Genomic DNA, 114524 nt, shown 5'->3' on the forward strand with positions numbered 1-114524 from the left:
ATGAAAGGCCGGAACCAATAAAATATTGGCACTGACATTCATCGACACACTATTGAGTTCTCAAAGAACACACGCACACACAACACCCCCGGCGCTAACCGGATCGTTCGTGAGGCAACTTTTCCAGCCTAACCGAACCCCTAAGCAGAGTCAAGCTCGCTCAGTCGTTCCATGATCTTGCTGGCGCCAGGCGCTCCTCGTCCTACCTCGTTTCCCTCGCCTCTCACTCAGCGTTTCCGCTGGGCTTCTCGGCTCCGGGTCGGTGTCCGTGTCGCTCTGACTTGGAATAAGTTACGCGGCGGATAACGCTACGTCAAATCGGCTGTTTGCGCCGGTGTTTCCGCAGGTCAGAGACCCGCGGAAACTCCGGAAACCGGCTTGAATCACATGGATGTGACTCAAGCCACCGCGATCTTCATGCACCCGCCCGCAGAACACCGGCGAGGTTCTTCTTCCCGCGCCGCAGCACCAACCAGCGTCCGTGCAGGTAGTCGCTCTCGGCGGGGGTCCATTCGGCATCCGAGATCCGCTCGTTGTTCACCGAAGCACCTCCTTCGTTCACCGCACGCCGGGCCGCACCGCGGCTTTCGCACAGTCCGGTCGCGACGAGCAGGTCAACGATCGTGTCCGGCTCCCCCGCCTTCAGCTCAGCGACGGCGGCTTCCCGCAATGCGGCACCGAGCGTCGGCTCATCCAATTCACCGAGCTCGCCGCGACCGAACAGCGCCTGACTGGCCAGCTGGACCGCACGGGTGTTCGCCTCGCCGTGCACCAGCGTCGTCATCTCCGCCGCGAGCCGACGCTGTGCCTCCCGCGCGTGCGGCCGCTCGGCCGTTGCCGATTCGAGCTCGGCCAGTTCCTCGCGCGACAGGAAGGTGAACCAGCGCAGGTACCGCACCACATCGGCGTCGGCGGTGTTCACGAAGTACTGGTACCAGGCGTAGGGGCTGGTCATCTCCGGATCGAGCCACAGGCTGCCGCCACCGGTCGACTTGCCGAACTTCTTGCCGTCGGCGGAGGTCACCAGCGGAACAGTGAGTGCGTGCACGGCGGCACCGTCGACGCGCCGGTTCAGTTCGACGCCGGCGATGATGTTGCCCCACTGATCGGAGCCACCGACCTGCAGAGTGCAGCCGTGGTTGCGGCGCAACTGCAGGTAGTCGTTGGCCTGCAGCAGCATGTAGCTGAACTCGGTGTAGGAGATGCCTTCGCCGTCGAGGCGGCGCTTGATGGTGTCGCGGGCCAGCATGACGTTCACCGAGAAGTGCTTGCCGACATCGCGCAGGAAGTCGACGGCGGACAGCTGCCCGGTCCAATCCATGTTGTTGACCAGCACCGCGCCGGTCGGCGATGCGTCCAGGTCGACGAACCGCTCCAGCTGCGACCGGATCCGCTGCGCCCAGTCGGCGACGGTGTCGGACGAGTTCATCGTCCGCTCGCCGACGTCACGCGGGTCGCCGATGAGTCCGGTCGCACCGCCTGCCAGCACGATCGGCCGATGACCGGCACGTTGGAACCGCTTCAGCGCCAACAGCGGGACCAGGTGTCCGGCGTGCAGGCTCGGTCCGGTCGGATCGAATCCCGCATAGAGGGTCAACCGGTCGGCGGCCAGCGCCGCGCGCAGGGCATCCAGGTCGGTGGACTGTGCAATCAGTCCGCGCCAGGTCAGTTCATCGATGATGTCGCCGCTCACGGTGTCCCATCTTTCCGCACGGTTGGTCGTGCCTCGAGTGCACCTCAGTCTGTCGGCCCGATGTCAGGCGAGTCGAGCGAATTTGGGCGGCGTTCCCACCCGGCGGTTCAGCCGCACAACGGCGACGACCTCCAGTACAGCGGGCGTCGAGCTGCGGGCCATCGGCCAAGAAACTTCAGGAGGCTTCGACGCGTGGGGCGCGGGGGCTGCGGCGGTAGGTCGAGACCGCGGGCGAGGACGGCAGCCAGAATCGCCATGGCAGGTCGGCCGCGAGGCTGACACCGACTCGAGGACCACTCGCGATCTTGGATGCCGGAACAGGGTCGCTGAGTTCGAGCCGGATCGGCGCGGACGGGTCGAACAGTGGAGTTCCGTAGTCGCTCAACGTAATTCCCAGCGCGCTGCCGAGATTGCCGGGCCCCTTTGCCAAGTCGGCGGCTGAACGCGCGGCCGGTCGCCGGGCCCGCGCCTCGGCGGATCCGGCGACCACCTCACCGGATCGGATCAGCGCGGCGCTGGCGATCCCGTCCGGTCCGCTGGTCACGTTGATGCACATGTGCATGCCGTAGCTGAGGTACACGTACAGCACCCCAGCCGGGCCGAACATCACTGCATTGCGTTTGGTCCGGCCGCGCCCGGAGTGCGACGCCGGGTCCGGCCACGGCCCGGCCGGATCGCCGCCGTAGGCCTCGACTTCCACGATCCGCACGCCGACCGTTCCTGACCACAGCGTCGCCCCGAGTACGCGGCGGGCGGCGGCGGGCGGTTCGACGGCTAGCTCATCGGCACACACAGCCGCCATTGTCCAAGACGACGGAGGCAGCGAGTCGACCAGCCACTGTCGTCCCGCGAGCTACACGTACGAGCTGTGCTGTCCCGTGCGCAGCGTGGTCACATCGTCGACGATGACCGCGAGGTAGCCGACGGCGACGAGTGCGACCAACTGCGCCCAGGCCACCCAGACCACGCCGATCGGGATGGTCGCGGCGACGGCCACCGCGGCGAGCAACCGCATCCACGGCCGGGGAAGTTTCAGCGCAACCCGGAAGAAGAACTGCGCAAGGAAGTACAGCGAGACACCGCCGGACAGCGCGGTCGCGGCGGCCAGGCTCAGGGATTCGTTGCCGTGCGCGATGCTCATCTGAATGCCCGCCGAGGTCACGATGATGCCGATGAGCAGCGGATACAACGCATAACCGTAGGCGAACACGGCGGGCCGCGAACGCTCGCGGGCGGGCGTAGCGGCCAGCGCGTGCTCGCCGCGCTCGTCGTCGAAACCGAAGTACGCCCACCACAGCACGTAGGCGAGGCACAGTGCCAGCGACACCGTGACAATCAGTTGCGGGTGATCTTCACCCCGGCCAGTCCGACCCCGATCGCGACGATGGACTCACCGATCGCCACGATGACGACCAGGCCGTGGCGCTCGCAGAAGTGGCTGGCCCGCACCACGAAATCGCCGGTATCGGCCAGGTATGGGCTGATCACCTGGACCGCGAAACCCAACCCCCAACAGGCGTATTGCAGCCAGCCGTGCGCGAATCCGCCGCCGAGCACCAGCGCGGCGGCGAGTGCGTTGTACGGCCCGATGTGTTTGATGGCGCGCCGCGCGGACTCACCACCACCGGAGACGAACAGCGCGGCATGCACCGAGGTCACCAGGACATAGCCGATACCGAAGGCGATCCCGGTGCCGTGGAAGGCGTCCGGAATGGCCAGCGCGAGCACGAAGAACGAGAACATGCCGATCAGCAGCCAGGTGCGCCGCGCCGAACTGTTCGGCGCCACCTCGTTGGTGAGCCAGACGTATCCGCTGTACATCCACCAGATGACGCCGAACAACAAGGCCACCTGGCCGAAGGCCTGCCAGCTCGGGTGATGGGTGAAGACGTGGGTCAGCTGGGTGATGGTGAAGACGAAGACGAGATCGAAGAACAGCTCCAGGGTCGAAGCCCGCACCTGTCCCCCGTCCGCGGACAGCTCTGCGTTCTGGTTGGTCACGGCAGGAGCCTAGAACGTCCGCGGCCGGGTCCGATTCATCCCAGGATGTCGGGGTCCAACGCGAGGCCCTTCAGCTTGCCCGGGTTCACCTGAAAACGCATGTTCTGGATGCGGCCGTCGACGAGGTCATAGGTGAAGGCGGCGATCGGGTTTCCGTCGATCGTCGCCAGCGCGCCGAGTTCGCCGTTGATGTGGGCGGATTCGAGCACGACGCCCGCGACGGTCGGTTTGGCGAGCACGCCGAGGATCCAGCGCGCCACATGATCGGGGCCGTGCAGCGGGCGCAGTGCCGCGGTGACCACGCCGCCGCCGTCGGACCACGAGGTCACGTCGGGGGCGAGCAGATCCATCAGCGCGTTGAGGTCACCGCCGGAGCAGGCGGCCATGAACTGCGCGGTGATGTGGTCGCGTTGGGCTTTGTCGGTGTCGAAACGCGGCCGCCGCGATTGCACGTGGGCGCGGGCGCGATGCGCGATCTGGCGGACGGTCGGTTCGGGACGGTCCAGGGTGTCGGCGATCTCGGCGTGCGAATAGCCGAACACCTCACGCAGCAGGAAGATTGCGCGTTCGATCGGGCTGAGGGTTTCCAGCACGACCAGCATCGCGGTGGAGACGGTGTCGGCCAATTCGGTCTCCTCAGCGATATTCGGGCTGGTGAGCAGGGGTTCGGGCAGCCAGGGTCCGACGTAGTTCTCGCGGGTCGCCCTGGCCGAGGTCAGTCGGTTCAGCGACAGGTTGGTGACGGTGCGGACCAGGTAGGACTTGGGGTGCTGCACCGTCGACTGATCGGTGTCGTTCCACTTCAACCAGGTGTCTTGGAGGATGTCCTCGGCGTCGGTGACGGTGCCGAGCATCCGGTAGGCGGTGGCGAAAAGCAGCCGACGGTGTTCGAGGAACGGATCGGGCTCAGGTGTTGGGTCGGCCATTCGTTCATGCTCCTGAATGGGCTTCGCGCGGGTGCAGGCGGGCCGGGTGCCGGGGCCGATCAGGTGTCGGCCCCGGTGTCGCGGCGCCACGGTCGCCTAGCCGCGAGCGGTGGCGGGAGTGCCTGCCCTGAGTTTGACCGGGACGTTGATCCGCCTGCTCATCCGGAAGGTCGGGACCGGGCTCGAGCTCACCGATTCCTTGTAGAACGCGGCGAGACGTCCGGTCAGGTACCAGGGTCCTGGAGTGTCGTCGGACTTGGTGAATTGGATGACGGCGTCGCCGCGCCCCAGGCTGACCGGCTGGTGGAAGTAGCCGAAGCGGAACGGTTTCGACTGCTTGCCGCGCAGCTGCCTGGCGATGGTGTCGGCGGTGTAGGCGGCAGTCGGCATGCCGCTCTGGCAGGTGCCGTGGAGCTGGCCCCAGGCGAAGCGGACCGCGGCGGCGTCGCCGATCGCGTGGATGTCCGGGTGCGAGACCGAACGCAGGGTCGCGTCGACGACGATCAGTCCGTTGGCGTCGGTCTCGATGCCTGCCTGCGCGGCGAGTGGCGCGACGCGGACGCCGGCCGTCCACAACGTCAGGTCCGCGGGAATGAGTTCGCCCGTGGACAATTCGACGGCGTCGGGCAGCACTTTGCTGATCTGGCCGAGCTGACGGGTGATGCCGAGGCGGTCCAGCGCGCGGTTCAGGTAGGCGCGGGCCTTGTCCCCCATCATCGCGCCCGGTGCGCCGGCGCTGATCAGGGTGACGCGCAATTCCGGGTGGCTGTCGGCGATTTCGGTCGCCGCCTCGATGCCGGTGAGGCCACCACCGCAGACCACAACGGTGCCGCCCTGCGCCGCAACGACATTCAGCCGCTCGGCGAACTCGTGCGCGATGCGAGGGTCGTTCAGTGTCCACGCGTGGTCCGCGACGCCGGCGACGATGCTCGTGTCGGTGCTGCTGCCGAGGGCATACACCAGCTTGTCGTACGGCAGCGTCATCGTGTCGTCGACGACGACGCGCTTGGCCGCCGGATCGATGGAAGTGGCTGAGCCCTGGACGAATTCGATGCCGGTACCGGTCAGGACGTCGGGGATGCGGTAGTCGGCCAGCTCCTGGCCCGCGGCGATCTGGTGCATGCGCAGGCGCTCGGTGAATCGCGGCGACGGATTGACGAGGGCGATGCGGACGTTCTGCTTGCGGGTCCGCCTGGCCAGGCGAAGGGCTGCCAGCATGCCGGTGTAGCCGGCGCCGAGGACGACGATCCGCTGTTCGGTGTTCATCGGGTGCTCCTTGTTCGGTGGTGGGGACGACCATGGGACAAACAACCCGCCGCGGACGTGACACTTGGTCGATGTGAGCTGGGTCACGCGTGTTGACCATAGGTCTTCCGCCACCGAGGCTCGCGGACCCTGGTGCAACGGCAGGAAATCCAAGGGTTGGGCCAGGGGCAAGATACGGACGCTCCCTGATGTGCCGAGGAGGGCCCGGTTTCTACCGTCGGGCGATGAACTCGGTTTCCCGGCCGCGCAGGTTGCGGCGGTTTCTCTTGATCCTCATGGCGGCGGTGGCGGTGCTCGCGCTGGCCATCGGTGGTGGCGTCACCTTGGTGTACGTGAATGCGGCCGTATCTACGGTCGGCAGTACGGAATTCAGCAACGAACTCGCCATTCCGCCGCTGGCGCCATCACGACTGCGGCCGGACGGGACCAGGGAGTTCGAGCTCGACATGCGTTCGGGGAAAAAGGAATTCCGCGCCGGGCAGCTCACCGAGACGTGGGGATTCAACGGCGACTACCTCGGGCCGACCCTGCGAGCCCGCCGCGGCGAGCGGGTGGCGGTCACGGTACGCAATCAGCTACCGGAAGCATCGACGGTGCACTGGCACGGCATGCATGTGCCCGCCGCGATGGATGGCGGACCGCACCAGATGGTGCGGGCCGGCGCCACCTGGACCCCCGAATGGACGGTGGACCAGCCTGCCGCCACGCTCTGGTACCACCCGCATCCGCACGGCGCGACCGAGCAGCATGTCCGGCGCGGCCTCGCCGGGATGTTCGTGCTGGACGACGAGGTGTCCGAAACACTGCCGCTACCTAGCAATTACGGCGTCGATGACCTCCCGGTGATCGTCCAGGACGTGAAGTTCCGTGGTGCCGAGCTGGATTCAGCGCATGCGATGTTCCGCGACGTCGGCTTTCTCGGCGATCAGACCATGGTCAACGGGACGCTGACGCCGTACCGCGCCGTCGGCGACGAGCTGGTCCGGCTGCGATTGCTCAACGCCTCGACTGCGCGCAGCTACAACTTCGGCTTCGCCGACGACCGCACCTTCGCCCTCATCGCCACCGACGGTGGCCTGATCGAGCGAACTCTTACCCTCGACCGGCTGGCGCTGTCGCCCGGCGAGCGCGCCGAGATCGTTGTCCGCGTCCGTCCCGGTGAGCGAACAGTGCTGCGCAGCAACACACTCGACGCCGGACTCGGCTTCTGGACCCAACGCTTCGCCGGCGGCGACGACACCTTCGATGTCCTCGAACTTCGCGCCGCCGCCACACTCCGACCCGCACCCGAACTCCCTGCGACGCTGGCTGTTCCGTCGACACCGGACGGCTCCGATTCGGTGCAGCAACGCCGCTTCGAGATCAACCTCGCAGGCATCAACGGAAAGCCGATGTCCATGGACCGCATCGACCTCGCGGTCACTCGCGGCACCGCCGAAACCTGGATCGTGCGCAATGCCGACGGCATGCCGCACAACTTCCACATCCATGACGTCCAATTCCGGGTCCTCACCAGGAACGGCGGCCGCCCGCCCGCCGAACTCACCGGCCCTAAGGACACGGTCTTCCTCCCACCCAACTCCACCGTCGAATTGGCGATGCGCTTCGACGGGCCCGCCGACCCGAACACCCCGTACATGTACCACTGCCACCTGCTTTGGCACGAAGACCTCGGCATGATGGGCCAATTCGTCGTCGTCGAGCCCGGTGGTGCACCAGGTACCCCGCCCAGCCACCACGGTCACTGATCCGAGAGGCGGCGCAACGCGTTGTCGGACACGCCGTGGCAGTCAATCGACTCTTGCCTAGTCGGGCCGACGGCGCTAAATTCATCACACAGTGAATTCAACACTCGATGAATTGAGGCGACCATGTCGCAAGCCAGGTCAGGGAACGCCGTGGAAGTTGCGCACCTCACGGTGCGACGCGGAGGCCGCGAGGTCCTGCACGATGTGTCGTTGACGATTCCGCACGGATCGATCACCGGACTGCTCGGACCGTCGGGGTGCGGGAAGACGACGTTGATGCGCAGCATCGTGGGGACCCAGATCGTTGCGGGTGGGGAGATCTCGGCGCTCGGACGGCCCGCGGGCACGGCGGAGTTGCGGCACCGGATCGGGTATGTGACGCAGGCGCCGAGCATTTACAACGACATCAGCGTGTACGAGAACGTGGCGTATTACGCGGCGCTCTATGGACGCGACCGGGCTGCCACCGAAGAGGCGCTCAACGCGGTCGGTCTGATGGAGTACGCGACTCAGCGCGGGGACGAGCTCTCGGGTGGGCAGAAGACGCGGGCCTCACTGGCGTGCGCGCTGGTCGCTCAGCCCGAGCTGCTGATACTCGATGAACCGACCGTCGGTCTGGATCCGGTACTGCGCGTCGACCTGTGGCAGAAGTTCCGTGAGTTGGCCGCGGCGGGAACAACTTTGGTGGTGTCCAGTCACGTGATGGACGAGGCCGAGCACTGCGACCGGCTGTTGCTGATGCGCGACGGCCGCCTGCTCGCCCAGCTCAGCCCGGACGAATTGCGCACCGAGACAGGCGAACAGAGCCTCGAGCACGCCTTCCTCGCACTGATCACGAAGGGGCAGGCGGCATGATCGCCTGCCGAGGAGCACACCCCCGTAACGACATCATCGAACACTAGGCAGGAAGCATGACCACCACTGTTGAGCCCGCGATCCAGCGGACTCCCACGCTGCGCCCCTACCTCGCCACCACCTCGCGCATTCTGCGCCAACTACGCAACGACCGCCGCACCGTCGCGATGATCGTGGTGGTGCCCGCGCTGCTGATGACGTTGCTGTACTTCATCTATCGGGATACACCGACGAGCCCGTTCAACCCGGTCTCCCTGTTCGACCGGGTCGGCATCACCATGCTCGGCATCCTGCCGTTCATCGTGATGTTCCTGATCACCGCGATCGCGATGCAGCGCGAACGCACGTCGGGAACGTTGGAGCGGCTGCTCACCACGCCGCTGGCCAAGCTCGATCTGCTCGGTGGTTACGGGACCGCGTTCTCGGTGGCCGCGGCGGTCCAGGCGGCGGTGGCGTGCCTCGTGTCGTTCGGCCTACTCGGCCTCGACGCGGCGGGCAGTCCCGGATGGGTCGTGCTGATCGCTATGGTCGATGCCGTGTGTGGTGTGGCTTTGGGTCTGCTGGCGAGTGCGTTCGCGCGCACCGAGTTTCAGGCGGTTCAGTTCATGCCGGTGGTGGTGGCGCCGCAGATCTTCCTGTGTGGCTTGCTCGTTCCGCGTGGACAACTGCCTGGCTGGCTGGAAGGGATCAGCAATGTGATGCCGCTGAGCTATGCGGTCGATGCGCTGCAAGAGGTTTCGGTGCATCCAGGCGCGACCGGCACGATGTGGCGCGACCTGGCGGTGGTCACCGGATTCACGATCGTCGCCCTGTGCCTCGGCGCCGCGACGCTACGGCGGCGCACTCAGTGACGGGAGCCAATGGCGCCGAGGACCGCACCGGACGCACCGGACGCAGGCCGGGGCAGTCGGGTGCGCGCGAGGCGATTCTGGCTGCGGCGCGGATTCGGTTCGCGGAGGGCGGTTTCGACAAGACGTCCATTCGTGCGATCGCAGGCGACGCGGGCGTGGATCCGGCGCTGGTCCACCACTACTTCGGGAACAAGCAGAAGTTGTTCGGCGCGGTGGTGCAACTGCCGGTGGATCCGGAGATCGCGCTGGTACCGGTCAACGAGGCGCCGTTGGATCAGCTCGGTGAGCACATCCTCCGGACCGTCCTCACCGTGTGGGACTCCCCCGCGGGCCCCGGCATCGTCGCGATGGTCCGCAGCATTATTTCGGGTGCCGATGTCGCCTTGGCGCGCACCTTCATTCTCGAGGTCGTCCTCGAACGGGTTCGCCTGCGCATCGCCACCCCCGAGGACGACGGCCGCTTCCGCGTCTCGCTCGTCGCCACGCAAATGATGGGTGTCCTGATGAGCAGAAAACTCATCGAACTAGAACCGATCGCCTCGACACCCATCGACGCCATCGTCACCGCAGTAGCCCCCACCATCCAGCGCTACCTGACCGGCGAAATAGGCACTCCCCCAACCAAACCCACCCCCACTCGCAAGTCCCGACGAACCTGACCCACACCCGCCGCCCGTTCGAAAGGCAGTCCGGCAACGCCCAGGAGCAGCATCCGCTGCCATGTCCCGGTCAGCACCAGGGGTATTCGCGAGTGGGACGTGGTGGAGGCGACACGCCGTTAAATGCTCAGCCATGTCCCGTTCGCACCGGTTCCACCCAGGGGTCGGCTTATGCCTCGCCGTGTGGGAGGCCGGGACCGGCGAAGACGGTCAGCTTTCGACCGGCTGCTCGATGAAGTCGGCGTGTTCGGCGTCGGTGACGTCGCGGGCCTCGTCGATGAGCAGGACGGGGATGCCGTTGTCGATCGGGTATGCGCGGCGCAGGCGCGGGTTGTAGAGGACGGTGCCCTCGGTGGCGCGGACCAGCAGCAGCGGGCCCTTGTCCTGGGGGCAGGCCAGCAGGCTCAACAGCGTGGCGTCCAAGGTGGTGTGCTCCGGCATGACCGAAAACCTACCCGACGGCGTCGTCCGCTTCGACCGCCGGTCGCCGCCGGAACGAGATGTGGCGGTGGCCGAAGTAGCTGGCGACGGCGACCAGGCCCATCACCACGACCGCTGCGGGCTTGTCGGGGAAGTGCCAGACCGAAACGGCCAGCTCGAGCAGCAGCATGTTCAGCAGCAGCCCACCGGAATTGACGGCGACGAACCGCAGGAAGTCCCGGATCAGATGGCCGCGCACCCGGAACACCAGGGTCCGGTGCAGCACGAACGCGACGACGATGCTGACCGCGTAGGCGGCGGCCACCGCGACCGACGGCGGCACGTTGTCGCCGAGCACCGCCAACCAGACCACGGTCATGCCGATGCCCATCGCGGTGTTGAAGGCGCCGACCCCCGCGAACGCGACCTCCTGCCGACGCACGAGACGCAACAGCGGTCCGGCTTTGGCTGGCTCGACCGCCCCGAGCGCTCCGACGCCGCCGCTCATCGCATCGCCGGTCACGGCGAGTCGACCTGGGCCGTCCGGCGTCTGCTGAGCGGCACTGTCCGCGCTCGGATCCTGTGGGCCAGGCCCGTTCGTGTCACCGGACGCCCGCATGGCACGCACCGCTACCGCCTCATCGCCACCCGCGGACACCTTGCCGCGGTCATCGTCGTAATCCACCAGGCGCCCACCTCCAGTCGCGCCAGGCACTCTATCGCCCTCACCGTCCAGCGCAACGCCGGGCGCACCGATAAGCCCGCACTCGACGCCATCGCAACGAGGGCGGCAGCGGTAATGAATCCCACGTTTCCCGTTTTGAAGGAGTCATCTTTCGAGTCAGCGGGTCGAGTCCACCAGATCGGGCTGTGGGGTCGGGGGTTCGCTTGCCTCGGTGGGGTCTTCGGCATCGCGACGCCGACTTCGCACGTACGCCCACTGGAGCACGCCGGCACCGAAGAGGCCGAGCAGCGCGGCGGCGACGCCGAGTTGCCAGCCGGGTGGGCGCCAGCTCACTTCCAGGTCGCCGTTCTTGGTGCCTGCCGGGATGTCTACTGCGAGGAAGGTTTTCGCGATCAAGCGGGTGGGGATGTCGCGGCCGTTGAGGGTTGCGTGGTAGCCGGGCCAGCCGAGGCGGGCGAAGACGACGGGTCCGCCGGTGTCCGAGGTGACGCGCACGCGGCTGGTCAGGTCGGATTCGCTGACCGAGATCGCGGTGCCGCCCGCTACGTCGGCGACCCGCCCGTTGTGGGTCGAGGCGAGTCCGTCGACGCGTTCGAGCACCGAGATGTACTGCTCGTGTCCTGGGTAGTCGACCCATTTCCAGCCGTCGGGCGCGGGCTGCTCGCGGGCGTCGGGGTACAGCGCGCGATGCAACACGACCCGGTCGACCTTCATCAGGTCGACGATGGTCCGGCCGGTGGACGGTTCGACCGCGAACGCCCTGCGGTACGCGTCCGGGCACACGCTGGTGTCCCACAGCATGCACAGCGTCTCGCCGAACCAGAAGTGACCGTTGGGTGTGTAGCCGCTGACGTAGGTCAGCTCGAGATCCTTGGCGTAGTTGCCGAAGACGAGCGATCCGTAGGCGCCGCGCAGGTTCCGCTGGTCGTGCGGAATCCGTCCGCGATCGGCGAGTTGCAGTGTGGTGCCCGGGAAGTCGGGGAAGGCCGCCTTCATCTCGGAGCGGTTGGTCGGCAGGTTCCAGCCCATCGGGGTCGGCTGCGCGGCATGCACTTGGATGTAGGCGATGGGGAACACGGCGGCGAGGGTGAGCACGCAGGCCGCGACGGTTCCCCTGGTCCGCCCGAGCCACACCACCGCGGCCCCGAGCGCGGCCACCGCGAGCGCCGCGACCACATGCCAGCCCAGCTCGCGCGGCGCCGCGGAGAACGACCGCACGAACAACAACCCGATCAGCACACCCGCCGCGATGCCGCGCCGCCGCCACCCGTCGAAGGTGGCGAACCGGCCGAGCAGCACACACACCAACACCAGCAACCCGAGCGCCACCATCGGCAGCACGCGCGCAGGCCAGCGCAGCGGCCCGATGGCGCCGGGCCCCGCGGTCCACATCAACGCCATGATCGCGAACAACGCGATCGCACTGAATTCCCGCCAGCTTTCGCGCGCCTTGCGCCAGTCGATGAACGCCAGCGCCGGGATCAGGAACCAGGCGATGTACACCACCGGCATCGGCTGCACGTACCCCCACCAGGAGTTGTACGCGGGCAACGTGCTCGGCAGGCTGGCGTTGAGCGACTCCGACCACGGCACGGTGAGGAACTGATCGTTGTTGATCTGCGCGGTGCCACGCCAGGTCACCTTCGCCGACAGCATGCTCGGCAGGTAGGTGGCCAGCCCCGCGGCCGCCGCGCACGCGGCAGCGGCGAGCAGCCGCAGCGACGGCGCCCATTTGCGTTGGTAGACAACCTCACCGACCGCCACCGCACCGATCATCAACCCGGCTTCGACCGCGGGAAAGATGTATTGCACCGAGATGGCCAGGTACAGGAACACGACCGTCGGAATCGGCCCACTGCGTCCCCGCGCGTACCGCACCCCGGAGGCCCACGCATGCGCCAGCCACGCGGTGCCGACGAACGCGGTGTACCAACTGGCCTCGTCGAAGAACAGCAGCCAGCCGGTGAACGGAATCGCGATGCCCGCGACCGCGGCCCACGGCGCCTTGGCCCCGTATTCCAGGCAGATCCGGTACACGCCGAGCCCGAGGACGACCGCGAAGATCAGCTTCACCACGGTGGCGTAGAGCGCGACGTTGTCCACCGAGGGCGCGATCAGATCGATCAGCAGCTGCGGCGGGTTCAGCAGGCCCGCTTCCTCGATGGTGTAGTTGCCCGCCATCCAGTGCTCGGGGACCATCGACGGAAACTGCCCGTCGCGCAGTCGATTTCCGAGCATCACCCACAGCGGCGCGTACTGCGATTCGGTGTCGTCGGTGTAGAAGTGCCGCACGTTGGCCAGCAGGACGGCACCGTACCCGGCGATCACGCCGAGCGCGGTGACGAGGCCCCATGTGTACACGTCCCGCCGGGCGACGGCGTTGCTTTCCACCACGAGTTCCAGACCCTACAGTGCCGACGCCTGCGCTCGGCTATGCCGCCGCGACCGTATGTACAGCCACTGCAGCACACCGACGCCGAGCACGCCGAGCGCCAGCGCGCCGATACCGATCTTCCAGCCGGGCGGACGCCAGGTCAGCACCAGCTCGGCATTCTGTGTTCCGGCCGGAACATCTACCGCGACAAACGATTTCGCCACCGTGTTGATCGGAATCTGCTTGCCGTCCAAGGTCACCCGATAGCCGGGCCAGCCGAGGCGGGCGAACACCACTTTGCCGCCCGCCTGCGAGCTCACCCGCACCCGGCTGGTGGTGTCGGTCTCCGAGATCGACTCCGCCGTCACGTTCTTCGCGTCCGCGACCCGGCCGTTGACCGTCGAGATCGGCCCGTCAACCCGTTCGAGCACCGAGATGTAGCGCTCATGACCCGGGTAGTCCACCCACTTCCAGCCGTCCGGCGCAGGCTGCTGCCGCGCGTCCGGGAACAGGGCGCGTTGCAGCACAACCCGATCCAGCTTCATCAGATCGACCAGCGTGCGCTTGGTGGTCTGCTCCGGCGCGAACATCCGCCGCAGCGCATCGGGGCAGACGCTGCTGTCCCAGCGCATGCACAGCAGCTCACCGAAGTAGAAGTGGCCGGTCGGCGTGTAGCCGTTGACGTAGCTCAACTCCAGCGACTTGGCGTAGTTGCCGAAAACCAGGGAGCCGTAGGCGCCGTCGAGACTCTTGTCCCCCGGCTGCAGCAGGCCACGCTCGGCGAGTTGCAGTGTGGTGCCGGGGAAGTCGGGGAACGCGGCTTGCGCGTCGGAGCGGTTGGTCGGCAGGTTCCAGGTCATCGGCGTCGGCTGTGCGGCCCGCACCTGGAAGAACGCGATCGGGAACATCGCCACAATGACGAGCACGCACGCCAGCGCGACGCCCTTGGTGCGCTCCAGCCACACCACCGCGGCACCGAGCGCGGCCACCACGGCGACCGCGAGCAGATGCCAGAGCACCTGATGCGGATCGGCGGAGAACGTCCGCACCAGCAGCAGCAGGATCAGCACGCCCGCGGCGATGCTGCGACTCTTCAGATCCTTGGTCGTCGCGTACCGCCCGAGCAGCACGCACACCAGGACAAGCAGCGCGATGGCAAGCATCGGCAACACCCGGACCGGCCACCGCAGTGGTCCGATGGTGCCGGGCCCTGCCGACCACATCAGCATGATGACCGCGAAGATCACCACCCCGGACAGCTCGCGCCAGAACTCCTTGGCCCGCCCCCAGTCGATGAACGCCAACGCGGGAACGAGGAACCAGGCGATATACGTGACCGGCATCGGCTGCACGTACCCCCACCAGGAGGTGAACGCGGGCATCGAGCTGGGCAGGCTGGCATTCAGTGATTCCGACCACGGCACCGTGAGGAACTGGTCGTTGATGATCTCCATGGTGCCGCGCCAGGTGACCTTGGCCGAGAGCATGCTCGGCAGGAAGGTCAGCAGACCCGCGAGCCCGGCACACCCGCCGACGATGGCCAGCCGCAGCACCGGCAGCCACTTACGTTGCCGGACAAGCTCACTCACCGCCACCGCGAGCAGCATGAGCGCCGCCTCGACCGCAGGGAAGATGTACTGCGTCGAGATGGTCAGATACAGATAGACGAAGACCGGGATCGGCCCGCCCTGCCCACGGGTGTACCGCACCGACGACGCCCACGCGTGCACCATCCAGGCGGTGCCGGTCAGCGCGGTAAACCAGCTGGCCTCGTCGAAGAACAGGAAGAAACCCGACAGCGGGAACGCGACACCCGCCACCGCGGACCAGGCGGGCCGCCCGCCGTAGGCGAGGCAGATGCGGTAGACGCCGAGCGCGGCGATGATCGCGAAGACCAGTTTGACGACGGTGGCGTACAACGCCATGTTGTCGACGGACGGCGCGATCAGATCGATCAGCAGCTGCGGCGGGTTGAACAGGCCCGCGTCGTCCATCATGTTGTTGCCCGACATCCACCGCTCGGGGACGAGCACCGGGAAGGTGCCGTCGCGCAGGGCGCGGCCGAGGCCGATCCACAGTCCGGTGTACTGGGATTCGGTGTCGTCGGTGTAGAAGTGCCTGGCGTTGGCGAGCAGGACCGCGAGGTAGCCGATGAGCACGCCGAGCGCGGTGATCGCGCCCCAGCGGTAGATCTCGCGACGGGAGGGGCCGTCGTCCGAGCCTGCGGTGGTCTCGGCCGCGGCGACGGCACTCGGATCGGTAGCAGTGTGCGCGGCAGTGGTTCCGTTCGCACCGACGGTCATCGCCGCCCCGGCGGCGACCTCCCCTGCGGTGGTCGTGACCTCGGCGGACCCTGGGTGCGTCACCCTCGACACTGCACTTTCCGTCACGAGTTCAGAACCCTACACAGCGGTGTGCTGCTTGGCATCCGGCCACCGCCGCGATCATGATGGGGGGATGTACGGCGGCGGCAGTAGCTCGCGTAACCATAGGGGGACCTGCGGACTCGGCGCAGGTTCCTGCCCCGAAGTCCGAAACCCGCACCATGCTAGAGTTCTGCACGGCTCGGGCCCTGCTGTTCAGCGGGGCAATCCGGCACGCACCGTCATCGAAAGTCGATCCAGCTGATGCCGATTCCCACCACCCGTACGCCGAGCACGGACGCCGCGCCGCTCGGCCACTCGACCCGGCCACAGGGCGTATCCGTGGTCGTCCCCATCTATCGGGGCGAGGACACCATCGGTGGACTGGTCGCCGAGCTGCATCAGCTCACCGAACCCACCTCGACGCCAGGCGGCGCCACCTTCCAGATCAACGAGATCATCCTCGTGCACGACCGCGGACCGGACCGGTCCGACGTGGTCATGCAGGAGCTGGAGCAGGCCTACCCCGAGGTGCGCACCATCTGGCTGAGCCGCAACTTCGGGCAGGACGCGGCGACCATCGCGGGCATGTCGGCCGCGGGCGGCGACTGGATCGTCACGATGGACGAGGACGGCCAGCACGATCCCCGCTTCATCGCCGACTTCCTGGACGCCGCACTGGCCGAGCGCGCCGAGCTGGTCTATTCGAAGCCGACCAACACCAGGCCGCACGGCTTCCTGCGCAACCTCACCTCGCGCGGCGCGAAGCTGGTGCTCGCGACGCTGTTCGCGTTCCCCGACTCCACCCGCTTCGAAAGCTTCCGGCTGATCCGCGGCGCCATCGGCCGTCAGCTGGCCGAGGTCGCGTCCAACGGTGTCTACCTCGATGTCGCGCTCACCTGGGTGGTCGGCAATGTCGCACAGGTGCCGGTGGTGTTGCGCGCCGAGGGCCGTGAGGAATCCGGCTACAACTACCGTCGCCTCTTCTCGCTGTTCTGGAAGATGGTGCTGTGCAGCGGAACTCGCGGCCTGCGGTTGGTGAGCATGCTCGGTGTCACGCTCGGGCTCGGCGGTGGCGTGATGGCCGCCGTCATCGTGTACGAGGCGCTCACCACCGATAATTGGGCGCCGGAGGGCTGGGCCTCGATGATCGTGGTGCTGCTGCTCGTCTCCGGCGCGATCCTGTTCTCGCTCGGTCTCATCGCCGAATACCTCGGGGTGGCTTTGCATATCCTCGTCGGCAAGCCGCTGTACCTCACCGTCGACTCACCGACGCCGCGCCCCACCGACCGGCAAGCGGTGCCGCTCGCGAACGGCACGGCGGACACGCGACACTTAGCAACGACCACATCGAACAGAGGAAACGACCGGGTTGAGCACTGACCGCGTCATTTTCAGCCGCCCCTACCGGGCCCGCCGCGAACTGCCCAACCTCGAGGCCGTCCTCGGTTCCGACCACAGCCACGGCGACGGACAGTTCACCGCTTCCGCCACCGAGAAGCTGAAGGCGATCACCGAGGCACCGCACGCGCTGCTGACCACCTCGTGCACCTCCGCGCTCGAAATGGCCGGGCTGCTGCTGGAATTGGGGCCCGACGACGAAGTGATCGTGCCGAGCTTCGCGTTCACCTCGACCGCGACCGCGATGGCACTGCGCGGCGCCACCTGCGTCTTCGCCGATATCGACCCGGCCACCGGCAATCTCGACCCGGAGTCGGTGGCGGCCGTCGTCACCGAACGCACCAAGGCTGTCGTGGTCATCCACTACGGCGGCGTCGCCGCCGACATGGACCGGCTGCTGGAGCTGGCAGGCACGCACGGCTTCGCGATCGTCGAGGACAACGCGCACGGCCTCGGTGGCCGCTACCGCGGGCGCGCCCTCGGCACCCTCGGTGCGCTCGGCACGCTCAGCTTCCACGACACCAAGAACGTGCACTGCGGCGAGGGCGGCGCACTGCTGCTCACCGACGAGATCCTGATGGCGCGCGCCGAGATCATCCGGGAGAAGGGCACCGACCGCGCCCGATTCCTGCGCGGCGCGGTGGACAAGTACTCCTGGCAGGACATCGGCTCCAGCTACCTGCCGAGCGAATTGAACGCGGCGGTGCTCGACGCACAGCTCGACGAATTCGACACGATCCAGGCCGCACGGCACCGAGTGTGGGACGCCTACGCCGCCGCACTGCCGGAGTGGGCCGCCCGCAACGACGTTCGCCTGATGACGGTGCCCGACGACCGCGAGCACACCGCGCACCTGTACTACCTGCGCACCCCCACCGAGGAACGCCGCGACGACCTGATCGCGCACCTGCGCGCGCTCGGCATCTCCGCACCGTTCCACTACATCCCGTTGGACTCCAGCCCGGCAGGGCTCAAGCTGGGCCGCACCCCGCAGCCCTGCGTGCGCAGCGCGGAGTTCTCCGCGACGGTGGTGCGCTTGCCGCTGTGGCCCGACCTCACCGACGAACAGGTCGGGCGGGTCGTCGAGGCGATCAGCGACTTCACGGTCTGACCGTCGACCCCCACACGCCGGGCCACAGAGGATCTGGACCCCGCACAACGACTACAACTGTTGTGGAACGTGCCGAAACTCTGTGCGCACCACCCCTGCCCGGCGTGTCCTCAGGCGCTGAGGACGTAGAGCTTTTCGCGGCCACCGGCGATCAATGACTGCCGGACCACGCGGGGCGCGTAGGCGTGGAAAAAGTCATCGAGCGTTTCCTCGGTGAAGCGGTGTGCCTGGACACCGTCGCCCGCGGCGGTGAAGCGCTGGCCGAGGGCGGCGAGCACGCGGTTCTGGCTGCTCGCCACGTTGCGCACCGGTTCGGCGATGATCACCTGCTTGCGCGCGGCGGCGAGCATTCGATCGATGACCGGTCCCGGCTCGGGCAGGAAGTGGTAGAGGCTCGCCTGCATCACCAGGTAGTCGGCCTCGGGCAGCGGGATGTCGGCGTGCAGGTTCCAGACTTCGCCGCGCCCGCCTGCCCTGCCTAGCTTGGCGACGAAACCGTCGTTGCGATCCAGACCCGTGTAGTCGACCGACTTGTGCCGCAGGTAGCGGGTGTACAACGTCGCAGGACCGCAGCACAGATCGACCACACTGGCGCCCTCCGGCACGAGCTCCTCGACGGCGCGGTAGCGAGCCGAGTAGTACCGGCCGTACAGCGCACGCATCAGCAACTCGTAGACGGTGGCGTTGCGGTAGATAAGGCTTGTTCGCACCAAGTACCCCTGAACGGAAATCGGACAGCAACGTCAGCCCCGGATCGTACGGCGCTGGCCGCTCGCGCGCGCGGGCGGGTCGGTGACCTCGAACGCCGCCGTAGGTCGTGCCAATCGCGCCGTACTGGAACATGATTCGGCCCGTACGCGGGCGCGTACGGGCCGAATGCGGATCAGGGGCGGTGGACGGTGAACTCAGCGGTCGCCGAGCACCTTGGGGGCGTCGTCCTCGGTGAGGATTTCGTAGGCGTCCGAAACCCGGTTGTACCACCAGGTGTCGGGGCCGGGCTCGGGACGCCCCGCCGCCTGCACCGCGCGGGTGGACGGGCGGTAGGAGGAACTGCGCGGAATATCGTCCACCACGTACACCAGGTCGGGCCGCTTGTCGGGATCGAGGGCGCGCAACGCCTCGGTGACGTCCTTGGGCTCGAGCCGGAAGTTCTTGCGCACGCTCACCGCCGCAACGGCGATGCAGTGCTTACCCACCCCGCCGGCTCCGCCGTCTGCCGTCCCCGAGTGATCACCGACCTCGAGCCCGTACGCGACCTCCATGTCCACCGCGGTGATGTCGTTGAGCATGTCGACGATCGGCTGCCCGTAGACGGGACCGCGCGGGGTGTGGATCACGGTGTCCTTGCGATCGACCAACCAGTAGTCGCCGTCGCTGTCGCGGCGGAAAAGGTTCTCCGTCGGCATCCACGAATCGCCGGGTGCGAAGACGCCACGCAGCCCGCCTGCCGAGATATCAACGCCCTCGGAGGCCTTCCCGATCAGCAGGCCGACCTCGTTGTCCGCGCAACGCCGGGCGAAACCCGCACTGTCGAGCTGGATTTCCTCGGTGATCGGGTCGTAGGAGACCAGCTCCACCTTGGCGGTGCCCGGCACCGGCCTGCCCTTGCTGCCGCGCTTGACGCCCTTCACGTTGGCAAGCACCACGTCGCCCTCGATGGACGCGTAGAACTCCAGCACCCTGGCGGGCTCGAATTGCTCGGTGGTGCGCCGCCACAGGCCCGCGGGCATGCCGGAACCGATGAACAGCCGAATCGGATGACGATGCCCGGCCGGGAACACGTCGGCGTCGAGGATGTCGCGCAGCATGGTCCAGGTGTAGGTGACCACGGTGACGCCGTAGCGGTGCACTTCCTCGGCGAACTGCGCCGGGTCGAGCGAGCGGGTCAGCGCGATCCGGCTGCCGCCCGCGATCGCACCGCCGAGGCTCACCAGCAGCCCGGACGAATGGTGCAGCGGGGCAAGGCAATACACCGTGTCCCTGCGGTTCAGGTCGGCGGAGGTCGCGGTGCCGAACGCCGAAAGCGCCCAGCGGTGGTTGGTGATGTACTTGGTCTCCAGCCGATCACCGGTGCCGGTGACGAGCACGAACGCCAGCTCGCGCGCCAACCCGGGATCCGGGCGATACCAGGCGGGCAGCTTCACGTGCGCCGGATCGATCTGCTCGAGGTCGATCACCTTGTCGCTCAACGGAATATCGAGCTGACGGGCATCGCCGCCGCCGAGCACGAGCACCCTGGCCCCGGTGCCAGCGGCGTGGCGCAGGTTCTCCGGATCCGCGACAAGCGTGTCGACACCGGTCATTTCGAGCGCGCGCGACAATTCGCTGCCCGGCGCGAGCAGCACGGCTACGGCGCCGAGCCTGGACAGCGCGGCGACCGTCGCGAGCGCGCTCGGCCTGGTCTCCATGATCACGCCGACCCGCATCGCCGGACGAATGCCGACCGAGACGAGCCCGCGCACCACGTTGTCGATGCGCACGTTGACCGCGGCGTTGGTGTGCACCCGATCGTCGAACAGGAACAGATCCTTCAGCGGCGCGCGCCTGCCCTGTTCGGCGATCAGCCTGCCCAGCGAGATGCGGGTGTGCGGCTGAATCATGCCCAGCCTGGTCAGCCGGGGCAGCGCCCGCGCGGCCTCGCCCGCCAGCTCGACCGAGCCACGCACGGTGTTGTTCGCGATGCCTTCCAACGCCTTGCTGACGCCGACGCCGGCCTCGGCCAGGGTCGCGGCGGTGTGCACCATCCGGGTGGCCGCCGAGCGCGGCCGGTTGGCCTCGACATGCTCGGCCATCGGGACGATCTCCTCGGGCAACGGCTTGTCGCGCTCCAGCCAGTCGACCCACTGCCGCACCAGCGGCCAGGTGTGGTTGGTCGCGGTGCTGCCTGCCACCAGCCCGAAATGCCCGGCGATCAGGCTGGCCTCGTACACATCGGCATTCGGCGCGGCCCGCACGATGCCGCGCACCGCGGCGGGCTGACCGATGTCGTCGACCTCGCCGACGAACGCCAGGATCGGGCACTTCAGCTCGGCCAGCGACACCGGATGGTCGCGAATCACGAAGCCGCCCAACATCAACCGGTTGTGCGCGACGAACTGCTTGAGCAGATCCGCAGCCGCGGGACCGGCGTAGCCGACCCACCCGTCACTGTTGAGGAACCGGCGCTGCCGCTCCTTCGGCAGCAACGCCTCACGGTCGTGCAGCTGACGCAGGAAGTCGATCCGCGCCTTGGCGGTCTTCATCGGATCGAGCATCTGGAAGCCGATGCGCACCATCGAATCGGTGATCGGCAGCCGGGTCACCACGTGATCGGCCAGGAAATCGGCGACATCGGAGACCATGCCGTAGGGCAGGCCGAACGGCATGCCCGCGACGACGTCGACCGGGCTGCCGAAGGTCACGATGCTCTGTACCCCCTTGCCGTACCGGTAGGCCGCGACCTGGTAGGCGAACATGCCGCCCTGGGAGTAACCCATCAGGTGCACACTGCTTCCGGTCGCCTCGGTCACCGCGTCGATCGCGCTGCTGACCGCGAGCACGTGGTCGGCGAGGTCGCGTTCCCAGCCGCCCTCCTCGCTCGCGGGTGAGCCGAAATCGACTACCCAGCAATCGATTCCGCCCTGATGCAGGATCCCGACGGCGCCGTCGTCGGCGTTCACGTCCCAGATGTCGGCGTTCACCATCAACGGCGGCACGAGGAGCACGACGGGGCGGTCCTTGGCCGTGTCGTCGGGGAAGTAGTGCCGCAAGCGGTACATCCGCCTCCTCTCGACGACCTCGAACGGCGACGACTCCACGTCATGGGTCAACCCGCCGAAGCGGATGACCTCCAGGCCGTTCTGCGCGGTTGCCACCAACCGCTGCACCGACCCGACCAATTCCTTCGTGCTGAACTTCAAGATCGCTCCTGGCCCTACCCTAGAACGTGACTCGCATCCTCCGCGCCGTTGTCGGAGGCCACTCGCCGCAGGCCCCGACAACCGTGCCGCGATGTGCTCAGACGAGCTTCCCACACCGCGTATCCATTATGTGTCCGCTGTGAGCAGTTCCATGCCGCTCAGCGGCCGGTCAGTGGCCTATTACATACGCCGAAACCCATTCTCTCTCACCCTCTCGGCGGTATAACGCCGACGCGCCGCCGCACCGTCACAGGCCGGGCCACCTCCCGTCGCAAAGCTGTTACGCAGGCGCTATTCGATCGGCAGCGTGTCGTAACCATCCGCGTCGGCATCGGCCATTTCGCTGCGTGCGGCCCGACGCCGGGCCTACTATCGAAGCCGTCTGGAACGCACTGTCGCGTAAGCCAATTCGCTCGAATGACTGGTTTCACGGGCCGCAACCGCCCGTTATTTGTTGTGCACGAAATAGCTGTGCCGGAAACTCTGCCTCGAGGTGAGGACAACGCATGACCATCGATATGCCGGTCCACACGGAAACCAACGGTCGTAAAAGTCTCAGCACGTCGGCCGCCCATCAGCTGACGCACACCACCAAATCCGAACCGCAGATGCAGGGCATCAGCTCGCGCTGGCTCACCCGCATGCTGCCATGGACACAGGTCAGCGGCGGCGTCTACCGCGTCAACCGCCGACTCACCCATACCGTCGGCAACGGCGAGGTCGAGTTCGCCGTCGACGGTGCGCAGGCCCGTGTCATTCCCCTGGAATTGCAAGAACTTCCGCCTTTACGCGATTTCGACGACGAGGAAATACTGCGCGCCCTAGCGCAGCGCTTCGAACAGCGCGACCTGGAACCGGGCACCGTGGTCGCCGAATTCGGCAACCCGTTGAATCAGGTGCTTTTGGTCGTGCACGGAAAGCTGAGCAAAATCGGCACCGGCGAATACGGCGAACAGACCATGCTCGGGATCCTCATGGGCGGCGACTACTTCGGCGAAGAAGCGCTCACCGACGGCCAGGCGATCTGGCCGGTCACCATCAAGACCGTCACCAGAACCACACTGCTGGCGCTGCCACGACAGGCGCTGGACGAAATGCTCGAATACACGCCCGCGCTGCGTGAGCAACTCTCGCGGGTGGCGGACGCACCGGACAAACCGCAGAACACCAAGGGCGAGGCGAATATCGAGATCGCCTCCGGCCACGCAGGTGAGCCGGAACTCATCGGCACGTTCGTCGACTACGACGCGTCGCCGCGGGAATACGAACTCAGCCTGGCGCAGAGCGTGCTTCGCGTGCACACCCGTGTCGCTGATCTGTTCAACGATCCGATGAACCAGACCGAACAGCAGCTGCGACTCACCATCGAAGCACTCTACGAACGCCGCGAACACGACCTCGTCAACAACACCGACTTCGGGCTGCTGCACAACTGCGACCTGAAACAACGCATTTCGACCGAGACCGGCCCGCCGACTCCGGACGACATGGACGAGCTGCTCAGCATGCGGCGCAGCACGAAACTGTTTATCGCACACCCGAAAGCGATCGCCGCGTTCGGACGCGAATGCAGCAAACGCGGCCTCTACCCCGACCCGGTCGATGTCGACGGCCACCGCGTGCCCGCATGGCGCGGCGTTCCGATCTTCCCCTGCGGCAAAATCCCCGTCAGCGACACCCAAACCACGTCGATTTTGGCGATGCGCACCGGCGAAAAAGACCAGGGCGTCATCGGATTGCATCAAACCGGGCTCCCCGACGAATACGAACCCAGCCTCAACGTTCGCTTCAAAGGCATCGACGACCAGTCGATCATCTCCTACCTGGTCAGCTGCTACTACTCGGCGGCCGTCCTGGTGCCGGACGCCCTCGGCGTGCTCGACAACGTCCTGGTCGCTCGGCAAGCGGTCTGACCGGAGGATGAGCCATGTCAGCGCTCTCTCGTGCCGCCACACGCCCGGCCATCCATGACATAGCTGCGCTCTCCGGCGCCACCGGACTCGGCACCACCGCGCTGCGGCGTACTCCGCGCAACACCGCACCCGCGCCCGTGCCGAACGTCACGTCCCACCGGTCTCTCAACGCGGAACCAGCACAGCCACAGGCTAATTCAACGATACCGGCACTGCCGGATCCGCACACCGCCGCACGGGCCTTCGGGCCCGTCGGGCTCGGTACCGGTGCGCTACTCCAACCGCCGGGCGTGACGGAGCCACCGCAGGTGCCCGCGCCGAGCGCGATCGTCTCGTCCACCGGATTGGAACCACCGGGCATCACCAGCGTGCCGAACCTCACCGGCGTGCCGTTCCAGCCCGACACCAGAGCAGCATTGTCGGACCTGCTCGATTCCGTGGCCTCCGCACTTTCCGCGCCGCCATGGCTCCGCGCGTCGTTCGCCGGTGCCGAGGCGAAACCTCCCACGGGCACAACCGAATCGGGACCAAACGTTGATCCGACGCGAATTGACGAGTGTTGCAACGAGAGAGGGTGAACCGGCATGACCATTCTCAATCCCGACACCGGGGCAGTACTGCAAACCAGCTACCAGGCGTCCGTCGCCGCGTACTGGAACAACAACCCCAACGACGACCGGGTGAACACGAAACTCGGTGAGGTGGACGGGCTTTACCACCATCACTACGGCATCGGCACCCCCGACCTCTCGGTGCTCGGCGGGCCGGAGGAAACCAGACAGGAGCGCATCGTCAAGGAACTGCATCGCCTGGAGACCGCGCAGGCCCAGCTGCTGCTGGATCACCTCGGCGAGGTCAGGCCGGACTGCAGGCTGATGGACGGCGGATCCGGCCGTGGCGGTACGAGTTTCATGGCCAACCAACGGTTCGGTTGCCGCGTCGACGGCGTCACCATCTCCGAGTACCAGGTCCGGTTCGCCAACGAGCAGGCCGAACAGCGCGGCGTGACCGACAAGGTGCAGTTCCATTTCCGCAACATGCTGGAGACCGGCTTCGAGCCGTGGTCGATGCGCGGCATCTGGACCAACGAAACCACCATGTATGTCGACCTTTTCGACCTGTTCCACGAGTTCTCCCGGCTGCTGGAGCCCGGCGGGCGCTACGTGTGCATCACCGGCTGCTCCAACGATGTCACCGGCGGCCGCTCGTCGTCGGTCAGCTGGATCGACGCACACTACGGCTGCATGATCCATCCGCGCAGCGAGTACTTCCGTGCGCTGGCCGAGAACAATCTGGTGCCGATCAACGTGGTCGATCTCACCGCTGCCACCATCCCGTACTGGGAGTTGCGCACGAAGTCCGAGCTCGCGACCGGTGTCGAGCAGCCGTTCCTGACCGCATACAAGGAGGGGAGCTTCCAATACCTGCTGATCGCCGCCGATAAGGTGGGCAGGTGACCGAGACCATCGCCCAGCCGGGCACCGACCGCGAGGCCCTGCTCGTCGAGCTCGTGGACGACGCAGGGCGCGCGATCGGCACGTGCCCGGTGTCGCAGGCGCATCAGGCGCCTGGACAGCTGCATCGGGCGTTCTCGGTGCTGCTGTTCGACGGCGAGGGGCGGGTGCTGCTGCAGCAGCGGGCCGCGGTCAAGACCCGGTTCCCCTCCCAATGGGCCAACACCTGCTGCGGCCATCCCGCGCCGGGCGAACCGGTCGCGGCCGCCGCGGCGGTGCGCCTCGCCGAGGAGATGGGCTTGGCCACCGAGCTCACCGAGGTCGGGGTCTACCGCTATCACGCCGAGGATTCCACCACCGGCCGCGTCGAGTTCGAATGGGACCACGTGCTCGTCGGCCTGCTCACCGCCGGTTCGCCGCGGCCAGATCCGGCCGAGGTCGCCGACTATGGGTGGATCCAGCCGGACGAACTCCGGGCCGCGCTCGCCGGCGATCCGGACGTCTACACCCCGTGGCTGGCAGGCGTGCTCGACATCGCCGAGCGCGCTGGGCGATTCACCGCAGACGCACAGCGGTAGCGCGCGTCACGGGAAGGAGGTCGCGCTCAGGCGGCCGGTGCCGGTGCGCACTCCCGAGCCGAGGCAGCCGCCGACCATCTCCGGCGTCATCTCGTAGTCGGCGGTGATCCGGACTCGCCGCCCCGCGCCGAGGCCGGCCACCACCTCCAACGGTCCGACTGTCGGCTGTTGCATGGTGACCGGCCATGGACCCCACAGCCTGCTCGTCTCGCCGTTCGACCAGAGCACGTCGACGGTGATCGGGCCGTCGGCCGGATGCATGCAGTCCGAGGTCGCGATGTGCGTGCCGGTGAACGTGCCGCCGGTGATGCCTTCGGGTCCGCCGATGCAGTCGCGCAGCACGCCGACGGACGTGAAGGTCAGCGTGTTCGGCGTCATGCCGATCGCGCCGTCCGCCGCGGTCCACCGGAACTCACCGTGTGCGCAGCTACCGGAAGGCGGCAGCGCGCTCGCCGCACCGATATCGAAAGGGACGAGGACCGCGGCTGTGACGGCCGCCGCCGTGGCGGCCTTCCCGAACATCAAGACTCCGGCACCTCTTCTCGCTGGCTGGTTCGTACGAGCGACTGCACGCGGTGGACCTGCAGGAACGGGTGGTGCACGAGCACAGCGAGAATCCCATACCGCCCGTGCGGTTTTTCGGATCGACACACGCGGCGGCCGAGCCTTGATCAGGAAGCGACTACCTCCATAGATGCGCATATCTACGTAGAGGCATGAGTAAAGCCTGAGAGAACTCATAGCAACGCCACAGGAAACGACTAGGTCTGCCCGGCATTGTGAGAGAGACAAGTTCTCTACGAAGCGAGGTGCGCGATGGTCGAAGTCGAGGTCACCGGGACGACCGTGACGATCCAGGTGCTCGGCGGGCACCAGGTGCTGGCTTTACGTGAGCACATCACCTTCGATCTGGCCGATATCACCGCGGTCGCCCGGGCCGAGGTCGACCGCAGGCCACCGTGGCTGCGGACGCCGGGCACCTTCTTCCCCGGCGTGATCGCGGCGGGCACGTTCCGCGGCAAGGGCCGAAAAGAGTTCTGGGACACCCGCTTCGACGGCCGCGCCATCCGGGTCGAGCTGGCGGGCGCCGATTTCACCAGGATCGTCGTCGATGTCGATGACCCGGACGTCGCCCTGCACCTGTTGCGGACCGCCGTCGCGGCCTGATCCCCTCCCCCGGCTTGCGCCGTTGCTCGTGGAACATCCACGCGCAACGGCGCTTTCCTTGTGCCACGGCTTTCGCTGAGCTACCGGCCGTAGTCGCGAAGCAGGCCGGAGTACGGCTTCGGTGGCGGCGCGGCGAACTCGCCCCTGCCGGACTTGCGCAGCCCGAGCGTGATCAGGGACTGCACTGTCACCGTCGCGGCGGCCACCCCGTCGATCACGGGCACCCCGACCTCGTCGCGGATATGCGTGCACAGATCCGCCATGCCCGCGCAGCCGAGCACGATCGCGTCCGAACCGTCGGCCTCCGCCGCGTCCCGACAGGCCTCGGTGATGATCTTGCGGGCGTCCGGATCGGAGTCCACCGCGAGCACCGGCAGCTCACACGCATGAATACCGCGGCAGAATCGTTGCCGCCCATAGCGTTCCACCAGATCATGGGCGCGCCCGATGGTTCGGCTCAACGTGGTGACGACACTGAACCCTCGACCGAGATGACTGGCCGTTGCCATTGCCGCCTCAGCGATGCCGAGCACCGGTCCCGCCGCCACCTCCCGCGCCGCATCCAGGCCGGGGTCGCCGAAGCAGGCGATCACGTAGCCGTCGACACCGTCCTGCTCGCCGCGCTGAATCGCGGCGAGAATCCCTGGGACGCTGAGTGCTTCGTCGTAGTGACTCTCGATCGACGCGGGTCCCATCTCGGCGGTCACCGCGTCGAGCAGCGTGCCGGGGCCTGCGACGGCCCTGGCACACTGCTCGATCGTGTCGGTCATCGCCCGCGTCGTGTTCGGGTTGACCACACGGATATGCATCAGGCAGGCACCTCCCGCGCCATCAACCGTGTTCGAGTGGCCAGTACGTAGTAGGACACGAAACCCAGTCCGCAGCCGACGAACCAGCTGTACTGCGCCATCGTGTACATGCCGGTGACGTCCTTGGCCAGCACAGGAAGCACCGCGGCCACCGCGCCGAGCACGGTCGCGAGGACCGCGGCCGGGTTGTATCCCTTGCGGTACCAATAGCTTCCGGACTCCGACATGGTGAACAGATCGGCAACGACGACGCGCTGCTTGCGCACCAGGTAGTAGTCGGCGATGAGAACGCCGAACAGCGGGCCGATGAAGGCGCCGAGCACCTCGAGGGTGTAGTGGATGACCTCGGGGTTGTTGTACAGATTCCACGGCGTGATCAACACCGAACCGACCGCGGCGATCATGCCGCCCGCCCGCCAGCTGATCCGCTGCGGGCTCACGTTCGAGAAGTCGAAGGCGGGCGAGATGAAGTTCGCCACGATGTTGATGCCGACCGTGGCGATCGTGAAGGTCAACGCGCCCAACACGATCGCGAAGGTGCTGTCGATGCGGGCGACGGTCGCCACCGGGTCGGTGATCAACTCGCCGTAGACCGGGAACGTCAGCGACGCGGTGATGACCACCAACAGCGAGAACACCAGGAAGTTGACCGGAAGTCCGAGCAGGTTGCCCCGCCGGACGGCGGTGAAAGTCTTTCCGTACCGGGAGAAGTCGCCGAAGTTGAGCATGGGGCCGGAGAAGTACGACACCACCAGGGCGATGGCGCCGAGCATCACGGGCAGCGAATCCCAGCCGGTGTACTGCACCGCGCCGAGGTTCACATCGATGGCGCCCCAACCGGCTTTCGCGATCAGATAGCCGCAGAGCAGGAACATCACCACATACACGGCGGGGCCGCAGAAATCGATGAACCTCCGGATCGATTCCATGCCACGCCAGAACACACAGGCCTGCACGACCCACAACGCCAGATAGCTGCCCCAGCCGAGCAGCGAAAGACCTAGGAAGCCATAGTCATCGGCGACCGCATACGGTGCCAGGCCCGGAAACAGCTTCACCAACACCACATCCAGCGCGGCCGACGCGAGGAAGGTCTGAATGCCGTACCAGGCCACCGCGATCAGGCCGCGGATGATGGCCGGGATGTTCGCGCCGAGCACGCCGAACGCGCTGCGGCACATCACCGGATAGGGCACGCCGGTCACCTGGCTCGGCTTCGCGACCAGATTGCAGAAGAGGTAGACGATGCCGATGCCGATCAGCAGCGCGGCCAACACCTGCCAACTGGCCAGGCCGAGCGCGAACAGGCTGCCCGCGGTGACGTAGCCGCCGACGCTGTGCACATCCGACATCCAGAACGCGAAGATGTTGTACGAGCCCCAGGTCTGTTCGCGTAACGGCGCCAGGTCCGCGTTGGTGAGCCGAGGGTCGTATGCGGCCGCCGCGGTGCTGGCCTGCGGCGCGGAGCCGGCGGAAGGCCGGACGATGGTTTCGGTCATGGTGTTTCCCATCCGAGGGTGAAACTGTGATCGAACCGACGGTAGGGATCCGCTATTGCCCGCCCGTTGCGCGAGTATTGCCCGGCTATTGCGCGGCAGATATATCTTCCGGCGCGAGCAGGCCGGTATCGGTGGGCAGGGTCGCGATAACACCCGCCAACCTGCGGTGATGGCGCCCGGCGAGCATCAGCAAGCGGTCGACATCACGGGCGAGGAAGGCGTCGAGCAGCAGCGCGTGGTCGGTGTGCAGACGGACCCGGTCGGCCCGGCCGATATGCACCATGGATTGCACCGGCTCGGTGATATTCCACGCGGATTCCAGCATGTGCAGCAGCCGGAACAGCCGTGACGGCTTGGTGAGCGCGATGTGGAAATTGCGGGACTGGCGCTGATAGGCGACCGGATCGTCGTCGCGGATCGCCTGCTCGAGCAGCGCGTTCACCGCAAGCAACTCCGCGCGGTCCGCGTCGGTCGCGCGCAATGCGGCGGCGGCGAGCGAGGCGTTCTCCAGGGTTTCCCGCACGATGTACATCTCGCGCAGTTCCGCGACGGTCAACTGGGCCACCGCATAACCACCGTGCGGTTCGTGGGTGACCAAACCCTCACCGATCAGCGTCTTGAGCGCCTCACGCACCGGGATGTGGCTGACGCCGAACAGCTCGGCCACCTCGCGCAGTGGGATGCGGGTGCACGGCGGCACCGCACCGTCGAGGATCACCCGGCGCAGTTCGCCGAGGATGATTTGCGGACGGCCGGGTGTGTCGACAACCAACCTCGCGAGCAGCGCCGAACGTCGTCTCGAGGGCATGCGAACACGCTATGCGCGGCGTGTTGCGATCTCCGTCCGCTGTGTGACGCTCAGGAAACGTCTCACCGAACCGACCGGTCGCGTGGGTGCACGCGTATTCGGGTCGGTAGGGACATGTAATCCTGGATCCCACACGTACTACAGAGAGTTTTCGATGACGGCTTCGGCAACACAGTTCGTCGATCGCCGGTTCGCCGCCCTGGTCGCCGAGTTCGACCGGTTGTTCCGGCGGCCGACCGACGGCGGCGGGGCGCTCGCGGTCTACCTGCACGGCGTGCCGGTGGTGGACGTCTGGGCCGGGTTCTCGCGGCCCGAGGTGCCGTGGGCGCACGACACCGTGGCGATGGCGTATTCGACAAGCAAGGGGGTGGCGAGCACGCTGCTGCACCGGCTCGCCGAGCGCGGCAGGCTCGGGTACGACGAGCCGATCGCCACCTACTGGCCCGAGTTCGGCGCCGCGGGCAAGGAGCACATCACGGTCCGCGAATTGCTCACCCACCGTGCGGGATTGCATCGGCTGCGCGGGCTGCTGCCCGGCTCGTTCGATCGGTTCTTCGACGACGCGGCGGTGACGGCGGCGCTTGCCGCGGCCGAGCCGGATCCACGGCGGCTGGTCACCAGCGGCTACCACGGAATCACCTACGGGCACTTGGCCGCCGAGCTGGTGCGCCGGGTCACCGGCACCGAGTTCACCGAGGTCTTGCGCACCGAGATCGCGGAACCGCTTGCCGCCGAGGAACTCTGGTTCCGGGTGCCGCAGGAGCACCGCGGCCGCATCGCCACCAACTTTCCCCGGCTCACGGTCGCCGGGATGAGCTGGGAGAACAGCTCGCGACTGCTCGGACGCACCAGATTCGCGGCCGCCATGGACACCACGCCGAAAGGCTTCGCCGATCTGGTTTCCGATCCGCGCCTGCATGATTCGGTGATGCCGGGCCTCAACGGCGTCTTCTCGGCGCGGGCCATCGCGCGGATGTACGGCGCGCTCGCCAACGGCGGAGCGCTCGACGGATATCAGCTGCTTCGTCCCGAAACCATCGAGCAGATGACCCGCAGGCAGGTGTTCACCCCCGATTACGTTCTGGCCCTGCGCATCCCGTGGGCACTCGGTTTCCACGGGGTCCCGATGAAGCCGTCCAAGGCCGAACCCGTCTCCGCCTTCGGTCATTTCGGCCTCGGCGGTTCCGGCGCCTTCGCCGACCCCGCGACCGGCATGTCCCTCGGCTTCGTCACCAATCGCCTGGGCGGTCGGCTCACTCCGCTCGGCGACGCCAGGCTGGCCCGGCTGGGCGCTCTCGCCCACCACCTTGCCAAAACCGCCTGACCGAGCAGCACCGGCAGACGATCTAGCAGTCGGTTGTCCCGTGGACCAGACAGGGCGCGCCGCAATGGTGGGACGTTTGCGGGACGGGATGGCAGCATGGGCGCCATGGAGTTGGTCGGTATGGAGCAGATCGAGGCTGCCGCGAAGTTGCTCGCGCCGGTGATCCGGAAGACGCCCATCGTGGCGTCGCGGGTCTTGTCGGAGCGTGCCGGATCCGAGGTGTGGCTGAAGTGCGAGAACTTACAGCGGACCGGGTCGTTCAAGCCGCGCGGCGCCTACAACCGGATTGCGAACCTTCCGTCGGACGATCGCGCTAACGGAGTGGTTGCGGCGAGCGCGGGCAACCACGCGCAGGGCGTGGCCTGGGCGGCCACGTCGCTCGGCATCGCCTCGACCGTGTTCATGCCGGTGGGCGCCTCGCTGCCGAAGCTGGCGGCGACCAAGGCGTACGGCGCCGAGGTGCGACAGGTCGGGGAGACGATCGACGATTCGCTGGACGCCGCGATGGACTTCGCCGAGCGCACCGGCGCGACGCTGATCCACCCGTTCGACCACCCGGACATCGTCGCCGGGCAAGCCACCGTGGCGCTGGAGATCCTCGAACAGATCCCCGACGTCGGCACGGTGCTCGTGCCGACCGGCGGTGGCGGGTTGCTCGCGGGGATCGCGGTGGCGCTGCACCAGCTGGCGCCGCAGGTGCGGGTGATCGGCGTGCAGGCCGCAGAGGCGGCGGCGTGGCCGGGTTCGCTGGCGGCGGGCAAGCCGTTGCGGGTCGAGCGGATGGCCACCATGGCCGACGGTATTGCCGTCGGGCAGCCGGGCAAGGTGCCGTTCGGTTATGTCGCCGAACATGTTCCGACCATGTTGACCGTGAATGAGGACTCGCTGTCCAAGGCGCTGCTGCTGTGTCTGGAGCGGGCGAAGTTGATCGTCGAGCCTGCGGGCGCCGCGGCGGTCGCGGCGCTGATGAGTTGTGCCGCAGCGGATCTCGACCTGAAGGGCCCGGTCTGTGCGGTGCTGTCCGGCGGCAATATCGACCCGCTGCTGCTGACCAGGTTGATCGGTCACGGATTGAGTGCGGCAGGACGTTATCTCGCACTGCGCGTGACGATCTCGGACCGTCCCGGCGGGCTGAGCGCGCTGCTCGCGGTGGTCGGCAAGACCGGCGCCAGCGTTGTCGACGTCGCCCACGCCCGCACCGGCACCTTCCTGGCGCTGGACGAGGTCGAGGTGTGGCTCACCCTGGAGACACGCGGACCGAACCACCGCGACGACGTCCTCGGCGCCCTCACCACCGCGGGATACGCAGTCCGCGTAGAGGACTGACGTCGCTGGAACAACGACAACGCCGCACGGCTTCCAGGAGCTGTGCGGCGTTGCCATTCGTCGCGATCACCCTGCCGCGTGTGGCAGGGTGATCACCCCGGTCAGCACTTGCGCTTGTAGAAGTACTTCGAGTTGGCGTCCATATCGGCCTGAGTGATCGCGATCATGTCGGTCTGGATCTTCCTGGTGACCGGCTTGCCCTCGATCGCCGCGGCCACCTGATCGACACCCTTGGCGCCGATGCCCGCGGGATCCTGGGCGATAAGTGCCTGCACGGTACCGGCTTTCAGATCCTCGACCTGCTTCGGGCTCGCGTCGAAGCCGACCAGTTTGACCTGGCCGAGCTTGTTCGCGTTGCGCAGGCCGGTGGCCGCGCCCTCGGCCGAACTCAGGTTGGTCGCGAAGATGCCTGCGAGATCCGGGTGCGCCGCCAGCGTCGCGGTGACGATCGACGCCGCCTGGGCCGCTTCGTTGTTGTTGTACTGCACGCCGAGCGAGGTGATGCCCGGGTAGCTCTTCACCGCGTCCTCGAAGCCTTGTGCCCGCGCGTCGGTGGTGGACGTGCCCGCCTTGGTGTTGATCACCAGCACCGGGCCCTTCTCCCCGACCAGCTTCGCCAGGGTCTGCGCCGCGAGCTCGCCGCCCTTCTTGTTGTCCGACGAAATCGACGACGCCGCAACGGAAGTGTCGTCGAGCGCGGTATCGACCTCGACGATCTTGATGCCCGCGTCCTTGGCCTGCTTGATCGGATTCGCCATCGCGGTGGCGTGCGTCGGCGCGATCAGAATGCCGCCGGGCTTGTTCGCCACCACACCGGTCAGCACCGGCGTCTGCGATCCCGCGTCGAACTTGGTCGGGGCCTGCGTGTCCAGCTTGTAGCCGAGCTTCGCCGCCTCGTCCTGTGCGCCGCATTGCATCGAGATGTAGAACGGCTCGTCGGCAACACCGGGGATCAGCACCAGCTTCTTGCTGTCGGTGCCACCCGAATCACCCACCTTCCCACTACATCCCGCCAGCATCGCGCCGACCGCCACCATGGTGCCGATCACCACCGCGGTCCGCTTCGCCACCCTCATTTGGCTACCTCCGCCGAATTGTGTTGTCACTACCGAATTTCTACTTCCGATCGCGGGCCCGGCGGCGCACCTGGTCGAACCAGACCGCCGCGACCAGGACCACGCTCACCGCGATCGGCTGCCAGAACACCGGCACCTGTGCGATGACGAACCCCTTCTTCAGCACCGAAGGGATGAACACGCCGATCACGGTGCCGACGATCGTTCCGACGCCACCGAAAAGGCTGGTGCCACCGATCACTACGCCCGCGATGGCGTCCAGATTGTCGGTGGTGTGCCCGCCGATGGTGGTGGTGCCGAAGTAGGCGAGATTCATGAAGCCCGCGAGACCGGCGAGTACACCGGTGAGCAGATACACCGTGATCAAATGCCGGGTGACCGCGATGCCCGAGCGCCGCGCCGCCTCCTCGTTCGAGCCGATGGCATAGGTGTAGCGGCCGAACCGGGTGGTGTGCAGCACCCATGCGGCGAGCACGGTCACCACCGTGGCGACCAGCACCAGGTTCGGCACACCGCCCAGTGTGGTGCCGAAACCGAGGGTGTCCCTCAGCTTTTCGGGCACCGTCCTGGTGTCGACGCCGCCGGTGATCAGCTGGGCCGCGCCGAGTGCGGCGCCGAACGAGCCGAGCGTGACGATCAGCGGCGGGATCTTGGCCTTTGCCACCAGCACACCGTTGAGCAGGCCCCACAGGCCGCCGCCAGCCACCGAAAGCAGGAACCCGATGCCGATGATGCCCCAGCCTGCGCCGGTGGCGTCCTGGTCCGGGCTCAGCGCCTCCATGGATTTGGCGCCGATCACGCCGGAGAAGATCAGCACCATGCCGACCGAGAGGTCGATGCCCGAGGTGATGATCACGAACGTCATCCCCACCGAAAGGACAAGCAGCACCGAGGTTTCGATCAGCAGTGTCTGAAAGGTGAAGCGGGTCGGGAACGCATCGGGGCGCAGCACGCTGAACACGATGCACAACGCGACCAGCACGACGCCGATCCACACCGTGCTTGCACCGAGGAGTCGTTGCAGTGCAGTGCGTTCGGCTATCTCGACACCGTTGCCGTTGTCCGCCTTGCGGATACCGGCTACGCCTTTTGTTGGCTCGCTGCGCTCGGCTGTGTCTTCTGTCTGATCGCTCATGCGACATCCTCTTGCGACAGTGCGCCGGTCATCGCACCGACCAATTGCTCGAGCGTGGCGTCGGCCGCGTCGAAACGCGCGACCCGCCTGCCGAGCCGAAGCACCTCGATGCGGTCGGCCACTGCCAACACCTCCGGCATGTTGTGACTGATCAGCACCACCGCGATGCCCTGATCGCGGACCTTTCGGATCACGTCGAGCACCCGCTCGCGCTGGACAACACCGAGCGCGGCGGTCGGCTCGTCCATGAACACGACCTTGCTCGCCCACATCACGGCGCGTGCCACCGCGACGCTCTGGCGCTGCCCGCCGGACAGCGAGCCGATCGGCACATCCGCGCTCTGCAGCGTCACCCCGAGGCGGCGGAAATGCTCGACCGCCTGGGCGCGCATGGCGGTCCGATCCAGCATGCCGAGTTTGCCGGGCAAACCCTTGCGCACCAGTTCGCGGCCGAGGAAGAGGTTCGCGGCCGGATCGAGGTCCGGTGCCACCGCAAGATCCTGATACACCGTTTCCACGCCGAGTTTCCGTGCGGCCGTCGGGTTATTCAGCACCACCTGCTTGCCGTCCAGCAAAATCCGTCCGGAATCGGGCTGCTCGGCGCCGGAAAGACATTTCACGAGCGTCGATTTACCCGCGCCGTTGTCGCCGATCAAGGCGACGACTTCCCCTGCGCTGACCTGAAAGTTCGCGCCACGTAACGCCTCGACGCCGCCGTAGCGCTTCACCAGTCCCTCCGCGGCCAACGCGACGGTCGAGTCGCCCGTCGCACCCGCCTGTTTTGCGGCATCGTCCGAGGTCATCGGCCACATCCGTGCACGCACAGCTGAGCAAACGTCCAGTCCATCGCCCGATGGTACGTTCGGGTCACAGCCAAGGGGACATATTCGTCAAAATGCACACACCGCAACGCAACCGGCTTTTCGGAATCAGAAAACAATGCACTCAACTTCCGTTCACACGGTTCATCGGGTAGTGGAACCCATTGCCGCACACCGGACCCGAAAAGTCCTACGCATTCGCGGGAACCGTCGACTCCGCTGCCGCGTCAAAGCAAATGCACATAATTCATGACGCCGAGCAGAAGGAGCATCCACATGGAACGTACCTGCCCGACACCGGATCGGGGCACGGGATGAGCCCGCACGCCGCGGCGCGGCGGCTGCTGATGGACGACCAGCAGACCGAACCCGCATCGCCCCGTTACCCTGGGGATATGAACAGCATGGACGCCGATGTGACCCTCGCGGAGTTCGAGGTGCTCGAGCGCGCATCGTCCGAGGAAGTCGACGTCGAGCTGATCAATGGAAGGATCTACGTGGTTCCGGTTCCGGATGGTGAGCACGCCGAGTTCACGAGCATCCTCGGCGACCAAATCCGAGACCATTGTCCGGAGTGGCGGCTGTTCCCTGAGGTCGGCTTGCGGATCCCTGCCTATCGTGAGAGCCGTGCCAGAGTGGACGGTGCCGTGGCGCCATGCGGTTATTTCCGTGGCCAGCCATCCTGGTCCGACCCTTCAGGGGTACTGCTGATCCTGGAGATAACGTCGGGTCGCGAACGTGACGCGGAGGTCGATCGCACCGAGAAACGGGATGCTTACGCGCAGGCTCACATACCGGCCTATCTCCTCGTCGACCGACACCGAGCAGAACTGACCGTTCATTGGGAGCCGGTGAACGGCGAGTATCGCAACACGGCGACGGCAAAATTCGGCGTCTCACTCAGCCTGCCGAAACCGTTCGAGTTCGACCTGGAGACCTCCAAGCTCCTTTGAGCTGTCCAGGCATCCGGATGCACCGGCGCCTCAGCGGCCGTCGGTGCATCCGGCTCAGTGCTCGCCGCCGAGTTCCAACGCGAGCACACCGAGAATCACCAGGCCGATGCCGCCGACCTGGATCAGGGTCAGTTTCTCGTCCAGGAACAGGACGCCGATGACGGCGATGGCGGCTACGCCGACCGCGGACCAGATGCCGTAGGCGACGCCGATCTGCATGCCGCGTTTGAGGGCTTGGGAGAGGAAGAAGAAGGCGGCGCAGTAGCCGATGACCACGATGATCGAGGGGACCAGTTTGGAGAAGCCCTCGGAGATCTTCAGCGAAACGGTCGCGGTCACCTCGGTCGCGATGGCCAGGGCCAGCAGAAGCAAGGTCATGGCGGCAGCGTAGCGAGTGCTGGATACTGACCGGGCGGCACCTTCAGATGTGCCGCGGCGGGGCGGAACTCGGGATCGTGGTGCTGACTTGATGGGGACGTGGTGATCGGCATGGACACGGCCGCTGGGTGACCGTGGCGGACTACTACTACAAGACAACGTGGTCGGTCCCCCATTGATCGCCGCCCACTTGGCCAACGCCGTCCCCCACTGGAGCCTCGTAGGCCACGACCTCCTCACCTATCGCACCGGCCGCCTCCCCGACCCAAATCCATTCCACCCCTGGCCAACCCACTCCTCCACGTAGCCAACCACCTCCCCCGCTGAATCCGCACGAGTGGCACACCACGGAGTGGGCTACTCGCACTTTGCCGCAGCCATGTGCCACTCGTCGGACAGTGGGGCTCGAAAGGCGGCGCGGAGGCGCGTTGTGCCGCCCATCGAGTTGAGCGAGGTCAGTTCAGCCAGGTGCGGAGTTCGGTTGTGGTGGTGCCGATTTCGGTGAGTTGGACGGCGACCTGGGTGGCCGCGGTGCCGCCTCGGGCGTTGCGGGAGGCGATGGAGCCTGCGACGGTGAGGACTTCGCGGACCTGGGGGGTGAGGGCGGGATCGATGGCGGCGAATTCTTCGTCGGTGAGGTCGGCGAGGCCGACGCCGCGGGATTCGGCGACGCGGACGCAGGCGCCTGCGGCTTCGTGCGCGACACGGAACGGAACACCTTGGCGGACAAGCCATTCGGCGATGTCAGTGGCGAGGGTGAAGCCTGCCGGTGCGAGTTCGGCCATGCGGTCGGTGTGGAAGGTGAGGGTGGAGACAAGGCCTGCGATTGCAGGAAGCAGGAGCTCCAGCTGGGCGACCGAGTCGAACAGTGGCTCCTTGTCTTCCTGGAGGTCGCGGTTGTAGGCCAACGGCTGTGCTTTCAGCGTCGCCAGTAGACCGGTGAGGTTTCCGATGAGCCTGCCCGCCTTACCGCGGGTGAGCTCGGAAACGTCGGGGTTCTTCTTCTGCGGCATGATCGACGAGCCGGTCGACCAGGCATCGGCGAGCGTGATGTAGCCGAATTCCGGTGTGCTCCAGAGGATCATCTCTTCGGCCATCCGGCTCAGGTCGACGCCGATCATCGCGAGAACGAACGCGGCTTCCGCGGCGAAATCGCGCGAGGAGGTGGCGTCGATCGAGTTGGCGGCCGCGGCGTCGAAGTCGAGTTCGGCGGCGATCGCTTCGGGGTCGAGGCCGAGCGAGGAACCGGCCAACGCGCCGGAACCGTACGGCGACACGGCCGCTCGCTTGTCGAAGTCACGCAGCCGATCGATGTCACGCAGCAGCGGATGGGCGTGCGCGAGCAGATGGTGGGCGAGCAACACCGGCTGCGCGGCCTGCAGGTGCGTCTTGCCTGGCATCACCGCGTCGGGATGCGCGGCCGCCTGCGCGACCAGTGCGTCGACGACGTCGAGCACGCCGGCGGCGACCCGGCGGACGCCGTCGCGCAACCACATCCGGAACAGCGTGGCCACCTGATCGTTTCGCGAACGTCCCGCGCGCAGCCGCCCGCCGAGCTCGGCGCCGACCCGGTCGATCAGCCCGCGTTCCAGCGCGCCGTGCACGTCCTCGTCGGAGTCGGCGGGGCCGAAGGCACCCGAATCCACGTCCGCGGCAAGCTGATCCAGGCCGGCGAGCATGCCTGCGAGGTCGCTCTCCGAGAGCAGGCCCGCCTTGTGCAGCACGCGCGCGTGCGCCTTGGATGCGCGAATGTCGTAGGGCGCGAGCACCCAATCGAAATGCGTCGACTTGCTCAGTGCGGCCATCGCTTCGGCGGGACCGGAAGCGAACCGTCCGCCCCAGAGCGCACCGGTGTTCGTGCTGCCGCTGTGCGTCATGGTGTGCTGTCTCCTCGGATCGCGGTCATCAGTGTGTGGTTGGTCAATTCCTCGGCGGCGAGGTCGGGGACCTTGCGCCGAACTTCACCCACTCCGGTCGCCCGACGGCTGTCACCAGCCGCTCGGCGAACGGATCGTGGAGGAGGGCATCCAGCCGCCGGTTCTCCGCAGCCTGCATGGCGGCGACTCCGAGCGTGGTGGCCCCGACGCTCGTCACGATGTCCCAGCCGTCGTCTTCGGTCCGCATAATCTGCATACCCTTCCCGCCGACGACCCGCACCGGCCGTCTTCGAGACTACGACCGCTTCCTGCGCCCGAGGTCGACGGGACACTCCCGCACGCGCCGCACGCCAAACCTGAGCTGAGCCCCTTCACCAAGCCTGACTCGGGACCTTCACCAAGCCCTGATTTGGGCGCACTGCCGAGCCCGGCTCGGGCCGTCGAGAGCCATTGCCAGGTCCGACTGCAGCCCACTCGCCGAGCCCGATTTCAGGCCCACTCGTCAGGTCCCGACTCATACTCGCCAGATCAGACTTCGGCCTACTCGCCGAGCCCGACGCGGAATCTTCCCGCCGAACCCGACACAGACCTTCTCGCCGAACCCGACGCGCGCCTAAGCACACGACACGGAACGGGCCCGGCGAGAAGCCCCGACTGCTTACTTCTGGTTCAAATCCCGACGGGCCGCAACCTTCGACGACAGACCGTGGATCTGCACGAAACCCTTGGCCAGCGACTGGTCGAAGGTGTCGCCCTCGTCGTAGGTCGCCAGGTTGAAGTCGTAGAGCGACTGCTCCGAGCGGCGTCCGTTGACGACCGCGCTGCCGCCGTGCAGCACCATCCGGATCTCGCCGGAGACGTGCTCCTGGGTTTCCCCGACGAACGCGTCCAGCGCGCGCTTCAGCGGCGAGAACCACAGGCCGTCGTACACCAGCTCGCCCCAGCGCTGCTCGACCTGCCGCTTGTACCGGCCGAGTTCGCGCTCGACGGTGACGGCTTCCAGCTCCTGGTGCGCGGTGATGAGCGCGATGGCGCCGGGCGCCTCGTAGATCTCGCGGCTCTTGATGCCGACGAGCCGGTCCTCGACCATGTCGAGGCGGCCGACACCCTGCCGTCCCGCGCGGTCGTTCAGCTCGACGATCGCTTCCAGCACGCTCACCTGGCGGCCGTCGATCGCGACGGGGATGCCGCGTTCGAAGGTGATGATGAGCTCGTCGGGCGCCTCGAAGTTGACGGTCGCGTCGGCGGTGTAGTCGTAGACGTCCTTGGTCGGCGCGTTCCAGAGGTCCTCGAGGAAGCCGGTTTCCACTGCGCGACCCCACACGTTCTGGTCGATCGAGAACGGCGACTTCTTGGTGACGTTGATCGGCAGCGCGTTCTCCTCGGCGAAGGCGATGGCCTTCTCCCGGGTCCACGCATAATCACGCACCGGCGCGATCACGTTCAGGTCGGGCGCGAGCGCGCCGATGCCGACCTCGAAGCGCACCTGATCGTTGCCTTTGCCGGTGCAGCCGTGCGCGACGGTGGTCGCGCCGTGGAACTTGGCGGCCTCGACGAGATGCTTGACGATGAGCGGGCGGCTGATCGCCGACACCAGCGGGTAGCGGCCCATGTAGAGCGCGTTCGCCTGGATGGTCGGCAGGCAGTAGTCGTTGGCGAATTCGTCGCGCGCGTCGACCACGATCGCCTCGACGGCGCCGCAGTCCAGCGCTCGCTGGCGCACCACGTTCATGTCCTCGCCGCCCTGGCCGAGGTCGATGGCCACGGCCACCACCTCGGCACCGGTCTCCTTGGCGATCCAGCTGATCGCCACGGAGGTGTCCAGCCCACCTGAGTAGGCGAGTACGACGCGTTCCGACATGGTCTGTGTGCTCCTCGGTTTCGATGCTCGATGATGGCGGCGCGGACCGGTCTCCCGACGCTCCGTCCTGCAAATGATTATGCACGATGATGCAAGCCCATTCACCCCCGGGGGTGGGAAGGCGGCACCAGCCGCCCGGTTCGTTCGCGAAAGTCAGTGCCCATCAAGCGAATAAGACCCCTTGGCGCGGCCACGCCCATGTGCGACCCTGAAAACGGCAACCTTCGGGCAGGCAGAAGGACGGACGCAATGCTGCACTACATCGCGGGAGAATTCAGCACCCTCGGCAACGGCGTCCTCGACGTCGGCCGCGCCATCGTCAACCTCATCCAGGACATCATCGACGTGAGCACCCCGGGCAACGGCACGTCGCCGCGCGGCGGCGGCGGACAGTACCCGTTCTCCTGAGCGTCAGGCGATCTCTTCGATCTTCGCCGCCAGTTCGGCCCCGGTCAGCGGTTCGCGGGCGATGACGGCGATGGTGTCGTCACCGGCGATGGTGCCGACGATGTACGGCAACGCCGCGCGGTCCAAGGCGCTGGCCAGGAAGTGCGCGGCGCCGGGCGGAGTGCGCAGCACGGCGATGTTGCCGCTGGCGTCGGTGGAGACCAGCAGATCGCCGAGCAGCTTGGCCAGGCGATCGGTGCCGCCGATGACGCCGCGGATCGGATTGCCGTCCTCGGGGACGACATAGACGCCCGCGCCGCCGTCGGCCGCGCGCAACTTCACCGCGCCGAGCTCATCGAGATCACGCGAGAGCGTGGCCTGGGTGGTTTCGATGCCCTCGGCCGAAAGCAGCGCGGCCAACTCGGTCTGGCTGCGCACCGCGTGCGCGGTCAGCAGTTCGATGATGCGCGACTGCCGACCGGCGCGCGTGCGCGCGATTTCCGGGCCCGCCTTGCCTGATTCGGGATGGGTGACGCTCACGACTGCGCCTCGCTGTCGCTCGGCTCCGCCGTGCGCGTCCGCGCGCTGAGCCTCTGATTCACTCGCTGACGCTCGCTCATGCCGAGCCGTTGTTTCGCTTGGCCAGCAACCACACCAGCAGCGCCTTCTGCGCGTGCAGCCGATTCTCCGCCTCGTCCCAGACCACGCTGTGCGGTCCGTCGAGCACGTCGTCGGTGACCTCCTCGCCGCGATGTGCGGGCAGGCAGTGCAGCACAACGGCATCGGACTGCGCGTAGGCGAGCAGCTCGGTGTTCAGCTGGAACGGGCGGAACGGACCGACGCGATCGAGCCCGTCGTTCTCCTGGCCCATCGAGGTCCAGCCATCGGTCACCAGCGCGTCCGCGCCGTCGGCAGCGGCGACCGGGTCTTCGGTCAGCGTGATGGTGGCGCCGGTGTCCGCGGCCCGCTTGCGCGCGGCTTCCAGGATCCACGGCAGCGGCTCGAAACCGGGCGGCGCCGCGATGGTGACGTTCAGCCCGGCGGTGACACCGCCGAGCAGCAGTGAGTGCGCCATGTTGTTGGCGCCGTCACCGAAATAGGTGAGCTTGCGTCCGGTCAGGTTGCCCTTGCGTTCGACCAGGGTCTGCAGATCGGCGAGCACCTGACACGGATGGAACTCGTTGGACAGCGCGTTGACCACCGGAACCGTTGCGGTCACGGCCATTTCGTCGAGCCGATGCTGCTCGAAGGTCCGCCACACGATCGCGTCGACGTACCGGGAGAGCACCCGGCCGGTGTCGCCGAGCGTCTCTTCGCGGCCGAGCTGCGTGTCGCGGCCGTCCACCACCACCGCGTGCCCGCCGAGCTGGGCGATGCCGAGCTCGAAGGAGAACCGGGTGCGGGTGGAGTTCTTCTCGAAGATCACCCCGACGCCGCGCGGCCCCTCCAGCGGCCGCTGCGAGAACGGCGCCTGCTTGAGCTCGGCGGCGAGCGTGAGGATTTCGGCCTGCTCGGCCGGGCTCACGTCGTCGTCACGGAGAAAGTGCCGAATACCGGGTAGTGCTGGGGTCACCGCGTGCTGTGCCGAAGTCATTGCGCCGCAGCCTCCTTCGCATCTTGGGTCGCCGCATCCAGAATCGTTGGCAGATCGGCGACGAAATTATCGGCCTGGGTCTCGGTGAGAATCAGCGGCGGCGCGAGCCGAATGACGTTGGGCTTGGCCGGATTCACCAGATATCCCGCCGCCCGCGCCTGGGCTTCGACATGTGCGGACACGTCGTCGGTGAGCACGATGCCGAGCAGCAGCCCCGCCCCGCGCACGTGGTCGACCAACGGATGCTCCAGCAGTTCGATGCCGTCGGCGAGCCGCTTGCCGACCGACTCGACGTGCGCGAGCAGGTCGAGTTCGTCGATGGTCCGCAGCACGGCGAGCGCGGCCGCCGCGCAGACCGGATTGCCGCCGAACGTGGTGCCGTGCAAGCCGGGCGTCAGCAGGTCGGCGGCCGGGCCGGTGGCGAGCACCGCGCCGATCGGCAGCCCGCCGCCGAGGCCCTTGGCCAGCGTGATGACGTCGGGCACGATGCCAACGGCCTGGTGCGCGTAGAACTTTCCGGTCCGGCCGATGCCGGTCTGCACCTCGTCGAGGATCAGCAGCGCACCGTGGCGCGCGGTGATCTCGCGCGCCTTGACCAGATAGTCGACCGGCGGAACGACGACGCCGCTCTCGCCCATCATCGGCTCGAGGAACACCGCGGCGGTGTCTTCGTCGACAACGGCTTCCAGCGCGGCGGCGTCACCGTAGGGCACGTGCACGACGCCCGCGGGCATCGGCTCGAACGGCGTCCGCTTGGCGGCCTGCCCGGTAAGGGCGAGGGAGCCCATGGTCCGCCCGTGGAACGCTTCGTCGCACGCGATGATCTTGCGCCGCCCGGTCAGCCGCGCGATCTTGAACGCGGCCTCGTTCGCCTCGGTACCCGAGTTGCAGAAGAACGCTCTGCCGCTGTGCCCGTCGGCGGAGGAACCGTCGCCGAAATGCGCGAGCAACCGCTCGGCCAGCTCGATAACCCGTTCGTTGGCATAGAGATTCGAGGTGTGCCCGAGCGTGCCGAGCTGCTGGGTGACGGCTTCCAGAATCGCCGGATGCGCATGGCCGAGGCTGTTGACCGCGATGCCGCCGAGGAAATCCAGATAGCGGTTGCCCTCGGCGTCGTACACCACCGCGCCCGCGCCGCGCACCAGCGCGATCTTCGGCGTGCCGTAGTTGTTCATCATGGCGGCGGACCACCGCGACTGCAGATCTTGGTCTGTACTCATTGTTTCGTTCCGTCCGGCGAGCCGATCCCGTTCGAAGACAGGGCAGGCGTCACCATCGTTCCGATTCCTTCTCCGGTGAACAGTTCCAGCAGGACCGCGTGCGGGACGCGGCCGTCGATGACGTGCGCGGTCGGCACGCCACCGAGCACAGCGCGCAGGCAGGCCTCCATCTTCGGCACCATGCCCGCGTCCAGTCGCGGCAGCAACTCGGCGAGCGCCGCCGCGTCGATGCGGCTGATCAGCGAGGACCGATCGGGCCAGTCCGTGTACAGCCCCTCGACATCGGTCAGCACCACCAGTTTCTCGGCGCCGATGCCCTCGGCGAGCGCGGCGGCGGCGGTGTCGGCGTTGATGTTGTGCACCACGCCGTCGACGTCCGGCGCGATGGTGGACACCACCGGGATGCGGCCCGCGTCGATCAGGTCGAGCACCGCGTCCGGATTCACCTCGGTGACGTCGCCGACCAGTCCGATATCGGTCGGCTCGCCGTTGACCTCCACGGTGCGGCGAGTCGCGGTGAACAGGCGCGCGTCCTCACCGGAGATGCCGACGGCGTACGGGCCGTGCGCGTTGATCAAGCCGACCAGTTCGCGGCCGACCTGCCCGAACAGCACCATCCGCACGACGTCCATCACCTCGGGGGTGGTCACCCGGAAGCCGCCGCGGAATTCCCCTTCCAGGCCAAGCTTTTTCAGCATCGCGCTGATCTGCGGTCCGCCGCCGTGCACCACCACCGGGTGCACGCCGACGGTCCGCAGGAAGGCCATGTCTGCGGCGAACGCGCGCTCGAGTTCCCCGTCGACCATGGCGTTGCCGCCGAACTTCACCACGACGATCTTGTCGCGGAACTTCTGCAGCCACGGCAGTGCGTCGGCGAGGACATGCGCCTTGTCGAGCGCCGAAAGTTCGTGCCGGAGTTGGCTCGTCATGAGCTGTACGCCGAATTCTCCTCGACATATCCGTGCGAGAGGTCGGTGGTGCGGATGGTGGCGGCGGCGTCACCGACGTTCAGGTCGATCCGCACCTCGATATCGCCGCCGGACAGATCGACGTCGCGGGCGCCCGGCGCGCCGACGCCGTCGATGCAGACCGGATTTCCGTTGAACGACACCGAGATCCGGTCCGGGTCGAGGGTCACCGGCGCCATGCCGACCGCGGCGAGCACCCGGCCCCAGTTCGGGTCCGAGCCGAAAAGCGCGGTCTTGACCAGGCTGTCGCGCGCGACGGTGCGGGCGGCGGTGACCGCCTCGTCCTCGCTGACCGCGCCGGCGACGGTGATCAGCACCCGTTTGGTGACGCCCTCGGCGTCGGCCATCAGCTGGGCGGCCAGATCGTCGCAGACCGCGAGCACCGCGGCGTCGAGGTCGGCCTGGCTCGGGGTGACCTCGCTGGCGCCGTTGGCCAGCAGCAGCACGGTGTCGTTGGTCGAGCAGGAACCGTCGACGTCGAGGCGGTCGAAGGTGCGTGCCGTCGCGTTGCGCAGCGCCTGATCGAGTTGATCGGCGGTGACGGCGGCGTCGGTGGTCAGCACCACCAGCATCGTCGCCAGCGACGGGGCGAGCATGCCTGCGCCCTTGGCCATGCCGCCGACGTTCCACTTGTCGCGGTGGTGGAACGCCGCTTCCTTGGGCACGGTGTCGGTGGTCATGATGGCGTGCGCGGCGTCGAGGCCGCCGGAGAGGCCGCCGCCCATCTCGTGCACGATCTCGGTGATCGCGGGCACCACCTTGTCCATCGGCAGCCGGTCGCCGATCAAACCCGTTGAGCAGACCGCGATCTCCCCCGCGCCGGTCTCGGAACCCCAGTTGCTCAATGCGGCAGCGAGTTCCTCGGCGGTCTTGTGGGTGTCCTGGAACCCACCGGGGCCGGTACAGGCGTTGGCGCCACCGGAATTGAGGATCACCGCGCGCAGCCGACCGCCGGACAGCACCTGCTGCGACCACAGCACCGGTGCGGCTTTCACCTTGTTGCGGGTGAAGACGCCTGCCGCCGCATACTCGGGGCCCTCGTTGAAAACCAGTGCCAGGTCCGGCTTTCCGCTGGCCTTGATGCCCGCCGCGATACCGGCCGCGCGGAAGCCGAGCGGTCCGGTGACGCCCTGGTTGCGCACCAGCTTGCCTGCCTCGGTCGAAATCGCTGCGGATGTTGTCACGGTGCCACTCCTACGGTGGAAAGTCCTGCGGTCTCGTCGTATCCGACGGCCAGGTTCATGGATTGCACCGCGGCGCCCGCGGTGCCCTTGGTCAAATTGTCGATCGCGCCGATCACCACCAGCTGGCCTGCGGCGGCGTCCACCGCCACCTGCAGGGTGACGGCGTTGGAGCCGAGCACCGCACCGGTCTGGGGCAGCACACCTTCCGGCAGCAGGTGCACGAAAGGTTCGTCGGCGTAAGCCTTTTCATAGACGGCGCGGGCTTGCTCGGCATCGACCGTCGTCGGCGCCGTGCAGGTCGCGAGGATGCCGCGCGGCATCGGCGCGAGCACCGGCGTGAACGACACCGCGACGTCGATTCCGCCCGCCGCCTTCAGGTTCTGCGCGATCTCCGGCGTGTGCCGGTGCGCGCCGGCGATGCCGTAGGCGCGTGCCGAACCCATCACCTCGGAGGCGAGCAGTCCGACATCGAGCTTGCGGCCCGCGCCGGACGTTCCGCTCACCGCGACGACATTCACCTGCGGCGCAATGATTCCGGCCGCGATCGCGGGCGCGAGCGCAAGACTGGCGACGGTCGGATAGCAGCCGGGCACGGCGATCCGGCGTGCGCCACGCAGGCGTTCGCGGCCGTCGGGCAGCTCGGGCAGCCCGTACGGCCAGCTGCCCGCGTGCGCGCTGCCGTAATACTTCTCCCACGCCTGCGCATCGGTCAGCCGGAAATCGGCGCCACAGTCGATGATCACCGTGTCGGCGGGCAGCTGCGTGGCGAGCGCGGCGGACTGCCCGTGCGGCAGACCGAGGAAGACCACGTCGTGGCCGGCGAGCACCTCGACATCGGTCGGCGCGAGCACGCGATCCGCCAGCGGCAGCAGGTGGGGCTGCAGTTCGCCGAGCACCGTCCCGGCGTTCGCGCCCGCGGTCAGCGCGCCGATCACCAGGCGCCCCTCGCGGTATGCCGGATGACCGAGCAGCAGACGCAACACTTCCCCACCCGCGTACCCACTCGCCCCGGCCACCGCGACCCGTAATACAGGCCCGGTCGGCTCCGGCGCGTGCACCGAATCAACCATGTGATGATTATGCACGACTATGCAAGCTCATTCACACGCTGCCCCTAGCTCGTCCGCCGACGGCATCGGTCGTCACGCCATTCTTACCCAACTCCCGCACGAGAAACACCCGCCGATCGACGCCGAGCTCGGGGTCACGCGCGTGCGAGGCGGTGGTCCCGCACGGCAATGAGGTTGTCGACCAGGCGCGGGGCGTCGGATTCCGGGTCCATGGAATTGGACAGCAATGCGCGGATGTAGGCCGGAGACAAGATGAGCTCGAATACGTCCCTGCCGTTCAGCACGGTGGTGTTGCTGGCATCGAGAGTGGCCTGAATCTCCCGCATGCGCGGTTCGGCGAACTGCGCGATATCGAGCAGCCCGGTCTCGCCGCCGCCCGCGGCCCGCGCCATCGCCCGGAAGAAGGTCAGATGGTCGGGCTGCCGCAGATCGGTGAGCAGATTCGTCGCGTACGTGAGCATGTCGGCGTGCAGATCGCCCGTCGCGGGCAGCGGTGAGCGAGCGCCGAGATCCTGCACGACCGCGTCGATGACCAAACCCTCGGCGGTGCGCCACCGTCGGTAGATCGTGGCGATGTGCACACCGGAACGAGCGGCCACCGCCGCGATCTCGACGGTGCCGTCCTCGGATTCGGCCAGCAGTTCACGGGTGGCCGCGTGCACGGCCTCCCGGGTGCGGGCGGTCCGTCCACCAGGGCGGGTTACTCCTGTCGCTTGGGTCACGTCTCCATATTAACGCGAAGCACTTGCATTTGCACTCGCCTGCTGTTTATCGTTAAGGCGAATCGTTCGCATCAGTGGCCCGGAAGGGCACACGACGCAGGGAGAACACGGTCATGGCACGCGCACTTATCGTCGGTGGCGGAATCGCAGGGGACACGCTCGCGCTGTTCCTGGAACGGGACGGCTGGGAGGTGACCGTCGCCGAGATCGCGCCCGCACTGCGCACCGGCGGTCAGACCGTCGACCTGCGCGGTGATTCCCGAGAAGTACTGCAGGAGGCAGGCCTGCTCGAGCAGGCACTCGGCTGCCTGGTCCCGCAAAGCGGAGCGGCATGGATCACCGCCGACGAACGTCGGCTCGCCGCGATGCCGGTGGAGGCGTTCGACGGGCAGGGTTTGGTGTCGAAGGAGGAACTGCTGCGCACCGATCTCGCGCGGATCATCCACGAGGCTGCAGGGCCCGGCGTGACGCGCCGCTTCGGTGAAACCGTGGAAGCGCTGGAGGACAAGGGAAACCGAGTGCTCGCCCGGTTCCGCACCGGCGAGACAGCGGAATTCGACCTGGTGGTCGGCGCCGACGGCGCGCACTCCCGAGTACGCGCGCTGCGCTTCGGCCCCGAAGAGAACTACCGCAAGCCACTCGGCCTGGCACACGCCTGGTTCACCCTCACCGAAACGCCGGAAACGCCGGCATTGGACGGCTGGTTCCTGATGCACAACACGCCAGGCCGCCTGAGCGTGGAGGCCAGGCCCGGTCACCAAGGGCAGCAGGAAATCGGCTTCACCTTCGCCGCCGACACGCTGCCGCCGCGGCACGACCGCGAAGCCCAATTCGCGCTGCTGGAGCGCACTTTCGCCGGAGTCGGCTGGCGCACGCAGGAATTCCTTGCCGCGGCACGGCAGGCGCCGGACTTCGCGCTGGACACCTTCGACCAGGTCGAGATGCCCTGCTGGCACGACGGTCGGGTGGTGCTGGTCGGCGACAGCGCTTGGTGCGCAAGCCCGCTCAGCGGCCTCGGCACCGCCTTGGCCTTGCGTGGCGCGGCCGAGTTGACCGCGGCGCTCCGGTCGGCCGAGGTGCTCGACGATCCGGACCGGCTGCCCGCCGCGCTGGCGGCCTTCGAGGCGGCGATGCGGCCGCGGGCCGCCTCGGCGCAACAGCTCCCGCCGGGTCGCGTCGCGATGGTGGCGCCGAACTCGGCCCTGGGGATCTGGTTCAACGCCTTTGTGATGCGCGCGGTCCAGTCGAAGCTGGTGCGCCCGTTGATCGCCAAGGCGATGGCCAACAGCGAGCACGGCCGCGGGTCACAGGGCGCAGACGCCCCGAGCCTTGTGCACTCTGCGTGATCCAACAGCAGGGCAGCGTCTTTCAGCGCGATCAACCGCGAGAGCTGCCCTCCCACAACGCTCTCGCGGCCGCCAATGCCGGACCCGCACCGGGCAGGTCGAACAAAGTCAGCCTGTCACTTGATTCGTCCTTGCATCCGGTGCTGGCTGAGCGTCCTTACCTGCGGCAGGGGACGTCGCGGATGGGTTGTCCGGCGGAATTGAACAGCCGGACCGAGAAGTCCCAGCCTCCACCGAGCGTGAAATCGACACTGCCGCTGCCATTTCGGGTAAACGGCCCGGCACCGAAGGTCGACTGAGCGGGGAAGTTCAGCAGAATTTCCGGGGTGTCGCGATCGAGTTTGGTCTTCGCGAACGGCAGCGCCTGGCCTGCGGCCGCATCGATGGTCGGCGGCGTGGCGTTCGATGCGGCGACGGGCAGCTTGCCGACGGCACCGCCGACGGAATCGGCTCCCCACAGCAGGAACAAGGACTTGACGGCCGAGTTGAGCCGCACCGTTCCAGCCGCACCGGTGAGCGAAATCGTTTGCCCCGCATCGGTGACCGCGCCCTCGACGGTCATCTCGACTTCTTGTTTCGGATTGACGCCCAGATCGCACAGCGTCTTTCCGCTGAGGGTGATCCGCTGATCGTGGTCTGCCCCGGCGACGGGTGCGACAGCGGTGGTCACGATCATTGCAAGAGCGACAAGCGCAGCGGAGCGGAGGGTTCGAGTCATGATGTCGTTCCTCTGTCAGGGTTGGCCGTGAGCCACCGCACGACTTCGGCAGCGTGGGTGTCCGGCGGGAAGATCGGATAGAAGACGTGCTCAATTGTGTTGCCCCGCAGGACCATTGTCACCCGTTTATAGAGCGTCGCGTTGCCGGCCTCGAAGGTCGGTAGTTTCAGTGCTTGTGCCAGGGCGAGCTCGGGGTCGGAGACCATCGGATAGGGCAGATGCAGCCGATCGGCCAGCGCCCGTTGATATTCGGCGTCGTCGCTGGACAGGGCGACGACGCGGTGCACTCCTCTGGCGTGCAGATCCGGGAAGTTGTCACGGAAGCCGCATGCCTCCTGGCTACAACCGCGGGCACCTGGAATCTCGTTCCAGCCCTTGGGAATATCGGTGCCGGGCTCGCCGGTCAGTGGGTAGATGAACAGCACCCACCTGCCGTCAGAGACGGTGTCCAATCGAATCTCGGCGCCGTCACTCGCGGCGAAGGTCAGTGCGGGGATCGTCATACCCGGCAGATGGTCGGCGGCGCCGTCATCCTGAGGTACCGGCAGATTCTCGGGGAGTGGGTCGGCCTGTGGCAGCAAGGCAATTCCTGTCTCGTCGTACTTGTCGTTGTCGAGTCCGAAGCCGCGACGAGCGGCCGCATACATACGCCGGGTGAGCTCGTCGCGATCGTGTGTCAGGCGGGTGATCAGCAAGTCGAGTTGATCGATCTTGGATTGGTAGGCCGCCAACGACTCCGGACAGTGATCTGCGGGTTCGTGCCCCTGCCGCAGGCAGTCGAGGAACGGACCGATCTCGCCGAGGTGCAGCCCCAGCGAGGCGAGCAGGCGGATCTCGGCCACACAGCGCGCGTCGATGTCGCTGTACTCCCGGTAACCGTTCGGCCTGCGCACCGGTTGGATCAAGCCCAGCGCTTCGTAATGCCGCAGCGCTTTCACCGTCACACCCGCCGCGTCGGCAACCTGCTTCGCCCGCATCCGACCAGCTCCCTTCCTCGCCTGCAACGGTAAAGCCGTCCCCATAGGGACGAGTCAAGCCAGATGCAGCACTAGAGCCGCGATGCGGGCGAAGAAGTCGGCGCGGACTCGGCGACCACATGCGCTATCATTAGAACATGCGTTCGAACGGAGCCTTCGAAGACCAGCTCACAGCGCTGGAGCGAGCGCTCGCGGGCTTGCGTGGGCTCGATGTCGGGCGGGCCTCCGAGGACGACCTCAGCGACCTACTCGATCGGCTCGAGGCGGCTGCGCGCATGCTCGCGGGGATGATCGCGCGCATCGCGCACCAGATCCGTCAACTGCGGGACTACTCGTAGCGGGGTTCAAGAATCCAGTTGGAGTGTGGACGGTTCGATGCCGAGGAGGTCGCGGAGGCCGGATTCGCCTGTGCGAGTGACGCGGATGGCGCGGCCGGTGCCGACGCGCGAAATCCAGTCGAGGTCGAGCAGGCGGCGGCAGAGTTGGGCACCGGCGGTGCCGCCGAGGTGGGTGCGGCGTTCGGTCCAGTCGAGACAGGGGCGGGCAACCGGGCGGCGGGTGGCATGCAGGGCGGCTGCGGGGACACCGACAGGGCCGGTGAGCCAGGCGAGGCCCGCCTCGGTGAGGGCGAAGCCACCGCCCTGGTCGAGCAGGGCACGAGTGGTCATCGCGTCGGTGATCGTGACGCCGAGTCGCCCGGCCAGATGGTCGTAACAGGTGCGGCCGCGCGCCAAAGCCGCTGCGACGGTGGCTGTTCGAAGATTGGTGACGGCGGGGCGCGGTGGCTCGACGTGGGCGAGCATGGACTCGAGGAGTTCGGCAACGTGCGAGCCTGCCAGCTGGACGTAGCGGTGGCGACCTTGGCGGCGTTCGACCAGCAAGCCGCCGTCGAGCAGCCGATTCAGGTGTTCGGTCGCGGTGGAAGCGGCAACGCCGGCGTGCCGGGCGAGCTCGCCCGCGGTCCAAGCGCGGCCGTCGACCAACGCGAGACACATGTCGGCACGCGTCTTGTCGGCGAGCAAGGCCGCAAGGCCTGCGAGTTCGGCTCCTCGGGATGACACAACCCCATGATGGTGCGCGAACGTTTCGGCGGCCACCGAAACGACACGGGGATACGGTCACGGTCATGAATCGGACAGTTCGCGAACTCACCGCCCCCGAGCAGGTACGGGCCGTGCTGGTCAGCGCGCCGGTGCCCACGGTGCCGCCGGTGGATTCGCCGATCGGCATCGACTGGCTGCGTGCGCATGTGCCGCGCTTTTGCGACGGGCCGGCGCATCAGCGCTTACGTGCGTTGGTCGTCGCGGAACTCGGCCAGCTGGCTCCTGACGAGCTGCGGCGGCGAGCGCGGACCGCGACCGGTCCGCTCCCCCACGTCCGTGTGCTGCTGGAAGTTCTTGGACTGTCGGATGTTTCGGTCGAGACAGTAGCGCTGGTCGCCGCCCATTATCAACCGTACGAACCCGATAATCCGGCGGCCGATGTCGCGGTCGCGGACTTGGTCGCGGCCTGCGGCGGCGTCACCGACGAGCGCACCGCGGCGCGCATCTGTTTGCTGGTGCAGGCATGCGCGGCGACCGCAGCCCTGGTGACCAACGCCGAGCAGACGGACTCGGACGGCACCGCCGACGAGATCCTCCAGCGAACAATGGACGAGAACCCGCCACTTCGCTCGACCAGACGGGTCGTCGACGGCGCGGTGATCGAGCTCGACATGCGCCATCCCGGACTGGGTTTCGGCGCGGGACCACACGCGTGCCCCGGCCGCGCACACGCCCTTGCCCTCGCCGCAGGCATCATCGAAGGAACAGCATGAACAAGACGAAGACCTTCCGCGAACTGCACGAAGGCCCGCAGCCACTCGTGCTGCCGTGCGCGTGGGACTACGGTTCCGCCGCGCTCCTCGCCGAGGCGGGATTCCCGGCGATCGGCACCACCAGCCTCGGCGTTGCCGTCGCGGCAGGACTCCCGGACGCGGCGGGCGCCACCGCCGGCGCGACGATGGCGCTGGCCGAGCTGATGGCGCGACTTCCGATCCCGGTGACCATCGACATCGAGCACGGTTTCAGTGAAAACCCCACCGAAGTCGGTGAATTCGCGGCCGCGTTGGCCGAATTGGGCGTCGCGGGAATCAATCTGGAGGACGGCCGCCCGGAATCGACACTGGCCGAACCGGATCATCACGCCGAGCTGATCGCCGCGGTCAAGGCCAACGCGCCGGAGCTCTTCGTCAACGCCCGGGTGGACACCTTCTGGTCCGTGCTCGACACCGACGCCACCGTTGACCGCGCCGCGCGATACACCGACGCCGGAGCCGACGGTATCTACGTGCCGGGACTCGCCATCCCCGACGTGATCGCGCGCCTCGTCGCAGCCACCCCGCTGCCCGTCAACATCCTGCACTCGCCAACCGGTCCGTCGGTCGCGGCGCTCGCCGACCTCGGCGTCCGCCGGATCAGCATGGGCTCGCTGCTCTACCGCACGGCACTCGCGGCGGCGGTCGACACGGCCCGCGCGGTCCGCGACAACACACCCCAGCTGATCGACGCCCCCGGCTACCGGCAAATCCAGGCCCTCACCGAGTAGTACGCGGCGGGAGATGACGAGGCCCCGTCATCTCCCGCCCGCAGGCCAACCCCGACATATCACCCCGGCAGCCGACTACCATCGAAAGACAGCGGCGGACGGCCGATAAGGGGGTCGCCATGTTCCAGAGGTTCTCCGACCAGGCCCGGCGAGTGATCGTGCTGACGCAGGAACAGGCGCGCTTGCACGGCCACAACTACATTGGCGCGGAACACATCCTGCTCGCCATCCTGCTCGCGTGCGAGACAGGTTCTGCGGCAACCACCGCACGCGCGCTCGCGCACCTCGGTATCGATCCGCCCGAGGCGCGAGCCAGGCTCGATACGGCGCTCGGCACCGCGGAACTTGTTACCACCACCCATATTCCGTTCACCAGGCAGGCCAAGACCGTGCTCGAGAACAGCCTGCGGGAAGCGCAGGCGCTCAATCACGAGCACATCGAACCGAGCCACCTGCTCCTCGCCTTGACCAAGGTTGCCGCCGACGAACCCGACACCGCGGCCGGTACCGCGATCCGGACGCTCGGATTCACCTACGACGACCTGCGCAAGGCATTCCGCTCCGCCGCCGAGTCCTGGGTCAGCCAGCCGCAACTGTTCTACTCCAAGCAGGCTCGGAGGGCACTTACTCACGCGCACCGTGAAGCGAACGAAAATGACAGTGCCACAGTCGATATCGGCCATATCCTGCTCGGAGTGCTGGCTATGGACGATGCATCGGTCCGTCCCGCGCTCGACGCGCTCGGCATCGATCCGGAACAGCTCGCCATCGAAGTACGCAACCACCTGCCGCGCCAGGACTGATCGGCGCTGCCGGATCAGGCGAGTCGGCCACCGCCGTCGACGTGCAGGGTGGTGCCGGTCAGGAACGGGTTCGTCAGCGCGAGCAGCGCGGCCGCGGCGATATCGGCCGAACTGCCGACGCGGCGAGCGGGATTGCGTGCGGCGACGCCGGCGAAGAACTCATCCTTGTTCGCGCCCAACCCATCCCACGCACCGGAGTCCACGATGCCGGGCGACAGCGCGTTGACCCTGATCGGTGCGAGTTCGACCGCAAGCGCCTGCGCCAGAAAGCTCACCGCGCCATTGGCGGCGGCCATGATCACCCGGCCGGGTTCGGGACGCCATGCCGCGACACCGGAGAACAGCAGCATCGCACCGCCTTCGCGGATCCGCGCGCCGAAATGCTTGGCCAGCAGGATCGGGCCGATCACCTTGGCGTCGAAGGCCGCAACCATCGCCTCCTTGGCCAGCTCAGCGACCGGGCCGTTGGCGCGCTGAGTGGCCAGCGACACCAGGTAATCCAGCTCGCCGACCTCGTCCGCGAACCGTTCTATTGCCGCTTCGTCAGCGAGATCGACTGTGGTGGTGCGTAACTGGGCGGATTCCGCCGCAGCCACCGGATTCCGTCCGGCCAGGACGACGTTCGCGCCCGCAGCGATGGCGTCGGTCGCGAGCTGTCGTCCGATGCCCGAATTGCCGCCGATGATGACGAGCTTCTTGCCGTCCATCGAGCCTGTCATGCGATGCCTCCTCGTAGTGGTTCCCCTTCGTGGAGTCCCAACGCGGCGCCCTCATATGGCAATCCCATCGTGATATCGATCTTTTCTCCTATTCCGATAGGATCTCCGAATGGCAACCTTGCGGGCCTTGGAATGCCTGATCGCCGTGCTGGACGCCGGTTCGGTGACCGAAGCGGCGGCCCGCCTGCACATGTCGCAGCCTGCGCTGTCGCATCAGATCGCGGCCTTGGAACGCGAGATCGGCACATCGGTCGTGCAGCGCTTGCCGCGTGGCGTACGGGCCACCGCGGCGGGCCGGGCGATCGCGGACGATGCGCGGGCCGCGCTGGCGGCGGCCGAGCGAGTGGTGCGCGTCGGGCGTGGTGTCGCGACCGGCGCACAGGGGCAGTTGCGCATCGCGTGTGCCGAGACCATGACCGCCGGACTGCTCGCGCCGGTATTGCGGAGCTGGCGGCGGCGCCATCCGGCCGTGCACCTCACCTTGCACGAAATGACCAGTGCCGAAGCACTTTCCGAGCTGGTGGCAACCGGCGCCGCCGATATCGGCATCGGACCACGGCCGACCCGATGGGATGGGCGGCTCGAGGTGATCGGATCCGAGGAGATCGTCGCGGTCGCCGCCGCGGACCTCGAACCACCGACGACATTCGCCGAACTCGCCGAACAGCCGGTGGTGCACTATCACCCGGACAACGGGCTCGGCGCGTGGCTCGACGAGATCGCCGCGGCATCCGGCGTCACGCTCGACGCCGCGACGCGGACCCGGCAGGCCACCACCGCCGCGCAGCTCGCCTCCGCGGGCCTCGGGATCGCGCTCGTGCCGATGAGCGCACTGACCGCGACCTTCCCCCGCACCGTGCGCAGCCTGCGCCCGCGCCTGGTCCGTGACGTCGTCTGCCTGACGACAGCACCGGAAGACGCACTGGTGCAACGATTTCAGGCGGAGGTCCGGCGGCGCGGCGTGCCGGTTCCCGCGGCGATCACGGCACAGCTCAGACCACGAGACTGACCCGCGGTGGTCACTTGTGGACCACACGCTCACCTTCGCCCGGCTTCCAGATGGTGATGCCGAGCTTGTTGTCGATGAGCTCGACGGTGGAGGCGCCGGTCAAGTCGGCGACGTAGAAATGGTCGAATTCCCGGCCGCGGATGTCGAAGCCGGTGTCGTCGAACAGTGCCTGGGCGAAGCGGACGTGCAAGTCCTTGTCCGGGAGGTCGACGACGGTGCCGAACAATTTGGCGTCGCCCTCGCTGACGTGGGTATCGACGGTCGCGGTGTGCAGGCAGAAGCGGGGGTCGCGGGCCAGATCCCGGAATTTGGTGGTGCCTGGCATGCCCGAGATCACCAGGTGCTCCTCGAAGAACCGTGGTTCCACCGGACTGATTCGCGGGAATCCGTCCGAGCGAAGGGTGCCGAGCATGCAGAGGTTTCCGGTGGCCTGGTGCCGCTTGGTGAACAGGGTGGCGATGTGCGGCGCCTCGTCGGCGAATGTGCTCCAAGTGGTCATGTCGTCGACGGTACGGTCTATTGCTGACACCTGCTGTCAAGGTTTCTGGCTAATGTTGGCGCATGCGAGCGAGTCGACTGGTGCAGCTGCTGCTGATGCTGCAAACGCGCGGGCGCGTCACCGCAGGCGAGCTCGCCAAGGAGCTCGAGGTGTCGGTGCGCACCGTCTACCGCGATATCGACGCACTGTCAGCGGCAGGAGTACCGGTGTACAGCGAGCCGGGCCGCGCAGGTGGTGTGCAGTTGGTCGCCGGGTATCGGACTCGGCTGACCGGCTTGAACGCCGACGAAGCCGATGCGGTGCTGCTGGCCGGATTACCCGGCGCGGCAGCCGATCTCGGGCTCGGCACGGTGCTGGCGACAGCGCAGCTCAAGGTGCTCGCCGCACTGCCGCCCGAATTACGCGGCCGCGCAACCCGAATCGCCGAGCGAGTACACATCGACGCACCCGGTTGGTTCCACCGTCCTGACGAAACCCCCACGCTGAACACCGTCGCCGACGCGCTCTGGCACGACCGCAGACTCGCCGTGCGCTACGGCCGCAAGGACAAGGTCGTCGACCGCCACCTCGACCCGCTCGGCCTGGTCATGAAGGCAGGCACCTGGTATCTGGTGGCGATGGGCGGCGACGCAATCCGCTCCTACCGGGTCAGCCGCATCCTCGCCGCCGAACCGACCGGCGAATCCTTCGACCGCCCAGCAGATTTCGACCTGGCCGCGCATTGGTCCTCGGCCGCCGACGACTTCGCACAATCCATGCTGCGCGTGCACGCCCGCTGCCGCATCGCCACCACCCATCTCCGCATGCTCCGGCTCATGAACGAGCCCGCCGCAGTCACCGCCGCACTCGCCTCCGCGAGCGAACCGGACGCCGACGGCTGGGTCGAACTCACCCTGTCGTCGGAGTCCTACGACGTACTGACACACGGCCTGCTCCCGCTCGGCGAATACGCCGAAGTCCTCGAGCCACCACACGTGCGCGCCAAGCTCGCCGAAACCGCAGCCCGAATGCACGATCTCTACCGCGGATGACGAAAAACCACACGCAAGTCGCCGATCACGAATCGGGTTCCGCCAGCACAACGAACGTGCTTTCGCGGTCACACTCCATCCGCCCCGCGATGTCGCGCACAACGGTCGCGCCCTGCCCTTGGCCGCCGCGTGTCGGCCCGGCAAACACCTCGCCAGCGCTACGAAGCGGCCCCCCGTAGTCGTACTTCATCCACCACACGATGTCGCGAATTCACACCAGCGGCCAACAATCTCAACATGCGGGAGCACAGAGGCGGATTCGCATCGAGGGGGATCTGGCGGCGGGGACTTCTCGGGCGATGCCGCCGTCAGTGCCCCCTGATCAGTCGACCGGTTCCAGAACCGGTGCGGCTTCATTTGAGTGGTGCGTGTCGGGTGCGACGGTTACGCCCTGGCCGGTCCGCCAGTCGGACGGCGAATACAAGCCCGGCGGTGAAGGAATCACCGAGTGCAATGACGCAGTGGGAGCGCGCCACCATTGGGTCATCTTAGGACTGGAGCCTTCCTAACTGTCTGCCATGCTGGGGGCATGTTGGAGACGTCGGCGCGGCTGCTCAAGTTGCTTGCTTTGTTGCAGACGCATCGGGACTGGACGGGTGGGGAGCTCGCCGAACGGCTCGGGGTGACCGGGCGGACGGTGCGGCGCGATGTCGATCGGCTGCGGGACCTCGGGTATCCGGTGCACGCCACGCAGGGGACGGCCGGTTATCGGCTCGGCGCGGGTGCGGCGCTGCCGCCGCTGCTGCTCGATGACGAGGAGGCGGTCGCGGTGGCGGTCGGACTGCGCAGTGCGTCCGGCGGGACGGTGGCCGGGATCGAGGAGTCGTCGCTGCGAGCGCTGACCAAGTTGGAGCAGGTGCTGCCGCCGCGGTTGCGACACCGGGTCCGGACATTGCGCGGCGCCACGTTACGTGTCGGCGCGCCAGGTGCTGCTGTCGAACCGGACACGCTGATGGCGGTCGCCGAGGCGTGCACGCGGCACGAACGCCTGCGGTTCGACTACCGCGCGCACAGCGGCGAAACCACCCTTCGACTGGTCGAACCGCACACCCTTGTGCATTTCAGCCGCCACTGGTACCTGGTCGCGTGGGATGTCGACCGCGCGGACTGGCGCACCTTCCGCGCCGACCGGCTGACCCCACGCATCCCGACCGGCCCGCGCTTCACCCCGCGCGAACCACCGGAAGGCGATGTCGCGGTCTACCTTTCACGGCAGCTGTCCAGCCGCGCATGGCCAAGCCAAGCAACGGTGCTCCTGCACGTATCGGCCACCGAGGCGGCCCCCAACGTCTGGCCGGGCATGGGCACCGTAGAACCGGTCGACGCCAACACCTGCCGCCTGCAAGTCGGCGCCGAAACCCCCGAAGCCCTCGTCTGGATGATCACCGCAGTCGACATCGATTTCACCCTCCTCAGCGGCCCCCCAGAACTCGTCGCCGCCCTACGCGCCCAAGCCGCCCGCTGCACCACCTCCCTCAACAACTTCCCCACCCCACCCGAGTAAAGTCTGCACCCCTTCTGTCGATCCGCACCCCTTCTGGCAGCCCAGAGCCAGTGCGAATCCACAGAACGAGTGCGGATTCGAAGCCTCCGATCTTGAAACCGCAGCAGCCGCACACCTTCTGTCTTCCCGCACACGATCTGGCATGCAAAATCGTGTGCGGGAAGACAGAAAGTGTGCGGCACAGAGTCTTTGATCTTGAATCTCTGTCTTTGATCTTGAAGTTCTCGAAACGGGAGCACAGCCAAGTAACCCGGCTGGGACAAGAGAACGCGTGAGCGACTGCGGAGGTCAGCCGGGTACGGCAGGCGACGCCACCACGCTATCCGGTGCAAACCCTTGGCTGCCGTACTCGTCAGGAGACCGTGGACCCGAAGGAGCTTTGCCTTCGCCGAGCCCAAAGCGGCACGTGCGCAGACCAACCCGCCCCGTGGGGCGCGGCCTCGGACAGGCGCGGCCTCGGACAGGCGCGGCCTCGGACAGGCGCGGCCTCGGACAGGCGCGGCCTCGGACAGGCGCGGCCTCGGACAGGCGCGGCCTCGGACAGGCGCGGCTTCGGGAGGGGCGCGGCTTTGGGGGGTTGGTGCGGGTTTCGTAGGGCGTGTTGCGTTTGGGGTGGTGGTTTATCCGCGGGTTGAACGGTTTCCTGGCGAGCGGGACGGTTTCGGGGTTTGCACTGGATAGCGTGGTGGCGTCGTGTGCCGTACCCGGCTGACCTCCGCTGTCAGGTGCGTGTTCTCTTGTTCCAGACCGGGTTGCTTGGCTGTGGTCCGGTTCAAAGACCTTTCGGGGAAGTGATCTCGAGGGAGGTTGGCGGTAGTCAAATGGTGGGCGTCTCGGTGCGTACTGCCACCATATGACTCCCGTCGATGAAGTTGATCAACCATTTGACTCCCGTCGATGGGGCAACAACCATTGCACTCCCGTCGATGACGCTCGGCGACCACTTTCCTCCCGTCGATGCGAGGCTTGCCGCCTCGGAGAGGCTCCGGCGCGAGAGTTGGTGCAGCCATGTCCCGTTCGCGTGGGTAGAGGTTCACGAGTGGTACATGGTGGAGGCGTTTACGGCGTGTCGCCTCCACCATGTACCACTCGTGAGAGGACATCCCACCGAACGGGACATGGCGGTGTTCGGGGTAGTGGGTGTTGGTCAGCTCACGATGGCGAAGAGGATCGCCGCTACCGCGAAGCTCACTACGGAGAGGATGGTTTCCAGGACGGTCCAGGTTTGCAGGGTTTGTTTTACCGTGAGGTTGAAGAACTTTGCGATGATCCAGAAGCCGCCGTCGTTGACGTGGCTGAGGATGATCGAGCCTGCTGCGATGGCCATGGCGATCAAGGCGATCGAGATCTGCGAGTAGCCGTGGTCGGCCACCAGTGGCGCGACGATGCCGCCGGTGGTGACGATGGCGACGGTCGCCGAGCCCTGTGCGATGCGCAGGCCGCAGCTGATGATGTAGGCGAGCACGATCACCGGCAGCCCGGCGGCCGACATGGTGTCGGCGAGTGCGGTGCCGATTCCGGTGGCGGAGATGACCTTTCCGAAGAAGGCACCTGCGCCGACGACCAGCAGCAGCATGCCGACCGGCCGCAGCGACTCGGCGGTGAGCGTGCTGAGTTCCTGCACGGTCGACCCGCGCCGCACACCGAGCACGTAGAACGCGACGAGCACGGCGATGAGCAGCGCCACCGCGGGAGTGCCGAAGAACGTCAGCACCTGTAGCAGACGAGAGTTCTTGTCCAACAGCTGAGTGCCGAAGGTCGCACCGAGAATCAGCACCAGCGGGATGGCGATGATCGCGCCGATCAGGCCGACCGACGGCGGGGTCGTCGTGACCGTCTTGGTGGCGACACCGCCACCCGAGCCGTCGGCGCCCGCATCGTCCGAAACCCGCTCTCCCCCATCGAGAGCGGCTTCCTCTTCCTTGCGCACCAGGAACTCGTCCGGCACCTCGACGTGGATCCGCTTACCGATGTAGGTGCCCCACACGATGCCCGCCGCAACGAAACCGGGGAGGCCGCAGACGAATCCCATCAGGATCAACCAGCCGAGGCTCACGCCGAGCAGCCCGCCGAGGGCAACCGGCCCCGGGTGCGGCGGCAGGAACGCGTGCGTCATGGACAACCCGGCCAGCATCGGCATCGCGTACAGGACCAGCGAACGCCCACCGCGCTTGGCCGCCACATAGATCAGCGGTGCGAGCACGAAGATGCCGATGTCGAAGAACACCGGGATGCCGAAGATGAGCCCGAGCAGGCCCATCGCGAACGGTGCGCCCTTCTCGCCGAACAGATTCAGCAGCTTGCCGGTCAAAACATCGGCGCCACCGGATCGTTCGAGGATCGCGCCGAGCACCGTGCCGAGGCCGATGATGACGGCGATATGCCCGAGGATGCCGCCGAACCCGGTCTCCAGCAACGAATCACCGGCTTTGATCGCCGTTCCGACGATCTTCGACACCGGTAGCCCGGCGGCGAGAGCGAGCGCAAGGCCGGTGAGCAGCAGCGCGATGAACGGCTCCAGCTTGACCTTGATGATGGCGAACAGCAATACGGCGATCGCGAGCCCGCAGAGCACGAGCAGCCCTGGGGTGGTGGTGCGCAGCCAATCGACAGCACCCATGGTGTTCCTCAATTCATGGATCGAACGAACGACGCCGCGCGGCTGGCGATCTCGGACCACCGGCCCGCCGCGACATCGGAAGGGGCAACGACATCGGTGCCCGCCGTGACGGCGACTGCGCCCGCGGCAAGGAATTCGGCTGCGTTACCAGCATTGACGCCACCGGAAGGGATGAGCGCCAGGTCAGGGAACGGACCACGCAGGTCCTTCAGATATCCCGGCCCGAGTGCACGGGCGGGGAAGATTTTCACGGCGGCCGCACCGAGGTCGAGTGCGGTGAGCACTTCGCTCGGCGTGAACGCGCCCATCACGACCGGGATGTCGTGCTGCGCCGCCACTTCCGCCACGTCCGCGCGCAGCCCCGGCGTGACCAGGAAGCGTGCGCCGCTGTCGATGGCGGCCTTGGCCTGTTCGCCGGTGAGCACGGTGCCGACACCGACGACCGCGCCCTCGGCTTGCGCGGCGGCGGCGAGGTAGCCGAGCACGCCGGGCGTGGTGAAGGTGAGCTCCAACGCCCGAATGCCGGACGAGGCAAGCGCTTGCGCCAGCGCGACCGGATCGGGAATCTCCGGCGCACGGACCACGCTGAGCACCCTGTCGGCGCGGATCACCGTCATGGCCGAGGTCATCAGTAGGTCTCCTTTCGCGAGACGTCCATCCGCAACGCGCGCCCGGCGAGCACACCGGTGGGTGCGCCGTTGTCGATGGCGAATTCGCCGTTGACGAGCACGTGGCGGATGCCGTGCGCCTGCTGTTTCGGGTTGTCGAAGGTCGCGGTGTCGGCGACGTTCGCCGGGTCGAACACGACGAGATCGGCGGCGTACCCGGTGAATACGAGGCCGCGGTCGCGCAACCGCAGCCGGTCGGCGGGCCGACCGGTCAGGTGATGCACGCAGTCCTCCAGCTCGAGCACGCCGAGTTCGCGGACGTAGTGGCCCAGGTAGCGCGGGAAGGTGCCCCAGGCCCTCGGGTGCGGGCGGGCCGGGGCGAGCAGCGCGTCGCTGCCGCCCATGTGCCCCGGGTGCACCATGATCGCGCGCACGTTTTCCTCGTGGCCGACGTGCTGCAGGACGCTGGTCGCCAGCTGGTCGCGGCGCAGCAGATCGAAGAACACCTCGACCGGCGCCATGGCGCGGTCCGCGGCGATCTCGTCGAGCCGCTGACCAACGTAAGGGTCGAGTTCCGCGTTGGCGACGCCGCTGATTTGAATGGTGTCCCATTCGATGGTGACGCCGTGGCAGCCGTCGGACCCGTGCACTGTCACGTCTTCGGTGATGCGCGACAAGGCCTCGGGGTCGTCGAGGCGAGCGAGCGCGGCGTCCGGCCCACCCGACATCGCCCAGCTGGGCAGCAACGCCGAAAGGGTCGTCGCCCCTGGCAGATACGGGTAGGTGTCCAGTGTGATGTCGCAGCCGTCCGCACGGGCGGCGTCGATGAGCGCCAGGAATTCCGGTGCGCGACCGCGATTCACGTGGAAATTCATGGTGGCGTGCGTGAGATGCAGCGCACATCCGGTACGGCGAGCCAGCTCGATCATCTCCGCGTACGCCTCGAGCGCACCGGCGCCGTAGGAGCGGGTGTGCGGCGCGTAGAACCCACCGAACTCGGCGACCACCTCGCACAACGCCGCCAATTCGCCGGTGTCGGCGTACATTCCAGGCGTGTAGGTGAGCCCGCTCGACATGCCGACCGCGCCCTCGCGCAGTCCCTGCGCGAGCAGTTCCCGCATCCGGTCGATCTCGGCGGTGGTCGCCGGGCGCTTGTCCGCGCCGACCACGAGCAGCCGCAGCGTGCCCTGCGGCACGAGATAGGCGGCGTTGGGCGTGATCCCGCGGTCGAGCCGATCCAGGTACTCCCCCACGGTGCGCCAAGAGAAATCCAGGTCGGTGGGATTGCCGTTCCACCCGGCGATCTGGCGGCGCACCACGGCGAGCGTGGCATCGTCGATCGGCGCGTAGGAAATCCCGTCCTGCCCGACCACCTCGGTGGTGATCCCCTGGCTGATCTTCGGGAAGTGGCCGGGCTCGGTCAGCAGATGCAGGTCCGAATGGGCGTGCATGTCGATGAAGCCGGGGCACAGCACCGCGCCGGGCCCCGCGTCGACGATGCGCCCGGCCTCAGCAATGCTGCCGGGATCGGTGATCCGGGTGATCCGGCCACGCTCGACGAGGACATCAGCGCGGAAGCGGGGTGCACCCGTCCCGTCGATGACGTCGATGTCACGAAAAAGTAGGTCCGTCATGGTTTTCGGGCTCATCAGAAGAAGGTGTGCAGGAAGTCGACGACCCGCGGCGACGCGGCGTCGGCGTCGTCGATCACCGGGACGAGCCGCCACTTGTCGAAGGCCGTGCACGGATGCGACAGGCCGAGCCGCAGCACGGTGCCGATCGGCAGCTCGGCCCCGGCGGGCAAGCGCAGGAAGGCGTGCTGGTCGTTGAGTGCGGAGACCGTCGCAGCCGGGTCGAGCGATGAAACTTCCGATCCCGCAATGCGTTGCGGGACCGGAAGCCCCTCATCGAACGGCAAGTCACGCTTGCCCGCGTCCAGCAGCGCCAGTTCCGGCTCCGGACGAGATATAGTGCGTGCCCAGCCGTGCATCGCCGAACGCAGCGGCTTCTCGCTGCGCGGCGCGGCCAACGGCGAGATGCCCGCATAGAAGCCGTCGTCGTGAATGATGTACGCCCCGGACCGGAGCACGACCGCCGTCGAAACACCCGCCGCGCCTTGCTCATCGGCAAGGCCCGCCAGACGTTCGACGACCAGGTCCGGGTAAGCGCTACCGCCCGCGGTCACGATGGCGCCCTCGGAATAGCTTCCGGCGGCGGCGAGTTCGCGATGCAGGCGGGCCATCTCGTCGAGGAAATGCCGGACCGCGTCGATGCCGTCCGCCGAGCGATCGTGGGCGAGCGCGCCCTCGTAACCACCGACACCGGCCAGGGTCAGCCGCTCGGCCGCGACAATGGCCGTCGCGATGGCGTGCGCCTGCTCCACAGTGCGGGCACCGGTGCGGCCGTGCGGCCCACCGAGTTCGACGAGCACGCGCACCTTGGCCGCCCCCGGCGCCGAGCGCAGGTGCGCGTCCATCAGCACGACCGTCTCGACGCTGTCGGCCCAGCAGACGAACTCGAAGGCCGGGTCGTTCGCCAATTCCTCGGCGACCCAGTGCAATCCGACCGGATCGACCAGCGCGTTGGCCAGCAGCACGCGGCCGACGCCGAACGCGCGCGCCACCTGGACCTGCCAGATGGTCGCCAGCGTGATGCCCCAGCAGCCGGCGGCCAGCTGCTGCGCCCACAGCTGCGGCGCCATCGTGGTCTTGCCGTGCGGCGCGAGCTGCACACCGGCCGCGCTCGCCCAGTCGGCCATGACGGCGACGTTCGACTCGACCGCCGACCGGTCGATGGTCAGCAGCGGCGTCTCGAACTGGTCGAGAGTCGGTGCGGTGGCGAGGAATTCACGCGCGGTGCGCCCCCAGGCGGCGGGCGGCAGCCCTTTGTGCTCGGGGCCGAGTTTCCGGTCTCCGAGTCCTGCTACGACATCATCGTCGATCGCCACGGCGTTCCTTCCCGCACAGGTCATCGCATAGCTTCTCGCTATTGCATAATTTGCAATGCTTGTTGCGCATCGTGTTTCGTGTGGTTATTCTGCACGGGATGGCCGATGGCCGCAAGCACAGGAAGGAGAACGGTGTGACGTGGCCTACGTCGACCCGCCCACGGGCGGTAACTGTCGGCGAGGGACTTGCCGTGCTGGTGGCACAGCCTGGTCCACTGGAGGAGTCGGAAACCTTCGAGCGAACCGCGGGCGGCGCCGAGGCGAACGTGGCGACCGTGCTGCCCCAGCTCGGCGTCGAGACCGCCTGGCTCTCCCGGGTCGGTGACGACGGATTCGGCCGCTACCTGGTGGCTCATCTGGCCGAACGCGGCGTCGATGTGTCCGCGGTCGTCGTCGATCCGACCAGGCCGACGGCGGTGTACGTCAAAGAGCGTGGCGGCGGCTCCGGCCGGGCGACCGATCTCGACGAGCGGGCCAGCCGCATGCTCTACTACCGCACCGGCTCCGCGGCCAGCGCACTGTCGGCCGCCGATCTGGTCGCACCTGCGGCGGCCGCGCTGCTCGCGAGCTGCGGCTTGGTTCACATCACCGGGATCACCACCGCGCTCTCCGCGTCCACGACCGAACTCACCGAGGCGCTGCTCGCGCTCCCCCGCAACGGCAGGCTGGTGAGCTTCGACCTGAACTTCCGGCCCGCGCTGTGGGCCGGACGGCTCGATTCGGCCGCCGAGATCCTCGCCAGCCACGTCCGCGGCGCCGACGTGGTCTTCCTCGGCGCCGACGAGGCGGCCGTGGTGTTCGGCACCGACGACGCCGACGCGTTGCGCGCGCTGTTCCCCGAACCCGCGCAGCTGATCGTCAAGAACGACGCGCACACGGTCACCGGATTCGCCGGGGACGAGCGCGTCGAGGTGCCTGCCCTCGGGCTCGAGGTCACCGAACGGATCGGCGCAGGCGACGCCTTCGCGGGCGGCTACCTCGCGGCGCTGCTGCACGGCCGCCCGGCGGCCCAGCGGCTGCGGTTCGGGCACCTGTGTGCCGCAGCGGCTTTGACCGGCACCGGCGACGGGGCGGAGCTGCCGCCGCCCGCCGTGCTGGAGCGGCTGGCCAGTGTGGACGAAAAGACCTGGGCCGAAATGCATTACAACGACACCATCATCCAGAATGTGGCTTCATGAGTCACCATCGAGTCAGCGAGTCGTCATCATGAGTCAGAGTTTGTCGCGCGCGTTGACCATTCTCGTTGCGCTTGGCGAGGATTCGCGTTCCCTCGACCAGCTGGCCACCCAGCTCGGTGTGCACAAGTCGACGGTGCTCCGGCTGCTGCAGACGATGGAGGCCAAGCGCTTCGTCACGCACGACAGCCAGCACCGCTACATGCTGGGCTCGCGCCTGTTCGAGCTGGCCAACCGCACCCTGGAACAGCGCGACGTGCGCACCCTGGCGCGGCCGCACCTCACCGCGCTGAACGCCGACACCAAGCAGACGATCCACCTCGCGACCTACGAATCCGGTGAGGTCATCTACATCGACAAGCTCGACGCCACCCAGAGCGTGCGCATGTACTCCAGGGTCGGGCGTCCCGCACCGTTGCACTGCACGGCGGTCGGCAAGGTGCTCATCTCCGCGCTGCCGCGGTCCGAGTGGCGGATCATCGCCGAGAAGATCGACTTCCACCCGTTCACCGAACGCACCATCCGCACGCCGGAGCGCTACCTGATCGAGCTGGAAAAGGTTGCGGCCCTTGGCTATGCGGAAGATCATGAGGAACACGAGAGCTTCGTCAACTGCATCGGTGTCCCGGTGCGCAACGGCACCGGCGCGATCGTCGCCGCGGTCTCCATGTCGGTGCCGGACATGCTGCTCGACCACGACCAGGTACTGGCCCAACTGCCGCGGGTTCGCGCGGCCGCCGACGCCATCTCCGCCGAACTCGGCTGGATCCCCGCCCGAACCCCCTGAACTCACCCACCCTGCCGGCGCCGCCGGCTGCTGTCCCCCACGAAAGGCTGACCATGAGTGACAAGATCGCTGTCCGCACCACCGACGCGCCCGCACCCGCGCACACGTTCTCCCAAGGAGTGCGCAAGGGTCCGTTCGTGCAGGTCTCTGGACAGGGTCCGGTGGATCCGATAACAAACGAGTACCTCTTCCCCGGTGACGTTGCGGCACAGACGATCCGGACGCTGCAGAACGTGAAGGCGATCGTCGACGCGAGCGGGGCGACGTTCGACGACGTGGTGATGCTGCGCGTCTACCTGACCACCCGCGACGACTTCGCGGCAATGAACGAGGCATACGGCGAGTTCGTCAACGCGAACACCACCGGCGACGTATTGCCGAGCCGCACCACGGTATTCACCGGTCTGCCGCGCGCCGAGATGCTGGTGGAGATCGACGCGATCGCGATCGTCACCGAGTAGACCGCGCCGGGCGCCTGCGATAAACAGACCGCCCTTCAGTTCCACTCACCTCGGTGGGTGGAACTGAAGGGCGGTCGTGTTGTCTCCTGGGCCGAAACCCTAGACCTCGGCGGTCAACCCGCTGTCGGTCGCCGCAGTTCCTGTCGAACCACCGGCCCCGTTCTCGCCGTCCTTGGCCGTCGACTGCTTGGGTGCAGCCTTCTTCGCCGCCGTCGAGTTCGCGGCAGTGCCTGCCTCCGGAGCTGCCGCATCCGCAGCCTTGGCCGGGGCCGCCTTCCTGACGCCTTTCTTGGCGGGCACCTTCTTGGCCGCCGTCTTCCGCGGAGCCGCTGCCTTCTTCGCCGCGGTCTTGCGCGGAGCCGCCTTCTTCGCGGGCGCCTTCGCCGGAACAGCTTCGGCAGCAGCAACTCCGGCCGCCGCAGCCTCCGTCGAAACCTCTTCCGCCGCAGCGGACTTCACCGGCTCGACGTCAGCAGCGGCCTCTTCAGCAACAACCGCCGCCGAATCCGCCTCTGCTGAAGCGGACTTCACCGGCTCGCCCTCGACAGCCGTGTCGTCCGCAGCCACCTCAGGAGCAACGACCTCCGCCGTTGCGGCGGCATCCTGCGCCGCAGTCTCGACGTCAGCGACCTCCGTCGACGCGGCGTCCTGCGCCGCAGTCTCCGCCTCAGCGACCTCTGCCGGAGCGGCCTCCGGGGACGCGGTCTCCGTCGAGGCGACCTCGGCAACAACAGTCGCGGTAGCAGCGACCTTCTCAACAGCGTCGTCGGTAGCGACCGCTGCCGTCACCACGTCAGTCGAAACCGGCTCGGACTCCGCCGCAGCAGTTTCCACAGGATCAACGGCCTCGGCCTCATCCGATTCGACCACGACGTCAGTCGCAGCAGCCTCGGCGGTAACCGCCTCCGCCGCAGCGGTTTCAGCGACAGCGTCCTCGGTGGATGCCTCATCGGCCTGCACGGCTGGTGTCACGGTGACCGGGACAGCCGCAACCTCCTCGGACTCCACCTCCGCACCGGCGACGTCCTCGGTTGCGGAGTCCTTGACATCGATCTCGCCGAAAGCAGCCTCGACCTTGGCCAACGCCGCCTCGACCGCGGGACCGTTCTCGGTGCCGGAGACCGGCTTCGCGGAGACCTCCTCGTCGAGTCCGATCTCCTCCGAAACAGCTTCCGCCGGGGCATCTTCCGTCACAGCCGCAGCAGCGACGGGCTCCCCCGAAGCCTCCTCGGCAACTACCTTCTCGGTGTCGACCGTGCTCGTCTTCGACTCCGCCGCTTCGAAGTCCACCTCGAGCACTTCCGGCACACCGCCGCCGAGCACCCCGATGCCGGGGATCGCGGCGAGCAACTGCCGGGTGTACTGGTCGGTGGGTGCAGTGAGAACCTCGGCGACCGGCCCCTGTTCGACCACCCGACCGTTACGCATCACCAGCACGTCGTGCGCGATCGCGCGGACGACGGCGAGGTCGTGCGAGATGAACAGGTAGCTGATGCCGAGCTGCTCCTGCAGCGACGACAGCAGCGTCAGGATCTGGTCCTGCACAAGCACATCCAGCGCCGACACCGCTTCGTCGCAGACGACGAGCGGCGGGTCGACGGCCAGCGCGCGGGCGATGGCGACACGCTGGCGCTGACCACCGGACAACTCGTTCGGGTACCGCTGTGCCAGCGAGGCGGACAGCGCGACCTGGTCGAGCAGTTCGGCCACCCGGGTCCGGCGGGATGTGCGGTCGCCGACGCCGAAGGCGCGCAGCGGCTCGGTGATCAGCCGTTCGACGGTCCACATGGGATCGAGCGACGCGTACGGGTCCTGGAACACAGGCTGCATCGCCCGCCGGGCCGCGCGCAGCCGCTCGCCTTGCAGGCCGACCATGTCGGCGCCGTCCAGCTTGACGCTGCCGGAGGTGGGGTTGATCAGACCGAGCACGATCCGCGCGGTCGTCGTCTTGCCCGAACCCGATTCGCCGACGATCGCCGTGGTGCGTCCGCGACCGATCGTGAACGACACGTCGTCGACGGCCTTCAGCACGCCGCCGCGGCCGCGGATCTTGTATTCCTTGGTGATGTTCGCGACCTGCAGGATCGGCGTCCGCTCGACGGCCTTGTCCTCGGCCGCCTTGTCTTCGGCGGCCTTGTCGGCCTTGACGTTTCGCCGCGGCGTCACCAATGCCGGTGCGGCGGCGACCAATCGCCGGGTGTAGTCCTCCTGCGGATCGGTCAGCACCTGCCGCGCCGGGCCGGTCTCGACGATCCGGCCGTCGGACATCACCACGACCCGGTCGGCCCGCTCGGCGGCCAGGCCGAGGTCGTGGGTCACCAGCAGCAGCGCGGTGCCCAGTTCCTGGGTCAGCTTCTCCAGGTGGTCGAGGATCTGCCGCTGCACGGTCACGTCCAGCGCGGAGGTCGGCTCGTCCGCGATCAGCAGGTCCGGCCTGCAGGCCAGGCCGATGGCGATCAGCACGCGCTGGCGCATACCGCCGGAGAACTCATGCGGGTACTGCCGCGCCCGCCGGGCGGGTTCGGGCAGACCGGCTTGGCCGAGCAACTCGACGGCCTGTTCCTTGGCCGCACGCCGCGTGCAGATGCGGTGCGCCACCAGGGTTTCCGAGACCTGCCGACCGACCCGGGACACCGGGTTCAGGTTCGACATCGGATCCTGAGGCACCAGCCCGATTTCCTTGCCGCGCAGGCTGCGCAGCCGCTTCTCGTCGGCGTGCGTGATGTCCTCGCCGCGCCAGCGCACGGCGCCACCCGCCACCCGGCCCGAGCCGGGCAGCAGGCCCATGATCGCATGCGCCAGTGTCGATTTGCCCGATCCGGAGGCGCCGACGATCGCGACCCGCTCGCCAGGCTGGATGGTGAGGTCCGCGCTGTGCACGGCCGTCACGTCGCCGAAGGAGACCCGCAGATCGCTGATCTCCAACAGTGGTTGAGTCATTTGCAGCGTTTCCTTCAGCGACTGGTCTTCGGGTCGAGCGCATCCCGAAGGGCGTCGCCGAAGAGGTTGAATCCCAAGCAGATGATCGCCAGCGCGACACCGGGGAAGATGCCAGGCCAGGCCGTGCGGAGCAGGTACTGCTGAGCGTCGGACAGCATGATGCCGAGGCTCGGCGCAGGCGGCAGGATGCCGAGCCCGAGGAACGACAGGATGGCTTCACCGATCACCGCGGTCGGCATGATGACCGTGGCCTGCACGATGATCGGCGCCAGCGAGTTCGGCAGGATGTGTTCGCGCAGGATGCGGAACGAGCCGACATGCATCGCGTTGGCGGCGAGCACGTAGTCGGATTCCTTGAGCCGCAACGTTTCCGCGCGCACCACACGCATCATGATCGGCACCTGGGCGATGCCGAGGGCGATCGCGGCGTTGCCGAGCCCACCGCCGTTGATCGCCGCGAGCCCGACCGCGAGCACGATGAACGGGAACGCGAGCAGCAGATCCGACAGCCGCGACAGCAGCACGTCCAGCGACCGCCAGTAGCCGGCGAGCAGGCCGAGCGGCACGCCGACGAACACGGCGAGCAGCACCGACAGCGCACCGACCTCGAGCGAGGCACGGGTGCCGTAGAGCACCCGCGAGAAGATGTCGCGGCCCAGATCGTCTGTGCCCAAAAGGAATCCGACGGTGCCCGGCTTCTGGAACGGGGTCGCGAAGTGCACCTCGGACGGCGAGTACGGCGCGAGCAGCGGCGCGAAGATGCCGACGAAGAGCACGATCAGGATCAGCACCGCGCCAACCATGCCGAGCGGGTTGCGCAGCAACTGCCGCAACACGCGACCGCGCGCCGCGGCCAGCGGCGGCGTCTCGACGACTGTGGGGTTTTCGATGACTGTCATTGCGCCTTCCCGGACACTCGCACGCGCGGGTCGATCACCGTGTACAGCACGTCGACCAGCAGATTGATCACGATGTAGGACGCGGTGATCACCAGCACGACCGCCTGGATCACCGGGTAGTCGCGGGAGAAGACCGAGTCGAGGGTCAGCTTGCCCATGCCGGGCAGGCTGAAGATGCGCTCGGTGACCACCGCGCCAGCGATGAGCCCGCCCAGCTGCAGGCCGACGATCGTGGTGACCACGATCAGGCTGTTGCGCAGTCCGAATCGGAAGATGACCGCGCCGCGGCCGAGCCCCTTCGCCCGTGCGGTGCGCACGAAGTCGGCGGTCAGCGTCTCCACCATCGACGACCGGGTCTGCCGCTGCACCACCGCCGCGTGCGTGATGCCGAGGATGATCGCGGGCAGCGTCAGGAAGTACAGGCCGCGCAGCGGTTCCTCGAACGGCGAGACATAGCCGGAGGCGGGGAACCAGTTCAGCTGCACCGACAGATAGAGGACGGCGAGGATGCCGAGCCAGAAGGTCGGCACCGACAGCGCGACCAGCGAGAACCCGTTGGCGGCCCACTCGGGCCAGCGACCGCGATACACCGCGGCGATCACGCCGCCGATCACGCCGGCCAGCACCGCGACGAGCATCGCGTACAGCGAAAGCTGCACGGTCACCGGGAGAGTGGTGCCGATCATGTCGATCACCGGGGTGCCGGTGCGGATCGACTTGCCGAAATCACCGGTGAGCGCGTGCCAGACGAACTCCAGATACTGAACCGGCAGCGCCTTGTCCAGTCCCAGTTCTTCGCGCACCGCGGCGATGGCCGCCGGGTCGGCCTGCTCACCCGCCATCACGGTGGCGGGATCGCCGGGCAGCGCGCGGACACCGATGAAGACCACGATCGAGGCCAACACCAGCGTGACGGCAGACTGCCACAAGCGGTGGAAAACGTACTGCAGCATGGGGTTCGTTCAGCCCTTTCGATCCGCGACGTAGGCGGCTTTGCCCAACCGCACTGCGCCGTCGGCGTACACCTCGATGCCCGTCACCCAGGTCGAGTGCACGGTCAGGTTACGTAGCCGGTAGGTGTAGATATATGGGTTCTCGCGCTGGATGACGCGCACTGCCTGCTCGTACAGCGCACCGCGTTGCGCGGCGCTCGTGCTGTGCGCGGCCCAGCCGAGCAGGTCGTCCAGGACGGGAGAGTTGATTCCGCTGTAGTTACCGGACGAACCGGTGGTGAGGAATCGAGAGGTGTTGCCGTCCGGGTCGATACGGCCGGACCAGCCGAGCAGCAGGGCCTCGTAACTGCCCTTCTTCTGCGCCTCGAGCATCGACGAGTATTCGGCGGGAACGATCTTCAGGTCGAATCCGCCCTGGGCGACGCTGTCGCGCAACGCCTGCGCGTAGTCCAGCTGGTCCTTGACGTTCATCACCTGCATCGTCACCGGATACGGCGTCGGCACGCCCGCCTCGGCGAGCAGCTGCTTGGACCGTTCGGGATTGAACTGCGGGCAGGTGGTGCTTGCCCTTGTTGCGTACGAGGTGCGCGGCGCGATCGGGGTGCAGGCAGGCTCGTACCAGTTGTTGAAGACCTTGCGTACCAAGCCCTGTCGGTCGGTGGCCAGCGAAAACGCCAGCCGGACCTTCGGATCCTTGGCAATCGGGCTGTTGATCGGCTTGATGGGCTTACCGGCGCCGTCGACATTGCCCATGTTGATATAGAGGCCCTGGAAGCCGAACGATCCCGACTGCAGCAACTTCAGCTGGGGCAGTTTCTCCAGCGTTTCGACGTCCGACGGCGACATCGTGTCGGCCGCCTGGATATCGCCGGACCGCAACGCCTGCGCTCGCGACTTGGCGTCGGGCATGATGCGGTAGGTGATGCTGTCCAGGTGCACCTTCGCGGCGTCGTAATACAGCGGGTCGCGGGCCACCTGGATCGAGGTCTGCAGGACGCGTTTGACGAACTTGAACGGTCCGACGCACACAGGGGCTTCGCCGAAGCTCTTTTCTTTCTCCTTCAGCGCGGTGGGCGACATGATCATGCCCGCTCGGTCGGCGAGCGCGGCGGTGATCGGCGCGAACGGCTGGTTGTAGTGGATCGCCACATGGGTCGAGTCGACGGTCTCGATCTCCTTGATCGGTCCCATCTCACCGGTGCGCTGCGAGCCCTCCATCGAGAAGTGCCGTTTCAGGCTGGTCTCGACCGCGGCGGCGTTGAACGGTGTGCCGTCGGCGAATTCGACGCCGGTGCGCACCGGGATGGTGACCGTCAGGCCGTCGGCGGAGACGGTGGGCAGCGCGGTGGCCAGCTGGGGAACCAACGCACCGGACGGGTCGTTGTCATAGAGCTTCTCGCAGATCGTGCTCATGACGTAGCGCATGTACAGCGAGCTGGAGGTGGTCGGGTCGAGCTTGTCGGGTTCGTTCGACAGGCCCATCACCAGATCGCCGCCCTCGCGCACCGGCTGCGTTCCGACAGGCGTGCCGTAGTCGTCGGTATGGGTTGCCGGCACCTCTGCGTGCTGTACCGATGTGCAGGATGCGAGCGCGGCGACGACCACGCCTAGTACCAGCATCCGAGTGGAGCGAACTAGCATGCGGTACAACATACTTCAATGGCCATCACTTTTCTCGCCCACTATTCCGTTTAGTGCGTTGTTTTCGTACTTTGTTCGTCATTTGGACATCGCCTGAAATGTTCAGCACCGGAAATGCGCACGAAAAATAGCGATCCAGCGAACTCCGGACCGCTATTCTCGTGCCGCGTCAACTTATGAAGCAGCGGTAAACACTACCGCAGCAAGACTAATCAGCCCTTGTCGACGACGAAGGCGGCCTTACCGAGGCGGACGACACCGTCGGCGTACACCTCGACGCCAGTCACCTTCGTGGTGTGCACGGTGAGCAGGCGCAGCCGGTAGGTGTAGACGTAGGGGGTGTCCTTGGCCATCGCCTGGTTCGCTTGTCCGTACAGCTCGGCCCGCTCCGCAGTATCGGTGGACTGGGCGGCCTTTTGGAGGAGCGCGTCCACCGACGGCGAGCTGTACCCGACGTAATTGCCCGGCGACTTCGTGCCGAAGAATCGCGTGATGTTCGCGTCCGGGTCGAGACGGCCCGACCAGCCGAGCATCAACGCCTCGAAGGTGCCCTTCTTCTGCACGTCCAGCAGCGTGGAGTATTCGACCGGCACGATCTTCAGTTCGAAGCCGCCTTCAGCGACGTTGGCCTGCAACGCCTGTGCCATCCGGAGCTGATCCTGAGTGGTCGTCACCTGCAGCGTGATCGGGTACGGGGTCTGCACGCCCGCTTCCTTCAGCAGCTCCCGCGATTTCTTCGGATCATAAGCAGGGCACTCGGTTCCGGCTGGCGTTGCGAACGTGCTCTTGGGCACGATCGCGGAGCATGCGGGCTCGAACCAGTTGTTGAAAACGGTGTCGACCAGGGTGTTCCTGTCGATGCTCAGCGACAGCGCCTGCCTGATCCTGGCATCCTTCGCGATCGGAGTGTCGATCTGCTTGGTGGGCTTACCCACGCCGTCGACATTGCCGATGTTGATAAAGATGCCTTGGAAACCCAGCGATCCCGACTGCACCAGCTTCAGGTCGGGGTTCTTGGCCAGCGCGTCCACGTCCTGCGGGGAGATGGTGTCCGCGACCTGAATATCACCGGAGCGCAGGTTCGACGCGCGAATGTTCGCGTCGATCATGATCCGATAAGTGATCTTGTCCAGGTGCACTTTCTTGGCGTCGTAGTACAGCGGATCGCGTTCCACGATGATCGAGGTCTGCGGCACCCGCTTGACGAACTTGAACGCCCCGACACACACCGGGTTGTCGCCGAAGTTCTTTCCCTCGTCCTTCGCCAGCGCGGCAGGCGACAGGATCATCCCGGCCCGGTCGGCGAGCGCGGCGGTGATCGGCGCGAACGGCTTCTTGTACCGGATCACCACATTCGACGAATCGGCGACCTCGATGCCCGCGATCGGCCCCATTTCGCTGGTTCGCTGCGAACCTTTCATGCCGAAGTGCCGATCGAGGCTGGTTTTCACCGCGGTGGCATCGAACGCGGAGCCGTCGGCGAACTTGATGTCGTTGCGCACCGGAATGGTGACGGTCAACCCCTCATCGGTGACCGTCGGCATTCCGGTGGCGAGTTGCGGCACCAAGTTGCCGGAAGCGTCGTTGTCGTAGAGCTTTTCACAGATCGAGCCCATGACGTAGCGCGTGTAGAGCGAGCTGGAGGTGGTCGGATCGAGCTTGTCCGGTTCGGCGGAAAGGCCCATCACCAGCTCGCCGCCCTCGCGCACCTGTCGGGTGCCGACCGGCGTGCCGAAATCATCTGTGTGCGTTGCGGTCCCGTCGGGGTGTTGGACCGGTGCGCAGGAAGCGAGCGCGACGACGGCAACGCCGAGCACTACCATCCGTGAGAAGCGAGCAAGCATGCGCTACAAGATACTTCACGCTGTTCCACATTTCGCGCCGGGTAAACCTTTTTGCAAATTGTTCACTTTGGCTACAAAGCGCACCGTGAAAAGGGCACGAAAAATAGCGATCCGGCTGCTGCGGGACCGCTATCTTCGACGCTGTGTGAAGTTATCGCTGAGCGAGATCGTGCAGTTATCGGTTGATGATGTGTACAGTTACCGTCCGGCCGCGTAGCCCTGCATCCCACGGGGATTCGCGCCAGCCGAAAGTACACCGTTGTCCCGGTCGCGAGCCACTGCGCACATCCGGCCCTCGGACCACGGCCCGCCGACGGTGACGCGATGCCCGCGACGTTCGAGATCCTCGATGACCTCCGTGCCGATTCGCGATTCCACGATGACCGAACCAGGACTCATCACCCGCGGATAGAACGAGCCGGGGAAACTTTCTTGATGCCAGTTCGGCGCATCGATGGCCCCCTGCAGATCGAGGCCGCCACGCACCTTGTCCCGCAACGCGACTGCCAGGAAGAAATGCAGGCTCCACTGATCCTGTTGATCGCCACCCGGAGTACCGAACGCCATCACCGCCTCGCCGTCGCGCAATGCCAGCGACGGGCTGAGCGTCGTCCGCGGCCGCTTGCCCGGCGCCAACGAATTGGGCAGGCCAGGCTCGAGCCAATTCATCTGTAGTCGAGTGCCGAGCGGGAATCCGAGCTCGGGCACCACCGGATTGGATTGCAGCCAGCCACCACTCGGCGTCGCCGCGACCATATTGCCCCAGCGGTCGACCACGTCGACCTGGCAGGTGTCGCCGCGGGTGGCGCCGCTGGTGGCCACCGTCGGCTCGCCGGCACCGAGCGGAATCTCCAACTCGCACAAGGAGTTGGCCTGGGCGTACCGGCTCAGCCGCGGCTGCTGTCCGTCCGGGCTGCCCGGCCGCAGTTCATAGGAGGCGCTCGGCTCGATCAACGCGCTGCGCTGCGCGTTGTACCAGGTGGACAGCAACGTATCGAGCGAAACCTGGGTGCTGTCGCCGTACCAGGCCTCACGGTCGGCGAACGCGAGCTTCGAGACCTCGATGAGCGTGTGGTAGTACTCCGGCGTTCCGTATTCCAGCCGCTCCGGCAGCAACGCGAGCTGCTGCAGGAACACTGGGCCCTGGCTCCACAGACCCGCCTTGGCGATGGTCCAGCCGTTCCAGGTGTAGGTGGCCGGATTCTCGTACGTCGCAGCGAAATTCACCAGATCGTCGCCGGTCATCGTGCCAGAGTGCCGCTCGCCCGAGGTGTCCATGGTCGGCCGCGACGAGTAGTTCACCAGTGCCTCGCCGATGAACCCCTCGCGCCAGACCTTGCGGGCCGCCTCGATCTGCGCTTCCCGGTCACTGCTCGCGGCTTCTGCCTCGGCGATCAGCCTGCGCCAGGTGTCGGCCAGTGCCGGGTTACGCAGCAATGCGCCTGCGGCAGGGGCCTTTCCGTCGCGCAGGTAGAGCTCCGCCGAGCTCTGCCACTCGTTTTCGAACAACTCGGCGACCGTCTCTACGGTCTCGCCGATCCGCTCGACCGCGGGGTGGCCGCGCTCGGCGTTCCAGATGGCGTACGACAGCACCTCGGCGAGTCGCTTGGTTCCGTGATCGCGCAGCAGCACCATCCAGGCGTCGAACGCGCCGGGGACTGCGGCTGCCAAGGGGCCGGTGCCTGGCACCAGATCCAGACCCAGCGACCGGTAGTGGTCGATGGTCGCACCGGCAGGCGCCGGCCCCTGGCCGCACAGCACGCGAGGGGGCAGCCCCGCGGGTGCGAGAATGATCGGGGCGTCGCCGCCCGGACCATTCAGGTGTGGCTCGACCACGTGCAGCACGAACGCCGCGGCGACCGCCGCGTCGAACGCATTGCCGTCGTCCTCGAGCACCGCCATCGCGGCGGCCGAGGCGAGCCAATGGGTAGACGACACCATCCCGAAGGTGCCCTGCAGGGTAGGACGCGTGGTGAACACCTGCTGAGTATCTCCCGATATCGGTACGTACGTCCAAGACATCTAAAGCACTAAACCGATAGCCTGTGGTTATGGAACGTCGGCAACTCGAGTACTTCGTCGCCATCGTGGAACACGGCGGGTTCACTCACGCGGCACGCGCGCTCCAGGTTGCCCAGCCGTCGCTGTCCAGGGCGATCGGCAAGCTCGAAAAGGAGCTCGGCGTCCCACTGTTCCACCGCATCGGGCGCAACGCCGTGCTCAGCAACGCCGGAGAGTTCATGGCCGACCGGGCGCGGCAGGTGCTGCGCGATCTGGACGCGTTGCGCGCCGCCGCCCAGGCCGTCGGCGCGGGCGTGGTCGGCCGCGTCGACGTGGCGGCCACCTCGTCCTCCACGTTGGAACCGGTGATCGGCACCATCGCGGCACTGCGGGAGCATCATCCCGGGGTGACGGTCGGCACCTGGTCGGCGCCGTCGGCCGCCGAAGTGGTCGCCACCGTGCTGCGCGGCAGCTGCGAGGTCGGCGTGTGCGGCAGCGCGGAACGTCCCGCAGGGCAGGGGCTGGTCGCGATCCATCTGCGCGACGAACAGTTCCTGCTCGTCGCCCCGCCCGGCACCGAGCTCGGCCTCGACGGCACGGTGACACCGGCGGACCTGCGCGGGCTGAGCTTCGTGATCACCCAGCCTGCCACCGCGGTGCGGGCGCGCTTCGATCGGCTCGCCGCCACCGTCGGTGACCTGCACATCGCCGCCGAGGTCGGCGACCGCAGCGTGGTGCTGCCGATGGTGTTGCGCGGCATCGGCTGTGGCCTGATGCCCGACGGCTGGTACGACCTGGCCTGCCGGGCAGGCGCCGAGGTCTACCGGTTCTCCCCGCCCGAACAGCTGCCGCAGTGGCTGGTGTACCGCACCGGGCCGCTCACCGCCGCGGCGCGGGCGTTCATCCAGACAACACTGGACCAGGCTGCGGCCGCGGCCGTCGAGCCCGAGTAGCCGATCAGTCGCCGCAGCGTTTATCCCGAGTTACGCAGCGCGGTGGCGAGGCCGTTCATGGTCAGCAAAATGCCGCGGCGGACCAGTTCGGAGTCGTCGCCGGCCCGATGCCTGCGCAGCAATTCCACCTGCATCTGGTTCAACGGCTCCAGGTACGGGAACCGGTTGTGGATCGATTCGGACAGTGACGGGTTGTCCGCGAGCAGGTGCTCGTTACCGGTGATCGCGATGTACATGCGGATGGTCTTGGCATGCTCCTCGCGGATCATGCCGAAGATCTGCTCCCGCAACGTCGCGTTCTCGACGAGTTCGGCGTAGCGGGCGGCGATATCGAGGTCGCTCTTGGCCATCACCTGAGCCAGGTTCGACAGCACGGTCCGCAGGAACGGCCAGCGGCGATACAGATCGGTCAACCGCGCGAGCCGGTCCGGGTCGCCACCGACCCACTCCTCCAACGCGGTGCCGGTGCCGTACCAGCCGGGCAGCATCACCCGCGCCTGGCTCCAGGACATCACCCACGGGATGGCGCGCAGGTCATACACCGAGTTGGTCGGCTTGCGCGAGGCGGGCCTGCTGCCGATGTTCAAGTCACCGACCTCGGCGACCGGGGTGGACTGGCGGAAATACTCGACGAATCCCGGTGTCTCATGCACCAGCCGCGAGTAGGCGGCGCGGGCGCGGGCGGCCAGTTCGTCCATCACCTCGTAGGACGGCTCGGCATCGGCGCCGAGACCCTCCACGTCGAGCAGCGTGGACTCCAGCGTGCCCGCGATCAGCGATTCCAGATTGCGGTGGGCCGCACCGGGTTCGGCATATTTGGCGGCGATCACCTCGCCCTGCTCGGTCAGCCGCAGCGACCCGCGCACAGCACCGGCGGGCTGGGCGAGGATGGCATCGTAGCTGCGGCCGCCACCACGGCCGACGGTGCCGCCGCGACCGTGGAAGAGCCGCAACCGAATTCCGGTCTTGCGCGCCACCTCGACCAGTTCCAACTCGGCTCGGTACAACGCCCAATTCGCGGCGAGATACCCGCCGTCCTTGTTCGAATCGGAGTAGCCGAGCATCACCTCCTGCCGCATCCCGCGTGCGACGACCAGCTCGTGATAGGCCGGAACATCCAGTGCCGCGGACAATGTCGCCGCACCCGCCGCGAGGTCCTCGATCGTCTCGAACAGCGGAACGATGCCGACCGAACAGCTCGGCGGCGCATCGGGCGCGCCGGGATCGAGCAGCCCGCCTTCCTTCAGCAGCAGCGCCGCCTCCAGCATGTCGCTGACCGAGGTGCACATGCTGATGATGTAGTTGGGCACCGCCTCCACCCCGAAGGTGTCCACCACATCCTTTGCCGCGCAGACGATGTCGATCTCCTTGCGGGCCAGCTCGCTCAGCCTGGCGTGCGGGCCGAGCAGCGGTCGCCTGGTGCGCAGCTCGGCTTCGAGCAGCTCGACCCGCCGCGACTCGGGCAAGCCGACGTAGTCGGGATGCACACCGGCCCAGGCGAGTAGCTCGGCGACGACCTGCTCGTGGATCTCCGAGTTCTGCCGCATGTCCAGGCCCTGCAGGTGGAAGCCGAAGGTCTCGATCGCGTGCCGCAACGCAGCGAGGCGGTCGTCGGCCAGCAGATCGTCCCTGCTCGCACGCAATGAGGCGTCGATGGCGTCGAGATCGTCGAGCACCGCTTGTGGCGTCGAGTAGGGCGCCGCCCCCACGTCGAGTCCGGCCGCCGGGATGTCGCCGAGAGCGCGGGCGGCAGTGGCGGTCAGCCGACCTCGGACGGTGTGCAGCGCACGGCGATACGGCTCGTCGGCGTGGGTGGCCGGGTCGGGATATCCGGCCTCGGCCAATGCGGCTACCTCGGAGGTCACCGGCACCAGGCGCGCCGAGAGCGCCAGCGACTTCTCCAGCTCGACCAGTTCACCCAGATACCGGGTGAAGGCGACCGTCGCGGCCTGCCGCCCGGCCTGCCGCACGACGTCCGCTGTCACATAGGGGTTTCCGTCGCGGTCGCCGCCGATCCACGAGCCGGGCCGCAGCATCGGGCGCGGCAACAGCTCGACACCGGGCCAGCGCGAGCGCAGCGCCGCCCGCACCTCGGCGTTGATCGCCGGGATCACGTCGAACAGGGTGATGTCGTAGTAGCGCAGGCCGACCGAGATCTCGTCCTGGATTCGCAAGCGCGCCAACCTGATCAGCGCGGTGCGCCACAGGCTGAGCACCTGGCGGCGGATCTGGTGCTCCAAATCGGCACGGGCACGCTCGGTTTCGGGGTAGCGCTGGCGCAGCCGCATCAACTCGGTGATCCGTGTCTGCGCGTCGAAGACGGTGCGGCGGCGGGTCTCGGTGGGGTGTGCGGTGATCACCGGCGAGACCAGCGCGTCGGCGAGCAGATCGGCCACCTCGGCGCCGTCCAGCGCCGCCGCGTCGAGCTTGCGATAGGTGGCCGCAAGCGACGAATCCTGCGGCGGCTCACCGGCCGCCTCGTGCGCGGTGCGCCTGCGGTCGCGCTGGATGTCCTCGGCCAGATTGGCCAGCAGCACGAAATAGCTGAACGCGCGGATGAGCGGCAGCGCCACCGTGATCTCGACACCGTCGAGCATCTCCGCGACCGCGCTGCGGTCCACCTCGGCGCGCCGCACCCGGAAGGCCTCGATCCGCACCCGCTCGATGAGGTCGAACACCTCGGGACCCTCGTGGTCCCGGATGGTGTCGCCGAGCACGCCGCCGAGGAAGCGGATGTCGTCGCGTAGCGGCCGGATGGCGTCCTGTGCGGCCTCGCGCATTCGCGGCTCGCAAGCGCTCCCATGCGTCTCGATCGTCGATTCGCCCATGATCAGACAGTATTGCTGTCGGCCCGGTGTTGGTATGCGACGGAGCCCACATCGCGGCGTGCGCGGCGCCGGTACGGTGGTGTCACGCGCTCTAGAAATCACCGCATTGCGAGGATGCCCATGGTCGAGAACGCTCCTGACGAATCCGTTTCCCTCACCCGCACCGGCCGATTCGCACACTTCGGCAGCACCAGATTGAACGCGATCACTCGATTCCAGAGCCGCGTGCACAACCGGCTCTATCAGCGATTCGACGGCACGGTCTTCGGAAAGTACCTGGGCCGCCCGATCTTCCAGCTGACCGTGACGGGGCGCAAGTCCGGCGAGCCGCGTCCGGTGGTGCTGATGCTGGTCCGCGACGGCGCGGACCTGCTGGTCGTCGGGTCGTTCGCGGGCACTCCGAAACCGCCGGCGTGGTGGCTCAACCTGGTCGCGGCGGGCGGTGGGCAAGTGCGCGTCGGCGGGGAGAGTTGGCCGGTGACCGCCAGGGTCGTCACCGATCAGGCCGAATACGCCGCCAAGTGGCGCATACTGACGGCCGCGTATCCGGACTTCGACACCTATCAGGCGCTGACGTCGCGCAAACTGCCGATCGCGGTGCTGACCCGAGCGGCAGGGTGACGCAAACTGCTGGTTGACCCCTGGACACCTCCAGGGGTCAACGGAATTCGTGCGCTCAGCCGAGCACCTGGGAGAAGCGGACGTTGTTGCCCCACGGGTCGGCGAAGCCGCAGTCGCGCACGCCGTAGGGCTGGGTGACCGGTTCCTGGGTGACCTGGACGCCCGCGTCGCGCAGGCGGGCGAAGGTCTCGTCGACGGCGTCGGTGGTGAAGATCAACATGCCCTGCGCGCCGTTGGCCAGCCTGGCTTCGGACGCCGCGCGCAGCGTGTCGTCCGGGTTCATCGCGGGGACCTCGAGCAGGAACTCGATGCCGGGCTGCGCGGCCGGTCCTACGGTCAGCCAGCGGCCACCGGGAAACTCCAGGTCCTGGCGGAGCTCGAGGCCGAGCAGATCGCGGTAGAACTCCAGGGCCTTGTCCTGGTCGCCGACCAGGACGGCGACGTGGGTGAGGGCGATGTCTTTGCCGTTACTCATGCGGGTGATTCTCCTTCAGTGGGTCGGTCTGCACTATCGACGGCGGGCGTGCAGCGAATTCATCGGTCGCTGACGCGGCTCACCGTTCGTCGGCGCCATCGGTGGGCGCGGTCCGGTCCAGCGGGCGAATCACTCGCGCGGGATTGCCCGCCGCGAACACGTGCGACGGCAGGTCGCGGGTGACCACGCTGCCCGCGCCGACCACGGTGTTGTCGCCGACGGTGACGCCGGGGCACACGATGACGCCGCCGCCGAACCACACGTTGTCGCCGATCCGGATCGGCGCCGCCGACTCCCACCGTTGCCTGCGCAGCTCGTGCTCGTCCATCGGATGCAGCGCGGTCAGCAGCTGGCAGCGCGGCCCGATGGACACATCGTCGCCGATGCTGATCGGCGCGCAATCCAGCAGGATCGCATCGTAATTCAGGAAGCTGTTGGTCCCGATCTCGATGAGATACCCGTAGTCGCACTGGAACCGGGGCATGATCCATGACCCCTCCCCCAGCTTTCCGAGCAGCGCACGCAGAATCGCGTCCCGCTGTTCGGTCTCCTCGGCGCCGGTGCGATTGAACTCATCGCACAGTCGCTGCGCGCGACGCCGTTGCGCCACCAGTTCCTGGTCGTTGTCCCGATACAGGTCCCCGCGGAGCATCCGCTCCTTCTGCTCACCCATGCCGCCCACCCTGCCGTACTCCCGCGCAGGCCGCCCACAGAGACGCCGAACGGGACATGGCAGACGGTGGACACCGTGGCCATATCCCGTTCGTAGGCGAATCCGCTTACGCGGGCATCCCCTGCGCCGACAAGCGGTGGAACAGCACCTGCTCCAGCAGTGCGACGAGTACTTCCTTCACCGATTCCCGGTCGCGCGCATCGCATTCCAGCACCGGGATCCAGTCGTCGAGCTCCAGTGCCTCGCGCACCTCGCCGAGATCGAAGAAGGTGCCGTTGTCGAAGCGGTTGACCACCACCACGAACGGCGTCTGCTTCTCCTCGAAGTAGTCGAGCACCGGATAGCAGTCGTCGACCCGGCCGGTGTCGACCACGATCACCGCGCCGAGCGCACCGTCGACCAGGTCGTCCCACAGGAAGACGAACCGGTCCTGGCCCGGCGTGCCGAACAGGTACAGAATCAGCGAGCGGTCCAACGTGATGCGGCCGAAGTCGAGCGCGACCGTGGTCTGCGTCTTCTCCGCACGGCGGCCCGGATCGTCGATGCCGATCGCGACCTCGGTCATCGCCGCCTCGGTCACCAGCGGCTCGATCTCGGAGATCGCGCCGATGAATGTGGTTTTGCCGACGCCGAATCCGCCACTGATGACGATCTTCACCGACGACGGCATCGTCGGGCCGGGCGGTGGCGGTGTACTCACGTCAGAGTGCCCGTACAAGGTCCCTGATCCTCTCGATGGCAGCGGTGGACAGTTGATCGGATTCGCGCACCGACACGTAGCCCGCGGCGGCGAGATCGCTGACGACGACCTTCGCGACACCGACCGGAACGCGCAGCGCGGTACCGATCTCGGCGATGGAGTGCGGCTGCTGGCACAGCTCGACCACGGTCCGCTGTTCGAAACGCAGCGGTGCCGACAGCGCCGAAGGCGGCGCCTGCACCAGGGTTTCGATCCGCAGACCGTCCATCAACGGCGTAGTGCGCCCCGCGGTGACGACAAAGGGACGCACAAACTGTTCATCACTGTCGACAACATCTTCTTCTGGCGGTGCTTGCTGGCCAGGCCGATCCGGATCGAACCAGCCGAACATGTGGTTCATCGGGATCATCCGCGGGTCCGGCAGTCGCGGTCGGTCAGGATCTCTCATCTACGTAACGTCTCTCGCAGTTCGGAAATCAACGTCGGATCAAGGAGCGACCCGGCGCGTTCGGCAAGCACGGCCATTTCATAGCCAACAAGCCCGATATCGCAGTTACCGTCGGCGATCACACCGAGGCAGCTGCCGTCACCCATGGCCGAGACGAGCAGGAAGCCGCGCTTCATCTCGATCATGATCAGCTTGAGCCCGTCGAACGAATAGCTGCGCGAAGCGCTTCTGGCCAGGCTCGACAGGCCGGACACCATGGCGGCCAGCCGGTCGGCGGAGGTGCGGTCGAGCCCTTCCGACATCGCGATGAGCAACCCGTCCGAGGAAACCGCCACCGTGTCGCGCACGCCGTCGGTCTCCCGAACGAAGTTGGCGAGCATCCAGTTGAATGTGTGCGGGTCGGCGCTCGGCAAGTGAGTGGTCACCGGTTCTCCTCTGCGGTGGTCGGGGTGGTCGGCACCTGATCGTCGTTGACGGCTGAATCATGTTCGCGGGCACCGACATACGGCCGCGTGGATGACGGAGCGGGTGGGGCGCCACGCTCGTGCCCGGCCCGGAACGACGACAACATGCTACGGGTTTCGTCGGGCGAGCGCTCCGGAATCGGCGCACGATCCGGCCGCTGAGTGCCATTGGCGTCCCGTCGCGATTCAGTGCTCGGTGCGGTGCCCGCAGAACGAGACTTCTTGTTGCGCTTCACAAGTCCGTTGCGCGTTGTGCGCGGGCCTTGGGTCGCACTGTCCGCGCCGTTGTATCCGCGCGGCTGTTCTCCGGTTTCGTAAATGCGCCACATGGTGCCGGTATCGATCGTCGATCGTTCAGTGGTCTCCGCGGGCGGCGGGGACGAGGGCGGTGGGGACGAAAGGAATTGGGCGTACGCACCGGTCGCGGGTCCGGAGTCGGACGGCGCCGCATGCGCGGGGCCTGCGGGACGCTGCTGCGGTGGCGCGGGGTTGCGCGGCATCTCGTGACGCGGCGACGTGTAGTCCTGACGCGGCGAGGTGTAGTCCTGACGCGGCGCGTCCATGCCGCCGTGCCCGGTCCCGTTGCGCGCAGGCGCGTTGTAGTCCGGACCGCCCCGCTCGGGCGACCCGTGTGCGGGGCCACCGAAGTTGGACGTATTCGGTTCCGGCGCAACAGGTGCCGCAGGCCCGCCGAACACCGCCGACATCGTCTGACTGGTGGTTTCGGAGGGCGGTGTCTCCCTCGACTCGGAATCGGCGCCCCAGGTCCGCTCGACGCCCTTGTCGGAAATCTTGCCCCGGCCGCCTTGTGCCCGCTGATCCGGTTCTTGCGCAAGCAATTCCAGCGGCAGCGCGAGCCGTCCGACGATGCCACTGACCGGCGAGACGTTCAGCTCGACCGCGATGCCGAGCCGCTCGGCCAGGCGACCGACCACGTAGTGGCCGAGGTAGCGGGTCGGCGCGACGATGAAGTCCTGCTCACCGCGCAGCCTGGCGTTCGACTGGGCGAGCTGGTCGGGCGGCATGCCGACACCGTGGTCGACGACCGCGAGCAAATACCCCTGCGGCACCCGGCGACCGTAGATCTCGACCTCGAGATCCGGTGGCGAGAAGGCGAGTCCGTTCTCGATCAGCTCGGCGAGCATATGCGCGAGCTCACTGACCACCGCGCCGACGATGAGCACATCGTCGACCCGGCGCAGCACCACGCGGCGGTAGTCGTCGACCTCGGACAGACCGGCGCGGATGACGTCGCTCAGCGCGATCGGCTGCGCCCAGCGGCGCGGGCTCGCCTCGCCGACGAGGACGAGCAGGCTTTCGGCGTTGCGGCGCATGCGGGTCGCGAGGTGGTCGAGCTCGAACAGGTTGGACAGACCCTTGGGGTCGAGTTCCTCGCGCTCGAATTCGCTGATCAGGCCGAGCTGGCGGCGCACCAGGTTCTGGTTGCGGCGCGCCAGGTTGGCCATCGACTCCGTGGTGTTGCGGCGGACGAGCGCCTGCTGCGAGGCGAGCTCGAAGGCGGTGGTCTGGACGCGGTCCAGCGCGCCTGCCACGGCGGCGATTTCGATACTGGACCCGGCGGGCGGGCGCACCGGCATCGGGGGTTCCGGGCGACTGTCGTCGGCGTGCGTCCAGGCGTCGATGACCTGGGGCAGTCGGCGCGACGCCACGTCGTCTGCCTCGCCTGCCAGCGCGGCAAGCGGGCGGACGATGGCGCGCACCGAGGTGATCACCAGCACGATCATCGCGACGATGGCGACGGCCGCGCCGACGAGGAACGCGATCAACTTGGTCAACGCGGCGGTGCGCAGATCGTCGGCGCGCGCCTGCACGTCGTCGCCCACCGCCTTCTGCACGTCGCCCAATTCGTCGATGGCGCTCGACATCTGGGTCCACCAGCCCATCGGGTCCACCTCGCGGACCAGCGGTCCGTCGGCGGAGGCGATGGCGTTGGTCTCCGACTGCTCGGCCTTGGTGGCGTTCGCGCTGTTCAGCGCGCCGTCGAGCTTCGACTGCTGGTCACTGGACGCGTAGCGGGAGAACGCGGCGAACGCGGCGAGCTTGGTGGAGCGAATCTCCATGAACTGCACGTATTCACCGCCGTTGAAGCGGCCTGCGACGAAGACGCCGTTGAGGAAGCCTCGCTCCTTGTCGACCTCCTCCTTGGCCGCACCGAGCGCGTACAGCGCCTGCAGTCCGCGCTGGATCTGCGGGTCGCGCGCCTGGTCGAGGCCGAGCGGAAGACGGTTCAGCGCGGCGACGGCGTCGGTGTAGAACTGGAACACCACCTGCCTGCTGATCCGGCCCGAGTCGACCTGGGAGCGGGTGCTGGACAGCAGCTTCAGCTGGCCGAGCGCCGCGCGGATCTGATCGGCGCCTGGCGCGTCGGCCGCCGCGGCCGCGGTCAGCGTGGCCAACGCGGAGTCGAGCTTGCCGCGCTGTTCGGACAGCGGCTGCCGCAGTCGGTTTTCACCACCGAGCAGACCGTTGCTCAGGCCGAGCTCGCGCTGGATCTGATTGTTCAGTTCCTGCACGCTCAGCGCGAGCGACACGGCCTTCGCCGTCTCGTTCGACTCCCGGAAGTCCGCGTACTCACGGAAGACGTTCACGCCGAGCAGCGCGAGCACCAATACCAGGGCGAGGGCAAGAATTCGAGTCAGCTGGCCGCCGATGGTGCGCGGCCGGACAATTGCCGAGATTGTGCCGCTCGACAACTCATTATCAGCACGGGAAACCAGAGGGTTGAGATCCGGTGTGTCCCCGGGCTTTTGTTGCCGTGAACGTGAACGCACCAACCTGCTACTCCTCCGAAAAGCCGGCCGTGACAGCTCTCACGACGAGCGCACGGGAAAGTCTCCGAGCAAAATCCCATACGGCTGCGGCTGCGTCAACTCGAGCACCCCCGTTCCAGCACTTTGTTCATTCTTTTCAACCTGAGCTGAAACCTCTTGCTACCAACCGGCCAGTTTGTGACCGATCGGTTGCGCTACCACTCAATGCATCCCAGCTCAGGCAGGCCATTGCCCAGCGCGGCGGTGCACCGGGTATGCACACTCGAAATCTTGGGCCGCAAGCGGATCCACCCCCACTGGATTTGACACGAGAACGGCCCGCCCACTCTTGCGAGCGAACGGGCCGGACAACAATCAGCAACCGAATGGCGACCGATCAGCTAGTTGTTTTGTGCACTACTACGCGCCGCCGAGGATCGCGAGTACCTGCTCCGAGGTGTAGAACGGTTCCAGCCGCTCCCGAATCAGCTTGGCCAGCACGCCATTCCGCTTCGCGCCCTCGATCACCGCCGGACCGTAGCGCAGAATCTCGGTCGTGATATCGGCGCCGCTCAGCCCGAGCTCGGGCAACATGGCGCCCAAGGTGTAATCACCGTACTTGGTGAAGAACACCTCGACGCATTCGCCGACGAGCAGGCCGAAATATTCCTTCTCCCTGGTGGTGATCGCGATTTCGTAGCAGATCAGCACCAGCTCGTTCAGGTCCTTCTGCGACAGGTAATCGCGCAGGCCGCTGACGGGCTCGTCGGCGTGCAGGTCCCAGAATTCCATCGCGGCGTCGTGCACCGGGGCGTCGCGCAGCATCTCGCGGATCGCGTTGTTGGTGCGCTTGAGCGCGAAAACCGCACCCTTGCCTGCCATGTCGCCGATGAAGGTGCTCTCGGTCGCCTTCTTGGCGGTCTTGGCCGCCGACTGACCCATGGAAATCAGCGAGGAGACGCCCGGGATCTTTCCGGCGATCTGCTTGTTCGCCTCCATGAAATCGGAGATCAACTTGTCGACGAACTTCGACGCGACGGTCGCCACCAGCGGGCTCTCGGTGAGCCGGTCCAGGATTCGCTCCTGGGCCTGGTGCATGCCGAAGATCTTCTCCAGCAACGCTTCCACCGGTTCCCGGTCGACCACCTGACCGAGCGTGTAATCGTGGTTGGCCGCGATGTTGTCGTAGATCGAATCGGCGAAGACCCCGACCATGTCGGCGATCACCGGGCTGCCGCCGATCTGATCGATGATCGTCGCGACGGTCTGCTTGGCCTGATCGATCTCGACGATGTCACGGAAGATCAGCGTGTCGGCGACGCCGAGCACCGATTCGACGTCGCGAGCCACCACCTCCGCGAAGCGGTCACCGGTGACCTCGGCCAGTATGAATTCCACCTGAGCATCGAGTAGCCGTTCGGCAATCTCACGCGGCTCGGTCATCGCCGGTTCCACCCTCACAGTCGTAGTACGGTGCGCCCGGCCAGGTTACGGCCCGCTTGTTTCGGAGTCGTTGCCGTGCAACGACTTCCGTATCTGATCCAGGCGCTCACGCGCGGCCTTCTCGCGCGCGTCCCATTGCTCGTCGACGCTGCGGCCCGCCGGGGTCTGCTTGTCGAGCTCGTCCATACCCTGTGCGGTGCCGAAGCGCTGCTCGACCTTATCGCGAACTGACCCCCAAGTAGGGACTCCGGACGGTGAATATCCGGCTGTCTCAGTCGGTGCGGCGATACCGGTCGGAGGTACCGGTACCGCCGGTACCGGAGAAACCCCTCCGACCTGCCCGGATACGTCATGCACCGCGGCGGCGTCATGCACCGACGGCGGCACCGTGGCAGGAGTCACACCCGGCGCACCTCCCGCATCAGCCGCCTCGGCGACCCCGAGCAGGGCCGCGTGCACGGTGTCGAATCCAGGCCGCCCCGCGGTCGCCACCAGCAGCACGCCGACCAGTTCGCGGTCGGACAGCGCCGCCAATCGCGCCGCGATCTCGCTGTTTTCCGTCATACCGCCAGGCTACGCAGCGGCAGGCGGCCTGGGTGCCGCTCCGCTTTACGGCTGGACGACCGCGCGCGCCCAGTCGCGTACCAGCTCGAACCAGGCCGTCCCGCCGACGATGATCAGATCGTTGTGCCCGCCGCCGGGGAACACCTTCAGCTGCTTCGGTTCTCGTGCGGCGGCATACAGGCGCTCGGCCTGCCGCAGCGGCAGGAGCTCGTCCTGATCGCCGTGCATGATCAGGATCGGGACCCGCAAGGTGCGGATCCGGCGCTCGTTCGGATAGGCATCGGGGACGAACGGGCGCGGCAGGAACGGGTAAACCGCACGCGCGGCGTCGCGAAGGCCGGAGAACGTGGACATCAACATGAGTCCGGCGGGCGGATGGACCGTCGCGAGCTCCGTCATGACACCGCCGCCGAGCGACTTCCCCAGATACAGCACACGATTCGGATCGACGCCGGGTTGTTCGAGCAGCGCGCGCCGCGCCGCCCTGGCATCGAGGTAAGTGCCGTGTTCGGTGGGTCGTCCGGTGCTGCGGCCGTAGCCGCGGTAGTCGAACGCGAGCACATCGAAACCCGCCTCGATCAGCAGGGCGAACAGCCCGATCCGATCGCCGATATTGCCCGCGTTGCCGTGCGCGAACAGGATGTGCCCGACCGAGTTCGGCGCGGGCAGCCACCACGCATGCAGCGTCTCACCGTCGGCCGTGCCGATCGACAGGTCCGTGTAGGCCAAGCCGAGCAGGTCGGGCGTCTGTACGACCTGCCGGTCCGGCAGGTAGGTCAGCGCGTTGAGGATCGGGTGCGCGGGGTGTCGCATGTACATGTTCATACTCGCTTCGCTGCCACCCGGTCACTCGACCCGGCCCACAGCGCGTCCACCCCGCACAACGCTGCCCGTTGCGGCCTAGCCGCGCAGGACAGCGCCCACCGCGTCCGCGGCTGCGGCTACCGCCGCGTCACGGGCGGCGCTCGCCTCGTCCTCGGTCAGCGTGCGATCCGTCGCACGGAAGCGCAGCGCGTAGGTCAGGGACTTGCGGCCCTCGCCTGCCTGAGCGCCCTCGTAGACGTCGAACAGCGCGATGTCCTCGAGCAGTTCGCCGCCGCCGGTGCGCAGCGCCGACTCCACGGACGCGGCAGGGGTGGACTTCTCGACGCTGACCGAGACGTCCTGCAGCACCGCGGGGAACGGGGAAATCGTTGGGGCAGGAAGGGATTCACGCAACGGCAGCGCGTCGAGGTCGAGCTCGACAGCGCAGGTGCGCGGCGGCAGCCCCGACCGTTCCAGCACGGCGGGGTGCAGTTCGCCCGCGTAGCCGACGACCGTGCCGTCCACCACGAGCTCGGCGCAGCGACCCGGATGCCAGGGCAGGTGGGCGGCCGGGCGGCGCTCGATGGTGACGCCCGCCGCGTCGGCCACCACGTCGGCGAGAGCGAACGCGTCGGCGGCCTCGGCCGCACGGCCCTGACCCCACGGCCCACGCGGTTCGCGGCGACCGGTGAGCACCGCGGCCACGTGCACCGGCTGGGCGGGCAGCGAGTCGAGCAGCTCGGCGATCTGGTCATCGGTGGGCCTGCGATCGACCGGAAGTGCCTCGACCGGGCGCACGTTCGCACCGGGCAGCACCACCTGCGCGATGCCGTAGATGGTCAGGTCGCGCGCACCGCGAGAGATGTTGCGGGCGGCCACTTCCAGCAGTCCGGGCAGCAGCGTGGTGGCCAGCTCCGCCCGTTCGACATCGAGCGGGTTCAGCACCCGGGTCGTGGTCCGGCGCGGATCGTCGGCATCCAGGCCCCAGGTGTCGAAGACACCGGCGGGCAGGAAGACCGGCGCGGGCACCTCGACGGCGCCGACGAAGGCCAGCGCCCGGCTCACCGCACGGCGGCGGCGCTGGGTCGCGGTGAGACCACGGCCGGCAGGCGCGGTGGGCAGGACGGACGGGATCTGCTCCAGCCCTTCCAGCCGCAGCACCTCTTCGACCAGATCCGCGGGCTGCGCCAGGTCGGGACGCCAGCTCGGCGGGGTGACCACCAGCTGGCCGTGCCCGGTGCTCTCGTCCACGGCGACCTCGACGGTGCAGCCGATCTGCGCGAGCCTGCGTGCGGACGTGCCGGTCGGGTAGACCACGCCTGCGACGCGGTCGGCGAGGTCGATGTCCATCCGGATCGGCGCAACGGGCGGCACCGGGATGCGGACGTCGGTGAGCGCGGATTCGACGGTGCCACCGGCGATTTCGGCAAGAAGGGCGGCGGCGCGATCGAGCGCGATCACGTTGATCTCCGGATCGACCACCCGCTCGTAGCGCTTGCCCGCCTCGGACACCAGCTTGTGCCTGCGCGAGGTGCGGTAGACGAGCAGCGGGTTCCAGGTGGCCGCTTCCAGCAGGATGTCGGTCGACTCCGCGCTGACCTCGGTGCTCGCGCCACCCATCACACCGGCCAGCGAGACGACACCCGAATCATCGGCGATCACCACGTCTTCGGCGTCGAGGGTGCGCTCGACCTCGTCGAGGGTGCGCAGCGTCTCGCCCTTGTTGGCGGCGCGAACCACCAAGCCGCCGTTCACTTTCGCGGCGTCGAAGGCGTGCAGCGGCTGGCCCAGCTCGAGCATCACGTAGTTGGTGACGTCGACGGCGGGCGAGATCGGGCGCACACCCGACAGCAGCAGCCTGCGCTGCAACCACCAGGGGCTCACCGCATTCGGGTCGATGCCGGTGACGCGGCGGGCGGCGAAGCGGGTGCACTTCGATTCCGGTTCGAGGCGGATCGACCAGGCCTCCTGGTCGGCATCCGGCAGGGTGCGCACGGCGGGATCGGCGTAGTCCAGGTCGAAGCCGCAGGCGAGTTCGCGGCCGAGGCCGCGCACCGAGAAGCAGTAGCCGCGGTCGGGGGTGATGTTGAGCTCGATGACCGTATCGTCCAGGCCGAGCAGCTCATTGGCGTCGGTGCCCGGTTCGGCGGTGCCCGGCTCGAGCACCAGGATGCCCGAATGGTCCTTGCCGATACCGAGTTCGGCGACCGAGCAGATCATGCCGTGGGAGACGTGGCCGTAGGTCTTGCGCGAGGAGATGGTGAAACCACCGGGCAGCACGCCACCGGGCAGCACGACGACCACCAGGTCGCCGACCGCGAAATTGGTGGCGCCGCAGACGATTTCCTGCAGCTCAGGGTTGCCCACATCGACCTTGCAGAACCGGATCGGCTTCTTGAACTCGGTCAGCTCGGTGATCTCGGCGACCCGGCCGACGACCAGCGGCTTCTCGATGTCACCGCCCACCGGCTCCAGCTTGTCGACCTCTTCGACCTCCAGCCCGACCCGGACGAACCCCGCGTCGAGCTCCTCCGGCGTCACCGACCAGCCGGGGTTGGTGCGCTGGATGATGTCGGTCAGCCAGGACTGCGCTACTCGCACTTGACGTTTCGCTCTCTCGATCGAAGGGTGGGGGTCAGGACCGGACGCCGAACGGCAACGTGAACCGCACGTCGCCCTCGACGATGTCTCGCATGTCCGGGATGCCGTTGCGGAACTGCAGCGTCCGCTCCAGGCCCATGCCGAACGCGAACCCGCTGTACACCTCGGGATCGATCCCGCTGGCGATCAGCACCTTCGGGTTCACCATGCCGCAGCCGCCCCACTCGACCCAGCCCGCGCCGCCCTTCTTGCCGGGGAACCAGACGTCGACCTCGGCGGAGGGCTCGGTGAACGGAAAGTAGTTGGGGCGCATCCTGGTTCGCGTATCCGGCCCGAACAACGCCCGCGCGAACGCGTCCAGCGTGCCGCGCAGATGCGCCATGGTCAGGCCCTTGTCCACCGCGAGCCCCTCCACCTGCGAGAAGACCGGGGTATGCGTGGCGTCGAGCTCGTCGGTGCGGAAGGTGCGACCGGGGCAGACCACGTAGATCGGCAGATCCCGCTCCAGCAGCGACCGCACCTGCACCGGGGAGGTGTGCGTGCGCAGCACCTGACGCGAGCCTTCCGGCGCGATGTGGAAGGTGTCCTGCATGGTGCGGGCCGGATGATCGGGCAGGAAGTTCAGCGCGTCGAAGTTGAAGTGTTCGGTCTCGACCTCGGGACCCTCGGCGACCTCCCAGCCCATCGCGACGAACACGTCGGCGACCTGCTCGGAGATGACGGAGATCGGGTGCCTGGCGCCGACCTGGTCGCGGCGGGCGGGCAACGTCACATCGATCGCCTCGGCGACGAGAACGGCCGCGTCGCGCTCGGCAAGCAGCACCGCGCGGCGCGACTCGAACGCCTCGGACACCCTGGCCCGAGCCACGTTGACGCGCTTGCCCGCGTCGGCCTTCTCGGTCTTCGGGATGCTGCCCAGTGCGCGTTGCGCCAGCGCCAGCGGAGCCTTGCCGCCGAGGTGCTCGGTTTTCGCGACCGCGAGCGCGTCCAGGTCGGCGGCAGCGGCAAACGCCTTCTCGGCGGCCGCCGCCGCAGCGGCCAGTGCCTCCTCGGTCAGCGTCGCGTTCTGCTCGACTGCGTCGTTGTCGTCGGCCACGATGGTTCGACTCTCCCCTGGGGATCGGTTCGTGGGCACGGCTCATTCCCTGCCCACATTGCTGCTGGTGGAATCCTATTGGATGCCCGATACCCGGTTCACCCGGATTCCCCGTGCACCGCCGAACCCATGCTGCCCTGGCATAACGCATGCAGAGTTGCGACGACGGCCACACCTGGCCGCTGTTCGCGGATGCGTGCTTGCGCCGTTACGTGACGAATACAGCCCGGCCCGGGATGCGCGGGTCCGGGCAGGGCTGTATCGCACCACGCAGCGCTGCCCGGATCCCCACCACCCGGGCAGCGCCCACCCGCACACTCAGCGCGGCGCTGCGCCGGGCGACGGGAGCAACAGGGCGAGGACGGCGCCGACCGCGACGATCGCGGCGCCGACCCAGAGAGCAGGCACCAGCCCGTCGACATAGTGCTGCGGGCTGAGATACGAACCGTGCGCGGCGAATACGGACGCGAGCACCGCCACACCCATCGCGACGCCGACCTCCCGCACCGTGCTGTTGGTGCCGGAGGCCATCGCCCGTTCCTCCGGCGCGGCACTGGCCAGCACCACCGTGGTCGTCGGCGCGAACGTCAAGCCCATGCCGATTCCGGCGAGCAGGAACGGCGCGACCAACGCGCCATAGTCGACGTCGACCGTGGTGAGCGCGGCCATCCAGCCCAGCCCGACGGCCAGCAGAACCTGGCCGGTTACCAACAGAGCCCGGGCACCGACGCGGTCGACGAGCAGACCGGCGAGTGGGGCGGCCACCATCGGCGCCAAGGTCCACGGCATGGTGCGCAGGCCCGCCGCGAGCGGGTCGTCACCGCGCACTACTTGGAAATACTGTGCCAGCAGGAACACCGCACCGTAAACACCCACCGAAAACGTGAAAGTAGTCGCGTTGCTGATGCTGTACGCACGCGAACGGAACAGCCGCAGCGGCAACATCGGATCCGGCGTTCGCAGTTCCCACGCGACCAGCCCAGCCAGCAGCCCCGCGCCGCCGAGCAAGCCGCCCAGCACCGTGGCGGACAGCCAGCCGTCCTCCGCGCCGTGGATCACGCCCCACACCACCGCGAGCACACCGCCCGCCGACAACACCAGGCCGAGCGGGTCGAGCCGCCTACTTCCGCCGTACGACTCACGCAGCACCCTGGCCACGAACGGCAGCACCGCCAGGCCGATCGGCACGTTCAGCCAGAAGATCCATTGCCAGCTCGCGCCTTTCACCACGGCGCCGCCGACGAGCGGGCCCACCGCGACCCCCAATCCCGCTATGCCACTCCAGATTCCGATCGCCGCGTTACGCAACCGTTCGGGCACCGCCGTCGAAAGCAAGGCCACGGACAGCGGCATCACGCCCGCGGCGCCGACGCCCTGAACACCCCTGGCGGCGATCAACATCCACGGCTCGGTGGCCAGTGCGCAGGCCGCCGACGCGACCGTGAACAGCAGGATGCCCGCCAGGTAGACGCGCCGTCGACCGAGCCGGTCACCGAGTGCCGAGACGGTGAGCAGCAATGCGGCGAAGGACAGCGTGTAGGCGTTGATGAACCACTGCAGGTCGGCCAGCGAGGCGCCGAGTTCGGTGCGGATCACTGGGAGCGCGTTGGTCACCACCAGGTTGTCGAGCGTGACCATGAAGGTCGGGATGCCGACGGCGGCGAGCACGGCGGCGATGGCGCGTCCGCCGGTCGGTGGCGCGACCGTCTCCGCGGCGGGCTCGAGGGTTTCGGTCATGTCCAGCCTTAGTTGTAATTGACTGATAACTAATGACCGAAAGAGTATGCATCGACTGATAACATGTCAATCCACAGCGGGTTTGTCAGCGAACGGAGTGGCCGAGATGGCGAGTTCGACCAGGGTCAGGATGACCGCAACCGAACGTGGCGAGCAGGTGTTGCGCGCCGCCGTCTCCGCCTTCGCCGAATCCGGCTACGTGGCCACCCGCACCGACGAAATCGCCAGGCGCGCAGGCGTTTCCCAGCCGTACGTGATTCGGCTCTTCGGCACCAAGCAGCAGTTGTTCGTCGCCGCGGTCCACCGGGTGTGTGATCGGATCGAGGAGATCTTCCGGTCGGCGCGCGCGGAGGCGGCGCCGGACGCGACGCCCGAGGAGGCGCTGCTCGCCCTCGGGCGCGGATACAACATCTTCCTGACCGAGCGGGAGCTGCTCCAGGTGTTCCTGCACGGCTTCGCGGCAAGCGCGGACCCGGCGATCGGCAACGAGGTGCGCGACCGATTCGGCCTGGTCTACCGGCTGATCGGCGACCTGACGGGCGCTTCTCGGTTAGAGGTTCGGCGCTTCCTCTCGACCGGCATGCTGCTCACGGTGATGAGCGCGATGCAGGTGGCCGGACCGGACGCGGTGCCTGCGTCGTGGGCAACGGAGATCATGGCGGATCTGCAGGCCAACGGCGACTGAGCGCGACGCGGACTGCCGTCGCGGAAGCCATGCGCGCTAGGGCATGAACGAGCTACCGCACGAGACGCACAGCGAGCGGGAGGCGTTGTCATGGTCCGCGAAAGCCCTGCGGAAGCGGGTACGAGAGCTATTGCGCGCGGGCGCCTTTGGCGTGCCGGACGCGCGCGCCTGTGTAGAGGCAGATGGCTGCCGCAGCAGCAAGATTCAAGCTTTCGGCGCGGCCGTGGATCGGGATCCGGATCCGATGGTCGGCGCGCGCGGCGACGGCCGGGTCGAGGCCGTGTGCCTCGTTGCCGAAGAGCCAGGCGACCGGTCCGGTGAACAGATCGTCGGCGTCGTCTAGATCCACCTCGCCGTCGGCGGCGGTCGCAAGCATCGTGATACCTGCTGTGGCAAGGGAATCCAGCGTTTCGGTGATGTCGCGGTGCCGTGCGATAGGCACGTGGAACAGGCTGCCCGCACTGGCACGCACGCATTTGCCGTTGTGCGGGTCGACGGTGTCCCCCGCCAACACCACGCCGTCGGCGCCGACCGCGTCCGCCACCCGAATGAGGGTGCCCGCGTTGCCGGGTTCGGCGATTTCGACCGGAACAGCCAGCATGCGCGGCTGCGCGGCGAGCACGTCGGCCAGCGGCACGTCGATGAGCCCGCAGACCGCGACGAGTCCTGGCGCGGTGACCGTTTCGCCGAGCTGCTGCGCGGCACGGTCGCTGACGAGCGTGGTGCGCACACCCATCCCGACGGCACTCGCGATGAGTTCGTGCTCTCTGGTCGCGGCGTCCGCGGAGTAGAACAGCTCCTGCACGCGGCCGGTATCCAACGCGGCGGCAACGGAATTGGCACCCTCGGCGAGGAAGAGCCCGGTCTTGCGCCGCTGTGCGCCGCGATGCAGCTTGACAGCCGAAACGACCCGCGGATTGCGGTAGTCGATGAATTCCGGGGTCGATGCCATGCCAGTGAAGTTACACGTCGGCGGGTGCCGAGAATCTTTCGCCTCGGATCAACGTGGCGAATGCCGTCCCGACAATAGAACTATGGTCTCGAAACGAGAGTCACCCATCGCTAGGCTCTTGGCAAGGAGAGGAAGCCTGCGACATGGATTACACACGCATCGCCAGCAAGGCACTCCAAGGAATACGCGATGAGCTGGCCGCGATAGTTGCCAAGAAGCCCGACATGTCAGAGTTGGAGCGACGACAAATTCGCGCTTTCGTCAGCGCAATCGATAATGTCGACCGAACAATCGGACCCATCGATCCGATTGTCGCCAAGTATCAGGACATCGGCAGCAACGCGCCTGCCGCCGCGCCGTCCGCACCGCACACCGACGCATCGGACCTGCCCGCGAGGCCGTTGGACCCGCAGGTCGACCGATACCACCGCGTCCTCACACGTGCGACGCCTGCGAGTGCAAAATTTGTCGAGTGCTTACTTGGAGAACTCGGCCCTCAGGATAAGACCGGCCGCGTCGAGGCCGCCAGAATGCAGGAGCTCGTCGGCACAGGCGAGCTCAATCGGATGACCCAAAGTTTGAATACCGCGTTCAAAAGGGAAGTTCGAGAAGACCAAGCTGCCGGGTACGAGACACCGACCGGCGGCACTTGGAGACTCGTCCAGAGTCACGCACTCGGTAGCGGCCATAAAGTCACGCACTACTCGTTGGCCGAGGGTGCATACGATCCATTGTCTGCCGCGCTGGATATCTACAAATCACAGAAATCCGCCAACTGATCAACCCGGCGTGCAACCAGTCACGAAATCACGAACGCTGAGTACGGTCGCGAGGCAATGCGGAAAGCAGAACGACCCGCGGAGTGCGCTCGGCGAGCGCGTCCACGGGTCGTTCCAAAGGTGTGTGTCAGTCGCACGCTCAGGCAGCCGGAGCGTTGACGTCCTGCGGCAGCGCAGCCTTGGCGACCGCGACGAGACCGGCGAACGCCTCGGCGTCGGAGACGGCGAGCTCGGCGAGGATCTTGCGGTCCACCTCGACACCCGCGGCCTTCAGGCCCTGGATGAAACGGTTGTAGGTGATGTCGTTCAGACGCGCCGCGGCGTTGATGCGGGCGATCCAGAGCTTGCGGAAGTCACCCTTGCGCGCCCGGCGGTCCCGGTAGGCGTAGGTGAGCGAGTGCAGCTGCTGTTCCTTGGCCTTGCGGTACAGCCGCGAACGCTGGCCGCGGTAGCCCTTGGAGGCCTCGAGGATGGAACGACGCTTCTTCTGAGCGTTGACGGCCCTTTTGACGCGTGCCATGGGTCAGTCCTGTCGATCTAGGGGGCGCATGCGGGCACCCGGGGGTTGGTCGGTTGGTCGGCGTCCGGAATCCGGATCGCGGTTGCTTACTCGTGTCGAATGACGCAGGGTCATCGGCACTTTCGCCGCGACTGGTGCGCAGTCGCTGCTGACCGTTTCGAGCGACCTGCAAGCAGTCGCTACGGCGAAAGGTCTCTCAGAGACCGAGCAGCCTCTTCACGCGTGGGACGTCGACGGACGCGACGGCCTCCGTGCCATCCAGACGACGAGTCCGGCGGGTGGACTTGTGCTCGAGCAGGTGGCGACGGTTCGCCTGCTGACGCAGCAGCTTTCCTTTACCGGACACCTTGAATCGCTTCGAGGCGCCGCTGTGGCTCTTCATCTTCGGCATGGATTCCTCTAATCTGTCTCGTCCCGGCGGTCCTTGCGGACCGCCGGCTCTGATCGGTATTACTGCGGCGGGGCGGCCTGCTCGGCCGGAGCCGCAGCGGGCGCGGTGTCGGCAGGCTCGGCACTCTGCTGCGCAGCGGGCTGCTGCGGCCGCGGAGCCGAGGACTCCTGCTGAGCTTTCACCCGCGTCTTCGCACCCTTGTGTGGTGCGAGGACCATGGTCATATTGCGACCGTCCTGCTTGGCCGAGGTTTCGACGAACCCCAGGTCTGCGACGTCGGCGGCGAGCCGCTGCAGCAGCCGGTAACCCAGTTCGGGCCTCGACTGCTCACGTCCACGGAACATGATGGTCACTTTGACCTTCGAGCCTGCCTCGAGGAAGCGCATCACATGGCCCCTCTTGGTGGCGTAGTCGTGGTCGTCGATCTTGGGGCGGAGCTTCTGCTCCTTGATCACGGTCTGCACCTGGTTCTTCCGAGACTCACGCGCCTTCTGCGCCGTCTCGTACTTGAACTTGCCGTAGTCCATGATCTTGCAGACCGGCGGACGTGCATCCGGAGCGACCTCGACGAGATCGAGATCCGCCTCCATGGCGACGCGTAGTGCATCTTCAACACGCACGATCCCAACCTGCTCGCCGCTGGGTCCGATGAGTCGGACCTCGGGAACACGGATGCGATCGTTGATGCGGGTCTCAGTGCTGATGGGGCCTCCTAGGTCAAGCGGTGTCGTCAAGACGACCGCACGCAATAACTGCGAACCCCTGTTCAACACGAAAGCCCCGCAGCGGTATTCCGCTTCGGGGCCCGATGTCGACCGGTCAGCGCACGCGAAAGCTCACGCACGATCTTGCTCGCGCGATTCTCGTGAGAGAACCACGGCACAAGAAAACCGCCTCCGCAGAGGCGGGTGACCGGACCGTTTGACCAGTACGATTGCTCGTCGGCAACGGTGGGAGTCGGGCTCCACTTATCAGCCCCAGGCTCGAAATCTTGGTAGAAGACACAACCAGGGGCGGTCGTCAGCGGAAAGTCTAACATTGCGCTTCCGCTATTACCGAATCCACCCTCGCTCGAGTTGCCGCGACACCCGGTGCCTGCCAGGCTCCAGCCATGCCCACTTCCCGTCTCGACCTGCTGCGATGGCAATTCGACCTCACCTGGTCGCTCACCGAGCTGCACCTCGACGCGCTGCGTGTCGACGACTTCCTCTGGGCGCCCACCGACTCCTATTGGACGGTGCGCCTCTACGCCGACGGCGCGTGGCGGCCGGACTGGGCGGACAACGAGCCCGATCCGATTCCGCTGCCGACCATCGGCTGGCTGAGCTGGCATATCGGCTGGTGGTGGAGTGCGGCGACCGATCAGCTCGCGGGCAGACCGCCGCGCGACCGCCGCGACGTGCACTGGCCCGGCGACGGTAGGGCCGCCGTGGCGTGGCTGCGTGGGTTGCGCGACGGCTGGATTCGCACACTCGACGGGCTGACCGAGTCCGGCCTCGACAAGCCGTCGAGCTTTCCCTGGCCCGCCGAGACCAAGCTGACCGTGGCGCATCTGGTGAGCTGGGTGAACTCGGAGCTGATGAAGAACGTCGCGGAGATCGGCCAGCTGCGGTTGCTTCGCACTGCCTCGCTAGCCTGACAGGCATGACTGAAGAGCTCGACAACTCCGTGCGCGAACTGGCCGACATCCCGGCGGTGGAGGTGATCAGCCGGGCCGCGGTGATGCTGATGAGCTCGGCCGCGGAGAAGCTCGGGCTCGCGGACGAGGATCCGGAATCGAGCACGCGGCGCGATTTGGACGAAGCGCGTCGGGTGATCACCGCGCTCGCCGGGCTGGTCACGGCGTCGGTCGAGTACCTCGGCCCGCACGCAGGACCGATCCGTGAGGGTTTGCAGTCGTTGCAGCGGGCGTTCCGCGAGGCATCGGCGCACCCGGATGAGCCGGGTAAGGGGCCGGGCGAGAAGTACACCGGGCCTGTCTACTGATCAGGCGGCTGCGCTCTACTACCCCAATGCCGTTGCGGCGCTGACAACCTCCCTGTTTCGGAGCGCCTCGGATCGAATTTTTTCCCGGTGGGCAATTTTGCCCACCGGGCACGTTTTTGTCGTAGACTGGCGCCATGGCCGAGGATCAAGCACTGGGACTGCGGGAACGCAAGAAGCTCGATACCCGCCGCGCGATCAGCGACGCCACCATGCAGTTGGCGTTCGAACGCGGGCTGGAGAACGTCACGCGCGACGACATCGCGGCACGCGCCGGGGTATCGGTGCGCACCTTCAACAACTACTTCACCGGCAAGTTCGAGGCGCTCGCCTATCGCAATCTGGACCGAATTCGCCGCAGCCTGACGATGTTTCGCGAACGCCCCGCGGAAGAGCCGCTGTGGACCGCGCTCTCCGAGGCCATCCTGGCGCCCTTCGAAGCCGAAGGAATCGGCGCCGAACCGCCGAGCCCGACCCAGCTGGCGGTGATCCGGACCATCGTCGACTCGCCGGATGCCAAGGGCGCCCTCAGCAAGGACCTCACCGACGACTGGGTCGCGGCGATCGCGGAACGCACCGGCACCGATCCGGACCACGACATGTTCCCCCACCTGGTGACCGGCGTGCTCAGCGCGATCATGCAGTCCGCCGCCCTGGCGTATGTCCGAGCCGATCCACCCGTCGTCATCACCACACTGTTGCGCCGCGGCTTCGAGGAAGTGGCCGCGGGACTTCCCGATCCGTCCGGTCGCTGACCGGATAACCACTATTGAGGCAAGGGGTTGCTTTGTCATGCCCGAAAACTCTTACGACGTAGTCATTTCCGGGGCCGGACCGAACGGGTTGATGCTCGCGGGCGAGCTCGCCTTGGCCGGTGTCCGCCCGGTGGTGCTGGACCAACTACCCGGGCCGAGCACCGAACCGAAGGCGAACGGCCTTGTCGGTCAGGTGGTTCGGCTACTGGACATGCGTGGGCTGTACGACGAGTCCGGTGCGGCGCCGCAGCCGATGCCCGGGTACCTGTTCAGTGGCATGCCGTTGTCCTTCACCGAGATGCCGGACAAGGTCATGTACGGGCTACCGATGCCCCAACCCAAACTCGTTCGGCTGCTGGAGAAGTGGGTGCGCGGACTCGGCGTCGACCTCCGCTGGGGACACCGGCTCACCGAGGTCACCCCACGCGACGACGCGGTCGGTGTCACGGTGGCCGGTGCCGAGGGCGAATACCAACTCGACGCGACGTACCTGATCGGCGCCGACGGCGGCAAAAGCTTCGTCCGCAAGCGACTCGGCATCGAGTTTCCCGGCAGCACCGACGCGCACAGAATCAGCAGGATGGCACATGTCTGGCTGCCGGGCGAGTTGCGCGCGCCCGACGGCGGGCTCGATGTGCCGGGATTCGGCCGAGTCGGCTTCGGGCACAATCGCTTCGAGAGCGGCGGCGTGATCTATGCCGAGCTGGAAGCCGGTCGCCCGATGGTCGCGACACTGGAGGTCGGCGGGCCAGCCGCGCCCGCCGAGACACCCATGACGATCGCGGAACTGCGCGAGAGCCTGCGGCGGGTACTCGGTGTCGATGTGCCGATCGAACCACCGCGAGGGCCGGGCCCACACGCATTGCGCCGCTTGGCGAATCAGAACACCCGCCAGGCCACCCAGTACCGTGCGGGCAACGTCTTCCTGGTCGGTGATGCGGCACACGTGCACTCGGCGATGGGCGGACCCGGTCTGAACCTCGGGCTACAGGACGCAGCCAACCTCGGCTGGAAGCTCGCGGCGACGGTAAATGGTTGGGCCCCTGATGATTTGCTGGACACCTACCACACCGAACGGCATCCCGTCGGTCTGCGCGTCATGATGAGTTCCCTCGCCCAAATTGCCCTGTTCGCCCCCGGCCCCGAAGTCACCGCGCTGCGCGAACTGTTCGGCGAACTCCTCGGCAAACCGGATAACGCCGCCCACATCGCACGGCTGATGGCCGGTGCCGACACCCGCTACGACACCGGCGACAGCCACCGGCTCGCCGGCTGCCTGGTTCCGGACTTCACCCTCGAAACCCGGTACGGCACACAACGAGTGGCAGAACTCCTGCGCCGCGCCCGACCGGTCCTGCTCACCTTCGGCACTGCCTCTGACTTGGCCGATGTCGCCGCCCCGTGGGGTGACCGAGTCGACATCCTCACCGCCACCGCCACCGAACCACCCGCCACCGCCCTGTTGATCAGACCGGACGGTTACGTGGCCTGGGCAACCGACAGCGATGATCCCGCCGACTCCGACCATCTCCGCTCGTCATTGGCCCGCTGGTTCGGTTCGCCACAGCACTGAGAACCGAGCCGAGCGAACGGGACATGACGGCGCTTGCACAGGCGATTCAGCTCCGTCATGTCCCGCGCGGACATGACGGCGCACCCCGCGTCGGCGCCGCATGTGCCGGACCCATCGGCGTGCTTGGCCGTATGGGCCATCGCTACTGAGAAGGGTTGGGAGCTTTGGTCAATCGCGGAGGAAGGCGAGGACAGTGTCGGTTTGGCCGAGAATGGCGTGGCCGACGTCGGGAAGCACATGGACCGTGGCGTTGGGGACGCAGCGGCGGACACGCTCGGCAGTTTCGGCGGAGTCGAGCATGATGTCCATGGCGCCGATGATGACCAGCACCGGCATGGTCAGGCCGCGCAGCTTGTCGTCGGAGAAGATCGGGAGACGCTCGGTGCGCGGCTTGTAGGTTGTGAAGGTCAGGACTATGTCGTCCAGCGCGGCCTCAGTCAGCGAGGTGTTCAGGCCCGTCACCATGCGTGCCGTGTGCCGCACACCGCGACGCCCGAACATCCTCAGGAACAAGGCCTTCGGCAGCCAGCCCATCGTCTGCTTGCCGATGCCGCTCGGGCACTGCAAGGCCAGCTTGGTCACCCGGCTCGGCCTGCGGGTCGCATAGTCCAGCGCCATCCAGCCGCCAAGCGAACTCGCCACGATCGCAACGTCGTCGAGGCCGAGAGCTGCCAGCACGTCGTCGAGCCACAGCGCGTACGCGTCGGAATCCAACGGCGGGCGTGACGGCGCGCTGTCGCCGGCCTCGCCGATGATGTCGACCGCGTACGTGCGGAAATGCTTTGCCCACGAGGCGATGTCGCCGCGCCAGTTGGCCGCGTTCCCACCCGAACCGTGCAGGAGCACCAGCGGCGGTGCCTCCTGCGGACCGGAGACCAGGACAAAGGTTTCGCCCTGGCGGGTCGACACCCGTACCCGTTCGGCAGGGATCGGCCAGGCGTCCAACAACTTTCGATAGTGCTGTTGAACCACGTTCGCGCCATGCTCGGACTTGTAGAGCGTGCGCATAGCGCCATCCCACGGTTGCACGGCGACCGTGTCCGGCGCTGCCGCGCTCATCGTTGGCTCGCTACGGTCGTTCATGATGCGAGCACCCCTTCCAGGTAGTCGAACAGCCGAGCCGTATCGGCAAGGCCGCCAAGGACAATGACTTTCATGCGCGCCCGTTCCGCGTCATAGACCGTCTGGATGCGCAACGGATCGTCGCCGGGCGACCGATTCGCCGCCGCACCCATCAGCAAGCTGGTCACCCGATCCGCCGTCTCGGGGGAGATCGCCTCGATCTGCACGATGCTCGACACCTCGCTGTGCCGCCGCCGCTCGACCGTTTCCCGCACGGGCGCAGGCACCGGCCGACCCGTGAAGGCCTCCAGATCCTCGTGCGCGATCCGGTACTGCTTCCCGATCCGGACCGCATTGAGCCGCCCGTCGCGCACGTAGTTGCGGATCGTGCGCACGTGCAGCCCGAGGCGTTCGGCCACCTGTTCCACGGAGTAGAGGCGTTCAGTCACAGAATCACCTTAAACTTCCCTATAAGTTGAGGCAATAGGGTTGTTTGTGGATAAATGCAGTACATCGCGACTCGGGCAGTGAGCTACCTCTAAACATGTCGGTCCCATACGGCAAGGTAGGGCCATGGCTACACGGATGGTTTTGGTTCCCGGTTTCTGGCTCGGCGCATGGGCCTGGGACGAGGTTGCAGACGACCTGCGCGCACGCGGCAACGACGTACAGGCGCTGACTCTCCCCGGCCTGGATCCGGCGGACCCCGACCGGCTTTCGGCCACCTTGGCGGCTCAGGCCCAAGCCATCGTCGACGCCGTCCCCGCAGGCGAAACCGCCGTGCTCGTTTCCCATTCCGGTGGCGCCGCCCCCGCCTACCTCGCCACCGACGTCGCACCGGACCGCTTCCACCGTGCGATCTACGTCGACTCCGCCCCGATCCCCAACGGCTACATCATCGACGCCACCCTCGCCGACGCCGGCCCCGAATGGCAGCTACCCGACTGGCCAGAACTCGAAGCCGCAGGCAACAGCCTCGTCGGCTTGGACGAGGCTGCCCTCGCCCGCTTCCGCGACCGCGCCGTCAGCGAACCGACCACCATCGCGTCCGGCCCCCTCCAACTCAGCGACTCCCCCGCCCGCTGGTCCATCCCCACCACCATCATCTGCAACAGCTTCACCACCGCAGAAGTCGAAAAGCTCCGCGACAGCGGCCAAGTCCCCGCCTTCACCGAACTCACCCACCTCACCGCCCACTACCTCGACCTCCCCACCGGCCATTGGCCCATGTGGTCCGAGCCCAAAAAACTAGCCGACCTCCTCCACACCATCGCCAACCCCTAAGCCGACCGCCTCCGCGCGCGGACTGAGGTCTCAAACGACGGGCCGACCACCACCGGGACGCTGGCACCGACTTCGGTCCCAGCGACCGGCCGACCACCTCCGCGCGCGCCAACACCGACTTCGGTCTCAGCAACCGGGCGGCTGGCGTCAGTTTGTGCTGCGGAGATCCTCGATGCGCTGGCGGAGGTGGTCGAGGAGCTTGTCGGGGTCGTCGAAGTCGGTGGGGTCGATGGGTGTACCGAAATGGATGGTCACCTGTTGGCGGCGGTCGAAGGCGGGGCCGTCGCCGCGGGTGCGCCGCATGGGTAGGACTCGATCGGTGCCGGTGGTGCCGACCGGAATGATCGGAACACCAGTCGCCAGAGCCAGTTTCGCTACTCCAGGCTTATACGGTTCCGATTCGCCCGGCGCAACCAGCCGCCCCTCCGGATAGATCAGCAGCACGCCGCCGTGCCGAAGGATCTGCTCGGCCTGCGAAAGCGCGGTCTGCCCCGACTCACTGTCACGGCGCACCACCGGAATTTGCCCGAGCCGCCGCACCAACCACCCCACCACTGGCCACGACCACAGCTCCGCCATCGCAATAGCAATGGCCCTGCGCCGCAACGCACCCCACAGAAATACCGCATCCAACATCGAGATGTGGTTACTCGCCACGATCACCGCCCCCGACTTCGGCACCTCCGCCCGCCCGAGCACAGTAACGCGCACAACATTCGACCAAGCAAGCCCACGCAGTACCCGACGCACCAACTTCGTCGTCACCCACGCACGCTTCCCAAGCCCTTTCGGTCGCCCCGACCCCTCGTCCATCACGCCCTCCCATCGGCCCGAAATCAGCCTCACCTCACCCTACCCGCGCCCCACCTCCCTCTCCCGGCCCCAAACCCCTCCACACCACCCGATCCGCCCACCCCGCGCCCCTAACGCGATTCGCCATAGCCCGTCGCGATCCACCCACACCCCAAACACCCTCCCGCGCAGTCCACCTCGAACCACACACCGGTTCACCCACGAGCGCCTTTCGACGCCATCCACCGTGATCGCGCCCGCGGCCCGACGAAGCCGACCGTGATCCGGACACGCCCACGCCCCCAAACACCTTCCCGCGCAGCCTGTTGCGAACGACACAACCAGCAATGCCAGGAGCGCCCTCCGACGGACCCGATCAGCGCACCGAGCGCACCAAGCGCGATTCGACTCCGCCCTCCGTGATCCGCGCACAATCCTCGCCCCGCGTCTTGACGAAACCCACCGCAATCAACACACCGCCGCGCCCCCGAGCGCATTTCCGGCGCAGCCCACCGCGAACCACATACGGCTCACGTACCAGGGCATTTCGACGCCACCTGTCGTGATCTGCGCCCGCGTCTCGACGATGCCCACAGCGATCCGTGCACCGTCGGTACCTGCGAGCACGTTTCGATTCTGCACGAGCGGGGGTTGGGGGTGGGTTCCCCCAACTGAGGGAGGCGGAATTCCGACTCGCGGGCGACGTGGAGGGGTGCCGTTGCTCCGTAACGTCAAAGGGGCTGGCAGGTCGGCCGCGTGCAGGCAGCGGAATCTGGTGTCCGACAATACTATTCATCAGGAGGACTCGTGCTTTCCGCCCTTGTACCGGCTCTCCGGACTCCAGATCTGCGGCGGAAGATCCTTGGCACGCTTGGGCTGCTCGTGCTGTATCGGCTCGGTGCGGCGCTGCCGTCGCCGGGGGTCGACTACCCGGCTGTGCGCAGGTGCGTCGCCATTGCCTCCGGCGGCGAGTCGGCGGGTATCTATCAGCTCATCAATCTGTTCTCCGGCGGTGCGATGCTGCACCTTTCGGTGTTCGCGATCGGCATCACGCCCTACATCACCGCGGGCATCGTCATTCAACTGCTGACCGTGGTGATCCCGCGGTTCGAGGAGCTCCGCAAAGAGGGGCAGACCGGGCAGGCGAAGATCACTCAGTACACCCGTTATCTGACGATGGCGTTGGCCGTCTTGCAGGGCTCGACGCTGGTGGCGTTGGCCGCGCGACGACAACTGCTGCCCGGCTGCCCCGAGAACATCCTGGCCGACACCTCCCTGTTCGGCATGATCGTGCTGGTGCTGGTGTTGACGGCAGGGGCGGCGCTGGTCATGTGGTTCGGCGAGCTGATTACTGAGCGTGGCATCGGAAATGGCATGTCACTGCTGATTTTCGCCGGTATCGCCGCGCAGGCACCGAGTCAGGGCAAAGCGATCTTGGATAGGAACACGCTCCTATTCGTGGGGGTGTGCGTCGCGGTGTTCGCGGTAATCGTCGGCGTGGTCTTCGTCGAGCAAGGGCAGCGGCGGATTCCGGTGCAGTACGCCAAACGCGTGGTCGGACGGAAGATGTACGGCGGCTCCTCGACCTACCTGCCGCTGAAGGTCAACCAGGCGGGCGTGATTCCGGTGATCTTCGCGTCGTCGCTGCTGTACCTGCCGAACCTGCTCGCCCAGCTGACGCAACGCGATCCCGGACATCAGACCAGGTGGCAGGCGTGGATCCACCAATACCTGGTCAGCCCAACGAGCCCTGTGTACGTCACGATCTATTTCACCCTGATCGTGTTCTTCACCTACTTCTACGTCGCGATCACCGTCAACCCGCAGGAACGCGCGGACGAGATGCGGAAGTTCGGCGGCTTCATCCCCGGCTACCGGCCAGGCAAACCCACCGCGGACTACCTGAATTACGTTCTCAGCCGGATCACCCTGCCCGGCGCCCTCTACCTCGGCGCGGTCGTGGTGCTGCCGAACTTGTTCCTCGGTGCGGGCGCGGGTGGTGCCGCGCCGGGGCTCGCGTTCGGCGGCACCTCCGTGCTGATCGTGGTGAGCGTCGCCCTGGACACGGTCAAACAACTCGAGAGCCAAGTGATGAACCGGAACTACGAAGGGTTCCTGCGCTGAACGCCACACGTCTCCGGTCCGCTCGCCCGACGTCTTCCCTGGTGCCGGCGCGCCCAGCCTCCCGATAACGCTACCGTCGAACCTATGGCCAGGAACTCCTCCGCCCGCCCGTTGCTCCGAGTGGCGTCGTCCCTCGTACTCGCCGTCACCGCCGCGACCCTGTCGATGAGCGGTGTGGCCAACGCGGCGACGCCGACCAGCGGCACCGTCGAAAAACACCAGCCGCTGAACCATCCGGGCTCCCCGCCTATTGGAGTCGAGAACCCTTCTGGCTCAACGATTTCCGTACTGCTCGCCGACGATCGAGCGGTCTTCCGCTCCGGCCTCCGCGCAGCCATCGCCACCCAGCCGGATCTCGAATGCGTGGCGGAGGTCGACGACGGCGCCGCGGCGATCCGGGAAATCGAACGGTTGCGTCCCGACGTCGCACTGCTCGGCCTCGACCTGCCCGGCCTCGACCGCCCAGCCGCCATCGACACCATCGCGGCACTCGGCGGCGCCACCCGCATCCTCACGCTCACCTCCTCCGACACCGACGAAAACCTCTACCGCGCACTGTGTCTCGGCGCGTCGGGATTCCTCACCACCGCACTGCCGTCCGACGGCCTGATCTCCGCCATCCGCATGGCGGCCCGCGGCGACGCACTGATCGACCCGACCCTGACCCGCCGTCTCGTCACCCGGCTGACCACCGGGATCGACCCGTTCCCCACCGCACCGGAGGTAGCGACCCTCACCACCCGAGAACACCAGGTCCTACTGCTGATCGCCAAGGCTTACACCAACCCGGAGATCGCGGACACGCTCGGCGTCGGCGAACAAACCGTCAAAACGCACGTCTCCAACGTGCTCGCCAAGCTCGGCGTCCGCGACCGAGTACACGCGGCGGTCTACGCCCACACCCGACGAATCGTCCCCCACGCCCTCCCGCCCGAGACCGTCACCGCACTACCAGCCACCCACCGCGTCGACCCACTCCTCCGAATCAACCATGTCCCCGTCGACCTCCGCCCCAACCGCACCGAGGTCTAACCCCCACCGAACACCTTGAGCCCACAGCCAACACCAATGGGCACAACACTCCACCAAACGAACCCCGAATCCACACCCCTTCCGCAGATCCGCCCAGGTCCCGGAGTTGGTCGGTTGATCACGAGGCACTGGTGGCGGCATCGCCCGAGAGGCCCCCGCCACCAGTGCCCTCTCACCGCGAAACCAACCTTTGATCCCACATATTGGGATCGCGGACCTACCTGAGACCCGCAACCGCGGGCTAGGCGCGCCTCAACACCACCCCACCGTGAACCGTCCCGGTCCCGCAGTTGGTCGATTGATCACTGGGAACTGGTGGCGGCATCGCCCGGCTGAATCCGCCCGAGAAGCCCCCGCCACCAGTGCCCTCTCGACCAGAAACCACCCCCTGCGAGCCCACATACCGGGATCGCAGCACCCCTGAGGCCGGCAACCGCGGCCAGCCCCGCCCCAACACCGAAATCCGCACCCCTGCTGTGCATCCGCACTCGTTCTGTGGATCCACACCCCTTCTGGCAGCCCACAACCAGTGCGAATCCACAGAACGAGTGCGGATTCGAGCCCGTCAGCCGTGAACCCCGAGCTCGCACGTGACTTGACGTAGGAATTGCGCTCATGACCCACCCTGCAGCATGGGTCAAGTGCATGTTCTGTACGTCAAGTGCGCCAGGAGGAAGCGAACGGGTGGCAGAACCTGTTGGTGGGCCTGAACATTCGACTTCTTGGATTTTGAAAGCTCTCGAAACGGGAGCACAGCCAAGTGACCCGGCTGGGACGAGCGAACGCGTGAGCGACTGCGGAGGTCAGCCGGGTACGGCAGGCGACGCCACCACGCTAATCCGGTGCAAACCCTTGGCTGCCGAATTCACAGGAGACCGTGGACCCGAAGGAGCTCTGCCTTCGCCGAGCCCAAAGCGGCACGGGCGCAGACCAACCCGCCCCGTGGGGCGCGGCCTCGGACGGGCGCAGCTTTGGGGGGCGCGGCTTTGGGGGTTGGTGCAGGATTCGTAAGGCGTGTTGCGTTTGGGGTGGTGGTTTATCCGCGGGTTGAACGGCTTCCTGACGAACGGGACAGTCTCGGGGTTTGCACTGGATAGCGTGGTGACGTCGTGAGCCGTACCCGGCTGACCTTCCGCAGTCGCTCACGCGTTCTCTCGTCCCAGCCGGGTTACTTGGCTGTGGTCCGGTCCAAAGATCTTTTCGGGGAAGTGATCTCGAGGGAGGTTGACGGGAGTCATATGGTGGCCGTTTTCGAGCGCACGGCAACCATATGACTCCCGCCAACGACGGTCAGCAACCATTTCACTCCCGTCAACGGGTCAACAACCATTTCACTCCCGTCAACACGGGCGGCAACCGTCCCGGTCATCGGCCGGTGGTCCGGCTCAGCGAACATCACAGCGATCTTGAAGCGTTGACGTGAGAGAAAAGGCGCGTGTCGCGACACGCGTCGCAACCCCTTCACTCACGCCAATCAGGTTCAGCAACCGCATCTCTCACGCCAATAAAGCTCGGCAACCATTCGACTACCGCTCAAGGCGGCTCGATAACCACTTCTCTTACGCCGACGGGCCCAGCGACCAGTTCTCTCACGCCGACAGGCCCCGCGACCACTTCTCTCACGCCAACGGGCCCAGCAACCACATCTCTCACGCCAAACGAGCCCAGCAACCACATCTCTCACGCCAACGGGCCCAGCGACCAGTTCTCTCACGCCAACGGGCCCAGCAACCACTTCTCTCACGCCAATGCGAGGCTCACCACCTCAAACGGGTTCCAGCGCGAGAGTTGATGCAGCCATGTCCCGTTCGCGCGGATAGCGGTTCACGAGTGGTACATGGTGGAGGCGTTTACGGCGTGTCGCCTCCACCATGTACCACTCGTGAGAATGCTGCTCACCGAACGGGACATGACGGCGTTCGCGGCCAATCAGCGAAGAGCAGCAGCCTTTCGAGACAAACGCTTGGTCGCAGCCTTCGCCGCCGCCTGTGCCTCGGTCGGCTTCTCCGCGATACCAACCGCCTTCTTCGCCGGAGCCTTCTTGGCAGGCGCCGTTGTCGCAGGTGTCTTTGTCGCGGCCGCCTTCGCCGCCACCTTCTTCGCCGGAGCCTTCTTCACCGCCTTCGCCGCGGCAGGCTGGTCCAGCGCTTCGCGGAGGAACTGCCCGGTATAGCTCTCCGCTACCGCCGCAACATCTTCCGGGGTGCCTTCGGCGACCACGGTTCCACCGCCGGAACCACCCTCGGGGCCCATGTCGATCACCCAGTCGGATGTCTTGATGACATCCAGGTTGTGTTCGATGACGATCACCGTGTTGCCTTTGTCCACCAAACCGTTGATCACCTTGAGCAGCTTCCGAATGTCTTCGAAGTGCAGCCCGGTGGTCGGTTCGTCGAGGATGTACACGGTGCGGCCGGTGGAGCGCTTCTGCAGTTCCGCCGACAACTTCACTCGCTGTGCTTCACCGCCGGATAATGTCGGCGCGCTCTGGCCGAGCCGCACATACCCGAGTCCCACGTCCACCAACGTCTTCAAGTAACGGTGGATGGAGCTGATCGGCTCGAAGAATTCGGCGCCCTCCTCGATGGACATGTCGAGGACCTCGGCGATGGTCTTGCCCTTGTAGTGCACCTCGAGGGTTTCCCGGTTGTAGCGGGCGCCGTGGCATACCTCGCACGGGACGTAAACGTCGGGCAGGAAGTTCATTTCGATCTTCAGCGTGCCGTCACCGGAGCAGGCTTCGCAGCGTCCGCCCTTGACGTTGAACGAGAAGCGGCCGGGCTGGTAGCCGCGCACTTTTGCCTCGGTGGTTGAGGCGAACAGGGTGCGGATCTTGTCGAAGACGCCGGTGTAGGTGGCGGGGTTGGAGCGTGGGGTGCGCCCGATCGGCGACTGGTCGACCTGGACGAGCTTGTCCAGGTTGTCCAGGCCGTTGATCCTGGTGTGCCTGCCGGGCACCTGCCGCGCACCGTTGAGCTTGTTCGCGAGCACTGTCGCCAGAATGTCGTTCACCAAGGTCGATTTGCCGGAGCCGGAGACGCCGGTGACCGCGGTGAGCACGCCGAGCGGGAAGCTGACGTCGATGCCCTTGAGGTTGTGCTCGGTCGCACCGACCACGGTGAGCTGCCGCTTCTTGCTGATCGGGCGGCGCACCATCGGCACTTCGATCCGTTCCCGTCCGGAAAGATAAGCGCCGGTGAGGGATTCGGGATCGGTGAGCAGCTCCTGATACGGGCCACTGTGCACGACCCGCCCACCGTGTTCGCCGGCCAGCGGGCCGATGTCGACCACCCAGTCGGAGGCGCGGATGGTGTCTTCGTCGTGTTCGACGACGATCAGCGTGTTGCCGAGATTCCGCAGCCGCGTGAGGGTTTCGATGAGCCGCCGGTTGTCCCGCTGATGCAGGCCGATGGACGGCTCGTCCAGCACGTACAGCACGCCGACGAGCCCGGACCCGATCTGGGTCGCGAGCCGGATGCGCTGCGCTTCACCGCCGGACAGCGTGGCCGCGGCGCGCGACAGCGTCAGATATTCCAGGCCGACATCGAGCAGGAACCCGAGGCGCGCTTGGACTTCCTTCAGCACCTGCCCCGCGATCGCCGCTTCCCGCTCCCCGAGCGTGAGCGAGTTCAGGAACGCCGAGCAGTCCCCGATCGACAGATCACTGACATCGGCGATGGACTTGTTGTCGCCACCAGCACTGATGGTGACCGCGAGGATCTCGGGCCGCAGCCGGGCACCATCACAGACGGGGCACGGCACATCACGCATGTACCCGTCGTAGTGCTCCTTCATCTGCTCGGACTCGGTGTTCTCCATGCGCCGCTGCAGGAACGGCATCACGCCCTCGAAATCGGCGTAGTACGAACGCTTCCGCCCGTACCGATTGGTGTAGGAGACGTGCACCTGGTCGGAACTGCCCTCCAGCACCGCCTTGCGCGCCTTGAGCGGCAGGTCTTCCCACGCGGTG

The 114524-nt window shown here is 67.1% G+C and carries 103 protein-coding genes and 1 pseudogene (1 of these 104 running past the window's edge); 37 read left to right on the plus strand and 67 right to left on the minus strand.

Annotation, left to right across the window (positions count from 1 at the left end; translation table 11 throughout):
- Positions 1-415: 415 nt before the first annotated feature.
- The 6 genes from tyrS to ACGFNJ_RS36665 form a co-directional block, all read right to left on the minus strand.
- On the minus strand, positions 416-1693 hold the full coding sequence (gene tyrS / locus ACGFNJ_RS36640) for a tyrosine--tRNA ligase (RefSeq protein ID WP_393459299.1): 1278 nt from the start codon (positions 1691-1693) through the stop codon (positions 416-418).
- A gap of 175 nt (positions 1694-1868) precedes the next feature.
- Positions 1869-2495, minus strand: coding sequence for a DNA-3-methyladenine glycosylase (locus ACGFNJ_RS36645; protein WP_393459302.1), 627 nt, complete (start codon positions 2493-2495; stop codon positions 1869-1871).
- A 51-nt stretch (positions 2496-2546) separates the two neighbouring features.
- Positions 2547-3020, minus strand: coding sequence for a low temperature requirement protein A (locus ACGFNJ_RS36650; protein ID WP_393459305.1), 474 nt, complete (start codon positions 3018-3020; stop codon positions 2547-2549).
- Between the two features lie 8 nt (positions 3021-3028).
- The gene (locus ACGFNJ_RS36655) at positions 3029-3694 is read right to left on the minus strand and encodes a low temperature requirement protein A (protein ID WP_393459308.1); all 666 of its coding nucleotides are present in this window, start codon (positions 3692-3694) and stop codon (positions 3029-3031) included.
- Between the two features lie 35 nt (positions 3695-3729).
- Positions 3730-4620 carry an RNA polymerase sigma-70 factor gene (locus ACGFNJ_RS36660; RefSeq protein WP_393459311.1) on the minus strand — a complete coding sequence of 297 codons (891 nt, stop codon included), beginning with the start codon at positions 4618-4620 and terminating at the stop codon, positions 3730-3732.
- A 96-nt stretch (positions 4621-4716) separates the two neighbouring features.
- A complete protein-coding gene (locus ACGFNJ_RS36665) occupies positions 4717-5886 on the minus strand; it encodes an NAD(P)/FAD-dependent oxidoreductase (protein ID WP_393459314.1) in 1170 nt (389 codons plus the stop codon).
- Between the two features lie 224 nt (positions 5887-6110).
- Between ACGFNJ_RS36665 and ACGFNJ_RS36670 the strand changes: the two genes are divergently transcribed.
- From ACGFNJ_RS36670 to ACGFNJ_RS36685, 4 genes are all read left to right on the plus strand, one after another.
- Positions 6111-7634 carry a multicopper oxidase family protein gene (locus ACGFNJ_RS36670; protein ID WP_393459317.1) on the plus strand — a complete coding sequence of 508 codons (1524 nt, stop codon included), beginning with the start codon at positions 6111-6113 and terminating at the stop codon, positions 7632-7634.
- Between the two features lie 123 nt (positions 7635-7757).
- The gene (locus tag ACGFNJ_RS36675; RefSeq protein ID WP_393459320.1) at positions 7758-8489 is read left to right on the plus strand and encodes an ABC transporter ATP-binding protein; all 732 of its coding nucleotides are present in this window, start codon (positions 7758-7760) and stop codon (positions 8487-8489) included.
- Between the two features lie 56 nt (positions 8490-8545).
- On the plus strand, positions 8546-9340 hold the full coding sequence (locus ACGFNJ_RS36680; protein ID WP_393459323.1) for an ABC transporter permease: 795 nt from the start codon (positions 8546-8548) through the stop codon (positions 9338-9340).
- Positions 9337-9999 carry a TetR family transcriptional regulator gene (locus tag ACGFNJ_RS36685; RefSeq protein WP_393459326.1) on the plus strand — a complete coding sequence of 221 codons (663 nt, stop codon included), beginning with the start codon at positions 9337-9339 and terminating at the stop codon, positions 9997-9999. The genes ACGFNJ_RS36680 and ACGFNJ_RS36685 overlap by 4 nt, the downstream gene beginning before the upstream one ends.
- A 210-nt stretch (positions 10000-10209) precedes the next feature.
- Here ACGFNJ_RS36685 and ACGFNJ_RS36690 read toward each other — a convergent pair whose 3' ends face one another.
- From ACGFNJ_RS36690 to ACGFNJ_RS36705, 4 genes are all read right to left on the minus strand, one after another.
- Positions 10210-10440, minus strand: coding sequence for a Trm112 family protein (locus ACGFNJ_RS36690; RefSeq protein WP_393459329.1), 231 nt, complete (start codon positions 10438-10440; stop codon positions 10210-10212).
- Between the two features lie 10 nt (positions 10441-10450).
- Positions 10451-11104, minus strand: coding sequence for a GtrA family protein (locus tag ACGFNJ_RS36695; protein WP_393459332.1), 654 nt, complete (start codon positions 11102-11104; stop codon positions 10451-10453).
- Between the two features lie 156 nt (positions 11105-11260).
- The gene (locus ACGFNJ_RS36700; RefSeq protein ID WP_393459982.1) at positions 11261-13495 is read right to left on the minus strand and encodes a hypothetical protein; all 2235 of its coding nucleotides are present in this window, start codon (positions 13493-13495) and stop codon (positions 11261-11263) included.
- Between the two features lie 15 nt (positions 13496-13510).
- Positions 13511-15670: a hypothetical protein gene (locus tag ACGFNJ_RS36705; RefSeq protein ID WP_393459985.1), complete on the minus strand. Its 2160-nt coding sequence runs from the start codon at positions 15668-15670 to the stop codon at positions 13511-13513.
- Positions 15671-16105: 435 nt separating this feature from the next.
- On the opposite strand from ACGFNJ_RS36705, the gene ACGFNJ_RS36710 reads away from it, so the two are divergent.
- Together ACGFNJ_RS36710 and rffA are read left to right on the plus strand one after the other, a co-directional pair.
- Positions 16106-17224 (plus strand): glycosyltransferase, encoded by a 1119-nt coding sequence (locus ACGFNJ_RS36710; protein WP_393459335.1) that lies wholly within the window; start codon positions 16106-16108, stop codon positions 17222-17224.
- On the plus strand, positions 17214-18353 hold the full coding sequence (gene rffA, locus ACGFNJ_RS36715) for a dTDP-4-amino-4,6-dideoxygalactose transaminase (RefSeq protein WP_393459338.1): 1140 nt from the start codon (positions 17214-17216) through the stop codon (positions 18351-18353). Before ACGFNJ_RS36710 ends, rffA begins: the two co-directional genes overlap by 11 nt.
- A 110-nt stretch (positions 18354-18463) precedes the next feature.
- Here rffA and ACGFNJ_RS36720 read toward each other — a convergent pair whose 3' ends face one another.
- Together ACGFNJ_RS36720 and ACGFNJ_RS36725 are read right to left on the minus strand one after the other, a co-directional pair.
- Positions 18464-19063, minus strand: a complete 600-nt coding sequence (locus ACGFNJ_RS36720; RefSeq protein ID WP_393459341.1) for a class I SAM-dependent methyltransferase — start codon at positions 19061-19063, stop codon at positions 18464-18466.
- A gap of 195 nt (positions 19064-19258) precedes the next feature.
- Positions 19259-22252, minus strand: a complete 2994-nt coding sequence (locus ACGFNJ_RS36725; protein ID WP_393459344.1) for an acyl-CoA synthetase — start codon at positions 22250-22252, stop codon at positions 19259-19261.
- Between the two features lie 506 nt (positions 22253-22758).
- On the opposite strand from ACGFNJ_RS36725, the gene ACGFNJ_RS36730 reads away from it, so the two are divergent.
- From ACGFNJ_RS36730 to idi, 4 genes are read left to right on the plus strand one after another with little or no spacing between them, the layout of a single operon-like run.
- Positions 22759-24165: a family 2B encapsulin nanocompartment shell protein gene (locus tag ACGFNJ_RS36730; protein ID WP_393459347.1), complete on the plus strand. Its 1407-nt coding sequence runs from the start codon at positions 22759-22761 to the stop codon at positions 24163-24165.
- A gap of 14 nt (positions 24166-24179) precedes the next feature.
- The gene (locus ACGFNJ_RS36735; RefSeq protein WP_393459350.1) at positions 24180-24743 is read left to right on the plus strand and encodes a hypothetical protein; all 564 of its coding nucleotides are present in this window, start codon (positions 24180-24182) and stop codon (positions 24741-24743) included.
- A gap of 6 nt (positions 24744-24749) precedes the next feature.
- Complete coding sequence (locus ACGFNJ_RS36740) at positions 24750-25622, plus strand: geranyl diphosphate 2-C-methyltransferase (RefSeq protein WP_393459353.1); 873 nt, start codon at positions 24750-24752, stop codon at positions 25620-25622.
- Positions 25619-26197 carry an isopentenyl-diphosphate Delta-isomerase gene (idi, locus tag ACGFNJ_RS36745; RefSeq protein WP_393459356.1) on the plus strand — a complete coding sequence of 193 codons (579 nt, stop codon included), beginning with the start codon at positions 25619-25621 and terminating at the stop codon, positions 26195-26197. Before ACGFNJ_RS36740 ends, idi begins: the two co-directional genes overlap by 4 nt.
- 6 nt (positions 26198-26203) lie before the next feature.
- Here idi and ACGFNJ_RS36750 read toward each other — a convergent pair whose 3' ends face one another.
- Positions 26204-26722: a hypothetical protein gene (locus ACGFNJ_RS36750; RefSeq protein ID WP_393459359.1), complete on the minus strand. Its 519-nt coding sequence runs from the start codon at positions 26720-26722 to the stop codon at positions 26204-26206.
- Positions 26723-27013: 291 nt separating this feature from the next.
- Here ACGFNJ_RS36750 and ACGFNJ_RS36755 point away from each other — a divergent pair, with 291 nt between their 5' ends.
- A complete protein-coding gene (locus ACGFNJ_RS36755) occupies positions 27014-27364 on the plus strand; it encodes a hypothetical protein (protein WP_393459362.1) in 351 nt (116 codons plus the stop codon).
- A gap of 80 nt (positions 27365-27444) precedes the next feature.
- On the opposite strand, the gene ACGFNJ_RS36760 is transcribed toward ACGFNJ_RS36755, so the two are convergent.
- The 3 genes from ACGFNJ_RS36760 to ACGFNJ_RS36770 all read right to left on the minus strand — a co-directional run bounded on the left by ACGFNJ_RS36760 (position 27445) and on the right by ACGFNJ_RS36770 (position 30480).
- Positions 27445-28173 carry an aspartate/glutamate racemase family protein gene (locus tag ACGFNJ_RS36760; protein ID WP_393459365.1) on the minus strand — a complete coding sequence of 243 codons (729 nt, stop codon included), beginning with the start codon at positions 28171-28173 and terminating at the stop codon, positions 27445-27447.
- The gene (locus ACGFNJ_RS36765) at positions 28173-29672 is read right to left on the minus strand and encodes an NCS1 family nucleobase:cation symporter-1 (protein WP_393459368.1); all 1500 of its coding nucleotides are present in this window, start codon (positions 29670-29672) and stop codon (positions 28173-28175) included. The genes ACGFNJ_RS36760 and ACGFNJ_RS36765 overlap by 1 nt, the downstream gene beginning before the upstream one ends.
- An 85-nt stretch (positions 29673-29757) precedes the next feature.
- A complete protein-coding gene (locus tag ACGFNJ_RS36770) occupies positions 29758-30480 on the minus strand; it encodes a GntR family transcriptional regulator (RefSeq protein ID WP_393459371.1) in 723 nt (240 codons plus the stop codon).
- Positions 30481-30634: 154 nt separating this feature from the next.
- Between ACGFNJ_RS36770 and ACGFNJ_RS36775 the strand changes: the two genes are divergently transcribed.
- Complete coding sequence (locus ACGFNJ_RS36775) at positions 30635-31804, plus strand: serine hydrolase domain-containing protein (RefSeq protein ID WP_393459374.1); 1170 nt, start codon at positions 30635-30637, stop codon at positions 31802-31804.
- Between the two features lie 96 nt (positions 31805-31900).
- Positions 31901-33130, plus strand: coding sequence for a threonine ammonia-lyase (gene ilvA / locus ACGFNJ_RS36780; protein WP_393459377.1), 1230 nt, complete (start codon positions 31901-31903; stop codon positions 33128-33130).
- Between the two features lie 101 nt (positions 33131-33231).
- Here ilvA and ACGFNJ_RS36785 read toward each other — a convergent pair whose 3' ends face one another.
- Genes ACGFNJ_RS36785 through ACGFNJ_RS36795 form a run of 3 tightly spaced genes read right to left on the minus strand, consistent with a single transcriptional unit; the run spans position 33232 to position 36144 of the window.
- Positions 33232-34206 (minus strand): ABC transporter substrate-binding protein, encoded by a 975-nt coding sequence (locus tag ACGFNJ_RS36785; RefSeq protein WP_069166138.1) that lies wholly within the window; start codon positions 34204-34206, stop codon positions 33232-33234.
- Between the two features lie 40 nt (positions 34207-34246).
- Positions 34247-35341 (minus strand): ABC transporter permease, encoded by a 1095-nt coding sequence (locus tag ACGFNJ_RS36790; RefSeq protein WP_393459380.1) that lies wholly within the window; start codon positions 35339-35341, stop codon positions 34247-34249.
- On the minus strand, positions 35338-36144 hold the full coding sequence (locus tag ACGFNJ_RS36795) for an ATP-binding cassette domain-containing protein (RefSeq protein ID WP_393459383.1): 807 nt from the start codon (positions 36142-36144) through the stop codon (positions 35338-35340). Before ACGFNJ_RS36795 ends, ACGFNJ_RS36790 begins: the two co-directional genes overlap by 4 nt.
- A gap of 413 nt (positions 36145-36557) precedes the next feature.
- Between ACGFNJ_RS36795 and ACGFNJ_RS36800 the strand changes: the two genes are divergently transcribed.
- Positions 36558-37115 (plus strand): Uma2 family endonuclease, encoded by a 558-nt coding sequence (locus tag ACGFNJ_RS36800; RefSeq protein ID WP_393459386.1) that lies wholly within the window; start codon positions 36558-36560, stop codon positions 37113-37115.
- Between the two features lie 54 nt (positions 37116-37169).
- Here the strand turns inward: ACGFNJ_RS36800 and ACGFNJ_RS36805 are convergent, their stop codons facing one another.
- The 4 genes from ACGFNJ_RS36805 to ACGFNJ_RS36820 all read right to left on the minus strand — a co-directional run bounded on the left by ACGFNJ_RS36805 (position 37170) and on the right by ACGFNJ_RS36820 (position 41231).
- Positions 37170-37493, minus strand: coding sequence for a DMT family transporter (locus tag ACGFNJ_RS36805; RefSeq protein WP_393459389.1), 324 nt, complete (start codon positions 37491-37493; stop codon positions 37170-37172).
- Positions 37494-37948: 455 nt separating this feature from the next.
- Positions 37949-39370, minus strand: coding sequence for an argininosuccinate lyase (gene argH / locus ACGFNJ_RS36810; RefSeq protein WP_393459392.1), 1422 nt, complete (start codon positions 39368-39370; stop codon positions 37949-37951).
- Positions 39371-39413: 43 nt separating this feature from the next.
- Entirely contained in the window at positions 39414-39617 is a 204-nt protein-coding gene (locus ACGFNJ_RS36815) for a hypothetical protein (protein ID WP_393459395.1), read from the minus strand.
- A 411-nt stretch (positions 39618-40028) separates the two neighbouring features.
- Positions 40029-41231, minus strand: a complete 1203-nt coding sequence (locus ACGFNJ_RS36820) for an argininosuccinate synthase (protein ID WP_393459398.1) — start codon at positions 41229-41231, stop codon at positions 40029-40031.
- A 249-nt stretch (positions 41232-41480) separates the two neighbouring features.
- Between ACGFNJ_RS36820 and ACGFNJ_RS36825 the strand changes: the two genes are divergently transcribed.
- On the plus strand, positions 41481-41639 hold the full coding sequence (locus ACGFNJ_RS36825; RefSeq protein ID WP_393459401.1) for a hypothetical protein: 159 nt from the start codon (positions 41481-41483) through the stop codon (positions 41637-41639).
- Positions 41640-41642: 3 nt separating this feature from the next.
- On the opposite strand, the gene ACGFNJ_RS36830 is transcribed toward ACGFNJ_RS36825, so the two are convergent.
- The 7 genes from ACGFNJ_RS36830 to ACGFNJ_RS36860 all read right to left on the minus strand — a co-directional run bounded on the left by ACGFNJ_RS36830 (position 41643) and on the right by ACGFNJ_RS36860 (position 48376).
- The gene (locus ACGFNJ_RS36830; protein WP_393459404.1) at positions 41643-42158 is read right to left on the minus strand and encodes an arginine repressor; all 516 of its coding nucleotides are present in this window, start codon (positions 42156-42158) and stop codon (positions 41643-41645) included.
- 76 nt (positions 42159-42234) lie between these two features.
- A complete protein-coding gene (gene argF, locus ACGFNJ_RS36835; RefSeq protein ID WP_393459407.1) occupies positions 42235-43212 on the minus strand; it encodes an ornithine carbamoyltransferase in 978 nt (325 codons plus the stop codon).
- Positions 43209-44432 carry an acetylornithine transaminase gene (locus ACGFNJ_RS36840; RefSeq protein ID WP_393459410.1) on the minus strand — a complete coding sequence of 408 codons (1224 nt, stop codon included), beginning with the start codon at positions 44430-44432 and terminating at the stop codon, positions 43209-43211. The genes argF and ACGFNJ_RS36840 overlap by 4 nt, the downstream gene beginning before the upstream one ends.
- On the minus strand, positions 44429-45361 hold the full coding sequence (argB, locus tag ACGFNJ_RS36845; protein WP_393459413.1) for an acetylglutamate kinase: 933 nt from the start codon (positions 45359-45361) through the stop codon (positions 44429-44431). Before argB ends, ACGFNJ_RS36840 begins: the two co-directional genes overlap by 4 nt.
- Positions 45358-46566 carry a bifunctional glutamate N-acetyltransferase/amino-acid acetyltransferase ArgJ gene (gene argJ / locus ACGFNJ_RS36850; protein ID WP_393459988.1) on the minus strand — a complete coding sequence of 403 codons (1209 nt, stop codon included), beginning with the start codon at positions 46564-46566 and terminating at the stop codon, positions 45358-45360. The genes argB and argJ overlap by 4 nt, the downstream gene beginning before the upstream one ends.
- Positions 46567-46580: 14 nt before the next feature.
- Complete coding sequence (gene argC / locus ACGFNJ_RS36855; protein ID WP_393459416.1) at positions 46581-47654, minus strand: N-acetyl-gamma-glutamyl-phosphate reductase; 1074 nt, start codon at positions 47652-47654, stop codon at positions 46581-46583.
- Positions 47655-47788: 134 nt separating this feature from the next.
- A complete protein-coding gene (locus ACGFNJ_RS36860; RefSeq protein WP_393459419.1) occupies positions 47789-48376 on the minus strand; it encodes a hypothetical protein in 588 nt (195 codons plus the stop codon).
- Positions 48377-48489: 113 nt separating this feature from the next.
- On the opposite strand from ACGFNJ_RS36860, the gene ACGFNJ_RS36865 reads away from it, so the two are divergent.
- The gene (locus tag ACGFNJ_RS36865) at positions 48490-49722 is read left to right on the plus strand and encodes an FAD-dependent monooxygenase (protein WP_393459422.1); all 1233 of its coding nucleotides are present in this window, start codon (positions 48490-48492) and stop codon (positions 49720-49722) included.
- Positions 49723-49879: 157 nt separating this feature from the next.
- On the opposite strand, the gene ACGFNJ_RS36870 is transcribed toward ACGFNJ_RS36865, so the two are convergent.
- Together ACGFNJ_RS36870 and ACGFNJ_RS36875 are read right to left on the minus strand one after the other, a co-directional pair.
- Complete coding sequence (locus ACGFNJ_RS36870) at positions 49880-50440, minus strand: hypothetical protein (protein ID WP_393459425.1); 561 nt, start codon at positions 50438-50440, stop codon at positions 49880-49882.
- The gene (locus ACGFNJ_RS36875) at positions 50437-51417 is read right to left on the minus strand and encodes a redoxin family protein (protein WP_393459428.1); all 981 of its coding nucleotides are present in this window, start codon (positions 51415-51417) and stop codon (positions 50437-50439) included. Before ACGFNJ_RS36875 ends, ACGFNJ_RS36870 begins: the two co-directional genes overlap by 4 nt.
- A gap of 137 nt (positions 51418-51554) precedes the next feature.
- Between ACGFNJ_RS36875 and ACGFNJ_RS36880 the strand changes: the two genes are divergently transcribed.
- On the plus strand, positions 51555-51755 hold the full coding sequence (locus ACGFNJ_RS36880; RefSeq protein WP_069166153.1) for a hypothetical protein: 201 nt from the start codon (positions 51555-51557) through the stop codon (positions 51753-51755).
- 6 nt (positions 51756-51761) lie between these two features.
- Here the strand turns inward: ACGFNJ_RS36880 and ACGFNJ_RS36885 are convergent, their stop codons facing one another.
- The gene (locus ACGFNJ_RS36885; protein ID WP_393459432.1) at positions 51762-52478 is read right to left on the minus strand and encodes an ArsR/SmtB family transcription factor; all 717 of its coding nucleotides are present in this window, start codon (positions 52476-52478) and stop codon (positions 51762-51764) included.
- Between the two features lie 65 nt (positions 52479-52543).
- Between ACGFNJ_RS36885 and ACGFNJ_RS36890 the strand changes: the two genes are divergently transcribed.
- From ACGFNJ_RS36890 to ACGFNJ_RS36900, 3 genes are all read left to right on the plus strand, one after another.
- Positions 52544-53233: a hypothetical protein gene (locus tag ACGFNJ_RS36890; RefSeq protein ID WP_393459435.1), complete on the plus strand. Its 690-nt coding sequence runs from the start codon at positions 52544-52546 to the stop codon at positions 53231-53233.
- Complete coding sequence (locus ACGFNJ_RS36895; RefSeq protein ID WP_393459438.1) at positions 53230-54003, plus strand: isocitrate lyase/phosphoenolpyruvate mutase family protein; 774 nt, start codon at positions 53230-53232, stop codon at positions 54001-54003. Before ACGFNJ_RS36890 ends, ACGFNJ_RS36895 begins: the two co-directional genes overlap by 4 nt.
- Before the next feature lie 119 nt (positions 54004-54122).
- Complete coding sequence (locus ACGFNJ_RS36900) at positions 54123-54806, plus strand: Clp protease N-terminal domain-containing protein (RefSeq protein WP_393459441.1); 684 nt, start codon at positions 54123-54125, stop codon at positions 54804-54806.
- A gap of 14 nt (positions 54807-54820) precedes the next feature.
- On the opposite strand, the gene ACGFNJ_RS36905 is transcribed toward ACGFNJ_RS36900, so the two are convergent.
- The gene (locus ACGFNJ_RS36905; protein WP_393459443.1) at positions 54821-55525 is read right to left on the minus strand and encodes an SDR family oxidoreductase; all 705 of its coding nucleotides are present in this window, start codon (positions 55523-55525) and stop codon (positions 54821-54823) included.
- Positions 55526-55634: 109 nt separating this feature from the next.
- Between ACGFNJ_RS36905 and ACGFNJ_RS36910 the strand changes: the two genes are divergently transcribed.
- Positions 55635-56534 (plus strand): LysR family transcriptional regulator, encoded by a 900-nt coding sequence (locus ACGFNJ_RS36910; protein WP_393459446.1) that lies wholly within the window; start codon positions 55635-55637, stop codon positions 56532-56534.
- Positions 56535-56544: 10 nt separating this feature from the next.
- On the opposite strand, the gene ACGFNJ_RS36915 is transcribed toward ACGFNJ_RS36910, so the two are convergent.
- Positions 56545-57033, minus strand: a complete 489-nt coding sequence (locus ACGFNJ_RS36915) for a pyridoxamine 5'-phosphate oxidase family protein (RefSeq protein ID WP_393459449.1) — start codon at positions 57031-57033, stop codon at positions 56545-56547.
- Between the two features lie 62 nt (positions 57034-57095).
- On the opposite strand from ACGFNJ_RS36915, the gene ACGFNJ_RS36920 reads away from it, so the two are divergent.
- Positions 57096-58064: a helix-turn-helix transcriptional regulator gene (locus ACGFNJ_RS36920; protein ID WP_393459452.1), complete on the plus strand. Its 969-nt coding sequence runs from the start codon at positions 57096-57098 to the stop codon at positions 58062-58064.
- Positions 58065-58089: 25 nt separating this feature from the next.
- On the opposite strand, the gene ACGFNJ_RS36925 is transcribed toward ACGFNJ_RS36920, so the two are convergent.
- Positions 58090-58254 (minus strand): hypothetical protein, encoded by a 165-nt coding sequence (locus ACGFNJ_RS36925; RefSeq protein ID WP_393459455.1) that lies wholly within the window; start codon positions 58252-58254, stop codon positions 58090-58092.
- Between the two features lie 339 nt (positions 58255-58593).
- Between ACGFNJ_RS36925 and ACGFNJ_RS36930 the strand changes: the two genes are divergently transcribed.
- Complete coding sequence (locus ACGFNJ_RS36930; protein ID WP_393459458.1) at positions 58594-59568, plus strand: helix-turn-helix transcriptional regulator; 975 nt, start codon at positions 58594-58596, stop codon at positions 59566-59568.
- 1147 nt (positions 59569-60715) lie between these two features.
- Here the strand turns inward: ACGFNJ_RS36930 and ACGFNJ_RS36935 are convergent.
- Genes ACGFNJ_RS36935 through ACGFNJ_RS36950 form a run of 4 tightly spaced genes read right to left on the minus strand, consistent with a single transcriptional unit; the run spans position 60716 to position 65767 of the window.
- Complete coding sequence (locus ACGFNJ_RS36935) at positions 60716-62188, minus strand: GntP family permease (RefSeq protein ID WP_393459461.1); 1473 nt, start codon at positions 62186-62188, stop codon at positions 60716-60718.
- Between the two features lie 8 nt (positions 62189-62196).
- Positions 62197-62817, minus strand: coding sequence for a bifunctional 4-hydroxy-2-oxoglutarate aldolase/2-dehydro-3-deoxy-phosphogluconate aldolase (locus ACGFNJ_RS36940; protein ID WP_393459464.1), 621 nt, complete (start codon positions 62815-62817; stop codon positions 62197-62199).
- Positions 62817-64430, minus strand: coding sequence for an amidohydrolase family protein (locus tag ACGFNJ_RS36945; RefSeq protein ID WP_393459467.1), 1614 nt, complete (start codon positions 64428-64430; stop codon positions 62817-62819). The genes ACGFNJ_RS36940 and ACGFNJ_RS36945 overlap by 1 nt, the downstream gene beginning before the upstream one ends.
- A 14-nt stretch (positions 64431-64444) precedes the next feature.
- Entirely contained in the window at positions 64445-65767 is a 1323-nt protein-coding gene (locus ACGFNJ_RS36950; protein ID WP_393459470.1) for an amino acid deaminase, read from the minus strand.
- Between the two features lie 110 nt (positions 65768-65877).
- Here ACGFNJ_RS36950 and ACGFNJ_RS36955 point away from each other — a divergent pair, with 110 nt between their 5' ends.
- The 3 genes from ACGFNJ_RS36955 to ACGFNJ_RS36965 are packed head-to-tail and all read left to right on the plus strand — an operon-like array spanning position 65878 to position 68166.
- On the plus strand, positions 65878-66921 hold the full coding sequence (locus ACGFNJ_RS36955) for a sugar kinase (protein WP_393459473.1): 1044 nt from the start codon (positions 65878-65880) through the stop codon (positions 66919-66921).
- A 28-nt stretch (positions 66922-66949) separates the two neighbouring features.
- Positions 66950-67705: an IclR family transcriptional regulator gene (locus tag ACGFNJ_RS36960; protein WP_393459476.1), complete on the plus strand. Its 756-nt coding sequence runs from the start codon at positions 66950-66952 to the stop codon at positions 67703-67705.
- A gap of 53 nt (positions 67706-67758) precedes the next feature.
- On the plus strand, positions 67759-68166 hold the full coding sequence (locus tag ACGFNJ_RS36965; RefSeq protein ID WP_393459479.1) for a RidA family protein: 408 nt from the start codon (positions 67759-67761) through the stop codon (positions 68164-68166).
- A gap of 1317 nt (positions 68167-69483) precedes the next feature.
- Here ACGFNJ_RS36965 and ACGFNJ_RS36970 read toward each other — a convergent pair.
- The 6 genes and pseudogenes from ACGFNJ_RS36970 to ACGFNJ_RS36995 all read right to left on the minus strand — a co-directional run.
- Positions 69484-71106, minus strand: a pseudogene (locus ACGFNJ_RS36970) (dipeptide ABC transporter ATP-binding protein); the annotation flags it as partial.
- Between the two features lie 14 nt (positions 71107-71120).
- Positions 71121-72005 (minus strand): ABC transporter permease, encoded by an 885-nt coding sequence (locus tag ACGFNJ_RS36975; RefSeq protein ID WP_393459482.1) that lies wholly within the window; start codon positions 72003-72005, stop codon positions 71121-71123.
- A complete protein-coding gene (locus ACGFNJ_RS36980) occupies positions 72002-72958 on the minus strand; it encodes an ABC transporter permease (RefSeq protein WP_393459485.1) in 957 nt (318 codons plus the stop codon). The genes ACGFNJ_RS36975 and ACGFNJ_RS36980 overlap by 4 nt, the downstream gene beginning before the upstream one ends.
- 9 nt (positions 72959-72967) lie before the next feature.
- Positions 72968-74599 (minus strand): ABC transporter substrate-binding protein, encoded by a 1632-nt coding sequence (locus ACGFNJ_RS36985; RefSeq protein WP_393459488.1) that lies wholly within the window; start codon positions 74597-74599, stop codon positions 72968-72970.
- Between the two features lie 212 nt (positions 74600-74811).
- Complete coding sequence (locus tag ACGFNJ_RS36990; protein ID WP_393459491.1) at positions 74812-76443, minus strand: ABC transporter substrate-binding protein; 1632 nt, start codon at positions 76441-76443, stop codon at positions 74812-74814.
- 198 nt (positions 76444-76641) lie between these two features.
- Entirely contained in the window at positions 76642-78423 is a 1782-nt protein-coding gene (locus tag ACGFNJ_RS36995; RefSeq protein WP_393459494.1) for a gamma-glutamyltransferase family protein, read from the minus strand.
- A gap of 71 nt (positions 78424-78494) precedes the next feature.
- On the opposite strand from ACGFNJ_RS36995, the gene ACGFNJ_RS37000 reads away from it, so the two are divergent.
- Positions 78495-79397, plus strand: a complete 903-nt coding sequence (locus tag ACGFNJ_RS37000; protein WP_393459497.1) for a LysR family transcriptional regulator — start codon at positions 78495-78497, stop codon at positions 79395-79397.
- Positions 79398-79417: 20 nt separating this feature from the next.
- Here the strand turns inward: ACGFNJ_RS37000 and ppc are convergent, their stop codons facing one another.
- A complete protein-coding gene (gene ppc / locus ACGFNJ_RS37005) occupies positions 79418-82177 on the minus strand; it encodes a phosphoenolpyruvate carboxylase (protein ID WP_393459991.1) in 2760 nt (919 codons plus the stop codon).
- A 168-nt stretch (positions 82178-82345) separates the two neighbouring features.
- Between ppc and ACGFNJ_RS37010 the strand changes: the two genes are divergently transcribed.
- Positions 82346-82846: a nitroreductase/quinone reductase family protein gene (locus ACGFNJ_RS37010; protein WP_393459500.1), complete on the plus strand. Its 501-nt coding sequence runs from the start codon at positions 82346-82348 to the stop codon at positions 82844-82846.
- A 55-nt stretch (positions 82847-82901) separates the two neighbouring features.
- Here ACGFNJ_RS37010 and ACGFNJ_RS37015 read toward each other — a convergent pair whose 3' ends face one another.
- From ACGFNJ_RS37015 to ACGFNJ_RS37070, 12 genes are all read right to left on the minus strand, one after another.
- Positions 82902-83321 carry a VOC family protein gene (locus tag ACGFNJ_RS37015; RefSeq protein WP_393459503.1) on the minus strand — a complete coding sequence of 140 codons (420 nt, stop codon included), beginning with the start codon at positions 83319-83321 and terminating at the stop codon, positions 82902-82904.
- Positions 83322-83400: 79 nt separating this feature from the next.
- Complete coding sequence (locus ACGFNJ_RS37020) at positions 83401-83994, minus strand: sugar O-acetyltransferase (RefSeq protein WP_393459506.1); 594 nt, start codon at positions 83992-83994, stop codon at positions 83401-83403.
- Between the two features lie 106 nt (positions 83995-84100).
- Complete coding sequence (locus ACGFNJ_RS37025) at positions 84101-84664, minus strand: ATP/GTP-binding protein (RefSeq protein ID WP_069166600.1); 564 nt, start codon at positions 84662-84664, stop codon at positions 84101-84103.
- A gap of 31 nt (positions 84665-84695) precedes the next feature.
- A complete protein-coding gene (locus ACGFNJ_RS37030; RefSeq protein WP_069166581.1) occupies positions 84696-85142 on the minus strand; it encodes a DUF742 domain-containing protein in 447 nt (148 codons plus the stop codon).
- A complete protein-coding gene (locus tag ACGFNJ_RS37035; protein WP_393459994.1) occupies positions 85139-85522 on the minus strand; it encodes a roadblock/LC7 domain-containing protein in 384 nt (127 codons plus the stop codon). Before ACGFNJ_RS37035 ends, ACGFNJ_RS37030 begins: the two co-directional genes overlap by 4 nt.
- A 41-nt stretch (positions 85523-85563) precedes the next feature.
- Positions 85564-88320, minus strand: a complete 2757-nt coding sequence (locus ACGFNJ_RS37040) for a nitrate- and nitrite sensing domain-containing protein (protein ID WP_393459509.1) — start codon at positions 88318-88320, stop codon at positions 85564-85566.
- A 477-nt stretch (positions 88321-88797) separates the two neighbouring features.
- Positions 88798-89820, minus strand: coding sequence for a hypothetical protein (locus ACGFNJ_RS37045; RefSeq protein ID WP_393459512.1), 1023 nt, complete (start codon positions 89818-89820; stop codon positions 88798-88800).
- 45 nt (positions 89821-89865) lie between these two features.
- The gene (locus ACGFNJ_RS37050; RefSeq protein ID WP_393459515.1) at positions 89866-90384 is read right to left on the minus strand and encodes a hypothetical protein; all 519 of its coding nucleotides are present in this window, start codon (positions 90382-90384) and stop codon (positions 89866-89868) included.
- A 45-nt stretch (positions 90385-90429) separates the two neighbouring features.
- Positions 90430-91197: an alpha/beta hydrolase gene (locus ACGFNJ_RS37055; RefSeq protein ID WP_393459518.1), complete on the minus strand. Its 768-nt coding sequence runs from the start codon at positions 91195-91197 to the stop codon at positions 90430-90432.
- An 87-nt stretch (positions 91198-91284) separates the two neighbouring features.
- The gene (gene pheT, locus ACGFNJ_RS37060; protein WP_393459521.1) at positions 91285-93789 is read right to left on the minus strand and encodes a phenylalanine--tRNA ligase subunit beta; all 2505 of its coding nucleotides are present in this window, start codon (positions 93787-93789) and stop codon (positions 91285-91287) included.
- A 34-nt stretch (positions 93790-93823) separates the two neighbouring features.
- Positions 93824-94885 (minus strand): phenylalanine--tRNA ligase subunit alpha, encoded by a 1062-nt coding sequence (pheS, locus tag ACGFNJ_RS37065; protein WP_069166578.1) that lies wholly within the window; start codon positions 94883-94885, stop codon positions 93824-93826.
- A 318-nt stretch (positions 94886-95203) separates the two neighbouring features.
- The gene (locus tag ACGFNJ_RS37070; protein WP_393459524.1) at positions 95204-96622 is read right to left on the minus strand and encodes an MFS transporter; all 1419 of its coding nucleotides are present in this window, start codon (positions 96620-96622) and stop codon (positions 95204-95206) included.
- 130 nt (positions 96623-96752) lie between these two features.
- Between ACGFNJ_RS37070 and ACGFNJ_RS37075 the strand changes: the two genes are divergently transcribed.
- The gene (locus ACGFNJ_RS37075; protein WP_393459527.1) at positions 96753-97307 is read left to right on the plus strand and encodes a TetR/AcrR family transcriptional regulator; all 555 of its coding nucleotides are present in this window, start codon (positions 96753-96755) and stop codon (positions 97305-97307) included.
- A gap of 127 nt (positions 97308-97434) precedes the next feature.
- On the opposite strand, the gene ACGFNJ_RS37080 is transcribed toward ACGFNJ_RS37075, so the two are convergent.
- Complete coding sequence (locus ACGFNJ_RS37080; protein WP_393459530.1) at positions 97435-98259, minus strand: TrmH family RNA methyltransferase; 825 nt, start codon at positions 98257-98259, stop codon at positions 97435-97437.
- 143 nt (positions 98260-98402) lie between these two features.
- Here ACGFNJ_RS37080 and ACGFNJ_RS37085 point away from each other — a divergent pair, with 143 nt between their 5' ends.
- A complete protein-coding gene (locus ACGFNJ_RS37085; protein ID WP_393459533.1) occupies positions 98403-99038 on the plus strand; it encodes a hypothetical protein in 636 nt (211 codons plus the stop codon).
- Positions 99039-99177: 139 nt separating this feature from the next.
- On the opposite strand, the gene rplT is transcribed toward ACGFNJ_RS37085, so the two are convergent.
- The 3 genes from rplT to infC form a co-directional block, all read right to left on the minus strand.
- A complete protein-coding gene (gene rplT, locus ACGFNJ_RS37090) occupies positions 99178-99558 on the minus strand; it encodes a 50S ribosomal protein L20 (protein WP_014983432.1) in 381 nt (126 codons plus the stop codon).
- A 196-nt stretch (positions 99559-99754) separates the two neighbouring features.
- Positions 99755-99949 (minus strand): 50S ribosomal protein L35, encoded by a 195-nt coding sequence (rpmI, locus tag ACGFNJ_RS37095; protein ID WP_014983431.1) that lies wholly within the window; start codon positions 99947-99949, stop codon positions 99755-99757.
- Between the two features lie 59 nt (positions 99950-100008).
- Positions 100009-100698 (minus strand): translation initiation factor IF-3, encoded by a 690-nt coding sequence (gene infC, locus ACGFNJ_RS37100; protein ID WP_069166574.1) that lies wholly within the window; start codon positions 100696-100698, stop codon positions 100009-100011.
- Positions 100699-101060: 362 nt separating this feature from the next.
- Between infC and ACGFNJ_RS37105 the strand changes: the two genes are divergently transcribed.
- The 4 genes from ACGFNJ_RS37105 (at position 101061) to ACGFNJ_RS37120 (ending at position 104260) form a co-directional block, all read left to right on the plus strand.
- Positions 101061-101588: a DinB family protein gene (locus tag ACGFNJ_RS37105; RefSeq protein ID WP_393459538.1), complete on the plus strand. Its 528-nt coding sequence runs from the start codon at positions 101061-101063 to the stop codon at positions 101586-101588.
- A gap of 5 nt (positions 101589-101593) precedes the next feature.
- A complete protein-coding gene (locus ACGFNJ_RS37110) occupies positions 101594-101935 on the plus strand; it encodes a DUF1844 domain-containing protein (protein WP_393459541.1) in 342 nt (113 codons plus the stop codon).
- A gap of 134 nt (positions 101936-102069) precedes the next feature.
- On the plus strand, positions 102070-102687 hold the full coding sequence (locus tag ACGFNJ_RS37115) for a TetR/AcrR family transcriptional regulator (RefSeq protein ID WP_393459544.1): 618 nt from the start codon (positions 102070-102072) through the stop codon (positions 102685-102687).
- 37 nt (positions 102688-102724) lie between these two features.
- Positions 102725-104260 (plus strand): FAD-dependent monooxygenase, encoded by a 1536-nt coding sequence (locus tag ACGFNJ_RS37120; RefSeq protein ID WP_393459547.1) that lies wholly within the window; start codon positions 102725-102727, stop codon positions 104258-104260.
- A gap of 168 nt (positions 104261-104428) precedes the next feature.
- Here the strand turns inward: ACGFNJ_RS37120 and ACGFNJ_RS37125 are convergent, their stop codons facing one another.
- Positions 104429-105343 (minus strand): alpha/beta fold hydrolase, encoded by a 915-nt coding sequence (locus ACGFNJ_RS37125; protein ID WP_393459550.1) that lies wholly within the window; start codon positions 105341-105343, stop codon positions 104429-104431.
- Positions 105340-105771 (minus strand): helix-turn-helix domain-containing protein, encoded by a 432-nt coding sequence (locus ACGFNJ_RS37130; protein WP_393459553.1) that lies wholly within the window; start codon positions 105769-105771, stop codon positions 105340-105342. The genes ACGFNJ_RS37125 and ACGFNJ_RS37130 overlap by 4 nt, the downstream gene beginning before the upstream one ends.
- Before the next feature lie 124 nt (positions 105772-105895).
- On the opposite strand from ACGFNJ_RS37130, the gene ACGFNJ_RS37135 reads away from it, so the two are divergent.
- Entirely contained in the window at positions 105896-106606 is a 711-nt protein-coding gene (locus ACGFNJ_RS37135) for an alpha/beta fold hydrolase (protein WP_393459556.1), read from the plus strand.
- A 147-nt stretch (positions 106607-106753) separates the two neighbouring features.
- Here the strand turns inward: ACGFNJ_RS37135 and ACGFNJ_RS37140 are convergent, their stop codons facing one another.
- Entirely contained in the window at positions 106754-107371 is a 618-nt protein-coding gene (locus ACGFNJ_RS37140; RefSeq protein WP_393459559.1) for a lysophospholipid acyltransferase family protein, read from the minus strand.
- 834 nt (positions 107372-108205) lie between these two features.
- Here ACGFNJ_RS37140 and secY point away from each other — a divergent pair.
- Both secY and ACGFNJ_RS37150 read left to right on the plus strand, forming a co-directional pair.
- The gene (gene secY, locus ACGFNJ_RS37145; protein ID WP_393459562.1) at positions 108206-109522 is read left to right on the plus strand and encodes a preprotein translocase subunit SecY; all 1317 of its coding nucleotides are present in this window, start codon (positions 108206-108208) and stop codon (positions 109520-109522) included.
- A gap of 84 nt (positions 109523-109606) precedes the next feature.
- Positions 109607-110554 (plus strand): LuxR C-terminal-related transcriptional regulator, encoded by a 948-nt coding sequence (locus tag ACGFNJ_RS37150; protein WP_393459565.1) that lies wholly within the window; start codon positions 109607-109609, stop codon positions 110552-110554.
- Between the two features lie 1929 nt (positions 110555-112483).
- On the opposite strand, the gene uvrA is transcribed toward ACGFNJ_RS37150, so the two are convergent.
- On the minus strand, positions 112484-114524 hold the 3' portion of the coding sequence (uvrA, locus tag ACGFNJ_RS37155; RefSeq protein WP_393459568.1) for an excinuclease ABC subunit UvrA. The gene runs 1019 nt beyond the window's last position; only the last 2041 of its 3060 coding nucleotides appear in the window; its start codon lies beyond the right edge, outside the window — the gene reads right to left on this strand; the stop codon is at positions 112484-112486.

The sequence above is a fragment of the Nocardia sp. NPDC049149 genome, from assembly GCF_043197455.1.
Taxonomy (GTDB): Bacteria; Actinomycetota; Actinomycetes; order Mycobacteriales; family Mycobacteriaceae; genus Nocardia.

Coding starts and splice junctions, on each gene's coding strand:
- ACGFNJ_RS36645 (WP_393459302.1), bottom strand. CDS start 2,495: ATGGCGGCTGTGTGTGCCGATGAGCTAGCCGTCGAACCGCCCGCCGCC.
- ACGFNJ_RS36660 (WP_393459311.1), bottom strand. CDS start 4,620: ATGGCCGACCCAACACCTGAGCCCGATCCGTTCCTCGAACACCGTCGG.
- ACGFNJ_RS36665 (WP_393459314.1), bottom strand. CDS start 5,886: ATGAACACCGAACAGCGGATCGTCGTCCTCGGCGCCGGCTACACCGGC.
- ACGFNJ_RS36670 (WP_393459317.1), top strand. CDS start 6,111: ATGAACTCGGTTTCCCGGCCGCGCAGGTTGCGGCGGTTTCTCTTGATC.
- ACGFNJ_RS36675 (WP_393459320.1), top strand. CDS start 7,758: ATGTCGCAAGCCAGGTCAGGGAACGCCGTGGAAGTTGCGCACCTCACG.
- ACGFNJ_RS36680 (WP_393459323.1), top strand. CDS start 8,546: ATGACCACCACTGTTGAGCCCGCGATCCAGCGGACTCCCACGCTGCGC.
- ACGFNJ_RS36690 (WP_393459329.1), bottom strand. CDS start 10,440: ATGCCGGAGCACACCACCTTGGACGCCACGCTGTTGAGCCTGCTGGCC.
- ACGFNJ_RS36710 (WP_393459335.1), top strand. CDS start 16,106: ATGCCGATTCCCACCACCCGTACGCCGAGCACGGACGCCGCGCCGCTC.
- ACGFNJ_RS36730 (WP_393459347.1), top strand. CDS start 22,759: ATGACCATCGATATGCCGGTCCACACGGAAACCAACGGTCGTAAAAGT.
- ACGFNJ_RS36735 (WP_393459350.1), top strand. CDS start 24,180: ATGTCAGCGCTCTCTCGTGCCGCCACACGCCCGGCCATCCATGACATA.
- ACGFNJ_RS36740 (WP_393459353.1), top strand. CDS start 24,750: ATGACCATTCTCAATCCCGACACCGGGGCAGTACTGCAAACCAGCTAC.
- ACGFNJ_RS36755 (WP_393459362.1), top strand. CDS start 27,014: ATGGTCGAAGTCGAGGTCACCGGGACGACCGTGACGATCCAGGTGCTC.
- ACGFNJ_RS36760 (WP_393459365.1), bottom strand. CDS start 28,173: ATGCATATCCGTGTGGTCAACCCGAACACGACGCGGGCGATGACCGAC.
- ACGFNJ_RS36765 (WP_393459368.1), bottom strand. CDS start 29,672: ATGACCGAAACCATCGTCCGGCCTTCCGCCGGCTCCGCGCCGCAGGCC.
- ACGFNJ_RS36770 (WP_393459371.1), bottom strand. CDS start 30,480: ATGCCCTCGAGACGACGTTCGGCGCTGCTCGCGAGGTTGGTTGTCGAC.
- ACGFNJ_RS36775 (WP_393459374.1), top strand. CDS start 30,635: ATGACGGCTTCGGCAACACAGTTCGTCGATCGCCGGTTCGCCGCCCTG.
- ilvA (WP_393459377.1), top strand. CDS start 31,901: ATGGGCGCCATGGAGTTGGTCGGTATGGAGCAGATCGAGGCTGCCGCG.
- ACGFNJ_RS36785 (WP_069166138.1), bottom strand. CDS start 34,206: ATGAGGGTGGCGAAGCGGACCGCGGTGGTGATCGGCACCATGGTGGCG.
- ACGFNJ_RS36790 (WP_393459380.1), bottom strand. CDS start 35,341: ATGAGCGATCAGACAGAAGACACAGCCGAGCGCAGCGAGCCAACAAAA.
- ACGFNJ_RS36795 (WP_393459383.1), bottom strand. CDS start 36,144: ATGACCTCGGACGATGCCGCAAAACAGGCGGGTGCGACGGGCGACTCG.
- ACGFNJ_RS36800 (WP_393459386.1), top strand. CDS start 36,558: ATGAACAGCATGGACGCCGATGTGACCCTCGCGGAGTTCGAGGTGCTC.
- ACGFNJ_RS36805 (WP_393459389.1), bottom strand. CDS start 37,493: ATGACCTTGCTTCTGCTGGCCCTGGCCATCGCGACCGAGGTGACCGCG.
- argH (WP_393459392.1), bottom strand. CDS start 39,370: ATGACGCACAGCGGCAGCACGAACACCGGTGCGCTCTGGGGCGGACGG.
- ACGFNJ_RS36815 (WP_393459395.1), bottom strand. CDS start 39,617: ATGCGGACCGAAGACGACGGCTGGGACATCGTGACGAGCGTCGGGGCC.
- ACGFNJ_RS36820 (WP_393459398.1), bottom strand. CDS start 41,231: ATGTCGGAACGCGTCGTACTCGCCTACTCAGGTGGGCTGGACACCTCC.
- ACGFNJ_RS36825 (WP_393459401.1), top strand. CDS start 41,481: ATGCTGCACTACATCGCGGGAGAATTCAGCACCCTCGGCAACGGCGTC.
- argF (WP_393459407.1), bottom strand. CDS start 43,212: ATGACTTCGGCACAGCACGCGGTGACCCCAGCACTACCCGGTATTCGG.
- ACGFNJ_RS36840 (WP_393459410.1), bottom strand. CDS start 44,432: ATGAGTACAGACCAAGATCTGCAGTCGCGGTGGTCCGCCGCCATGATG.
- argB (WP_393459413.1), bottom strand. CDS start 45,361: ATGACGAGCCAACTCCGGCACGAACTTTCGGCGCTCGACAAGGCGCAT.
- argC (WP_393459416.1), bottom strand. CDS start 47,654: ATGGTTGATTCGGTGCACGCGCCGGAGCCGACCGGGCCTGTATTACGG.
- ACGFNJ_RS36865 (WP_393459422.1), top strand. CDS start 48,490: ATGGCACGCGCACTTATCGTCGGTGGCGGAATCGCAGGGGACACGCTC.
- ACGFNJ_RS36870 (WP_393459425.1), bottom strand. CDS start 50,440: ATGACTCGAACCCTCCGCTCCGCTGCGCTTGTCGCTCTTGCAATGATC.
- ACGFNJ_RS36875 (WP_393459428.1), bottom strand. CDS start 51,417: ATGCGGGCGAAGCAGGTTGCCGACGCGGCGGGTGTGACGGTGAAAGCG.
- ACGFNJ_RS36880 (WP_069166153.1), top strand. CDS start 51,555: ATGCGTTCGAACGGAGCCTTCGAAGACCAGCTCACAGCGCTGGAGCGA.
- ACGFNJ_RS36890 (WP_393459435.1), top strand. CDS start 52,544: ATGAATCGGACAGTTCGCGAACTCACCGCCCCCGAGCAGGTACGGGCC.
- ACGFNJ_RS36895 (WP_393459438.1), top strand. CDS start 53,230: ATGAACAAGACGAAGACCTTCCGCGAACTGCACGAAGGCCCGCAGCCA.
- ACGFNJ_RS36900 (WP_393459441.1), top strand. CDS start 54,123: ATGTTCCAGAGGTTCTCCGACCAGGCCCGGCGAGTGATCGTGCTGACG.
- ACGFNJ_RS36905 (WP_393459443.1), bottom strand. CDS start 55,525: ATGACAGGCTCGATGGACGGCAAGAAGCTCGTCATCATCGGCGGCAAT.
- ACGFNJ_RS36910 (WP_393459446.1), top strand. CDS start 55,635: ATGGCAACCTTGCGGGCCTTGGAATGCCTGATCGCCGTGCTGGACGCC.
- ACGFNJ_RS36915 (WP_393459449.1), bottom strand. CDS start 57,033: ATGACCACTTGGAGCACATTCGCCGACGAGGCGCCGCACATCGCCACC.
- ACGFNJ_RS36920 (WP_393459452.1), top strand. CDS start 57,096: ATGCGAGCGAGTCGACTGGTGCAGCTGCTGCTGATGCTGCAAACGCGC.
- ACGFNJ_RS36925 (WP_393459455.1), bottom strand. CDS start 58,254: ATGAAGTACGACTACGGGGGGCCGCTTCGTAGCGCTGGCGAGGTGTTT.
- ACGFNJ_RS36930 (WP_393459458.1), top strand. CDS start 58,594: ATGTTGGAGACGTCGGCGCGGCTGCTCAAGTTGCTTGCTTTGTTGCAG.
- ACGFNJ_RS36935 (WP_393459461.1), bottom strand. CDS start 62,188: ATGGGTGCTGTCGATTGGCTGCGCACCACCACCCCAGGGCTGCTCGTG.
- ACGFNJ_RS36940 (WP_393459464.1), bottom strand. CDS start 62,817: ATGACCTCGGCCATGACGGTGATCCGCGCCGACAGGGTGCTCAGCGTG.
- ACGFNJ_RS36945 (WP_393459467.1), bottom strand. CDS start 64,430: ATGACGGACCTACTTTTTCGTGACATCGACGTCATCGACGGGACGGGT.
- ACGFNJ_RS36950 (WP_393459470.1), bottom strand. CDS start 65,767: ATGACCTGTGCGGGAAGGAACGCCGTGGCGATCGACGATGATGTCGTA.
- ACGFNJ_RS36960 (WP_393459476.1), top strand. CDS start 66,950: ATGAGTCAGAGTTTGTCGCGCGCGTTGACCATTCTCGTTGCGCTTGGC.
- ACGFNJ_RS36965 (WP_393459479.1), top strand. CDS start 67,759: ATGAGTGACAAGATCGCTGTCCGCACCACCGACGCGCCCGCACCCGCG.
- ACGFNJ_RS36975 (WP_393459482.1), bottom strand. CDS start 72,005: ATGACAGTCATCGAAAACCCCACAGTCGTCGAGACGCCGCCGCTGGCC.
- ACGFNJ_RS36980 (WP_393459485.1), bottom strand. CDS start 72,958: ATGCTGCAGTACGTTTTCCACCGCTTGTGGCAGTCTGCCGTCACGCTG.
- ACGFNJ_RS36985 (WP_393459488.1), bottom strand. CDS start 74,599: ATGCTAGTTCGCTCCACTCGGATGCTGGTACTAGGCGTGGTCGTCGCC.
- ACGFNJ_RS36990 (WP_393459491.1), bottom strand. CDS start 76,443: ATGCTTGCTCGCTTCTCACGGATGGTAGTGCTCGGCGTTGCCGTCGTC.
- ACGFNJ_RS37000 (WP_393459497.1), top strand. CDS start 78,495: ATGGAACGTCGGCAACTCGAGTACTTCGTCGCCATCGTGGAACACGGC.
- ppc (WP_393459991.1), bottom strand. CDS start 82,177: ATGCGCGAGGCCGCACAGGACGCCATCCGGCCGCTACGCGACGACATC.
- ACGFNJ_RS37010 (WP_393459500.1), top strand. CDS start 82,346: ATGGTCGAGAACGCTCCTGACGAATCCGTTTCCCTCACCCGCACCGGC.
- ACGFNJ_RS37015 (WP_393459503.1), bottom strand. CDS start 83,321: ATGAGTAACGGCAAAGACATCGCCCTCACCCACGTCGCCGTCCTGGTC.
- ACGFNJ_RS37020 (WP_393459506.1), bottom strand. CDS start 83,994: ATGGGTGAGCAGAAGGAGCGGATGCTCCGCGGGGACCTGTATCGGGAC.
- ACGFNJ_RS37025 (WP_069166600.1), bottom strand. CDS start 84,664: ATGCCGTCGTCGGTGAAGATCGTCATCAGTGGCGGATTCGGCGTCGGC.
- ACGFNJ_RS37030 (WP_069166581.1), bottom strand. CDS start 85,142: ATGAGAGATCCTGACCGACCGCGACTGCCGGACCCGCGGATGATCCCG.
- ACGFNJ_RS37035 (WP_393459994.1), bottom strand. CDS start 85,522: ATGCTCGCCAACTTCGTTCGGGAGACCGACGGCGTGCGCGACACGGTG.
- ACGFNJ_RS37045 (WP_393459512.1), bottom strand. CDS start 89,820: ATGACCGAGCCGCGTGAGATTGCCGAACGGCTACTCGATGCTCAGGTG.
- ACGFNJ_RS37050 (WP_393459515.1), bottom strand. CDS start 90,384: ATGACGGAAAACAGCGAGATCGCGGCGCGATTGGCGGCGCTGTCCGAC.
- ACGFNJ_RS37055 (WP_393459518.1), bottom strand. CDS start 91,197: ATGCGACACCCCGCGCACCCGATCCTCAACGCGCTGACCTACCTGCCG.
- ACGFNJ_RS37070 (WP_393459524.1), bottom strand. CDS start 96,622: ATGACCGAAACCCTCGAGCCCGCCGCGGAGACGGTCGCGCCACCGACC.
- ACGFNJ_RS37075 (WP_393459527.1), top strand. CDS start 96,753: ATGACCGCAACCGAACGTGGCGAGCAGGTGTTGCGCGCCGCCGTCTCC.
- ACGFNJ_RS37080 (WP_393459530.1), bottom strand. CDS start 98,259: ATGGCATCGACCCCGGAATTCATCGACTACCGCAATCCGCGGGTCGTT.
- ACGFNJ_RS37085 (WP_393459533.1), top strand. CDS start 98,403: ATGGATTACACACGCATCGCCAGCAAGGCACTCCAAGGAATACGCGAT.
- rplT (WP_014983432.1), bottom strand. CDS start 99,558: ATGGCACGCGTCAAAAGGGCCGTCAACGCTCAGAAGAAGCGTCGTTCC.
- rpmI (WP_014983431.1), bottom strand. CDS start 99,949: ATGCCGAAGATGAAGAGCCACAGCGGCGCCTCGAAGCGATTCAAGGTG.
- ACGFNJ_RS37105 (WP_393459538.1), top strand. CDS start 101,061: ATGCCCACTTCCCGTCTCGACCTGCTGCGATGGCAATTCGACCTCACC.
- ACGFNJ_RS37110 (WP_393459541.1), top strand. CDS start 101,594: ATGACTGAAGAGCTCGACAACTCCGTGCGCGAACTGGCCGACATCCCG.
- ACGFNJ_RS37115 (WP_393459544.1), top strand. CDS start 102,070: ATGGCCGAGGATCAAGCACTGGGACTGCGGGAACGCAAGAAGCTCGAT.
- ACGFNJ_RS37120 (WP_393459547.1), top strand. CDS start 102,725: ATGCCCGAAAACTCTTACGACGTAGTCATTTCCGGGGCCGGACCGAAC.
- ACGFNJ_RS37125 (WP_393459550.1), bottom strand. CDS start 105,343: ATGAACGACCGTAGCGAGCCAACGATGAGCGCGGCAGCGCCGGACACG.
- ACGFNJ_RS37135 (WP_393459556.1), top strand. CDS start 105,896: ATGGCTACACGGATGGTTTTGGTTCCCGGTTTCTGGCTCGGCGCATGG.
- ACGFNJ_RS37150 (WP_393459565.1), top strand. CDS start 109,607: ATGGCCAGGAACTCCTCCGCCCGCCCGTTGCTCCGAGTGGCGTCGTCC.